Annotated in this window: 112 protein-coding genes, 3 tRNA genes, 2 rRNA genes and 2 pseudogenes (2 of these 119 running past the window's edge); 64 read left to right on the top strand and 55 right to left on the bottom strand. The window is 71.7% G+C overall.

The genetic code is table 11. The features are described 5' to 3' along the window. The 6 genes from OG946_RS20215 to OG946_RS20190 all read left to right on the top strand — a co-directional run. Positions 1 to 132, top strand: the 3' end of a protein-coding gene (locus OG946_RS20215) for a zinc finger domain-containing protein (RefSeq protein ID WP_326797460.1). Its footprint begins 1,500 nt before the window's first position; the window shows 132 of its 1,632 coding nt (coding positions 1,501–1,632); the start codon falls outside the window, past its left edge; its stop codon occupies positions 130 to 132. 63 nt (positions 133 to 195) lie between these two features. After that, complete coding sequence (locus OG946_RS20210; RefSeq protein ID WP_326797459.1) at positions 196 to 630, top strand: hypothetical protein; 435 nt, start codon at positions 196 to 198, stop codon at positions 628 to 630. A gap of 82 nt (positions 631 to 712) precedes the next feature. After that, the gene (locus OG946_RS20205; RefSeq protein WP_326797458.1) at positions 713 to 1,054 is read left to right on the top strand and encodes a hypothetical protein; all 342 of its coding nucleotides are present in this window, start codon (positions 713 to 715) and stop codon (positions 1,052 to 1,054) included. Between the two features lie 319 nt (positions 1,055 to 1,373). Then, positions 1,374 to 1,892, top strand: a complete 519-nt coding sequence (locus tag OG946_RS20200) for a helix-turn-helix domain-containing protein (RefSeq protein WP_326797457.1) — start codon at positions 1,374 to 1,376, stop codon at positions 1,890 to 1,892. A gap of 3 nt (positions 1,893 to 1,895) precedes the next feature. Further along, a complete protein-coding gene (locus OG946_RS20195; RefSeq protein WP_326797456.1) occupies positions 1,896 to 3,170 on the top strand; it encodes a PBSX family phage terminase large subunit in 1,275 nt (424 codons plus the stop codon). Between the two features lie 651 nt (positions 3,171 to 3,821). Continuing rightward, the gene (locus OG946_RS20190) at positions 3,822 to 5,234 is read left to right on the top strand and encodes a phage portal protein (RefSeq protein WP_326797455.1); all 1,413 of its coding nucleotides are present in this window, start codon (positions 3,822 to 3,824) and stop codon (positions 5,232 to 5,234) included. Between the two features lie 5 nt (positions 5,235 to 5,239). Here the strand turns inward: OG946_RS20190 and OG946_RS20185 are convergent, their stop codons facing one another. Then, positions 5,240 to 5,368 carry a hypothetical protein gene (locus OG946_RS20185; protein WP_326797454.1) on the bottom strand — a complete coding sequence of 43 codons (129 nt, stop codon included), beginning with the start codon at positions 5,366 to 5,368 and terminating at the stop codon, positions 5,240 to 5,242. 198 nt (positions 5,369 to 5,566) lie between these two features. On the opposite strand from OG946_RS20185, the gene OG946_RS20180 reads away from it, so the two are divergent. The 17 genes from OG946_RS20180 (at position 5,567) to OG946_RS20100 (ending at position 20,320) form a co-directional block, all read left to right on the top strand. Further along, positions 5,567 to 7,768 carry a phage minor capsid protein gene (locus OG946_RS20180; RefSeq protein WP_326797453.1) on the top strand — a complete coding sequence of 734 codons (2,202 nt, stop codon included), beginning with the start codon at positions 5,567 to 5,569 and terminating at the stop codon, positions 7,766 to 7,768. Positions 7,769 to 7,777: 9 nt separating this feature from the next. Next, the gene (locus OG946_RS20175) at positions 7,778 to 7,951 is read left to right on the top strand and encodes an Rmf/CrpP fold protein (RefSeq protein ID WP_326797452.1); all 174 of its coding nucleotides are present in this window, start codon (positions 7,778 to 7,780) and stop codon (positions 7,949 to 7,951) included. Between the two features lie 117 nt (positions 7,952 to 8,068). Then, entirely contained in the window at positions 8,069 to 8,806 is a 738-nt protein-coding gene (locus tag OG946_RS20170) for a hypothetical protein (protein ID WP_326797451.1), read from the top strand. A 68-nt stretch (positions 8,807 to 8,874) separates the two neighbouring features. After that, positions 8,875 to 9,732: a phage major capsid protein gene (locus OG946_RS20165; protein WP_326797450.1), complete on the top strand. Its 858-nt coding sequence runs from the start codon at positions 8,875 to 8,877 to the stop codon at positions 9,730 to 9,732. A gap of 19 nt (positions 9,733 to 9,751) precedes the next feature. Then, on the top strand, positions 9,752 to 9,919 hold the full coding sequence (locus OG946_RS20160; protein WP_326797449.1) for a hypothetical protein: 168 nt from the start codon (positions 9,752 to 9,754) through the stop codon (positions 9,917 to 9,919). 3 nt (positions 9,920 to 9,922) lie between these two features. Continuing rightward, on the top strand, positions 9,923 to 10,306 hold the full coding sequence (locus OG946_RS20155) for a hypothetical protein (RefSeq protein ID WP_326797448.1): 384 nt from the start codon (positions 9,923 to 9,925) through the stop codon (positions 10,304 to 10,306). After that, complete coding sequence (locus OG946_RS20150; RefSeq protein ID WP_326797447.1) at positions 10,303 to 10,617, top strand: hypothetical protein; 315 nt, start codon at positions 10,303 to 10,305, stop codon at positions 10,615 to 10,617. The genes OG946_RS20155 and OG946_RS20150 overlap by 4 nt, the downstream gene beginning before the upstream one ends. Next, positions 10,614 to 10,964 carry a hypothetical protein gene (locus tag OG946_RS20145; protein ID WP_326797446.1) on the top strand — a complete coding sequence of 117 codons (351 nt, stop codon included), beginning with the start codon at positions 10,614 to 10,616 and terminating at the stop codon, positions 10,962 to 10,964. Before OG946_RS20150 ends, OG946_RS20145 begins: the two co-directional genes overlap by 4 nt. Then, the gene (locus tag OG946_RS20140) at positions 10,961 to 11,398 is read left to right on the top strand and encodes a minor capsid protein (protein ID WP_326797445.1); all 438 of its coding nucleotides are present in this window, start codon (positions 10,961 to 10,963) and stop codon (positions 11,396 to 11,398) included. Before OG946_RS20145 ends, OG946_RS20140 begins: the two co-directional genes overlap by 4 nt. 11 nt (positions 11,399 to 11,409) lie before the next feature. Next, on the top strand, positions 11,410 to 11,904 hold the full coding sequence (locus tag OG946_RS20135) for a phage tail tube protein (protein ID WP_326797444.1): 495 nt from the start codon (positions 11,410 to 11,412) through the stop codon (positions 11,902 to 11,904). Next, on the top strand, positions 11,904 to 12,404 hold the full coding sequence (locus OG946_RS20130) for a DUF7426 family protein (protein WP_326797443.1): 501 nt from the start codon (positions 11,904 to 11,906) through the stop codon (positions 12,402 to 12,404). Before OG946_RS20135 ends, OG946_RS20130 begins: the two co-directional genes overlap by 1 nt. Before the next feature lie 654 nt (positions 12,405 to 13,058). After that, positions 13,059 to 15,419 carry a phage tail protein gene (locus tag OG946_RS20125; RefSeq protein WP_326797442.1) on the top strand — a complete coding sequence of 787 codons (2,361 nt, stop codon included), beginning with the start codon at positions 13,059 to 13,061 and terminating at the stop codon, positions 15,417 to 15,419. A 15-nt stretch (positions 15,420 to 15,434) separates the two neighbouring features. Then, positions 15,435 to 18,170, top strand: coding sequence for a hypothetical protein (locus tag OG946_RS20120; RefSeq protein WP_326797441.1), 2,736 nt, complete (start codon positions 15,435 to 15,437; stop codon positions 18,168 to 18,170). A gap of 19 nt (positions 18,171 to 18,189) precedes the next feature. Further along, entirely contained in the window at positions 18,190 to 18,786 is a 597-nt protein-coding gene (locus tag OG946_RS20115; protein ID WP_326797440.1) for a hypothetical protein, read from the top strand. A gap of 67 nt (positions 18,787 to 18,853) precedes the next feature. Continuing rightward, complete coding sequence (locus OG946_RS20110) at positions 18,854 to 19,654, top strand: N-acetylmuramoyl-L-alanine amidase (protein WP_326797439.1); 801 nt, start codon at positions 18,854 to 18,856, stop codon at positions 19,652 to 19,654. A gap of 70 nt (positions 19,655 to 19,724) precedes the next feature. Further along, on the top strand, positions 19,725 to 19,982 hold the full coding sequence (locus OG946_RS20105; protein WP_326797438.1) for a hypothetical protein: 258 nt from the start codon (positions 19,725 to 19,727) through the stop codon (positions 19,980 to 19,982). Then, positions 19,979 to 20,320 (top strand): hypothetical protein, encoded by a 342-nt coding sequence (locus tag OG946_RS20100; protein WP_326797437.1) that lies wholly within the window; start codon positions 19,979 to 19,981, stop codon positions 20,318 to 20,320. The genes OG946_RS20105 and OG946_RS20100 overlap by 4 nt, the downstream gene beginning before the upstream one ends. 70 nt (positions 20,321 to 20,390) lie before the next feature. Here OG946_RS20100 and OG946_RS20095 read toward each other — a convergent pair whose 3' ends face one another. After that, the gene (locus tag OG946_RS20095; RefSeq protein ID WP_326797436.1) at positions 20,391 to 21,635 is read right to left on the bottom strand and encodes a helix-turn-helix domain-containing protein; all 1,245 of its coding nucleotides are present in this window, start codon (positions 21,633 to 21,635) and stop codon (positions 20,391 to 20,393) included. 149 nt (positions 21,636 to 21,784) lie between these two features. Here OG946_RS20095 and OG946_RS20090 point away from each other — a divergent pair, with 149 nt between their 5' ends. From OG946_RS20090 to OG946_RS20075, 4 genes are all read left to right on the top strand, one after another. Further along, positions 21,785 to 21,976, top strand: coding sequence for a hypothetical protein (locus OG946_RS20090; RefSeq protein WP_326797435.1), 192 nt, complete (start codon positions 21,785 to 21,787; stop codon positions 21,974 to 21,976). Further along, a complete protein-coding gene (locus tag OG946_RS20085) occupies positions 21,973 to 22,257 on the top strand; it encodes a hypothetical protein (RefSeq protein WP_326797434.1) in 285 nt (94 codons plus the stop codon). Before OG946_RS20090 ends, OG946_RS20085 begins: the two co-directional genes overlap by 4 nt. Positions 22,258 to 22,763: 506 nt before the next feature. Further along, entirely contained in the window at positions 22,764 to 23,882 is a 1,119-nt protein-coding gene (locus tag OG946_RS20080) for a hypothetical protein (protein ID WP_326797433.1), read from the top strand. After that, positions 23,879 to 24,235 carry an ASCH domain-containing protein gene (locus OG946_RS20075; RefSeq protein WP_326797432.1) on the top strand — a complete coding sequence of 119 codons (357 nt, stop codon included), beginning with the start codon at positions 23,879 to 23,881 and terminating at the stop codon, positions 24,233 to 24,235. Before OG946_RS20080 ends, OG946_RS20075 begins: the two co-directional genes overlap by 4 nt. A 357-nt stretch (positions 24,236 to 24,592) precedes the next feature. On the opposite strand, the gene OG946_RS20070 is transcribed toward OG946_RS20075, so the two are convergent. Next, entirely contained in the window at positions 24,593 to 25,309 is a 717-nt protein-coding gene (locus OG946_RS20070) for a tetratricopeptide repeat protein (protein ID WP_326797431.1), read from the bottom strand. Positions 25,310 to 25,363: 54 nt separating this feature from the next. Here OG946_RS20070 and OG946_RS20065 point away from each other — a divergent pair, with 54 nt between their 5' ends. Further along, positions 25,364 to 25,588, top strand: coding sequence for a hypothetical protein (locus tag OG946_RS20065; protein WP_326797430.1), 225 nt, complete (start codon positions 25,364 to 25,366; stop codon positions 25,586 to 25,588). Between the two features lie 542 nt (positions 25,589 to 26,130). Here the strand turns inward: OG946_RS20065 and OG946_RS36150 are convergent. From OG946_RS36150 to OG946_RS20045, 3 genes and pseudogenes are all read right to left on the bottom strand, one after another. Then, positions 26,131 to 27,510, bottom strand: a pseudogene (locus tag OG946_RS36150) (BTAD domain-containing putative transcriptional regulator); the annotation flags it as partial. 143 nt (positions 27,511 to 27,653) lie between these two features. Then, positions 27,654 to 28,835: a hypothetical protein gene (locus OG946_RS20050; protein ID WP_326797427.1), complete on the bottom strand. Its 1,182-nt coding sequence runs from the start codon at positions 28,833 to 28,835 to the stop codon at positions 27,654 to 27,656. A gap of 35 nt (positions 28,836 to 28,870) precedes the next feature. Next, positions 28,871 to 29,230, bottom strand: a complete 360-nt coding sequence (locus OG946_RS20045; RefSeq protein ID WP_326797426.1) for a MerR family transcriptional regulator — start codon at positions 29,228 to 29,230, stop codon at positions 28,871 to 28,873. 111 nt (positions 29,231 to 29,341) lie between these two features. Between OG946_RS20045 and OG946_RS20040 the strand changes: the two genes are divergently transcribed. Beyond that, entirely contained in the window at positions 29,342 to 29,662 is a 321-nt protein-coding gene (locus tag OG946_RS20040) for a DMT family transporter (RefSeq protein ID WP_101422900.1), read from the top strand. Beyond that, complete coding sequence (locus tag OG946_RS20035) at positions 29,659 to 30,102, top strand: DMT family transporter (RefSeq protein ID WP_326797425.1); 444 nt, start codon at positions 29,659 to 29,661, stop codon at positions 30,100 to 30,102. Before OG946_RS20040 ends, OG946_RS20035 begins: the two co-directional genes overlap by 4 nt. A 27-nt stretch (positions 30,103 to 30,129) precedes the next feature. Here the strand turns inward: OG946_RS20035 and OG946_RS20030 are convergent, their stop codons facing one another. Together OG946_RS20030 and OG946_RS20025 are read right to left on the bottom strand one after the other, a co-directional pair. After that, on the bottom strand, positions 30,130 to 30,681 hold the full coding sequence (locus tag OG946_RS20030; RefSeq protein WP_326797424.1) for a YciI family protein: 552 nt from the start codon (positions 30,679 to 30,681) through the stop codon (positions 30,130 to 30,132). A gap of 81 nt (positions 30,682 to 30,762) precedes the next feature. Further along, positions 30,763 to 31,602: a sterol carrier family protein gene (locus tag OG946_RS20025; RefSeq protein WP_326797423.1), complete on the bottom strand. Its 840-nt coding sequence runs from the start codon at positions 31,600 to 31,602 to the stop codon at positions 30,763 to 30,765. A gap of 54 nt (positions 31,603 to 31,656) precedes the next feature. Between OG946_RS20025 and OG946_RS20020 the strand changes: the two genes are divergently transcribed. After that, positions 31,657 to 32,169 (top strand): PH domain-containing protein, encoded by a 513-nt coding sequence (locus OG946_RS20020; protein ID WP_326797422.1) that lies wholly within the window; start codon positions 31,657 to 31,659, stop codon positions 32,167 to 32,169. Between the two features lie 29 nt (positions 32,170 to 32,198). Here the strand turns inward: OG946_RS20020 and purL are convergent, their stop codons facing one another. From purL to purS, 3 genes are all read right to left on the bottom strand, one after another. Beyond that, positions 32,199 to 34,448, bottom strand: coding sequence for a phosphoribosylformylglycinamidine synthase subunit PurL (gene purL, locus OG946_RS20015; protein ID WP_326797421.1), 2,250 nt, complete (start codon positions 34,446 to 34,448; stop codon positions 32,199 to 32,201). 94 nt (positions 34,449 to 34,542) lie between these two features. Further along, positions 34,543 to 35,223 carry a phosphoribosylformylglycinamidine synthase subunit PurQ gene (gene purQ, locus OG946_RS20010; RefSeq protein ID WP_326797420.1) on the bottom strand — a complete coding sequence of 227 codons (681 nt, stop codon included), beginning with the start codon at positions 35,221 to 35,223 and terminating at the stop codon, positions 34,543 to 34,545. Next, entirely contained in the window at positions 35,220 to 35,489 is a 270-nt protein-coding gene (gene purS, locus OG946_RS20005; RefSeq protein WP_047017143.1) for a phosphoribosylformylglycinamidine synthase subunit PurS, read from the bottom strand. Before purS ends, purQ begins: the two co-directional genes overlap by 4 nt. A 321-nt stretch (positions 35,490 to 35,810) precedes the next feature. Here purS and OG946_RS20000 point away from each other — a divergent pair, with 321 nt between their 5' ends. The 9 genes from OG946_RS20000 to OG946_RS19960 all read left to right on the top strand — a co-directional run bounded on the left by OG946_RS20000 (position 35,811) and on the right by OG946_RS19960 (position 41,742). After that, the gene (locus tag OG946_RS20000) at positions 35,811 to 36,128 is read left to right on the top strand and encodes a histone-like nucleoid-structuring protein Lsr2 (protein ID WP_027745315.1); all 318 of its coding nucleotides are present in this window, start codon (positions 35,811 to 35,813) and stop codon (positions 36,126 to 36,128) included. 209 nt (positions 36,129 to 36,337) lie between these two features. Then, positions 36,338 to 36,409: transfer RNA gene (locus OG946_RS19995), tRNA-Gly, on the top strand. Between the two features lie 74 nt (positions 36,410 to 36,483). Beyond that, positions 36,484 to 36,556: transfer RNA gene (locus tag OG946_RS19990), tRNA-Gly, on the top strand. 141 nt (positions 36,557 to 36,697) lie between these two features. Then, on the top strand, positions 36,698 to 37,702 hold the full coding sequence (locus OG946_RS19985; RefSeq protein ID WP_326797419.1) for an ABC transporter ATP-binding protein: 1,005 nt from the start codon (positions 36,698 to 36,700) through the stop codon (positions 37,700 to 37,702). Beyond that, entirely contained in the window at positions 37,699 to 38,520 is an 822-nt protein-coding gene (locus OG946_RS19980) for an ABC transporter permease (protein ID WP_326797418.1), read from the top strand. The genes OG946_RS19985 and OG946_RS19980 overlap by 4 nt, the downstream gene beginning before the upstream one ends. A gap of 115 nt (positions 38,521 to 38,635) precedes the next feature. Beyond that, entirely contained in the window at positions 38,636 to 39,940 is a 1,305-nt protein-coding gene (locus tag OG946_RS19975; RefSeq protein WP_326797417.1) for a sensor histidine kinase, read from the top strand. Beyond that, on the top strand, positions 39,937 to 40,542 hold the full coding sequence (locus tag OG946_RS19970) for a response regulator transcription factor (protein WP_326797416.1): 606 nt from the start codon (positions 39,937 to 39,939) through the stop codon (positions 40,540 to 40,542). The genes OG946_RS19975 and OG946_RS19970 overlap by 4 nt, the downstream gene beginning before the upstream one ends. Before the next feature lie 75 nt (positions 40,543 to 40,617). Continuing rightward, positions 40,618 to 40,693, top strand: a tRNA-Gly gene (locus OG946_RS19965). Between the two features lie 104 nt (positions 40,694 to 40,797). After that, complete coding sequence (locus OG946_RS19960; protein ID WP_326797415.1) at positions 40,798 to 41,742, top strand: A/G-specific adenine glycosylase; 945 nt, start codon at positions 40,798 to 40,800, stop codon at positions 41,740 to 41,742. 210 nt (positions 41,743 to 41,952) lie between these two features. Here the strand turns inward: OG946_RS19960 and OG946_RS19955 are convergent, their stop codons facing one another. The 3 genes from OG946_RS19955 to OG946_RS19945 all read right to left on the bottom strand — a co-directional run bounded on the left by OG946_RS19955 (position 41,953) and on the right by OG946_RS19945 (position 44,621). Next, the gene (locus tag OG946_RS19955; protein ID WP_326797414.1) at positions 41,953 to 42,393 is read right to left on the bottom strand and encodes a VOC family protein; all 441 of its coding nucleotides are present in this window, start codon (positions 42,391 to 42,393) and stop codon (positions 41,953 to 41,955) included. Positions 42,394 to 42,452: 59 nt separating this feature from the next. Beyond that, entirely contained in the window at positions 42,453 to 42,884 is a 432-nt protein-coding gene (locus OG946_RS19950; RefSeq protein ID WP_324841951.1) for a helix-turn-helix transcriptional regulator, read from the bottom strand. Positions 42,885 to 43,028: 144 nt separating this feature from the next. Then, positions 43,029 to 44,621: an MDR family MFS transporter gene (locus OG946_RS19945; RefSeq protein WP_326797413.1), complete on the bottom strand. Its 1,593-nt coding sequence runs from the start codon at positions 44,619 to 44,621 to the stop codon at positions 43,029 to 43,031. Positions 44,622 to 44,723: 102 nt separating this feature from the next. Here OG946_RS19945 and OG946_RS19940 point away from each other — a divergent pair, with 102 nt between their 5' ends. Next, on the top strand, positions 44,724 to 45,284 hold the full coding sequence (locus OG946_RS19940; protein WP_326797412.1) for a TetR/AcrR family transcriptional regulator: 561 nt from the start codon (positions 44,724 to 44,726) through the stop codon (positions 45,282 to 45,284). A gap of 189 nt (positions 45,285 to 45,473) precedes the next feature. On the opposite strand, the gene OG946_RS19935 is transcribed toward OG946_RS19940, so the two are convergent. Continuing rightward, positions 45,474 to 48,002 (bottom strand): ATP-dependent Clp protease ATP-binding subunit, encoded by a 2,529-nt coding sequence (locus OG946_RS19935; RefSeq protein ID WP_047017130.1) that lies wholly within the window; start codon positions 48,000 to 48,002, stop codon positions 45,474 to 45,476. Positions 48,003 to 48,297: 295 nt separating this feature from the next. On the opposite strand from OG946_RS19935, the gene OG946_RS36145 reads away from it, so the two are divergent. After that, the gene (locus OG946_RS36145) at positions 48,298 to 49,191 is read left to right on the top strand and encodes a hypothetical protein (RefSeq protein WP_442814424.1); all 894 of its coding nucleotides are present in this window, start codon (positions 48,298 to 48,300) and stop codon (positions 49,189 to 49,191) included. On the opposite strand, the gene OG946_RS19925 is transcribed toward OG946_RS36145, so the two are convergent. From OG946_RS19925 to OG946_RS19880, 10 genes are all read right to left on the bottom strand, one after another. Further along, positions 49,130 to 49,456, bottom strand: a complete 327-nt coding sequence (locus OG946_RS19925; protein WP_018839280.1) for a histone-like nucleoid-structuring protein Lsr2 — start codon at positions 49,454 to 49,456, stop codon at positions 49,130 to 49,132. The genes OG946_RS36145 and OG946_RS19925 overlap by 62 nt on opposite strands. Before the next feature lie 120 nt (positions 49,457 to 49,576). After that, on the bottom strand, positions 49,577 to 50,095 hold the full coding sequence (locus tag OG946_RS19920; protein ID WP_326797411.1) for an amino-acid N-acetyltransferase: 519 nt from the start codon (positions 50,093 to 50,095) through the stop codon (positions 49,577 to 49,579). Positions 50,096 to 50,110: 15 nt separating this feature from the next. Beyond that, entirely contained in the window at positions 50,111 to 50,515 is a 405-nt protein-coding gene (locus tag OG946_RS19915) for a BlaI/MecI/CopY family transcriptional regulator (protein ID WP_326797410.1), read from the bottom strand. A gap of 121 nt (positions 50,516 to 50,636) precedes the next feature. Continuing rightward, positions 50,637 to 50,807 (bottom strand): hypothetical protein, encoded by a 171-nt coding sequence (locus tag OG946_RS19910; RefSeq protein ID WP_164716039.1) that lies wholly within the window; start codon positions 50,805 to 50,807, stop codon positions 50,637 to 50,639. A gap of 175 nt (positions 50,808 to 50,982) precedes the next feature. Next, a complete protein-coding gene (locus OG946_RS19905; protein WP_326797409.1) occupies positions 50,983 to 51,819 on the bottom strand; it encodes a hypothetical protein in 837 nt (278 codons plus the stop codon). An 89-nt stretch (positions 51,820 to 51,908) separates the two neighbouring features. After that, positions 51,909 to 52,706 (bottom strand): type III pantothenate kinase, encoded by a 798-nt coding sequence (locus tag OG946_RS19900; RefSeq protein WP_101422945.1) that lies wholly within the window; start codon positions 52,704 to 52,706, stop codon positions 51,909 to 51,911. Next, positions 52,707 to 53,729, bottom strand: a complete 1,023-nt coding sequence (nadC, locus tag OG946_RS19895; RefSeq protein WP_326800318.1) for a carboxylating nicotinate-nucleotide diphosphorylase — start codon at positions 53,727 to 53,729, stop codon at positions 52,707 to 52,709. Positions 53,730 to 53,761: 32 nt separating this feature from the next. Continuing rightward, positions 53,762 to 55,528, bottom strand: a complete 1,767-nt coding sequence (locus tag OG946_RS19890; RefSeq protein WP_326797408.1) for an L-aspartate oxidase — start codon at positions 55,526 to 55,528, stop codon at positions 53,762 to 53,764. Then, positions 55,525 to 56,505, bottom strand: coding sequence for a pantoate--beta-alanine ligase (gene panC, locus OG946_RS19885; protein ID WP_326797407.1), 981 nt, complete (start codon positions 56,503 to 56,505; stop codon positions 55,525 to 55,527). The genes OG946_RS19890 and panC overlap by 4 nt, the downstream gene beginning before the upstream one ends. 12 nt (positions 56,506 to 56,517) lie before the next feature. Next, entirely contained in the window at positions 56,518 to 57,426 is a 909-nt protein-coding gene (locus OG946_RS19880) for a Rossmann-like and DUF2520 domain-containing protein (RefSeq protein ID WP_326797406.1), read from the bottom strand. A 181-nt stretch (positions 57,427 to 57,607) separates the two neighbouring features. Between OG946_RS19880 and OG946_RS19875 the strand changes: the two genes are divergently transcribed. Together OG946_RS19875 and OG946_RS19870 are read left to right on the top strand one after the other, a co-directional pair. Beyond that, positions 57,608 to 58,858 carry a threonine aldolase family protein gene (locus OG946_RS19875; RefSeq protein WP_326797405.1) on the top strand — a complete coding sequence of 417 codons (1,251 nt, stop codon included), beginning with the start codon at positions 57,608 to 57,610 and terminating at the stop codon, positions 58,856 to 58,858. 107 nt (positions 58,859 to 58,965) lie between these two features. Beyond that, positions 58,966 to 60,054 (top strand): DUF5937 family protein, encoded by a 1,089-nt coding sequence (locus OG946_RS19870; protein ID WP_326797404.1) that lies wholly within the window; start codon positions 58,966 to 58,968, stop codon positions 60,052 to 60,054. Positions 60,055 to 60,095: 41 nt separating this feature from the next. On the opposite strand, the gene OG946_RS19865 is transcribed toward OG946_RS19870, so the two are convergent. Both OG946_RS19865 and OG946_RS19860 read right to left on the bottom strand, forming a co-directional pair. Beyond that, a complete protein-coding gene (locus OG946_RS19865; RefSeq protein ID WP_326797403.1) occupies positions 60,096 to 60,770 on the bottom strand; it encodes a response regulator transcription factor in 675 nt (224 codons plus the stop codon). Between the two features lie 105 nt (positions 60,771 to 60,875). Then, on the bottom strand, positions 60,876 to 62,105 hold the full coding sequence (locus OG946_RS19860) for a sensor histidine kinase (RefSeq protein ID WP_326797402.1): 1,230 nt from the start codon (positions 62,103 to 62,105) through the stop codon (positions 60,876 to 60,878). Between the two features lie 79 nt (positions 62,106 to 62,184). On the opposite strand from OG946_RS19860, the gene OG946_RS19855 reads away from it, so the two are divergent. Next, positions 62,185 to 63,498, top strand: a complete 1,314-nt coding sequence (locus OG946_RS19855) for an SAM-dependent methyltransferase (RefSeq protein ID WP_442814423.1) — start codon at positions 62,185 to 62,187, stop codon at positions 63,496 to 63,498. Positions 63,499 to 63,626: 128 nt separating this feature from the next. Here OG946_RS19855 and OG946_RS19850 read toward each other — a convergent pair whose 3' ends face one another. Then, positions 63,627 to 64,790, bottom strand: coding sequence for an ABC transporter ATP-binding protein (locus tag OG946_RS19850; protein WP_326797401.1), 1,164 nt, complete (start codon positions 64,788 to 64,790; stop codon positions 63,627 to 63,629). 84 nt (positions 64,791 to 64,874) lie between these two features. Between OG946_RS19850 and OG946_RS19845 the strand changes: the two genes are divergently transcribed. The 4 genes from OG946_RS19845 (at position 64,875) to OG946_RS19830 (ending at position 68,905) form a co-directional block, all read left to right on the top strand. Continuing rightward, positions 64,875 to 65,606 (top strand): ABC transporter permease, encoded by a 732-nt coding sequence (locus OG946_RS19845; protein ID WP_326797400.1) that lies wholly within the window; start codon positions 64,875 to 64,877, stop codon positions 65,604 to 65,606. After that, positions 65,606 to 66,385 (top strand): ABC transporter permease, encoded by a 780-nt coding sequence (locus OG946_RS19840; RefSeq protein ID WP_326797399.1) that lies wholly within the window; start codon positions 65,606 to 65,608, stop codon positions 66,383 to 66,385. Before OG946_RS19845 ends, OG946_RS19840 begins: the two co-directional genes overlap by 1 nt. Before the next feature lie 205 nt (positions 66,386 to 66,590). Beyond that, a complete protein-coding gene (locus tag OG946_RS19835; RefSeq protein ID WP_326800316.1) occupies positions 66,591 to 67,529 on the top strand; it encodes an ABC transporter substrate-binding protein in 939 nt (312 codons plus the stop codon). A gap of 164 nt (positions 67,530 to 67,693) precedes the next feature. Continuing rightward, positions 67,694 to 68,905, top strand: coding sequence for a right-handed parallel beta-helix repeat-containing protein (locus OG946_RS19830; RefSeq protein WP_326797398.1), 1,212 nt, complete (start codon positions 67,694 to 67,696; stop codon positions 68,903 to 68,905). Positions 68,906 to 68,914: 9 nt separating this feature from the next. Here OG946_RS19830 and OG946_RS19825 read toward each other — a convergent pair whose 3' ends face one another. From OG946_RS19825 to OG946_RS19800, 6 genes are all read right to left on the bottom strand, one after another. Further along, entirely contained in the window at positions 68,915 to 69,544 is a 630-nt protein-coding gene (locus OG946_RS19825; RefSeq protein ID WP_326797397.1) for a hypothetical protein, read from the bottom strand. An 11-nt stretch (positions 69,545 to 69,555) separates the two neighbouring features. After that, positions 69,556 to 70,479: a hypothetical protein gene (locus tag OG946_RS19820; protein ID WP_326797396.1), complete on the bottom strand. Its 924-nt coding sequence runs from the start codon at positions 70,477 to 70,479 to the stop codon at positions 69,556 to 69,558. Positions 70,480 to 70,493: 14 nt separating this feature from the next. Continuing rightward, positions 70,494 to 71,831 (bottom strand): putative T7SS-secreted protein, encoded by a 1,338-nt coding sequence (locus OG946_RS19815; RefSeq protein WP_326797395.1) that lies wholly within the window; start codon positions 71,829 to 71,831, stop codon positions 70,494 to 70,496. Between the two features lies 1 nt (position 71,832). Next, on the bottom strand, positions 71,833 to 72,066 hold the full coding sequence (locus tag OG946_RS19810) for a hypothetical protein (RefSeq protein ID WP_326797394.1): 234 nt from the start codon (positions 72,064 to 72,066) through the stop codon (positions 71,833 to 71,835). Positions 72,067 to 72,212: 146 nt separating this feature from the next. Next, on the bottom strand, positions 72,213 to 73,139 hold the full coding sequence (locus OG946_RS19805) for a hypothetical protein (RefSeq protein WP_326797393.1): 927 nt from the start codon (positions 73,137 to 73,139) through the stop codon (positions 72,213 to 72,215). 113 nt (positions 73,140 to 73,252) lie between these two features. After that, entirely contained in the window at positions 73,253 to 74,032 is a 780-nt protein-coding gene (locus tag OG946_RS19800; protein WP_326797392.1) for a hypothetical protein, read from the bottom strand. A gap of 445 nt (positions 74,033 to 74,477) precedes the next feature. Here OG946_RS19800 and OG946_RS19795 point away from each other — a divergent pair, with 445 nt between their 5' ends. Continuing rightward, complete coding sequence (locus OG946_RS19795) at positions 74,478 to 75,341, top strand: hypothetical protein (RefSeq protein WP_326797391.1); 864 nt, start codon at positions 74,478 to 74,480, stop codon at positions 75,339 to 75,341. 24 nt (positions 75,342 to 75,365) lie between these two features. Here the strand turns inward: OG946_RS19795 and OG946_RS19790 are convergent, their stop codons facing one another. The 11 genes and pseudogenes from OG946_RS19790 to OG946_RS19740 form a co-directional block, all read right to left on the bottom strand. Further along, a complete protein-coding gene (locus OG946_RS19790) occupies positions 75,366 to 76,550 on the bottom strand; it encodes an NADH-quinone oxidoreductase subunit D (protein WP_326797390.1) in 1,185 nt (394 codons plus the stop codon). Positions 76,551 to 76,627: 77 nt separating this feature from the next. After that, positions 76,628 to 77,116 (bottom strand): DUF3180 domain-containing protein, encoded by a 489-nt coding sequence (locus OG946_RS19785; protein ID WP_326797389.1) that lies wholly within the window; start codon positions 77,114 to 77,116, stop codon positions 76,628 to 76,630. Between the two features lie 60 nt (positions 77,117 to 77,176). After that, the gene (gene folK / locus OG946_RS19780; protein ID WP_326797388.1) at positions 77,177 to 77,770 is read right to left on the bottom strand and encodes a 2-amino-4-hydroxy-6-hydroxymethyldihydropteridine diphosphokinase; all 594 of its coding nucleotides are present in this window, start codon (positions 77,768 to 77,770) and stop codon (positions 77,177 to 77,179) included. A 3-nt stretch (positions 77,771 to 77,773) separates the two neighbouring features. After that, the gene (gene folB / locus OG946_RS19775; RefSeq protein ID WP_326797387.1) at positions 77,774 to 78,142 is read right to left on the bottom strand and encodes a dihydroneopterin aldolase; all 369 of its coding nucleotides are present in this window, start codon (positions 78,140 to 78,142) and stop codon (positions 77,774 to 77,776) included. Positions 78,143 to 78,767: 625 nt separating this feature from the next. Next, a complete protein-coding gene (folP, locus tag OG946_RS19770) occupies positions 78,768 to 79,625 on the bottom strand; it encodes a dihydropteroate synthase (protein WP_326797386.1) in 858 nt (285 codons plus the stop codon). 269 nt (positions 79,626 to 79,894) lie between these two features. Next, on the bottom strand, positions 79,895 to 80,890 hold the full coding sequence (locus tag OG946_RS19765) for a formylglycine-generating enzyme family protein (protein ID WP_326797385.1): 996 nt from the start codon (positions 80,888 to 80,890) through the stop codon (positions 79,895 to 79,897). Beyond that, entirely contained in the window at positions 80,890 to 81,513 is a 624-nt protein-coding gene (gene folE, locus OG946_RS19760) for a GTP cyclohydrolase I FolE (protein WP_326797384.1), read from the bottom strand. The genes OG946_RS19765 and folE overlap by 1 nt, the downstream gene beginning before the upstream one ends. An 84-nt stretch (positions 81,514 to 81,597) precedes the next feature. After that, the gene (gene ftsH / locus OG946_RS19755) at positions 81,598 to 83,664 is read right to left on the bottom strand and encodes an ATP-dependent zinc metalloprotease FtsH (protein WP_326800315.1); all 2,067 of its coding nucleotides are present in this window, start codon (positions 83,662 to 83,664) and stop codon (positions 81,598 to 81,600) included. Positions 83,665 to 83,966: 302 nt separating this feature from the next. Continuing rightward, the gene (gene hpt / locus OG946_RS19750; protein WP_326797383.1) at positions 83,967 to 84,506 is read right to left on the bottom strand and encodes a hypoxanthine phosphoribosyltransferase; all 540 of its coding nucleotides are present in this window, start codon (positions 84,504 to 84,506) and stop codon (positions 83,967 to 83,969) included. A gap of 190 nt (positions 84,507 to 84,696) precedes the next feature. Continuing rightward, positions 84,697 to 85,635: pseudogene (tilS, locus tag OG946_RS19745) on the bottom strand (tRNA lysidine(34) synthetase TilS); the annotation flags it as partial. Positions 85,636 to 86,054: 419 nt separating this feature from the next. After that, entirely contained in the window at positions 86,055 to 87,209 is a 1,155-nt protein-coding gene (locus OG946_RS19740) for a zinc-dependent metalloprotease (RefSeq protein ID WP_047017098.1), read from the bottom strand. A 304-nt stretch (positions 87,210 to 87,513) separates the two neighbouring features. On the opposite strand from OG946_RS19740, the gene pstS reads away from it, so the two are divergent. From pstS to pstB, 4 genes are all read left to right on the top strand, one after another. Beyond that, positions 87,514 to 88,647 (top strand): phosphate ABC transporter substrate-binding protein PstS, encoded by a 1,134-nt coding sequence (pstS, locus tag OG946_RS19735; protein WP_326797381.1) that lies wholly within the window; start codon positions 87,514 to 87,516, stop codon positions 88,645 to 88,647. Positions 88,648 to 88,787: 140 nt separating this feature from the next. Beyond that, positions 88,788 to 89,795 carry a phosphate ABC transporter permease subunit PstC gene (gene pstC / locus OG946_RS19730; RefSeq protein WP_442814421.1) on the top strand — a complete coding sequence of 336 codons (1,008 nt, stop codon included), beginning with the start codon at positions 88,788 to 88,790 and terminating at the stop codon, positions 89,793 to 89,795. After that, the gene (gene pstA, locus OG946_RS19725; protein ID WP_326797380.1) at positions 89,792 to 90,856 is read left to right on the top strand and encodes a phosphate ABC transporter permease PstA; all 1,065 of its coding nucleotides are present in this window, start codon (positions 89,792 to 89,794) and stop codon (positions 90,854 to 90,856) included. Before pstC ends, pstA begins: the two co-directional genes overlap by 4 nt. Before the next feature lie 29 nt (positions 90,857 to 90,885). Then, entirely contained in the window at positions 90,886 to 91,662 is a 777-nt protein-coding gene (gene pstB / locus OG946_RS19720) for a phosphate ABC transporter ATP-binding protein PstB (protein ID WP_326797379.1), read from the top strand. 45 nt (positions 91,663 to 91,707) lie between these two features. Here pstB and OG946_RS19715 read toward each other — a convergent pair whose 3' ends face one another. Next, complete coding sequence (locus tag OG946_RS19715) at positions 91,708 to 92,706, bottom strand: inorganic phosphate transporter (protein ID WP_326797378.1); 999 nt, start codon at positions 92,704 to 92,706, stop codon at positions 91,708 to 91,710. Between the two features lie 5 nt (positions 92,707 to 92,711). Continuing rightward, complete coding sequence (locus OG946_RS19710; protein ID WP_026276740.1) at positions 92,712 to 93,332, bottom strand: DUF47 domain-containing protein; 621 nt, start codon at positions 93,330 to 93,332, stop codon at positions 92,712 to 92,714. A 227-nt stretch (positions 93,333 to 93,559) separates the two neighbouring features. Here OG946_RS19710 and OG946_RS19705 point away from each other — a divergent pair, with 227 nt between their 5' ends. Beyond that, complete coding sequence (locus OG946_RS19705; protein ID WP_326797377.1) at positions 93,560 to 93,895, top strand: metal-sensitive transcriptional regulator; 336 nt, start codon at positions 93,560 to 93,562, stop codon at positions 93,893 to 93,895. A 174-nt stretch (positions 93,896 to 94,069) separates the two neighbouring features. Here the strand turns inward: OG946_RS19705 and OG946_RS19700 are convergent, their stop codons facing one another. Both OG946_RS19700 and OG946_RS19695 read right to left on the bottom strand, forming a co-directional pair. Then, entirely contained in the window at positions 94,070 to 94,273 is a 204-nt protein-coding gene (locus OG946_RS19700; protein WP_442814419.1) for a hypothetical protein, read from the bottom strand. Positions 94,274 to 94,432: 159 nt separating this feature from the next. After that, the gene (locus OG946_RS19695; RefSeq protein WP_326797375.1) at positions 94,433 to 95,344 is read right to left on the bottom strand and encodes a hypothetical protein; all 912 of its coding nucleotides are present in this window, start codon (positions 95,342 to 95,344) and stop codon (positions 94,433 to 94,435) included. A 93-nt stretch (positions 95,345 to 95,437) separates the two neighbouring features. Between OG946_RS19695 and OG946_RS19690 the strand changes: the two genes are divergently transcribed. Together OG946_RS19690 and OG946_RS19685 are read left to right on the top strand one after the other, a co-directional pair. Then, a complete protein-coding gene (locus tag OG946_RS19690; protein ID WP_326797374.1) occupies positions 95,438 to 95,653 on the top strand; it encodes a hypothetical protein in 216 nt (71 codons plus the stop codon). Between the two features lie 69 nt (positions 95,654 to 95,722). After that, positions 95,723 to 97,291, top strand: coding sequence for an FAD-binding oxidoreductase (locus tag OG946_RS19685; protein ID WP_326797373.1), 1,569 nt, complete (start codon positions 95,723 to 95,725; stop codon positions 97,289 to 97,291). A 162-nt stretch (positions 97,292 to 97,453) separates the two neighbouring features. Here OG946_RS19685 and OG946_RS19680 read toward each other — a convergent pair whose 3' ends face one another. From OG946_RS19680 to OG946_RS19670, 3 genes are all read right to left on the bottom strand, one after another. After that, positions 97,454 to 98,197 carry a phosphatase PAP2 family protein gene (locus OG946_RS19680; protein WP_326797372.1) on the bottom strand — a complete coding sequence of 248 codons (744 nt, stop codon included), beginning with the start codon at positions 98,195 to 98,197 and terminating at the stop codon, positions 97,454 to 97,456. Positions 98,198 to 98,391: 194 nt separating this feature from the next. After that, positions 98,392 to 99,378 (bottom strand): C40 family peptidase, encoded by a 987-nt coding sequence (locus OG946_RS19675; protein WP_326797371.1) that lies wholly within the window; start codon positions 99,376 to 99,378, stop codon positions 98,392 to 98,394. A 47-nt stretch (positions 99,379 to 99,425) separates the two neighbouring features. After that, positions 99,426 to 100,586 (bottom strand): serine hydrolase domain-containing protein, encoded by a 1,161-nt coding sequence (locus tag OG946_RS19670; protein ID WP_326797370.1) that lies wholly within the window; start codon positions 100,584 to 100,586, stop codon positions 99,426 to 99,428. A gap of 221 nt (positions 100,587 to 100,807) precedes the next feature. Here OG946_RS19670 and OG946_RS19665 point away from each other — a divergent pair, with 221 nt between their 5' ends. Further along, a complete protein-coding gene (locus tag OG946_RS19665; protein WP_326797369.1) occupies positions 100,808 to 101,515 on the top strand; it encodes an SDR family oxidoreductase in 708 nt (235 codons plus the stop codon). Positions 101,516 to 101,600: 85 nt separating this feature from the next. On the opposite strand, the gene OG946_RS19660 is transcribed toward OG946_RS19665, so the two are convergent. Beyond that, the gene (locus OG946_RS19660; RefSeq protein WP_326797368.1) at positions 101,601 to 101,780 is read right to left on the bottom strand and encodes a hypothetical protein; all 180 of its coding nucleotides are present in this window, start codon (positions 101,778 to 101,780) and stop codon (positions 101,601 to 101,603) included. 344 nt (positions 101,781 to 102,124) lie between these two features. Between OG946_RS19660 and OG946_RS19655 the strand changes: the two genes are divergently transcribed. The 6 genes from OG946_RS19655 to OG946_RS19630 all read left to right on the top strand — a co-directional run bounded on the left by OG946_RS19655 (position 102,125) and on the right by OG946_RS19630 (position 109,419). Beyond that, on the top strand, positions 102,125 to 102,433 hold the full coding sequence (locus OG946_RS19655) for a hypothetical protein (protein ID WP_018840935.1): 309 nt from the start codon (positions 102,125 to 102,127) through the stop codon (positions 102,431 to 102,433). Positions 102,434 to 102,644: 211 nt separating this feature from the next. Then, positions 102,645 to 103,475, top strand: coding sequence for a hypothetical protein (locus tag OG946_RS19650; protein ID WP_326797367.1), 831 nt, complete (start codon positions 102,645 to 102,647; stop codon positions 103,473 to 103,475). Beyond that, positions 103,465 to 104,796 (top strand): hypothetical protein, encoded by a 1,332-nt coding sequence (locus tag OG946_RS19645; RefSeq protein ID WP_326797366.1) that lies wholly within the window; start codon positions 103,465 to 103,467, stop codon positions 104,794 to 104,796. Before OG946_RS19650 ends, OG946_RS19645 begins: the two co-directional genes overlap by 11 nt. A gap of 6 nt (positions 104,797 to 104,802) precedes the next feature. Continuing rightward, positions 104,803 to 106,338 carry an SCO6880 family protein gene (locus OG946_RS19640; protein WP_326797365.1) on the top strand — a complete coding sequence of 512 codons (1,536 nt, stop codon included), beginning with the start codon at positions 104,803 to 104,805 and terminating at the stop codon, positions 106,336 to 106,338. A 170-nt stretch (positions 106,339 to 106,508) separates the two neighbouring features. Then, entirely contained in the window at positions 106,509 to 107,882 is a 1,374-nt protein-coding gene (locus OG946_RS19635) for an ATP-binding protein (protein ID WP_326797364.1), read from the top strand. 1 nt (position 107,883) lies between these two features. Further along, complete coding sequence (locus tag OG946_RS19630) at positions 107,884 to 109,419, top strand: type VI secretion protein (RefSeq protein ID WP_326797363.1); 1,536 nt, start codon at positions 107,884 to 107,886, stop codon at positions 109,417 to 109,419. Positions 109,420 to 109,476: 57 nt separating this feature from the next. On the opposite strand, the gene rrf is transcribed toward OG946_RS19630, so the two are convergent. Next, a 5S ribosomal RNA gene (gene rrf / locus OG946_RS19625) occupies positions 109,477 to 109,593 on the bottom strand. Between the two features lie 105 nt (positions 109,594 to 109,698). After that, positions 109,699 to 112,617: ribosomal RNA gene (locus OG946_RS19620) — 23S ribosomal RNA — on the bottom strand (it continues 210 nt past the right edge of the window).

Genomic DNA, 112,617 nt, shown 5'->3' with positions numbered 1-112,617 from the left:
GCCTGCCGGCCCCGGCCGCGCCTGACCCCGCTTGAGCACCGGCGCCTCGCCGAGGAGCGCGACGCCGGATGGGCCCGCGCAATCGAGGCATCCGCCCGCGTCACGGAGCAGGGCGGCGAGCCCCCGTTCTGACCCGAACGGCCCGCCCCCACCCCCGGGGGCGGGCCCCCCACCCACACCGAGGAGCATCACCGCATGAACACCAGCGACCAGCCGACCCCCGCAGCCCGCGACCTCGCCGAACAGCTCATCGCCGAAGTGGCCCGGCACGAGCGCGACCAGGCCGCCCGCCGCGCCGCCGCAGGCGACCCGAACCCGTACGACCTCGCCCCGTACGCCGACGTGCACGACCTCGCCCGCGCCTACGAAGACACCCGCGACGACCCAGCGGCCCGCGAACAGTTCCTCGACAACCTCGCCGACGACCTCGACCTCGCCGACATCCGCGCACTGCGTACCGCCGGCGACGCAGCCGTAGCCGCGACACCGCGCGTCATCCTCGCCGCCGCCGCCCGCGGCAAGAAGCCGCCGCGCATCGCCGACGAGATCGGCCTCACGCCCGCCCGCGTGTACGGGATCATCCGCGACGCCAAGCAGCAGGCGACCACCGACGACCCCGCCGCCGAGTAGCCCCCGACAGCAGCGCGGGCCCGCACGCGGCGACTCCACCGCCGGACGGGCCCGACTCACCACGAGACGGAGACACCCGCCCATGGCTGACACCAACCCTACCCAGCGGCCCGCGCCCGCCCCGCCGGCCGTCGGACGCTCCCTGTCCGTGCGCGTCAACACCGAGGACATGCGCGACGATCTCGCCGTCGTCATGCGCGCGCACGGCGACGCCGCCGAACCCACCCGCCTCGCACTGCGCCTGCTCGCCGACGCCTACCGCCGCGCATGGACGTACGACGACGTGCCCGACGGCACCGCGCCCCACATCATCGCCATGCGCTACGCCCTGCCCGACGGCACACCCGAGACGATGCCCGACCCGCGTCATACGCGATACCCGCACGTCAGGGACACGCCGGCCCCGTACGACGCGCCCGCGTAGGACGCGCGCACGACGGGAGTACGACGCCCGACGCCCCTGTGTACGACGCGCACAACGGGTGCCGGGCGTCCGGTCGTACGCCGCACTGCGCGCATGACGTCGGACGCGTACGACGCCCGTACGACGCACACGCCCGTACGACGCGCGCCCGGCCGCGGGAGGCAGCACGCGCGGACCGAGCTTGCACAGACCGTCGCACGTGTGTTCCAATATCGCCGTCTCCGGCGTGCCCGAAAACGGGCCGCCCCCTACGCCCCGTCGCCCCCGCGGCGGGGCGTTTCGCATGCCCGCCGGCCCTGACGCGAGGGGGTGACCGCCCATGGCTCGACCAATCGACGACACCGACCGCGAGCAGGTGCGCACCCTCCACGCGCAGGGCAAGGCCCGCAACGAAATCGCCCGCGCTCTCAAGCGCAGCCCCTCGACCGTGTCGAAGCTCGCCCGCGAGCTGAACCTCACGTTCGACCGCGCCGGCGAGGTCGCCGTCGCCACCGCCGTACGCCGCGAAGACCTCGCCGCCCGCCGCGCCGCGTTCGCGCTCCAGCTCCAGGGCTCCGCCGAGGAGTTGCACGCGCAGTTGTTCGCCCCGTGCACGGTCGGCGAGTTCGCCGGCAAGGAAGGCGACTGGCACACAGCCGACCTCAAGAAGCCGCGGTTCGGCGATCAGCGGCAGATCATCGCATCCGTACAGACGGCCGTGAACACGTCCCTACGCATCGCCCCCGCCGAGGGAGGCGAGGGCGCCGAGCAGGTGCGTTCGATGCTCGGCGCACTCGGCGAGGCACTGACCGCCGCGGCCGGCGACGCCGACGACGACGGAGGCGCCGACGGGGGGTGAGCAATGCTCGACCTCGACCGCCTGCCCCTGTCCCGCAAGCAGTTGCTTTCCATCGGCCGCGCGACCGCCCGTATAAACCTGTGGCACGGGTCCGTACGGTCCGGCAAGACCATCGCGAGCCTGCTCGCGTTCGTCATCGCCGTGGCCACCGCGGGCCCGTCCGGACTCATCATCGTCTGCGGCCGGTCGCTCCAGACGATCGAGCGGAACGTGTTCGAACCCCTCGCCGATCCGGCCCTGTTCGGTCCTCTTGCCCGGCACGTGCACCACACCCGCGGCTCGACGACGGCCGTCATCCTCGGCCGCACCGTCCACCTGATCGGCGCCGCGGACACCCGCGCCGAGGGCCGACTACGGGGCCTGACGGCTCAGCTCGCGTACGTCGACGAGGCGACCCTCTTGCCCGAGGGATTTTGGACGCAGCTACTCGCCCGCCTCAGCGTGCCGGGCGCGCGCCTGTTCGCCACCACGAACCCGGACTCGCCGCGGCATTGGCTCAAGTCGGGCTATCTCGACCGCGCCGGCGAGCTGAATCTCAGGGCGTGGCACTTCCGCCTCGCCGACAACCCGTCGCTCTCGCCCGAGTACGTCGCCGACCTCACCGCCGAGTACGTCGGACTGTGGCGCCGCCGCATGATCGACGGCGCATGGGTGGTCGCCGAAGGCGCGATCTACGACATGTGGGACGAGGGCCGGCACGTCGTCGACGAGCTGCCGGAGATGCGCCGCTACTGGGCCGGTATCGACTACGGCACCACGAACGCTTTCGCCGCGCTCCTGCTCGGCGAGGGCATCGACGGCCGGCTGTACGTCGCGAGCGAGTGGCGGCACGACTCCCGCCGCGCGCACCGGCAGATGACCGACGCGCAGTACAGCCAGGCCGTACGGGCGTGGCTCGACGGGCTCGACGTAGTGCCCGAGTGGACGTTCATCGACCCGTCGGCCGCCAGCTTCAGTACGCAGATGTGGGCCGACGGCTACGCCCACCCCGCGCGCGCCTCGAACGAGGTAGCCGACGGCATCCGATCCGTGGCCGCGCTGCTCGCCGCCGGCCGCCTGCTCGTACACCGCTCCTGCGAGGGGCTGCTCGGCGAGCTGCCAGGCTACTCCTGGGACCCCAAGGCGACGGAGGCCGGCGAGGACAAGCCGCTCAAGATTCACGATCATTCGTGCGACGCGCTGCGGTACGTTGTTCACTCAACCGCCCATGAATGGCGGCGCCTTCTTCAACATTCGGCAATTGGTGCCCCTCAACAACGTGCGCAGCTCGCGCCGTGAATCCCCCAAACTTGGTCACGAAAATACGACGTTGCTCGGCCTCCTCTGCCTCCCAACGCGCCGATTCATGCACACCACTCAGTATTTCAGTCAGCCCCTGCGACATCACTCGGACTCGCTGGTTCAACGCCTGCGTCGCGCCAGTTGTGCAGTCGACCAACTGTTGAGGTCCCACGACGTAGATCCGGGCCATGCATTCGTAAGCGGCGGACACCCTATCCTTGGCTTCCTGGAGTCTCGACACCAAGTCTTGTGCAGCAGTTGCATTGGCCGGAGTCTCGGGGTCGGGAGAGTATTTGCGAAGTTTCGCAGATATTTCTAGCAGCACATTGTGTGCACCCTGAACTGCCTCAATAAACGCGGAATAGGCTGCAATTCGCTCATTCCATAACGCCTTCTGATGTTCAATCTGTCCGGTCGCGCGAGCCTGATAGCGAACCCCAAAGAAGGCCAAGGCGGCTGTTCCGAGAGCTCCAACGACACCAACCGTCGCACCCAGCAAGGCCGCAATCCCCTGATCCATGAATCATCCTCCAGCGACCGCTGTAGAGCATCGGTGACGTAATCATGATGACAGGAAGGTAGCCCGTGTCACTGCCCGAATCCGGTGCTGCGTGGCCGCCGCCGCAGTGGGCCCCGTACTACGCCGAGATGCGCGTCGACGACGCTTGGTACTCCGGCGACCGGTGCCGCCTCGCCCGCGTCTACGGCAACCACGAGCGCCCCACGGAGCGCCGCAAGGTGTGGGGCCGTCGCCGCGACGCCGAGCGCCAGCCCGGCCGCCGTGACGGGCGGCTGCATGTCCCCCTCGCCGGCGACATCGCCCGCACGTCCGCCGACATGTTGTTCGCGGACATGCCGGCAATCCGTGTCGAGGACAAGACCACACAGGAACGCCTCGACCTCCTTCTCGACGAGGGCCGCGTGCAGCAGACGCTCTTGAGTGGCGCCGAGCAGGCCGCCGCGCTCAGCGGGGTGTTCCTCCGTGTCACGTGGGACAAGACGTTGGCCGACCGGCCGCTGTTGACCGTCTGCCAGCCGGACAACGCCGTGCCCGAGTTCCGGTTCGGCATGCTGCGCGCCGTGTCGTTCTGGCGCGAGCTGGACGGCTCGACCGCGGCAACCGTGTGGCGGCACGTCGAGCGGCACGAACCCGGCCGCATCGTGCATGCGCTGTACGAGGGCACCCGCGACAACATCGGGCGTCGCACGCCGTTGACCGAGCATCCCGACACGGCCGACTTGGTCGACAGCCTCGACACCGACGGCGACAGCATCGCCACTGGCATTGACCAGCTCACGGCCGCGTACGTTCCGAATATGCTGCCCAACCGGCTGCACCGCGGCAGCCCGATCGGGCGCAGCGACTACGCCGGGGTACACGACCAGTTCGACGCCCTCGACGAGACGTGGTCATCGTGGATGCGCGACATCCGACTCGCCCGCGCCCGCCTGATCGTGCCGGACGGCTACCTACGCGACCACGGCCCAGGCGCCGGCGCGTCGTTCGACGATGACCGTGAGGTCTGGCACTCCCTGAAGATGCCGCCGAACGAGGGCGCCGGCATCACCCTGGCGCAGTTCGCCATCCGGGTAGCGGAGCACCAGACCACGGCCGAGGCCATCACCCGACAGGCGATCCAGACCGCCGGCTACGATGCGGCGGCGTTCGGCCTCGACGGCGACGGCCAGCCCGTCACCGCAACCGAAGTCGATGCCCGCACCGCGCGCGGCATGGTCACCCGGAAGAAGAAGGCCGGCTACTGGCGACACCCGTTGGCCGACATGCTGCACGTGATGCTGCTGCTCGACGCGAAGCAGTTCGGGCGGCGCATCACCCCGGAGCGCCCGCGTGTGGAGTTCGGCGACGGAGTCGCGGAGTCCGAGCAGCAGACGGCGACGACGCTCGACCTGCTCGCCCGCGCCGGCGCCGTGTCGACCTCGACGAAGGTCAAGATCCTTCATCCGGAGTGGGACGACACCGCCGTCAAGGCCGAGGTCGACGCGATCCTCGCCGAGACCGGCGCCGCCGCGCCGGACCCGGTCGGGACATTCCCCATGTAAGGGCGTCACTCCGTCCGGAAGATGATCCGGAGCAGCCGCTCAGCGGTGGCGCGCAGTTGCGCGTCAGGATGGGCGAGAGCGACGAGGATGAGAGCCGTCAGAACTGCGCTGAGTGCGCCGAGCGATTCAGTCATGCCCCGGACGTTATTTGGTACCAGACGCGGAGTGAAAAGCCGCAAAACAATCTCGGCCCTCAGAGGATCGCGAGCCGTCACTTTATGTGATCGCTGCTGGTTAACCCACCACCGAAAACGCTATGCCGCAAATGCCCTATTGAGAATCTGGCTCAATTTCATACCTGCCGGGGGTGTCGCGTGCCGATTCATCCGGGCATGGTCGAACCGCTCGCGGAGCGGACGCGGGACCTGTACGCCGCAGCTGAGGAGCGGCTACTCGGGATCATCGCGCGGCAGCTCGCCGACGGCCTCGAAGCACCCGGTTGGGCCGAGCGGAAGCTCGCCGCCGTCCAGGCGCTCAGGCGCAGCGCGCAGTCCGTCGTCGACGAGTTGGGCCGCGCCGTCGAGCTTGAGGTGTTCAACGCGGTCGCCGAGGCGTACAACGTCGGGCACCGCGCCGCGGTCGCCGAGCTGGGCGCCCTGCCCGACGACGCCCGCCGCCTGGTCGACGAGATCACACCGCAGGCGCAGGCGGCCGACCGCCTCACCGTCGAGGCTGTCGACCGCGTCACCTCGACGCACCGCTCGATTCTGCGGGCCGTCGTCGACGGCTTCCGCGCCGTCGTCGCCGCGGTCACCGCAACGCCTCTGCTCGGACTCGGCACCCGCCGGCAGGCCACACAGGACGCCATGCGCGCGTTCGCGGACCGCGGCATCCGGGCGTTCGTCGACGGCGGCGGCCGCCGCTGGCAGCTCACCAGCTACGCAGAGATGGCCGTACGTACGGCCGTCGGGCGGGCCGCCGTTGAGGCGCACATGCGCACGCTCGGCGAGGCCGGCGTCAAGCTGGTCGTCGTCAGCGACGCGCCGCGCGAGTGCCCGCTCTGCCGCCCGTGGGAAGGCCGCGTTCTGACCCTCACGGGCCCGCCCGGACCGCACACGGTCGAGGTCGAGCACGCCGTCGACGACGGCCGCATGATCCCCGTCCGCGTGGCCGGGTCGCTCGGCGAGGCGCGCCTCGCCGGGCTCCAGCACCCCAACTGCCGGCACTCCGTATCGGCCTACACGCCCGGCATCACGCGCGTTGAGCAGGCCACCAGCGACCCGGAGGGGTACGAGGCCGGGCAGCGTCAGCGCGCCATCGAGCGGCATATCCGCCGGTACAAGCGTCTCGCCGCCGGCGCCGTCACCCCGGAGGCGAAGCGCGCCGCCAACGCCAAGGTGCGGCAGTGGCAGACCGCGATGCGCGACCACCTCGCCGCGCACCCGGACTTGCGGCGGCTGCGCCACCGCGAGCAGCTCGGGGCCGGCAACCTGCCCGAGCCGCGCCGCACCGCGCCGGCCGAGCAGGTCGAGGCCGCCCGCGTACGGTCCGGCGACGCCCTGACCCCGTCGGAGATGAGCGACGACCAGCTCGCCGCCGCCGTGCGCGCCGGCACGCTCGACGAGCGCGCCCTCGCCCGCGCCGCCGCGGAGCTGGACCGCCGCGACCGCGAGCAGCTACTCGCCGCCGTCCGCGACGGCATCACAGCGGGTGACTTGACCGCGTTCGGCGACGACCAGCTCGCCCGCGCCGTGCCCCTGCTCGACACCGAGAGTGACCTCCTGGCCGTCATGGTCGAGATGGACCGGCGCGACCTCGCCGCCCGCCTGCCCGGCGTGCTGCCCGAGCTGGCCCGGCTGTCCGACGACGACCTCGCCGCCCGCGCCCGCGACGCCGACCCCGGCACCCTGGCCATGCTCGCCGCCGAGGCGCACCGCCGCGACCTGCTGCGGGCGCTGTTCCCCGGCGGGCGCCTGCTCGACGACCTGTCGGCGGTGGCCGACGATCACCTCGCGTGGGCGATGCAGTACGCCAACGCGGGCGAACTCGACCGCATCGCCGCCGAGATGGACCGCCGCGACGCCGTCGACCTCCCGCAGCCGGCCGACAGCGGCGACGCGGTGCTCGACCTGCTCGCCGACCGCCAGGCCCTCGCCGACGCCATGGCGCCGGCGCCCGACCCCGTGGGGTGGGGCGCGTACGCCGACGATGACGTGTGGGCCGCCGCCGTCGGCGACGACCAGGCCGCGACCGCGCCGCCGGCCGAGGACGAGCAGGAGGAGCGGCGGATCACCCGCCGCGAGGCCCGCGCGCTGTACGACGAGTACGTCTACACGCAGTACCTACGGGCCGAAGAGGACTGCCGCGGCGAGCTGTTGAACCGCCGCGCGGCGGGCGAGGGCATCAACCCCCTTACGCTGTTCTCCGGGCCCGCGCGCGTCGCGCACGCGCGCGCGTCCGACGAGCTGCGCGAGTGGTGGGCCGAGCACGGCCGCATGACACAGGCCGAGTTCATCGAGAAGGCCACCGGTCAGCCGCAGCGATGGGCCGCCGGCGCCCGCAAGAACGAGTCCGACCAGCAGAACCGACGGTAAGGGGACGCGATGGGCACGCGCGAGGACATCACCCGCGCCATCACCGCCGGCCGCGAAGCCGGCGCGCGCGGCGACGACGTGCGCACGTGCCCGTACCCGCGCACGTCGACGCTGCGTACCGCGTGGATTCGCGGCTACGCCGAGCGGCGCCCGCTGGCCTCCCAGGAGGAGACCACCGGCTAACCGCACCCCCAGCACCACCACCCCGACGGGGCCCGCCAGGCGCGGGCCCCGTTTTGCATGCCCCCGCGCAGGGCGCCAGGCGCGCCCCTGCTCCGACTACGGCTCCAGGAGGGCCCCATGTCCACCCCGACCCCCGCAGCCCCGGCAGCGACCGCCCCGACGACTCCCGCGCCGCCCGCGGCCCCGACCGCGCCCGGCACCCCGACGGCGCCGGCACCGACGGCCGCCCCCGCGGCCCCCGCCGCCCCCGCGCCGGTCCCGGCGGCGCCGCCGGCCGCACCGCCCGCCGTCCCGCAGGCGCAGGACGTGGCGAGCCTGCCCGAGTGGGCGCAGACGCTCATCCGCGACACCCGTGCGGAGGCCGCCGGTTACCGCACCCGCGCCGCCGCCGCCGAGCAGGCGCAGCAGCCCCCGGCCCCCGCGCCGGCCGCACCCGCGGCGCCGACGGAGGCCCCCGAGGGCGACGTGTCGCGGCTGCCCCGATGGGCACAGGCGCAGGTGGCCGCCGGGCAGTCCGCCGCCCAGCAACTCGCCATGCAGAGCGCCGTCATCCAGGCCGCGGCCACGGCCGGCGCCGACCTGCCCGCCCTGCTCGACTCCCAGTCGGCCATGGCCGCCCTCGCGACGGTCAACCCCGCCGACGGCGCAGCCGTGCAGGCAGCCATCACCGCGGCCATGCAGGCGAACCCGCGGCTGTCCGCGCAGCCGTCCGGGCCTGCCCGGGGCGGCGTCGACTTCGGCGGCGCCGGCGGAGGCGAGGTCACCCCCGCGCAGTTCGCCGGCATGGACTACGCGGCGCGGGCCGCGCTGTACCAGTCCGACCCCGACACCTACCGGCGCCTCGCCGGTTCCTGACCGCGCCCGGCACCCGCGCCGGGCACCCCAACGCCCGGCCACCGCGCCGGAGAAAGTGAGCAGCCGCCATGGCTCAGACCACCGCAGCCCTGATGATCGTCCCCGAGGTGTGGGGCGACATGGCACAGGCCGAATTCACCGGCCGCGTGCGCGTCGCCGGATCGTCCGCCGTCATCGAGGACAGCACCCTTGAGGGTGCTCCGGGCGACACGATCCACTTTCCCAAGTGGGGCGCGCTCGGCGAGCTGGACGACCTGACCGAGACGACGGCGATGGTGCCGACGGCCATGTCGACCGACGACGCGACGGCGACCATCAAGGAGGTCGGTAAGGCCGTCGAGATCACCGACAAGGCGAGGCTGACCTCCCTGGGCGACCCGGAGGCCGAGGCGCGCCGGCAGTTCGGCGTACTCGCCGCCCGCAAGGTCGACGCCGCCCTGATCGCCCAGGCACAGGCCAACGAGACCGGGCAGGGTGGCGGCACGCCCCTGGCGTTCACCACCGCGACCGGACAGACCAAGTTCACGTGGGCGGGCGCGATGGTCCCGGCCATCGGCCAGTTCGGCGACGAGTGGGAGCCGAACGACTTCGCCGGCCTGTACATCAACTCCGCGCAGCTCGGGGAGGCCATGCTCGACCCGCAGTTCGTCGACGCCGCCAAGCTTGGCACCGGCGAGTCGGCCGCCGCCTCCGGCAGCATCGGCCGCATCGGCGGAGTGTCCGTGTTCGTCACCAACCGCATCGCCGCGGGCAAGTTCCTGCTGATGAAGACCGGCGTTCTGGGCCTGCTCTACAAGCGCCGGCCGCTGGTCGAGGACGGCCGCGACATCCTCGCCCGCTCCACCGTCGTGACCACGACCATGCACTACGCGGTCAAGCGCCTCGACGACCGCGGCGTGTGCGTCGGCACCCTCGCCACCACCTGACCAGGAAGGAGGGCGCCGCGTGCTGCTGCGCCGATACCACCAGAGCGCCGCGACCGACGAGGAGTCGGACACCGCGCCGGACGGCCCGCCCGAGGACGTCGGCACCGAGCCGGCCGCCGTCGAGGACGCCCCGCAGCCCAAGGCCGCGGGGCGTTCGCGTTCCCGCAAGACCAACAAGGAGGGGTGAACGGTGGCCCGGATCTACGCCACGCCTGAGGAGCTGTCGGCGTGGACCGGGCAGCCGGCCCCGCCGGACGCCGAGCGGCTGCTCGCCCGCGCGTCCGAGGACGTCGACGACGCCCTGATGTCCGCCGTGTACGCCACCGACGCCGCGGGCATGCCGACCGATCCGGCCGACCGCCAGGCCCTCGCCGACGCGACGTGCGCTCAGGTCGAGTACCAGCTCGCCGCCGACGACGACGGCACCGGCGCCACCGGCCGCTACGACACCGTACGGATCGGTTCCGTGGAGCTATCCGGCCGGCTCGACATCGCGCCGGCCGCCGGCACCCTCGGCCCCCGCGCGTACCGCGCACTGCGGCGCGCGGGGCTCCTGCCCGGGGTGATCTGGTGAACCTGCCCCGATGGCTCATGCCGCACCGCGTCACGGTGGAGGCGTACGAGGGCACCGGCGCGTACGGGCCCGTCTACTCCGCCCCCGTCACCGTGCGGTGCCTGCTCGACGAGCAGACCCGCATGGTCCGCTCGGCCGCGGGCGACGAGGTGACCTCGACCTCGACGGCATACGCCCCGCTGACCACCACCGCGCCGCCGAAGTCCCGCATCACGCTGCCGGACGGCCGGCGCACCACCGTGATTGCCGCGCTACGCCGCGATGCCGGCGCGCTGCCGGTTCCTGAGCATCTGGAGGTGCAGCTCACGTGACCCGTGCCCGTCTGCGGTTCACCGGCCGCGCCCAGTGGGACGGCGAGGGCCGCCGCGCCGCGGCCCGCGGCGTGCGCCTGGCGACCGAGTACGTGCTCGCCGAGTCCCGCGCTGAGGTCCCCATTGAGGAGGCCACGCTCGAACGCTCCGGTACCGCGAGCGTCGACGAGACGACCCTCACGGCCGCCGTGTCCTACGACACCCCGTACGCCGTCCGGCAGCACGAAGAGATGGACTACCGGCACGACCCGGGACGCAAGGCGAAGTACCTGGAGGACCCGCTCAACGCCTCCCGCGATGTGGTCGCGCGGATCCTCGCGGCCGAGCTGCGCAGGTGGGCCCAGTGAGCTTCACCCGCGACGTGGTCGGCGGACTCGCCGAACTCCTCGCCGCCGCCGGCGTCGGCATCTACCGGCCGACCGGCGTCTACGGCCCGGATGAGACCGGCATCACCGCCGGCGTCATGCCCGAGGCCCCCGACCGCATCGTGTGCCTGACCCCGTATCCGGTCGACGAGGGCGACCTCACGTTCGACGTGATCACCGGCATGCAGGTGCGCATCCGTGGCTCCGGCCCGGATCCCCGACCGGTCGAGGACGTCGCCGACGCCGTGCGCGACCTGCTGCACGGCCGCGAGGGCTACCAGCTCGGCAGCGTGCACGTCGCCCTGTCGTGGCGCCGGTCGCAGGCCCCGCTTGGCCAAGACGCCCAGGGCCGCGCCGAGATCGCCGCGAACTACTACCTCCGGGCCGTCCGGCCCGGCCCGAACCTGTACGAATAGGAGGCCGCGTCATGTCGACGCCCACGCCCACCCCTACGCCCGTGACCGCGCTCGCGCGACGCTGGCGCCTTGAGATCAACATGGGCACCGCCGAGACGCCCGACTGGCAGCTCTGCCCTGGCATCACCGAATTCCAGTGGACGGCCCCGCCGAACCACGAGGACTCCACCAGCTACGACACCGACGGGTGGACGGAGAACACCAAGACCTCGCAGTCCTGGGAAGTGGTCTCCACCTTCAACCGGAAGACCACGAAGGACGCGACCGCGTACTCGGCGGTGCACGAGAAGATCAGGCTTGCCGCGTTCGCCTACGACGACGCGCACGAGGTGCACCTCCGGTTCATGGACCGCAACGGCCTGCCCGAGGCGTACGAGGGCCGCGGCCTGCCCGCCTGGGAGCCGCAGGGCGGCGAGGCCACCGCGCTCGACCAGGTACAGACCACGTTCACCGGCTCCGGGCCTCTGACCCCGATCACCAACCCCCTGACCGGTGGCGGTGCCTGATGGCCACCGCCTTCGAGGCACTGGACAGCCTCCTTGACGATGCGCTGGAGCTGCCCATCAAGGGCAAGCTCTACCGCATCCCAAGCCCGTCCGGCGAGGACGGGCTCAAGGTCCAGCGCATCACGAACCTGGCCGTGCAGATGCTCGCCGGCGGCGAGAGCGTCGACACCGAAATCCTCGACGACGACCTGGAGCACGACCTGTTCCGGCTCTGTCTCGGCCCGGTCTATGACGAGCTGCTGGCCGACGGCGTCGACTGGTCGTGGATTCGCCACGCCGGGAAGACGGCGATGATGTGGATCGTCTCGGGCGTCGAGGACGCCCGCGAGTTCTGGGCGCGGGCCGGCGCCCCTTCTCAGCCGGCCCCGAACCGGGCAGCTCGCCGCGCAGCGAAGCGGACTGGATCGGCCGCGGCGAGCAAGACCCCGCGACGGGGCTCTACGAGTGGTACGAGCGGCCGGAAGGCTACCGCGAGCGCCCCCAAGGCCGCGACGACCTGACGTGGTCCGCGCTGCTGGAGGAATGGCCGCTGATCGAGGCTGACCTGCATCAGGTCTACGGCGTCGACGTCGGTACCGGCATCCTCCGCGAACGGTCGTGGCGGTGGCTGCGGCTGCGCATCCTCGGCCTGCTGTCGGCTGACTCCCGCACCGGCCGCCGCTTCGCTCCACCCCCCGCCCCCGGCACGCCGCAGCACTGACCCTGCCGCGCGCCCCGACCACCGGAACAGGGGGTGCGGCGTGGCTCTCACCGTTGGCGAGCTGGTCGGCTACATCGAGGCCGACGACTCCGGCATGCGCCGCGGCATCGCCCGCACAGAGCGGGGGATGCGCGATCTACAGCGCGACACTGACGGACGGCTGCGCGACATGCGCACGGGGTTCGTCACCGAGGGCGCGGTCATGGGCACGGCGCTGGGCGACGGCGTCACCGCCGGCGGCGAGCGGGCTACCGCGGCGCTGGTCCAAGCGGCCGGCGCCGCCCGGGAACTGGGCGACGTCGACGAACCCCTACGGCGCAGCCTCACCCGCGCCTCCGCCGACGTGGCGCGGTTCGAGCGCGACGCCGGCGGCCGGCTGCGGGATTCCCGCGGCCGATTCGTCGCCGAGGGCTCCGCCTCCGGGCGGGGGTGGAGTAGTCGGCTCATGCGGGGGATGGGCTCCGGGCTGGCATCCGCCGGTGAATCGCTCATGTCCGTTGCGTCCGGCCCGTTGTTCAAGGGCGCGGGTGCCGCCGCGGCGTCGGCGTTCATCGGCGCGTTTGCTGCCATCGGCACGGGGCTGGCCGGCGGGCTCGGCGTGATCGGCCTGTCGTATGCGCTGGTCAAGGACGAACCGAAGGTCAAGAAGGCCGCCGGGCGCTTGGCCGACACCGCGAAGGAGACGTTCAAGTCCGCGGCTAAGCCCATGGTCGAGCCGATCGCCGACGCGGTCGGCGACGTCGAGCAGACCGTCAAGGATCTCGCCCCGGAGATCCGCCGTTCTTTCAAGATCGTTGCCGACAGCGGCATCACCGAGAATCTGACGTCCGGCGTCGACCGCATGGCCAAGAACATGCTTCCGGGCTTCAACTCGATGTTGGAGGACGTCCAACCGGTCTTCGAGGGGTTCGAGGAACTGCTCGCCGACGTCGGCACCGGCATGGGTTCGTTCTTCGAGTCCATGGGCGGCGCCGCCCCGCAGACCAAGCAAGTCCTCATGGACATCGGAACCCTGCTGAAAGGCATTCTGACCTGGGCGGGAATCTATTTCGGCGCCATGTCGCGGCTGTACGGCGTGATCCGCGGCTTCGTCGTCGGCGTGATCAACGTCTTCAAGTGGCTGTACGGCGTCGTCGCCGGGGGGTCCATCCCGGACCTGGTCAACACGGTGGTGCGGTGGCTGGTGTCGCTGCCGGGTCGTGTCCTGGGCGCGCTCTCCGGATTCGCCGGCGCGGTCGCCGGACGCTTCACCGCCATGGGCGGTCGCGTCGTCTCCACCACCCGCGGCGCGGTCTCCGACGTCGTCGGGTTCTTCCGCGGCCTGCCAGGGCGCGCGGCCTCGGCCGCCGGGTCGTTGGCCGGCCGAATCGGGAAGGTCGCGACGTCGGCCGGCGTCCGCTTCGTCGGCACGATCCGCCGTCACGGCAACAACGCCATCGGCTTCGTGCGCGGCCTGCCGGGGCGCGCCAGCTCGGCGGCAAGTGCCCTGCCCGGAGTCCTCGGCACGCTCGCCGGCCGCGCCGGCGGCCGGCTGGTCTCGGGGCTGCGGGACAAGTTCGCCGACGCGGTCGACGTCGCGGAACGGCTCCCGGGCCGCGTCCGCGACGGTGTCGGCGCGGTCGGCTCCCTGCTCTACGAAAAGGGCAAGGACATCGCCCGCGGCCTGTGGAACGGCATCGAATCCATGGGCGGCTGGCTGGCCGACAAGCTCGGCGGGTGGGCGTCCAGCGTCGTGCCGGGCCCCATCGCTGACGCGCTGGGCATCGCCTCGCCGTCCAAGGTGACCGCGGCGCAAGGCCGTTGGATCGCCCGCGGCCTGGTCGTGGGTCTGACCGGTAGCCGTAAGCAGGTCGCCGGTGCCGCGCGCCGGCTGGCTGACATCGTCCGTGACACCCTCGCTCCGGGCCGGCGCCGCTCCGGCGCGCTGGACCGCATCCGGCGCGATACGAGGGACTTGACGCGGCTGGCCGCCCGGCAAGCGGCGGTCGCCGACAGGCTCGCACGGTCCGAGAAGCGCCTGTCTGACCTGCGCCGGTCCCGCGCGCAGCTCTCCTCCACGGTGCGCGGCGCGGTGATGTCGGGCGGGGAGATCACCGGCGACAGTGACGCCGGCCCGGTCACCGCGTCCGCCATCCTGTCGCAGCTCCGCGGAGACGCGGGCGCCGCGGAGAAGTTCCGCCGGGATCTCGTGCGGCTCCGCGCGGCGGGCGTCCGCGGGGATCTGGTCTCCCAGCTCGCACAGGCGGGTGTCGACGGCGGCGGCGCCCAGGCCGCCGCGCTGGCACGGGCCACCCCGGCGCAGATTCGGCAGATCAACCAGCAGCAGAAGCTGCTCAAGTCGGCCGCTGACCGTACCGGGTTGGTGGCCGGACGGGCGATGTACGGCTCCGGTATCGAGGCCGCCCGCGGCCTGGTCCGCGGGCTGCGCTCGCAGGATCGGGCCATTGAGCGGCAAATGCTGTCCATCGCCCGCGCGATGCGCCGATCGATCCGCCGGGCACTGGGCATCCACTCGCCGTCACGGGTCATGGCGCGCGACGTCGGCCGGCACATCCCCGCCGGTCTCGTGCGCGGCATCGACAGCGGCCGGTCGGCGGTCGAGGGCGCCATGTCCTCGCTCGCCACCGTGCCCACCCCCACCACCGCAGGCACCGGCAGCACGCGCAGTGCGGCCGGCGCTTCACCGTCGGCCGGCGGCCTGGTGCGCGTCGTCATCGACGTGACCGGCTCTGACCGGGACCTGGTCCAGATGATCAAACGCCGGGTGCGGGTCGACGGCGGCGGCGTCGTGCAGGTGGCCCTTGGAACGCGATAGAGAGGAGCGGTCGTCATGCCGCGTACGCGACTTGAGATGCGCGTAGGTACGGAATGGGTACCGATCACAGAGGACGCCTACACCCGCGACCCCATCACGATCACCCGCGGCTCACAGTCCGAAGGACAGCCCGGCCCGTCCGAGTGCCGCCTCACCCTCAACAACAAGGACGGCAGGTTCTCACCGCGGAACCCCCGCTCGCCCTACTTCGGACTCATCGGCCGCAACACCCCCGTGCGGCTGTGGGTGCAGGGGCCGGGCCCGTACCTGTGGGTGGGGGGCGCGGGGGATCGGGCGCACGTGGCGGCCGGCCCGGAGCTGGCCGTCGCCGGGGACCTCGATCTGAGGGTCGAGGTCGCGCTCGACCGGCTGCCCAACCGATCCGGCGTGAACGCGCCGCAGGTGACAGAGCTGATGAGCCGCTGGGACGCGAACGGGCGTATGTGGGCCCTTCAGTTGGACAACTACGGCCGCCCGGGGCTGGCGTGGTCGCAGACCGGGTCAGACGTCGGCGAGGGCATCGCCACGGCCCCGCTGCCGTACGCCGCGGGGACGCGGTTCGCGCTGCGGGCCGTGCTCGACGTCGACAACGGCGCCGGCGGGCACGCGGTGACCTTCTACACCGCCCCCAGCCTGGCCGGACCGTGGCAGCAGCTCGGCGAGGTCCGCACGGGCGCCGGCACCACCGGTATCAACACCACCGGCGCGGTTCTGCTGGAGCTGGGGGATTCCAGCGCTCTGGGCGTCGCGCCGGGCGCCGGCCGCTGGTACCGGGCCCAGGTCCTCAACGGCATTGACGGCCCGGCCGTCGCTGCCGCGGACTTCACGACTCTGCCGCCCGGCACGCGCAGCTTCACCGACGCCGCGGGCCGCGACTGGCAGCTCGACGGCGCGGCCGAGGTGACCGACTTCTACCGGCGCTACGTCGGCGAGGCCGCGTCGTGGCCGTCGCGCTGGGCCACGTCCGGCACGGACGTATGGGTGCCGCTGGAAGTCGCCGGCGTGCTGCGCCGACTCGGCCAGGGCAACAAGCCGGTGCAGAGCACGTTGCGCCGGTTCATCCCCTCCCATGACGGACTGCTGGCGTACTGGCCCATGGAGGACGGGCCGACCGCCACGCGCGCAGCCTCCGCGATGGACGGCGGCACCCCGCTGACCGCGTCCGGCATCACCTTCGCCGCGGCCGAGGATCTGCCGTCGTCTGCGGCGCTGCCCACCCTCGGCGACGCCGCGCGGATACGGGCCCCGCTGCCCCGGCTGCCCGCCGACGCGACCGGATGGCGGGTCGAGTGCGTCTACCGCCTCGACGCCATCCCCACCGGCACACAGAAGCCCATGCTTGCCGTCACCACCACCGGCGGGGGCATCTCCCGTGTCATCGGCTCGTACTCGGCCGCAGGGCTCCAGATCGAGGTGTACGACGACGACGGCGCCCTCGCCGGCGGCTTCAACTCGACGGATCCGGCGATCCTGGCCGCCGGCGCACAGGGCTGGTCCCGCCTGATCATGCGCGCCAGGCCCGGCGGACTCGGCACCGAATACTGGATCATCGTCTCCCCCATCGGGCAGAACTCGCAGCTAGGTGTGTTCCACAGCCGGCCCACCCTCACCCGCCCCACGCGCATCGATACCGCGTGGGGGTCGGCTCTGGCCGGGATGCCGCTGGGCCACATCACCTACACCGCCGCGCCGGACAGCAGCGTCCTGGGCGGCGGCGAGGGCGCAGCGGACGCGGCGTACCACGGCGAGACGACCACGGCCCGTATCCGACGCTTCGCCCGCGAGGAAAACCTCCCGATCAGCCCCACCGGCGGGCCGGCGGACGGCACCCCCATGGGCCCCCAGCGCATCGCCGCCGCAATGGAGGTGATCCAGGACGCGGCCGACGTCGACGGCGGCACGCTGGCCGAACTGCGCGACGTCCTCGGCTTGCAGTACCGCACCCGCCGCACCCTCTACAACCAGCCCGCGGCCCTGGTCCTCGACTACCGCGCCGGCGACATCGCCCCGCCGCTCGAACCGGTTGACGACGATCAGCACGTGCGCAACGACCGCACCGTCACGCGCACGGACGGCGGTTCCGGCCGCGCGGTGCTGGAGTCTGGCCCGCTGTCGACCGCGCCGCCGCCGGCAGGCGTGGGCGTCTACGACGACAGCGTCACTCTCAATCTGGCCACCGACGATCAGACCGACGAACACGCCTGGTGGCGGCTGCACCTGGGCACGTGGGATGAGGCCCGATACTCCACGGTGACGCTCCGGCTGCACACCGCTCCGCGCCTCATTCCAGGCGTGCTGTCGCTGGACGTCGGCGATGTCGTCGAGATCAGGAATCTCCCCGAGTGGATGCCGCCCGGCCCGGTCCGGCTGATCGTGGAGGGCTACTCCGAGACCGTGCTCCCGCACACGTGGGAGATCGCCCTCACCTGTACGCCGGCGGGCCCGTGGACCGTCGCCACCCTCGACCCGGCCGCGCTCGGCCACATCGACGGCGACACCAGCACCCTCGCCGGCGCGGTCGCCGAGGACGCCACCGCCGTGCCGATCGCCACCAGCGCCGGCCCGCTGTGGTCCGTCGTCGACGGTCCGTTCGACGTGACCGCCGGCGGCGAGGTCATGACCGTGACCGCACTGGCCGGCAGCAGCTCGCCGCAGACAGCCACCGTCGTACGGGCCGTCAACGGCATCCGCAAACCTCATCCTCCGGGCACCGCCGTGCGCCTGGCACAGCCGGCCGTCGTCGCCCTCTGACCCTCTGGAGACACACCCCGTGGTCAACATCGTGCAACCCGGCCAACAGCTCACCGCCGCCCGCCTGAACGCGGGCTTCATCGTCGGCATGCTCCTGTTCCGTGCCACCCGGGACACCGCGCAGAACATCACCAGCGGGAACAACCCGCTCGGCGCAAACGCCCTCGCCTGGGAAACCATCGAGGTCGACGACCTCGGCGGGTGGGCATCCGCAGCCCCCACCCGTTACACCGCCCGCCTCGCCGGCTGGTACGAGCTGTCCGGCGATGTGGGGTTCGAGAGCAGCACCGCCGGCAGCGTCCGCGGAGTCGCCTGGTACCTCAACGGCTCCTTGATGCAGGCCGGGCACGGGTCCCGTGTCACCGCGACGCCTACGGCCCTTGCCGCGGTTGTCGCTGCCCGCACAGTCAATCTCCCCCTGAACCCGGGTGATTACGTCGAGCTGGTCCCCGTCCAGAACGCGGGCGCCGCTCTCGCCACCACCACCGGCGGCGGGCGCCCCTCCATGAACGTCACTTACAAGCGGCCCTTGACCGGGCCCGGCGGCGCCGTCCTCGCCGCCCCGGCCGCCGCCGGCCGGCCGCTGACGGCCGACACGCAAAAGCAACTCGGCTGACGCCGCCCCTGCCCCTTCCTCGCCCCCGGCACCGCGCCGCGGGGCGTTTCTCATGTCTGGAGACCCCGTGTCCGTCGAGATCATCAGCCGCGCCAAGTGGGGCGCCCGCCCCTGGCAGGGCACCCCATACTCCGTCGCCCTCTCCGAGCGAAGGTCGTTCTTCGTCCACTACCACGGGGACCCGCCGGCGCACGCGACCGGCAAGGCAGTGCCGAAGGACGTCGAGCGCATCCACCTCGGCAACGGCTGGTCCGGCGTCGGCTACAACTTCATGGTCGACCAGAACGGCGCCATCTACGAGGGCCGCGGCTGGGGCCTGGTCGGCGCACACTGCCCCGGCCACAACCGCACCGGCATCGGCGTCTACGTCGCGATCGGCGGCTCCCAGAAGCCGAGCGACGCGGCGCTGCGGTCCGTGCGGGACCTGTACGACGAGGCGTGCCGGCGGACCGACCGCACCCTCGCCAAGCGCGGGCACAAGGACGGATATCCGACGGCGTGCCCCGGCGGCTCCCTGTACGCATGGGTGAAGGCGGGCATGCCCGCCAAGGGCACCCCGCCGGGCAAGGGCAAGCCGGAGGCGAAGGTGGTCGACCTGTCGCGCCTGATCTCCGCGGCCCGCCAGGACCCGCCGAAGGCCGGTACCCCGGTCTCGTACGCCGGCGCCCGCATCGTGGAGAAGGCACTCGCCGCCGAGGGCCTGCTCGCCGCGCGGTACGTCGACGGTCACTTCGGCTCGCAGACCGTCACCGCGTACCGCCGGTGGCAGCAGCGGTGCGGCTACTCCGGCGCCGCCGCCGACGGCATCCCCGGCATCGCCTCTCTGCGCTCCCTCGGCCGCGCGCACGGGTTCACCGTCACCCCCTGACACCCCCTCGCGCCCGCCCGCCGGCCACCGCGCCGCCGGGCGGGCACGCACACGAACAGGAGCACCACCCATGAGCCCGAAGAACCGCCGCGCCGTCCGTACCGCGCTCCAGACGTTCGCCGCGGTCGTCGCGATCGTGCCCGCGCTCGCCGCGGTCGTGGCCGACTCCGACGCCCTCGCCGCCGCTGCGCCGTGGGCCATCACCGCCGCCGCGACGGCCGCGGGCGTCGCCGGCGTCGTCGCCCGCTTCATGTCCGCGCCCGCGTTCGAGTCTCTGCTCGACCGGTTCGGCCTCGGCCTGGTCGACGAGGAGAAGCCCAGCCCGTGACGACCCATCCCTCGCCCTCCGACCCGGCCGCCGTCGCGCTGGAGCTGGAGCGGCTACGCCGGTCCGTCGAGGTGGGGTTCGCCCGCGCCGACGGATCGCTCGCCCTGCTCGTACAGCGCAGCGACGCCACCGAACGGCAGCTCGCCGAGCTGGCCGGCCGCCTCGACACCGTCGACAGCCGCCTCGACACCGTCGAGCGCGGCGAGACCGAACGCCAGAAGCGCGACACGGCCCGCCTCGACGCCGTCGAACGCCGCATGTGGCCGCTTCCGTCCGTGGCCGCCCTGGTCGCCGCGTGCGGCCTCGCCCTCACCCTGTGGCAGCTCGCCACCAGGTAGCAGCAACGCCCCCTGTCCTGGCCACACGGCCGGGGCAGGGGGCGTTTCGTCATGCCCGCCCGCGCACGCGCTACGTGCTCAGTAGATAGCCGAAGTCGTCCAGGACTTCCCGGACTTCCGGCACGTCCTGGTGCCCTTCGAGGCGCCGCAGGACGGCACGGGAGCGGTCAGCCGCCCGTTCGCTGGCGATGTCGGCAGACAGAGCGAGAACCTGCCGGGCCTCGACGGCGGCCTGCTCAGGCTCGTTTGCGTCGACCAGCGCGACCGCGAGCCACGATCGGTACAGGGCGAGTTCGCGGGTGTGGGTGGCGTGGTAGCGGGTGAGTACGTCGGTGAGCAGCGGCACGGCCCGAAGTGGCCGGCGCAGCTCGGTGAACACGCGCGCGTCCATGACCTCCAGCTCTTCCCGGCTCACCCAGTAGGCCCACGACGGAGCGCCGTCGTCCTCGGCGGCCGAAAGCGCGTCGTGCGCGTCGCCGAGCGCCCGCAGGGCCGGCTGTGCCTCCCCTGCCCGGGTGTGGGCCCACGCGATGCGGTCGTAGAACAGCGCGCGCGTCTTGGCGGGTGCGCCGGGCCCGGCCTCCTCAAGGGCGGCCTGCGCCAGGGCGACGCCGTCGTGCTCCCGACCGGTGTTCGCGTGCTGGTACGCCAGGCTGCCGGCGAGGTTGCCGAGTAGGGGGCCGTCCCCGGCCTGGCGGGCGGCAGAGATGCCCAAGGCGTATGTGCGCGCGGCCTCGTCGTACCGGCCGGCGTCGCTGGCGATCCATCCAGTGATCTGGGCAAGCTCGCCGATCTGGACCAGCAACTCGCGGCGGACGTCTTCGCTGTAGGTGCTCTCGCGGTACAACTGCACCGCGGCGCGCAGTTCGCGGAAGGCGGGGGCGAGTAAGTCCCCCCCGGCGAGCACGTCGTCGGCGAGCCTGAGTCCGTGCACGCGGCCAGCGAGACCGGCGACGTCAGCTCGGCCGAGGTGCCGTCCGCAGCGGGCCACAAGCGGCGTCAGGGCGTCGTCTGGGGGCAGCAACTCAGCGAGGACGACGGCGGGCCCCGGAGGCGGGGTGTCGGTCTCGCCGCGGGCATACGCCGCGCCGCGCTCCATCTCGCCCCGCGGCACGCCGAGGGTCTGCGCCAGCGGCGCCAGCCACGCATCCGGTACGCGCCCGCCGCGCTCCCAGCGTGAGACCTCGTTCCGGGTCACGGAGGAGACCCCCGCGGCGAGGCAGAGCTGCGCGGCGACCTGACGCTGACTCAGGCGGGCAGCATGGCGCAGCCGCGCCATGTAGGCGCCGAACTGCTGCCGCCGCTCTCTGCTCACGCTGGCCCCTCCTTCCTTCAGTCTGGCCCCTCCCTGGCCCCCCGTGTGGCTCCTCCCCACGAACGGAGCCACCGATTCGATGAACAGCAGACCCCCGCGACCGCGCGAACGGCCCGGGGGCGTGGCCAACGCTACGAAGGAGCGTCGACATGCGCGAGCCTAGTCCGCCCGTGGTCGAGAAGGAGCCCGCCCGCCCGCTACTGACGCTGCGCGTATCCCGCGACAGTGGCAGGACGTGGGGGGCGGAGAAGCGCTTCTACGACCGGGACTGCACCCCCCCTCTGCTCAACGGCGTCTACCCGCCCTGCCGGTGCCCCCGCTGCCGCGGAGGGAAGTCGTGACCGCCGCCGAGCCGTTCAACTCGCGGCCGGCCACCGCGAGCCTCGGGGAGGCGCCGGACTGGCGCGGCTACCCCGCGACCGCCCCGAAGGGCGCCCCGGTGCGCTACTGCACCCACTGCGGTGAACTCGGCACCGACGAGCGCCCCGTCGAGTCCGTCGGCGAGGCGGGCGAATCCGGCGGAGGGTCCATGGTCTTCGCGCACCCGGGCTGCGGGCCGAAGCCCCGCCCCGCGTCCCCGTCGAGGAGGGAAGCGCACATGACGGACGAGCCAACCCCATGACGCCCGTGCCCGGGGGCGGGAGGTCGCTCTGGAGCCCCCGGGCGCGGGTCGCCCGCCCGGACCCCGCGGGCGCGCGCCAGACGTCCGCCGCCGGCACGGCGGGCGGTCCCCATCGGCCCCGGCCGTGTCTCCCCCGGCACGGCCGGGGCACCCAAGCAGCCCCGACGACGAGCTGCTTGCCGACGTCGCCCGCAGCCCCCAACCACTGGAGAACAAATGTCCTGTTGTGGCCAGCCGATGGTGAAATCGCAGAACGGCCAGACGTACACGTGCCTGTATTGCTGGAACGAGGTACCCGCCCCCGGATAGGCCGAGCCGCACCCGGCGGACTCCCCGGCCCCGGTCGCGGTGCCACCTCCATGACTCCGCTCCGGCCGCCTAACCGCCGCCCTCGCCGCCGGAAACGTCGGCGCGGAGCGGAGGGCGGCCCGGAGCGGGCCACCCGCCGCCCACCCGCCGCCCGGCAAGGCGCGGCATCGTCCTGTCCACCCAACCGAGGGGGAAGTGTGACCACCTACCCGGTATCGCCGAACACCGTCCTTGCCAACGCGCTTTCACACGCTCAGGACGTGCTGACACCTCACGTCCTCGGCTGCACCCCCGAGCGGATCGTGTTCGGTGTCGGGACGCAGATCAACGGGGCGCCGCACATCGGGACGTCGCTCGTCCAGTCCCTCACCTTCGCCACGGCAGCACGGGTCCGCGGCAAGTTCGGCGTGCCGGTCGAGGTGCGGTTCGCCGCGCTGGACAACGCCCCGCACACCATCGTCACGGACCCCTCGACCGGTCACCGGTACATGCGCACCTACGCGCACGCGCTCGGCGAACAGGCCATCGCCGAGCAGATCGACACCCTGTACCGGCCCTTATTCGCCGCGCTCTCTGAGCGCCTGGCCGTGCCGTACGCCGTCGAGACATACAGCGAGCAGCAGGCCACCGAGCACTACCGGCGCACGTGGCTGCGCGTCCTGCCCCGCATGGACGCGGCCCGCTGGTGGCTCGCCCCCTCGGCCGGCGTCGCTCACCTCCGCGTGCCGTGCCCCGCATCGGGGTGCGGCTGGTCCGAGAAGTACGCCCAGCGCACCCACGTACGCGACAGCAGCCGCGACCGCGCCACCGTCACGGCCGAGTGCCTGCATCACGGCGAGTACGAGGTCACCATCGCTCCGGACACCGGCGACGGATACCTCGACCTCGCCACCCTCTACCGGAACCTCGTGAAAGAGCTGTCCCTCGGCGACAAGTACAGCGGCACGCTGTACGTGATGGTCAAGGGCGGCGACTGGGTGTTCGGCTCGCAGCTCGTCGACGGCGCCCTACAGGCCGTCGGCCTCGCCCCGCAGCAGCTCCCCGCCCGCCTGTTCTGCCCCCAAGTCGTCACAGACACCGGCGCGAAGCTGTCCAAGTCCCTCATTCGGGAAGGGCGTGCGCCCTTGCCGGACGGGGCCGCTCCCTGGATGCTCGACACCCGAGAGTGGCCCGGCACGGTAGACGACTACGTCGAGCGCCTGCTCGGCATGACCGAGATCGTGCTCTCAGACCCAAGGCACTTCTTCCGTTCGTACTCGGCCGGCGAAGTCGGCCGGATGATGACCGCACCAACAAGGAGCGTTCCCGCACCATGACCGGAACCACAGCTCGCGTTCACGAGCTGAACCTCTACCGTCGGTATTTCGATCTCGTCGCCGCAGGCAAGAAGTCGACCGAGGTACGGGTCAAGTACCCGCGTCTCGCCGACCTCGCCGCGGGCGACGTGATCCGGTTCCGGATCAAGGGCACCGAGGAAACCGTCGACGTCCGTGTACTCCGCGTCAACGAGTACCCGACCTTCGAGGCCCTGCTCGACGGCGAGGGCCCGGAGAACGTCAACCCGACTGCCTCACGTGAGCAGCAGCTCGCGAACATCCGGAGTATCTACGGCCCCGAGAAGGAAGCACTCGGCGCCCTCGCCATCGGCATCGAACTCATCCCTACCTGAGCACCGCGGGCCCCGCACGACGGGCAGGACCCGGAGCAGCACGGCGACGGCCCCGGCGTCCCTCACGGGATGCCGGGGCCGTTGCTGTCCTTTGTGCGCGGTGTCGTCCGTCACCACGTGGCACGTATTCGAGTCTAAGGCAGGTTGCCCCGACACCCGCACGGCCGGAGCGTGGCCCGGATCACGTCCCGGCCTCCGGCCGGGGCGGCGGGGGCGCGGCGCCGGTGACGTTCGGTTCCGGCGCCCGCACCAGGGGCGTACGGGAACGAAAGGCCCGCCTGCCGGTCGTGCCACCGATGTGGCACGGGAGTGCAACCGGGGCTTCGTAACGTCGTTCGTGAAGCCGCGGCGGGACCCTCACGGCCCCTCACCAGGCGAACGCACACGAGAAACCCCGGGGGAGGCGGCATGCGGATCAGGCGACTCGCGCGTCCCCTCCTGTCCGGGGCCCCGGAGGCGTACCAGCTCGGCGCGCACCTCTTCGCCGCGGCGGTGGCCCATCGCGGTGAAGAGGCCGAGGGCCCGCTCCAGGTAGGGCACCCCTTCGGCCGGGCCGGAGAGGTGGACCAGGGCGAGGCCGATGCCGTCCAGGCACTCCGCCTGCATGTAGGAGGCGCCGGTGCGCTCGCTGACGGCGAGCCCCTCCCGGTAGCTGGCCAGCGAGTCGGCGTACCGGCCGCCGCGCCGCTGGGCCCGGCCGAGGATGCCGAGGGCGGAGGCCCGCGGTACGCCCTCGGGGAGCGTCCGGTGGATCCGCAGCGCCTCCGCGGCATGCCCGATCGCCTCGTCGTGACGGCCGAGGTCGGAGAGGGAGAACGCGATGTTGGCGAGCCCCATGGCCTCCATCTCGTGGATGCCGTGGGTACGGGCCAGCTCGACGGCCTGGGAGAGGTACTCGATCTCCCGGTCCCGTTCGCCCATCTGGGAGTGGAGGACGCCGAGGTTGTTGAGCACCTGGGTCTCGGTGCGCGGGTCGCCGGCGGCGCGGGCGAGGGCCAGCGCCTCGTCGTTGTACGCGGCGGCCTCCGCGAACCGCCGCGTCTCGGCGCAGGCGGCGGCCAGCCGGCGCAGCATGCGCTGGGTGGCGACGCCGTCGTCGAGCGCGCGGGCGGCGGCGAGGCCGAGGCGGTGGAGTTCGAGCCAGTCCTCGTACTGCCGGCGGCGCTGCTGGAGGAACCACAGGGCGTCCGCGAGCTGCCAGGTGCGCTCGTGGTCGCCGAGGCGGGCGGCCAGGGAGGCGGCGTCGCGGAGGGCGGGGTACTCGGCCGCGAGCCAGGCCAGGCCCTCGGCGTCGGTGGCGAACGGGAGCGGGTCGGCCGGGGGTGCTCGATCCGGCGCTCGGGCGGGGGGTAGTGCGCCTGGTGGGGGCGGCCGGCGGCGTCGGCGGCGGCGAGGTAGAAGTCCAGCAGCCGGGCGGTGGCGGCGGCGCGTTCCGCGTCGGGCTCGTCGGCGTGGGCGCGCTGCCGGGCGTAGAGGTGCACCAGGTCGTGCAGGGTGTAGCGGACGGCCAGGACGGCGGTGGGTTCGGGGGACTCCCGGGCTTCCTGGGACACGGGGGTGTCCAGGAGCACGGGGGTCTCCTGGAGGAGGTGGGCGGCGAGCAGCGAGTCCAGCGCCGGCTGCACGGCGGCCACCGTACCCCCCGCCAGGGCGGCCACCGCCGCGGCGGTCGGCTGGGGGCCCGGGTGCAGTCCGAGCAGCCGGAAGACCCGGGCGGCGGCCGGGTCGAGTGCGTCGTACGCGGAGCTGAACGCGGCCGGGACGGCGGCGGCTTCGTCGTCGGCGAGGGACAGGCTGGCCAGCCGCCGCTGCTCGCCGGACAGCTCCGCGACCAGCCAGTCGACGGGGCGCCTGAGATGGGCGAGGAGCCGCGCGGCGGCGATCCGCAGCGCGAGGGGCAGCCGGTCGCAGAGCCGGGCCAGGACGCGGACGGCCTCGTCCTGGCCGCGGGCGCGGTCGGCGCCGACGGTACGGCGCAGCAGGTCCGCGGCGTCGTCCTCGCTGAGCACGTCGAGCGAGAGCTGCCGGGCGTGGTCGATGGCGGCGAGCCCGTCCAGCCGGCGGCGGCTGGTGACCAGGGCTAGCGACCCGGCGGAGCCGGGCAGCAGCGGGCGGACCTGGTGGGCGGAGGCGGCGTTGTCCAGGACGAGCAGCATGCGGCGGTCGGCGAGGAGTGAACGGTAGCGGGCGGCACGCTCGTCCGGGTCGGCCGGCAGGCTCTCGTCGGCCTCGCCGAGGGCCCGCAGGAAGCGGCGCAGCGCCTCGCCCGGGGGTACGGGCTGCGCCTCGTGGCCGCGGAGGTCGATGAAGAGCTGGCCGTCCGGATAGGCGTGGCGCGACCGGTGGGCGGCGTGCACGGCCAGCGCCGTCTTGCCGACTCCCGCGGATCCCGCGAGCACGACCGTACGCGCCTCGGTCTGCGCGGCGCGCAGCCAGTCGAGTTCGGTGCGGCGGCCGGTGAACGCGGGGGCGTCGGCGGGCAGTTCCGCGGGGACCGGGGCGGGTGCCTGCGTGAGGGCGGTGGCCCGTACGGGGGTGGGGAGTTCGTCGCGGAGGACCGCCAGGTGGGTCTGCTCCAGCTCGGGGCCCGGGCCGACGCCGAGTTCCTCGTCGAGCAGCGCGCGGGCGCGGTGGTACCGCTCCAGCGCCTCGGCCTGCCGGCCCGCGCCGTGCAGGGCCCGCATGAGCTGGGCGGTGAACCGCTCGCGCATCGGGTGCCGCGGGACGTGGACGGCCAGTTCGCCGATGGCGTCCTGGTACCGCCCCAGCGCGAGCTGGGCCTCGGCCCACTCCTCGACGGCGACCAGCCGCTCCTCCACGAGCGCGGGCACGACGTCGCGTTGCAGCACCTCGGACCGGATGTCGGCGAGCGGCGCCCCGCGCCACAGCGCGAGCGCCTGGCCCAGCAGCTCCGCGCGCGGGGCCGGCTCGTCGGCGGGCACGCGGCGGGCCCGTTCGGCGAGGGCGCGAAAGCGCAGCAGATCCACGTCGTCCGCCGCGGCGGCCAGCAGATAACCGGGCGGCCGGTGCCGAATGAGCCCCTCGTCCCCCAGGGACCGGCGCAGCCGCCTTACGTACGACCGGACCGTGACGGCCGATCCCGCGCCTTCGCCCCACAGATACCGCCCCAGGGTGTCGACGGACACCGCGCGCCCGGCGTCCAGGAGCAGCCCCGTCAGCAGCACGCGCTGCTGCCCCGCGGGCACCCGTACCTCCCCGGAGCCGTCCGCCCACACCTCGACCGGCCCGAGCACCCGAAACTCCACGGCCGCCATCCCCCGGCCCTCCTGATCACGTCCCGTACGCACCGCGACCGAGCCTAACGCCGTAACAGCGGGCCCCCACGGGGTTCGCCTGCCGTGACGGAGGTCAACGAGGGCGCGGCCGGAGGGTGCTGCGCGAGCCGGGAGGCACGCCGTCAGGCCAGGTCGGACGGCAGGACCGGCTCGCGGAGGAGCTGCCGTACGCGGAGTCGCCGGTCGGGGTGGTCGAGCCACGATTGCAGCAGCCGCCAGCCGTGGAAGTAGCCGAGCACGTACGTGCCCATGGCGGGTGCGCGCAGCGAGCCGAGCGCCCAGGCGGTCTCGGCTTCGGTGAGCAGGGCCCAGCGGGTCAGGTAGGCCGCCAGCTCGGCGTCGGGCCGTCCGCGGGCGGCGAGGTGGGCGGCGTTGCCCCAGGCTCCCCACAGGACGTTGCGGGCGTCGTGGATCGCGGCGAAGTCGCTGCCGTCCGACGGGATCCCCAGCGGGGCGAACACCTGGTCCGTCAGCCATCGCTGTGCTTCGTCGCCGGGGAAGGCGAGCTGCTGGGCATGGAGCCCGAGGCCCTCGCTGACCACGAACGGCGGCGAGATCATGAAGCGGATCGCGTGCTCCGGCCGGTCGGCGAGGTGGGTGGCTTTCAGCAGCGATTCGGCGATGTGCCCGGGGAACCCCTCGTGTGCCACGACGTAGAGCAGGTCGGCTCCGTTGAAGGGCAGGCTGTCGTTGACGTATATCGTGCCGCGGTTGCCGCCCGCGTAGTGCCCTCGGTGCGGGCCGGGGTCCAGCCGGACGTCGACGTCGATCCCGTCGGGCAGGTCCACGAGCGTGCGGGTACGGGCCACGGTCTCGGCGATCGCGCACCGGGCCAGCTCCGGGAGCCGGTCCGCGGGGACGGTGTGGGCCCGCTGCCAGGCGTACAGCCGCTCGGCCAGGGGCCCAGGCCCCGCGGGCAGCGCCGCGGCGAGCCGTGCGTGGGCGGCCTCGAACCGGTCCTCGGGCTGCCAGTCGACCGCCACCCCCAGACACTCGCGTGCGTGCTCGGGAAAGGGGACCTCGGCGCCGTCGAGCTGCCGGGCCGTCGCGCGCATGGCGGTGAGCTGCGCGGCCAGGCAGGCGGCTCGGTGGCCGTCGACCGGGATGTCGCGCAGGAGGATGTCGCACTCCTCGGCCAGCCGGGCCGGCGGAACGGGCTCTTCTGCCGCCACCGCGGCCTGCCAGGCGTCCGGACCGCCGTAGATGAGGGCGCTGCCCCCGCCCGACGCGGCCAACTGCCGGTCGATGCGCAGGGCGAGTTCGGCGTAGGAGCGCAGCCAGTCATCCCCGACTTGAGTCGTCACGACTCAACTATGGCACCCGCCGCGGAAGGCGTGGGTCAGGGGGCTTCGCCGACCAGGGCCGTCTCGGCGCGGAGCGCCCGCAGGGTGTCGAGTTCGCGGTCGATGTCCCGTCGCTTGGCCTCAAGACGCTCGACTTCCTGGGCGAGCAACTGCTCCATCACGCCCGTACGCTCCTCGGGCGGGGCCTCCAGGCACGGCAGCACTTCGTGGATCGTGGCGCTGGACAGGCCGGCGGCGAACAGGTGCTGGATCATGACCACCCGCTCGACCATGGAGCCGTCGAAGTCCCGCCACCCGCCGGGGGTACGCCGGGAACGGATGAGGCCCTGCTCCTCGTAATACCGCAGGGAACGGGTGCTGACGCCGCTCGCGGCGCCCAGCTCGCCGATGCGCATGAGTCCTCCCGTGGCCGTCCGCCGGGGCTCCATTCTTGCACTTGACACCGGTGTGAAGTCCGACGATCGGATGCCGGACTCGGTCACTCATCGCCACGAAGGACAACCGCCATGCACTGGCTCCATCTCGGCCTCGCCGTCGTCTTCGAAATCGCCGTCGCCCTGTCCGCGGGCAAGGCGCAGGGCTTCACCCGGCCCGCCTGGACCGCCGCCACGCTGATCAGCGGCGGCGTCGCCACCTACCTCCTCAGCCGGGCGCTGCTGACCTTCGACGTCGGCGCCGGCTACGCGATCTGGACCTCCGTCGCCGGCGTCGGGATCGTCGTCCTCGGCGTCCTCCTCTTCGGCCAGCGCCTCGGCTGGCGCAAGCTCCTCGGCATCGCCGCCGTCATCGCCGGGGTCGTCGGCCTCCAGCTCAGCGGTGCGGCATGAGCGCCCGCGCGCGGGCGTGGCTCGTACTCCTGCTCGCCGGCGTCTTCGAGGTCGGCTACGCCCTGTCCGTGGGCGGCAGCGAAGGCTTCACGGTGCTCTCGTGGTCGCTCGTCGCCGTCGTCTTCTTCCTGCTGACGCTCTACGCCCTGAGCGTCGCCCTGCGCACCGTCGACGTCGGCATCGGCTACGCGGTGTGGGCGGGGATCGGCGCCGTCGGGGCCGCCCTGCTCAGCCCGGTCTTCTTCGACGAGCCCCTCACCCCCGCCAAGGCCCTCTGGCTCACGGTGATCATCGCGGGGGTCGTCTGGCTCAAGCTCGCCGACGGCCCGGGGAAGACCGAGCGATCCGAGGGGGCCCGGCAACCCGCGACGACTCAGCGAACCGAGCAGACCGAGCAGCCGGGGAAGACCGGGCCGCCCGAGCGGCCCGCCGCCGTGTGACGGCCGCGGTGCGGCCGGCGGCCGGCCTCACTCCGGCCGGCCGCCGAAGTGCCAGTCGTGCACCTCGACCGCGGCGTACGCGTCCGCCGTGAGGACCGCCCGCGCCGCGCCCGCGTCCGGGGCCCGCAGCAGCGCGGCGGTGCCCAGCCACCCGTCCCCGTCGTCCGACAGCAGCGGCCCGTACGCGATCAACTCGTCCCGCTCCCGCGGCAGAGCCAGGTCGGCCGCCTCACCGGCGCCGAGGCCCAGGACGAGGTAGCGGTTGCCGCCCGTGCGCCCGCCGGGGAAGTCCCACATCGTGCGGCCCAGGGCGTTGCGCCAGCGGCGCAGCATCACGTCGCGGTACGCGCCCGCCTGCCAGCCGGGCTCGCCGAAGGCGAACGCGCGGGCGGCGGGCGCGTCCGGCAGGTCCAGGATGTGCACGCTGCCGGTCGGCACCTCGCCGTCGTCGGCCATGGTCGGACCGCGCGCGATCATCTCCGCCGCGTACCCGTCCATGTAGGACCAGTGCTCTTCGAGCAGTTCATAACGCAGCTCCAGCGAGCCGGGCCGGTCCCGGTGGTAGCAGAAGAACTCCATCCCCCCAGTCTGACCACCGGCGACGGCCGTCAGGGCGGCGGGCCCGTGGTCCCGACCGGGCCGGGGCCCCAGGCCGGAGGCTCAGGCGAGGACCGGGAGCACCTCCGTGAGGTCCGCCCGCTCGCCGCTCGCCGCGACCGTCCCCTCCACCAGCGCCGTCCCCCACTCCGTGCGCCCCGTCGCCAGCCGGATCCACGTCAGCGGGTCCGTTTCCACCACGTTCGGCGGCGTGCCCCGGGTGTGGCGGGGGCCCTCGATGCACTGGATCGCCGCGTACGGCGGGATGCGCACCTCCACCGCCGCGCCCGGGGACTTCGCCGCCAGGGCGTCCGCCAGGACGCGGACCGCGGCGGCGACCGCGCCCCGGTCCAGCGGGACGTCGGCGCCGGTGGCGCGGGACAGGTCGTCGCTGTGCACGACGAGTTCGACGAGGCGGGTCACGGTCACGTCGAGCGCGGTCATCGGGCCGAAGCGGTGCGGCAGCAGCCTGTCGGTCCGTACGGCCTCCGGCGCGGCCGCCGCCAGCATCTCCGCCGCCGCGTCCAGCGCGGAGGCGAGCGCCGCCGGCCCCTCCCCGTACGTGGCCGAGACGCGCTCCGCGTCCCGTACGACGCCCGCCGCCAGGTCGTCCGCGGCGCCCGCCGTCGACACCGCCCACCGCGGCAGGTCGACCGCCGCCCGCACCGCCGCCGGCGGCGGCTCGGCGAGCAGCCGCGGCACCGTCTCGATCTCGCCGACGAGATGCGCCAGCAGCAGCCGTACGTCCCAGCCAGGCAGGCCCGACGGCAGCGCGAGCCGGCGCTCGTCCAGCGCGTGCGCCGCGGCGCTCAGCGCGCGCACCTGCGCCGTGAGCGCCGCCCACGTCTTGTCCGGGTCGTACGTACGCGCCCTGCGGGCGCCGCTGCGCTTGGCGGTCGGCATGACAGGAGCGTACGACCGATGTCTGACAACCCGGTCGTGTGCCACCATGCGCGCATGCCTATCGCCGACCGCTACCTCGCAGAAGACGAGTCGCTGGTGTACGTGACCCGCCAGCACTGGACCACGCTGGTCAACGAGTTCCTCGCGCTCTGCGTCATCGCGGTGGCCGCCGGGGCGCTCGTCTGGTGGCTGCCGACGGACGAGGACTGGGGGAAGTACACGAGCTTCGGGGTGCTGGCGGTGGCGGCGATCTTCGCCTGCTACTTCTGGCTCGTCCCGCTGCTGCAGTGGCGCAGCACGATGTACATCCTCACCACCAAGCGCCTGCACAAGCGCAGCGGCTTCCTGTCCAAGTCCGGCCGCAGCATCCCCCTGTCGCGCGTGAACGACGTGTCGTTCCGGGCCAACCTGTGGGAGCGGATCATGCGCTACGGGACCCTCAACGTGCAGTCCGCGTCCGAGCAGGGCGTGATGACGCTCCGGCACGTACCGGACCCGGAGGGGCTGAAGGCCGAGATCTACCGCGCCGTGGACGCCCTCGGGGGCGGGTCGGAGCCTGCGCGCTGACCCCGCCCCCGTAGCGGACGGCCCCTGACTCAGGCGAACAGCTCCGGGATCGTCCGCTCGTACGTCTCCCGCAGCTCCGCCAGCGGCAGCGTGAACTGCCCCTGCAGCTCCACCGCGTCCCCGTCGACCACGCCGATCCGGGTCGCCGGCAGCCCGCGCGCGCCGCACATGTCCGTGAACCGCATCTCCTCGCTCCGCGGCACCGCCACCACCGCGCGGCCCTGCGACTCCGAGAACAGGAAGACCGCGGGATCCGTCCCCTCCGGCACCACCAGGCGCGCGCCGTGGCCGCCCTTCAGGCAGGACTCGGCCACCGCCTGCACCAGCCCGCCGTCCGACAGGTCGTGCGCCGCGTCGATCATGCCGTCGCGCGACGCGGAGATCAGGATCTCGGCGAGCAGCCGCTCCCGCTCCAGGTCGACCGCCGGCGGCAGCCCGCCGAGGTGGTCGTGGACCACCTGCGACCAGGCCGAGCCGCCCAGCTCCTCCTTCGTCTCGCCGAGGAGGTACAGCAGTTGGCCCTCCTGGGCGAACGCCATCGGGGTGCGCCGCGCCACGTCGTCGATCACGCCGAGCACACCGACGACCGGCGTCGGGTGGATCGGCTGGTCGCCGGTCTGGTTGTAGAGGGAGACGTTGCCGCCGGTGACCGGGGTGCCCAGGGTGCGGCAGGCGTCGGCCAGGCCGCGGCACGCCTCGGCGAACTGCCACATGCCCGCCGGGTCCTCGGGCGAGGGGAAGTTGAGGCAGTCGGTGACGGCGAGCGGGCGGGCACCGGTGGCGGCGACGTTGCGGTACGACTCCGCCAGCGCCAGTTGCGCGCCCGCGTACGGGTCGAGCTTGGCGTACCGGCCGTTGCCGTCGGTGGCCAGCGCGACGCCGAGGCCGGTCTCCTCGTCGATCCGGATCATGCCGGAGTCCTCGGGCTGCGCCAGGACGGTGTTGCCGAGGACGAAGCGGTCGTACTGCGAGGTGATCCACGACTTGTCCGCCTGGTTCGGCGAGCCGACGAGCCGCAGCACCTGCGCGCGCAGCTCCGCCCCGTCCGCCGGGCGCGGCAGCTTCGCCGCGTCATCGGCCTGGAGGGCGTCGAGCCAGCCGGGGCGGGCCATCGGCCGCTCGTAGACCGGGCCGTCGTGGGCGACGGTGCGCGGGGGTACGTCGACGATCTGCTCGCCGTGCCAGTAGATCTCCAGCCGGTCGCCGTCGGTGACCTCGCCGATGACGGTGGCGGTGACGTCCCACTTCTCGCAGATGGCGAGGAAGCGGTCGACCTTCGCGGGCTCGACCACCGCGCACATCCGCTCCTGCGACTCGCTCATGAGGATCTCCTCGGGCGAGAGCGTCGCGTCGCGCAGCGGTACGACGTCGAGTTCGACGCGCATGCCGCCGGTGCCGTTGGAGGCCAGCTCGGACGTGGCGCAGGAGAGCCCGGCCGCGCCGAGGTCCTGGATGCCGACGACGAGGTCCTCGTGGAACGCCTCCAGGGTGCACTCGATGAGCAGCTTCTCCTGGAACGGGTCGCCGACCTGCACGCTGGGGCGCTTGCTGGGCTTGGCGTCGTCGAAGGTCTCGGAGGCCAGGATGGAGGCGCCGCCGATGCCGTCGCCGCCGGTGCGGGCGCCGTAGAGGATCACCTTGTTGCCGACGCCCGCGGCCTTGGCGAGGTGGATGTCCTCGTGCCGCATGACGCCGACGCAGAGGGCGTTGACCAGCGGGTTGCCCTGGTAGCAGGGGTCGAAGACGACCTCGCCGCCGATGTTGGGCAGGCCGAGGCAGTTGCCGTAGCCGCCGATGCCGGCGACGACGCCGGGCAGCACGCGCTTGGTGTCGGGGTGGTCGGCGGCGCCGAAGCGCAGCGGGTCCATCACGGCGACGGGGCGGGCGCCCATGGCGATGATGTCGCGGACGATGCCGCCGATGCCGGTGGCGGCGCCCTGGTAAGGCTCCACGTACGAGGGGTGGTTGTGCGACTCGACCTTGAACGTGACGGCGTAGCCCTGGCCGACGTCGACGACGCCGGCCTGCTCGCCGATGCCGACGAGAAGGGCGTCGGAGGGCGGGGCCTTGTCGCCGAACTGCTTGAGGTGCACCTTGCTCGATTTGTACGAGCAGTGTTCCGACCACATGACGGAGTACATGGCCAGCTCCGCACCGGTCGGGCGGCGGCCGAGGATCTCGCGGATCTGCTCGTACTCGTTCCGCTTCAGGCCGAGTTCGGCCCAGGGCTGCTCGGTGCGGGGGCTGCCGGAGGCGTGCTTGACGGTATCGAGGGTCACGCTCGCTCGCTCCTTCGCGCGCGGGGGTCCAGTCGGTCGTGGCTCCGGGCGCGAACTCGCTTTCTCGCCGTTCCGGTGTCGAGCGGGGTGCGCGTCATGCGTGGACCAGCCTCTTGAGGATCGAGGTGAAGAAGCCGAGGCCGTCGGTGCGGCCGGTGCCGACGAGGGGTTCGACGGCGTGCTCGGGGTGGGGCATGAGGCCGACGACGTTGCCCGCCTCGTTGGCGATGCCGGCGATGTCGCGCAGCGAGCCGTTGGGGTTGCCGTCGAGGTAGCGGAAGACGACGCGGCCGGTGGCCTCCAGCTCGTCGAGCGTACGGTCGTCCGCGGTGTAACGGCCGTCGATGTTCTTCAACGGAATGTGGATGTCCTGGCCCGCGGCGTACTCGGCGGTCCAGGCGGTGCCGGCGTTCTCCACCCGCAGCTTCTGGTCCCTGCAGATGAAGTGCAGGTGGTTGTTGCGCAACATCGCCCCGGGCAGAAGATGAGTTTCCGTCAGCACCTGGAAGCCGTTGCAGATGCCGAGGACCGGCATACCGGACCTGGCCTGCTCGACCACCGTATCCATCACAGGCGCAAAGCGCGAAATGGCCCCCGCCCGCAGATAGTCGCCGTAACTGAAACCGCCGGGGAGCACGACCGCGTCGACCTGCCGCAGATCCTTGTCCCGGTGCCAGAGCGAGACCGGCTCGGCGCCCGCCAGCCGAACCGCCCGCAGCGCGTCGCGGTCGTCGAGAGATCCCGGAAAGGTGACGACGCCGATACGAGCGGTCACTTCGCCTCTCCCCCGTGCGCGACTTCCTCGACACGTACGGTGAAGTCCTCGATCACGGTGTTCGCAAGGAACGTCTCGGCCATCGTGTTGATCTGCGCGAGGGCGGCGTCGTCGACCGGTCCCTCCACTTCGAGCTCGAAGCGCTTGCCCTGACGGACATCGGCGATCCCGGCGAAGCCGAGGCGCGGCAGCGCGCGCTGCACCGCCTGCCCCTGCGGGTCGAGGATCTCCGGCTTGAGCATGACGTCGACTACGACGCGGGCCACTGGCTACTCCCGGTAAGGGTTGTGAAGAAGCGGTGACGACAGCGTACCTTGCGGACAAATCTACCCGGGTAGATATGGGTCGGGCCGGTTACGGTTCCGCATCGCCCGTGATATCCACTTGGGTAAAGGGCCCAATAAAAGTAGGGTCCGCATTGCGACGTGACACGCGGACCCAATTGCTCGACTTCCGCAACAGAATCCGTCGCGATACAAAGGGAAAGCACTGATCAAATGAGCCGGCGCTCCCGCAGCCCCGGTCTTCCGCGCAGGTCGCGGCGGGCGAGGAAAGCGGCAGGCGCGACCGACGGAAGGACCGGTTTCGTGGCGCAGCGCGTAGTGGTCAGCCTCTTCGACGACATCGACGGCGGAGAAGCGACCGAGACGGTCAACTTCGGACTCGACGGGAAGTCGTACGAGATCGATCTCAATGCCTCGAACGCCAAGAAACTGCGCAGCACGCTGGCGCCCTTCCTGCGGGCCGGGCGGAAGCAGGCCGCGTCAGGGCGGGCGTTCACCCGCACCGACATCGCGCCCAACCCCGCCACCGTGCGCGCCTGGGCCGGGTCGCAGGGCATGGAGGTGCCGGCCAGAGGCCGTATCCCGAAGAAGGTCTACGAGGCGTTCGAAGCCGCCCACTGACGGCGTCCACCGACACCGCGGCCCTCTTCCGGCACTCCCTTCCGGCTCTTCCGACCGGCCTGGCGGCCCCCGCCTCCGCCGTCCGGCGGATCCTCATCCGGCCGTCCGCCGGGCGGTCTTGGCGCCCGTTCACCGGCCCGGCTTGCCATCTGCCCCCCGGGATCGGATAGAGTCTGGACACGCGCTGAGGGGAGACCCCCCGAGGCCACGCGGGTGTAGCTCAGTAGTAGAGCGCCCTCTTTCCAAGAGGGAGGCGCAGTGTGCGATTCCTGTCACCCGCTCCGCCACAGAAGCCCTGTGAGTTCGTGGGGTAGAGTGGAGCACGCGCCGGACGGTGAGAGCTGTTCGGATGCACGCGGACGTGGCTCAGTTGGTAGAGCATCACCTTGCCAAGGTGAGGGTCGCGAGTTCGAATCTCGTCGTCCGCTCAGTTGAGGGCCCCGGCTTCGGCCGGGGCTCTTTTCGTGTTCCCGGAAGTCCTCCGGGAAGCCGGCCGCCATGACATCTGTCATCGCGTCCGATGACAGCGTGCACTGCACCGGCGCCCGCGGCGGCGGAAGTCTGAAGGCATGGTCAGTGCAGAGGAAAACGTGATCAGCGCCACGGGGCTGCGGCGCACGTACGGAGACTTCGAGGCGGTGCGCGGCGTCGACTTCGCCGTCCGCCGGGGCGAGTTGTTCGCCCTGCTGGGTACCAACGGTGCCGGCAAGACCTCCACCGTGGAGTTGCTGGAGGGGCTGGCGGAGCCCAGCGGGGGCAAGGTGCGGGTGCTGGGGCGTGACCCGTACCGCGAGCGCGGGCGGGTGCGCCCGTACACCGGCGTGATGCTCCAGGAGGGTGGGATGCCCTCGCAGCTTACGGTCGCCGAGACGGTACGGATGTGGGCCGGCTGCACGGCGCGGCCGCGGCCCACCGCGGAGGCGCTGGAGCTGGTCGGGCTCGCCGGCCGCCGGGACGTCCGGGTGGCGCACCTCTCCGGCGGCGAGAAGCGCCGGCTCGACCTGGCGCTCGCGCTCCTCGGCCGGCCCGAGGTGCTGTTCCTCGACGAACCGACCACCGGGCTCGACGCCGAGGGGCGGCACGCGACGTGGGACCTGGTGCGCGAACTGCGCGCCGACGGGACGACGGTGCTGCTCACCACGCACTACCTGGAGGAGGCCGAGGAGCTGGCGGACCGGCTGGCGATCATGGCGGGCGGGCAGATCGCCGCGGCCGGCACCGTCGAGGAGATCGTCGGCGCGCACCCGGCGACCGTCTCGTTCCGGCTGCCCACCGGATGGCTGCCGGGCGACCTGCCGCCGCTGCCGCCGCTGGGCGTGACGGGGCACGAGCTGGCGGGGACGAGCGTACGGCTGCGTACGGGCGCGCTGCAGCGGACGCTGACAGGGCTGCTGCTGTGGGCCCAGGACAACGGCGTGGAGCTGGCCGGTCTTGACGCCAGGTCGGCGTCGCTGGAGGAGGCGTTCCTGAAGATCGCGGGCGCCGCGGTGGACGACCGGCGGCGCGGCAAGAGCGCCCCGTCCGCGAAGCGCACCGCCGACGTGGTCCGTGCCGACGAGAGGAACGCCCGATGACCGCCACCACCGCCGCCACCCCGGCGGCGCACCTCGACGACCGTGCCGCCGACGTCCCAGGACCGCTCGCCCGGCTGGCCTCGATCGGCCGCGCCGAGCTGACCCTGATGTGGCGCAGCAAGCTCGTCCTCTTCGGCGCCCTGGTCACCCCGGCGGGCTTCGCGTTCGCCACCCGGTCCGCCGTCGAGGAGATGGACCTGTCCGACACCGGCCTCACCGCGGCCACCGTCGTGCTGCCGAGCGCCGTCGTCTTCGCGCTGATCTTCGTCGTGTACGCGAACCTCGTCATCGTCTACGTCGCCCGCCGCGAGGAACTGGTGCTCAAGCGGCTGCGCACCGGCCTGCTCACCGACCGCGAGCTGCTCGCCGGCGCCGCGCTGCCCGCCCTGTGCGTCGCGCTGGCGCAGTGCCTGGTGCTGGCCGTCGCCGTGAGCCTGGCGATGGACTCGCCGGCGCCCGAGGCGCCGCATCTGGCGGCGCTGGGGGTGCTCCTGGGGATGGCGATGCTGACGGTGCTGGCCGCGGCGACCGCGGCGGTGACGAAGTCGGCGGAGAGCGCGCAGTTGACGAGCATGCCGCTGCTGCTGGTGTCGATGTTCGGGTCGGGGCTGTTCGTGCCGTTCGAGGTGCTGCCGGACTCGGTCGCGGAGGTGGCACAGCGGCTGCCGCTGTCGCCGGTGGTGGAGCTGGTGCGCGGCGGCTGGACCGGGGAGCTGGGCGGCGGCGCGGTCGTCGAGGCGCTCGTGGTGGCGGCGGCGTGGATCGCGGCGGGAGCGTGGGCGGTGCGGCGGTGGTTCCGGTGGGAGCCGCGCGGGTGAGGGGGGTGCGGGCGGCCGTGCGGCCGCCGGGGGCGGTGGGCGTACGGTACGGCCGTACGCGGCGATCACACCGAGCGGGGCAGCCGGAGCATGCGGAGCGGAGGGGGCGTACGAGATGACCGAGCCGGACGCGGGCACGGGTCCCGGCACGTATCCGGTCCCGGGCGCGGCCCCGCGACCGGGAGCGGGAGGCGGCGTGCTCCGCTGGCTGCACCGCGCCCGGCGCATGAGCGGGCGCGAGCGCTGGCGCCGCTACACCGTCTCCACCATGTACTTCCTCGCGCTCTTCGAGGCCGTGCTGATCGGTGTCTGGCTCGACAACACCCGCGACGACATGGGCCCGGCGCCGTTCGCCATCGTTTTCGTGCTGCTCCTCGGGCACCTCACGATGCAGATCAAGCTCTCCCTGTCCGCCCCGTTCCTCGGCGCCGCGGGACCCACCGGGCGGCTGCTCGCCCTGCACCTCGCCGTCGTCTCGGCGCTGCTGGCCGCCGCCCTCGCGCTGCGCGCGGCGGACCGGCTGGACCCGACGGAGCTGGGGCCGTTCCTCGTATGGGTGCTGATGTTCGCCGCCGGGCCCCTGGTGCTGGCGCTGCCGCTGCGCCGCGGCGGGGTGGTCGTCGCGGGGCTGTGCGCCGCGACGCTGCTGGCCGCGCTGGTGATCGGGCCGCGCGAGAACTGGCTGCTGACCACCGCGATCACCACGGCGCTCGGCGCGCCGTTCATAGGGATCACGTACCGCGCCTCGGCGTGGGGCGTGAAGCTCGTCGACGAACTCGACGACGCCCGCGCCGTGCAGGCCCGGCTGGCCGTCGCCGAGGAGCGGCTGCGCTTCGGCCGCGACCTGCACGACGTCCTGGGGCGCAACCTCGCCGTCATGGCGCTCAAGAGCGAGCTGGCCGTCCAACTGGCGCAGCGCGGCAGGCCCGAGGCCGCGGACCAGATGGCGGAGGTGCAGCGCGTCGCGCAGGAGTCGCAGCGCGAGATCCGCGCGGTCGTACGGGGCTACCGCGCCGCCGACCTGCACGCCGAGCTGGCCGGCGCCCGCGCGGTGCTGCGCGCGGCCGGGGTCGACTGCGAGGTGGACGACACGGACCTGACGGCTCCGGGCCGCCGCGGAGAGGTGCCGGAGCGGGTGCAGTCGGCGCTGGCGTGGGTGGTCCGCGAGGGGACGACGAACGTGCTGCGGCACGCGGACGCCCGCATGTGCACGGTGTCGCTGCGGGTCGCGGACGGCGGCGCGCAACTCGTCATGGACAACGACGGCGCCCCCGACGCCGAACCCGGCACCCCCGCCGACGGCGCCGGGCTCACCGGGCTGCGCGAGCGGCTGGCGGCCGTCGGCGGCACGCTGAGCGCACAGCGCAGGACCGGCGGGCGGTTCCGGCTGGCCGCGCGTATCGACCTGGAGGCGTCGTGATCCGAGTCCTGCTCGCCGACGACGAGCACCTGATCCGCGGCGCGCTGGCCGCGCTGCTGGCGCTGGAGGACGACCTGACCGTCGTCGCCGAGGCGGCGGGCGGCGACGAAGCGCTGGCCATGGCCCGCGCCCACCAGCCGGACGTCGCCGTACTCGACCTGCAGATGCCGGGGCTCGACGGCGTCGCCGTGGCGGCCTCGCTGCGTACGGCTGCACCCGGCTGCGCGGCGATGATCGTCACCAGCCACGGCCGCCCGGGCGCGCTGAAGCAGGCGCTGTCCGCGGGGGTGCGGGGCTTCGTACCCAAGACGGTCTCGGCGCAGCGGCTGGCGGAGGTGATCCGCACGGTGCACGCGGGCGGCCGGTACGTCGACCCGGAGCTGGCGGCGGACGCCATCGCGGCGGGCGACTCCCCGCTGACGCCGCGGGAGGCGGAGGTCCTGGAGCTGGCGGCGGACGGCGCCCCGGTCTCGGACATCGCCCGCCGCGCGTCGCTGACACCGGGGACGGTACGGAACTACCTGTCGTCGGCGATGACGAAGCTCAACGCGGAGAACCGCCACGCGGCGGCGCGTATGGCGAGGGAGCGCGGCTGGCTGTGAGGGGGCGGACCGGCCGGATCAGGCCGGTCCGCGGCACGCGTGCGCGGGTATAGTGGGCTGCCGGCCCATGGGCGCGCGGACGTAGCTCAGTTGGTAGAGCACCACCTTGCCAAGGTGGGGGTCGCGAGTTCGAGTCTCGTCGTCCGCTCCACGCACCGCCGCACCGGCCGCTCCGCGCCTTCCGGCGGCACAACACGCAAGACCCCCGGCGCTGCCCGGGGCCCCGCCCCTTTCTGTGCCAGGATCAGGGGTGCCATGACTGCGACCACAGCAAGTACCGCATCCGCGCCCGCCTCGGCCGGCGCCGCACCCGCGTCTGCGCCCGAGCCCGCGGCGCTGCACGGGCCAGTCCTCCAGTGGTTCCACGAGCACGCCCGCGACCTGCCGTGGCGCCGGCCGGAAGCCGGCCCCTGGGGCGTCATGGTCAGCGAGTTCATGCTGCAGCAGACGCCGGTGAGCCGCGTGCTCCCCGTCTACACGCAGTGGCTGAAGCGCTGGCCCCGCCCCGCCGACCTGGCCGCCGAGGCGCCCGGTGAGGCCGTCCGCGCCTGGGGCCGGCTCGGCTACCCGCGCCGTGCGCTGCGGCTGCACGCCGCCGCCACCGCGATAAAGGAGCGGCACAACGGCGACGTGCCCAAGCGGCACGCGCAGCTCCTCGCGCTGCCCGGCATCGGCGAGTACACGGCCGCCGCCGTGGCCTCCTTCGCGTACGGGCAGCGGCACGCCGTGCTCGACACCAACGTCCGCCGGGTCTACGCCCGGCTGGTCGGCGGCACCGAGTTCCCGCCCGGCGCGACGACCGCCGTGGAGCGCCGCGTCGCGCGCGAGCTGCTGCCGGAGGAGGACGCCGAGGCGGCCCGCTGGGGCGCCGCGACGATGGAGCTGGGCGCGCTCGTCTGTACGGCCCGCAAGCCCGAGTGCGGCAACTGCCCGGTGGCGACGCTCTGCGCCTGGCGGCTCGCGGGTCACCCGGCGCACGCGGGCCCGCCGCGCCGTACGCAGACGTACGCCGGCACGGACCGGCAGGTGCGCGGCCGGCTGCTGGCCGTGCTGCGGGACGCGGACGGGCCGGTGCCGCAGCAGCGGCTGGACGCCGTGTGGCACGAGCCGGTGCAGCGGGCGCGGGCGCTGGACAGTCTGGTGTCGGACGGGCTGGTGGAGCCGCTGGCGGACGGGCTGTACCGGCTGCCGCAGGGCTGACGTCCGGGGTGCCAGGCGCCCGCCGCCCACTAGGGCAGCGGCCCGCCGCCCGGCCGCCCGGCACCCGCCCGGCCGGGTATGCCCCGACCGGTCCCGCCGCGGCAGCACCACACGCGTCCGGGCCGCCGCCCGTCCCGTGGTGAGCCGACCCGTCCCGCCGGCGCGTGCAACCCGCCGCCGCATGCCCGCGCCGGAGGCGGCCCCGCGGGGTCAGGCCCAGGGCTTGCTGTGGTCGAGCCCGCCTTCCTGACGCTGCGTCAGCGAGTACCAGTTACCGCTGTCGTCACGGAAGATCGCCTCGATCCCGTACGGCCGCTCCTGCGGCTCCTGGACGAAGTCCACGCCCCGGGCGCGCAGCTTCTCGTACGTCGCCCGGCAGTCGTCCGTGTGGAACGCGCCCGCGCCCAGCACGCCCTTGCTGACGAGGGTGGTCAGCGCCTCCGCCGACTCCGGGTCGAGGCCGGGTCCCGTGGTCCGCATGAGGGCCAGCATGACGTCCGGCTGGCCGGGGACCCCGACCGTGATCCAGCGCATGCCCTCGCCCATCTCGATGTCGTCGCGGATCTCGAAGCCGAGCTTGTCGGCGAAGAAGTCGCGGCTGCGCTCCTGGTCGGTGGTCCAGACGGTGGTGATGGCCAGGTTCGTGATCATGGCGTTCTCCCTGGTGGGGTGGTGCTTCCGTACTGCGGCCACCGTAGGCAGGGGCGGCCTCAGCCCGCTTCCTCAGAGTTGCGCTCCCTGATCCGCGGGTCGAACCCGCCGGCCCAGAGCAGCGCGAAGCAGCCGGGTATGAGCGCGGTCCCGCGGCCCACGTGGGCGTCGCGGTACGCGGTCGGGGAGAGCCCCGTACGCCGCTTGAAGCTGGCGGAGAACGTGCCGAGGGCGGAGAAGCCGACCAGGTGGCAGACCTCGGTGACGGAGAGGTTGCACGTACGCAGCAGGTGCTCGGCGCGCTCCAGCCGGCGGCGCGTCAGATACTGCCCGGGAGTCTCTCCGTAGGCGGCCTTGAAGGCGCGGATGAAGTGGAACCGGGAGTAACCGGCGTGCCTCGCCACCGCGTCCAGGTCGAGGGCCGGGTCGGCCCAGTCGCGGTCCATGGCGTCCTTGGCGCTGCGAAGAGCGCGCAGATCGGGGCGAAGCACTCTTCGAGCATGGCACGCCCCACCGACAACCGCCCCGTCCCCGTACGGCGCCGGCCTTCGGGCCCGTACGCACACAGAAGGGCCGCGCGCCCCCGGCCCGCTACTGCGGGAGGCGCGCGGCCCGTCGTCGGGGCCCCGGTCCGCTCAGACCTTCGCCGGGGCCTCCGCCTCCGCTTGCGCGGAGTCCGGACCGGCGTCCCCGGCCGATCCGGAGTCATCCTTCGCCGGGCCCGCCCCGCGCAGCGGGACCTCCTTGACGAACCACGAGGCGAGGAACGCGAGTGCCGCGATCGCCGCGCCCCAGAGGAAGACCTGGTGGGTGCCGTGGGAGACGGCGTTCAGATACGCCTCCTTGATCTGCGCCGGCAGTTGCTCGATCCGCTCCGGGGTCAACTGCCCGCCGCTGCCCGCCGCCTTCTCGCCCGCGGGACCTGCCTCCTCGGCCATCGTGTCGGCGACCCGGCTGCTGAAGATGGCGCCCATCAGCGCGACGCCGAAGGAGCCGCCGATGGTGCGGGTCAGGGTGATGGTGGAGCTGCCCGCGCCCATGTCCCGCATCTCCAGGCTGTTCTGCCCGACGAGCATCGACATCTGGATCATGAAGCCCAGGCCGGCACCCATCACGGCCATGTAGAGCCCGGAGGTCAGCCGGGAGGTGCCGGTGTCCATCGTGGAGAGCAGGTACATCCCGGCGATCAGGGCGGCGCCGCCGATGATCGGGTAGATCTTGTAGCGCCCCGTCTTGGTCGTGGCCCGGCCGACGAAGAGCGAGACGACCATGACGGGCAGCATCATCGGCAGCAGCAGCAGTCCGGAGTTGGTGGCCGAGGCCCCCTGGACGCTCTGCTGGAACAGCGGCAGGAAGGTCACGCCGCCGAACATCACGAAGCCGACGATGAAGCCGATCACGTTCATCAGCGTGAAGTTGGCGTTGCGGAAGATGCGCAGCGGGATGATCGGCTCGGCCGCACGGGTCTCGGCCCAGCCGAAGGCGGCGAGCGCGGCGGCGCCGAGCACGGCCAGGCCGATGATCTGCGCCGACCCCCAGTCGTACTCTGTACCGCCCCAGGAGGTCACCAGCACCAGTGCCGTCAGCCCGACCGAGAGCAGGGCGGCGCCCGTGTAGTCCACGCGCGCCTTGATGCGCTTCTTCGGCAGGTGCAGCACGGCGGAGATGACGAAGAGGGAGACGGCGCCGAGCGGCAGGTTGATGTAGAAGGCCCAGCGCCAGCCGAGGTGATCGGTGATGGTCCCGCCGACCAGCGGGCCGCCGATGGTGGCGATGCCCATGACGGCGGCCATCATGCCCTGGTAACGGCCGCGTTCGCGGGGCGGTACGAGGTCGCCGATGATCGCCATCACGCCGACGATGAGACCGCCGCCGCCCAGGCCCTGGACCGCGCGGAAGGCGATGAGCTGCCCCATGTCCTGGGCCATGCCGGAGAGGGCGGAGCCGATCAGGAAGAGGACTATCGAGGACATGAAGATGCCCTTGCGGCCGTAGAGGTCGCCGAACTTGCCCCACAGGGGTGTGGAGACGGCGATGGCCAGGGTGTACGCGGTGACCACCCAGGCGAGGTGGTTCAGGCCGCCGAGTTCGCCGACGATCGTGGGCATCGCGGTGCCGACGATCAGGTTGTCGAGCATCGCGAGCATCATGGTGATCATCAGGCCGAGCATGATCACCCTGACGTTCCGCGGCGGTGCTGGGACCGCCTCCTGATCCTTCTCCGCCATGGCCCCTCTCCCTACTTACTTGCCGCCCGGCTAGTGGGTACCATGTGAACGTACGCCGCTACTTGCCGGGCGTCAAGTAAGCATCTGACGGAAGCAGGGATCATGGGCACGACCAGGAGCGACACCCACCAGCGCATTCAGGACGTGGCGCTGGAGCTCTTCGCCGACAAGGGCTACGACAAGACTTCCCTGCGCGAGATCGCCGAACGGCTCGACGTCACCAAGGCCGCGCTGTACTACCACTTCAAGACCAAGGAAGACATCCTCGTCAGCCTGGTCGAGGACCACTTCGGGCGGGTCGACGAGCTGATCGCCTGGGGGCAGTCCCAGCCGGCCACGCTGGAGACCCGGCTGGAGCTGCTGGCGCGCTACAGCGCACTGCTCGCCGGCGGCGACACGCTCTTCCGGTTCATGCAGGAGAACCAGGCGAGCATCCGCGAGCTGAGCCTCGGCGAGACCTTCAAGGCGCGCATGGCCGACATCATCGGGATGCTGCGTGACAAGGACGCCGACCTGCGGGACCAGGCCCGCAGCATCGCCGCGATCTTCACGATGCACGCCGGGATGTTCGCCCTGGACGACGCCAAGGGCGACCCGGAGGAGAAGCGGCTCGCCTGCCTGGAGGTCGCGCAGGAGCTGGTGACGTCCGCGTACAAGGGCTGACCCGCCGGCACCCCGCAGGACCCCCGCGCCGTGCGCCGCAGGGACGTCTCGTACGCGCCTGTATGCGCCGTCCTCCACGCCCTGCCCGTACGCGCCCGGGTGTACCCCGCACGTACACGCAGAGCCGCCCCGGACCGTGTGGTCCGGGGCGGCTCTGTGTCGTGCGCCGGAAGCCGAGCCGCTACGGGCTCACGCCTCCTTGCTCAGGTTCGGGCCCGCGCCGCCGGCGGCGGCGTCGACCGGCGGGGCGTCGGGCAGCGCCGACTTCTCCTCGCCGCGGAAGGTGAACGTCGCGTCGTCACCCTCGCCCTCGGTGTCGACCACCACGATGTGGCCCGGGCGCAGCTCGCCGAAGAGGATCTTCTCCGAGAGCACGTCCTCGATCTCCCGCTGGATCGCGCGGCGCAGCGGCCGGGCGCCCAGCACCGGGTCGAAGCCCCGCTTGGACAGCAGGTCCTTGGCCTCGGTGGAGAGCTCGATGGCCATGTCGCGGTCCTTGAGCCGGTTGTCCAGCTCGGCCAGCCGCAGGTCGACGATCTCGATGATGTCGTCCCTGGTGAGCTGGTGGAAGACCACGATGTCATCCACACGGTTGAGGAACTCGGGACGGAAGTGCTGCTTGAGCTCCTCGCTGACCTTGGACTTCATCCGCTCGTAGCCGGACTTGACGTCGCCCCCGGCGGCGAACCCCAGGCCGAAGCCCTTGGAGATGTCCTTGGTGCCGAGGTTGGTCGTCATGATGATGATCGTGTTCTTGAAGTCCACGACCCGGCCCTGGGAGTCGGTCAGGCGACCGTCCTCCAGGATCTGCAGCAGCGAGTTGAAGATGTCCGGGTGGGCCTTCTCGACCTCGTCGAAGAGGACGACGGAGAACGGCTTCCGGCGCACCTTCTCGGTGAGCTGACCGCCCTCCTCGTACCCGACGTAGCCGGGCGGGGAGCCGAACAGCCGCGAGACGGTGTGCTTCTCGCTGAACTCCGACATGTCGAGCTGGATGAGCGCGTCCTCGTCACCGAAGAGGAACTCCGCCAGCGTCTTCGACAGCTCCGTCTTACCGACGCCGGACGGGCCGGCGAAGATGAACGAACCGCCGGGGCGCTTCGGGTCCTTCAGGCCCGCCCGCGTACGCCGGATGGCCTGGGAGAGCGCCTTGATGGCGTCCTCCTGCCCGATGACGCGCTTGTGCAGCTCGTCCTCCATGCGCAGCAGCCGCGAGGACTCCTCCTCGGTCAGCTTGAAGACCGGGATGCCGGTGGCGGTGGCCAGGACCTCGGCGATGAGCTCCTCGTCCACCTCGGCGACGACGTCCATGTCGCCGGCCTTCCACTCCTTCTCCCGCTGCGCCTTCTGCGCCAGGAGCTGCTTCTCCTTGTCGCGCAGCCCTGCGGCCAGCTCGAAGTCCTGCGAGTCGATCGCGGACTCCTTCTCGCGCCGCACGTCGGCGATCTTCTCGTCGAACTCCCGCAGGTCCGGCGGCGCGGTCATCCGGCGGATGCGCATCCGCGAGCCCGCCTCGTCGATCAGGTCGATCGCCTTGTCCGGCAGGAAGCGGTCGGAGATGTACCGGTCGGCGAGCTGGGCCGCGGCGACCAGCGCGGCGTCCGTGATGGACACCCGGTGGTGCGCCTCGTACCGGTCGCGCAGACCCTTGAGGATCTCGATGGTGTGCTGCAGCGACGGCTCCGCGACCTGGATCGGCTGGAAGCGGCGCTCCAGGGCCGCGTCCTTCTCCAGGTGCTTGCGGTACTCGTCGAGCGTGGTGGCGCCGATGGTCTGCAGCTCGCCGCGGGCCAGCATCGGCTTGAGGATGCTTGCCGCGTCGATCGCGCCCTCGGCGGCCCCCGCGCCCACCAGGGTGTGCAGCTCGTCGATGAACAGGATGATGTCGCCGCGGGTGCGGATCTCCTTGAGCACCTTCTTCAGGCGCTCCTCGAAGTCACCGCGGTAGCGGGAGCCCGCGACCAGGGCGCCGAGGTCCAGGGTGTAGAGGTGCTTGTCCTTCAGCGTCTCGGGCACCTCGCCCTTGACGATGGCCTGCGCCAGGCCCTCGACGACGGCGGTCTTGCCGACGCCGGGCTCGCCGATGAGGACGGGGTTGTTCTTCGTCCGGCGGGACAGCACCTGCATGACCCGCTCGATCTCCTTCTCGCGCCCGATGACCGGGTCGAGCTTGGACTCGCGGGCGGCCTGCGTGAGGTTCCGGCCGAACTGGTCGAGCACCAGGGACGTCGACGGCGTGCCCTCCGCGGGGCCGCCGGCCGTGGCGGTCTCCTTGCCGCCCTGGTAGCCGGAGAGCAGCTGGATGACCTGCTGCCGCACCCGGTTCAGGTCGGCGCCCAGCTTCACGAGGACCTGGGCGGCGACGCCCTCGCCCTCGCGGATCAGGCCGAGCAGGATGTGCTCTGTACCGATGTAGTTGTGACCGAGCTGAAGGGCCTCGCGGAGCGACAGCTCCAGGACCTTCTTCGCCCGGGGCGTGAAGGGGATGTGGCCGGACGGGGCCTGCTGGCCCTGGCCGATGATCTCCTCCACCTGCTGGCGGACCGCCTCGAGCGAGATCCCGAGGCTCTCCAGTGCCTTTGCGGCGACACCCTCACCCTCGTGGATCAGGCCCAGGAGGATGTGCTCGGTGCCGATGTAGTTGTGGTTGAGCATCCGGGCTTCTTCCTGAGCCAGGACGACAACCCGCCGCGCGCGGTCGGTGAACCTCTCGAACATCGTTAATCGCTCCTCAGAGCGGTCAGGCAGATCGGGGACGTTCCCCTCCCTGTCCTTCCGCAGCTTAGTCCCGCAAGCGGGGACCGCTCATTCCAACTGCCGACACCCGGACGCTGACTCCGTCAGTCTCCTGCACCGGGCATCCGACTACTGCTCCAACCCGATGGTGCGAGACGATGTTCCCGCAGGCCAGGCGAATACTCTCAATGCCGCTACGCCCATGGCGAACGCCGCCGCCGGACCCTGCCGAAGCCACCGCTCTCACCAGCACCACTAGCCAAGTCTTACCCGCGCCATGGGCCGTGCGATCAGATTTTCCGGCCTCTTCACTGCGCTGACGGCGAACACGGTGGAACGTCTGCGGACGCTGGTGCGGGGAAGAAGAAGCGCGCTATGCGACCGGGATGACACATGTCGTAACCAACGCGGGTGCGACCCCGTTGCTCACGGTGTGACCGGCCCCGTGATCCCGCGCCAGACCGGCCCGCAGGGCAGGCCCGCCCCGGCGGGCGGAAGCGGCGCGCGCGGCCGGAAAGGAGCGCGTGCGGACGCGGCCGGAGAGACGGCCGGAGAGGTGGCCGCGCGGGGTCCTTCAGCCGGTGTGCTGCCGGCGGGGGCGCTGCGCTGCGACGTACTGGAGATGCCCTCGGAGGCCGGCTGGGCCGTGCTGCGCCGGCGGCCGGCCACGGGGCCGGTGGGGCTGGCCGGCGGCCGGATGCGCTTCCTGATCGCCGAGGGCGGCGCGGCGGAGCTGCCGGGCCTGCTGGACTGGCTGGAGTGGGGCGGTATCCCGCTGGATCTGAGCGCCGCGCCGGCGGCGGTAAGGAGCTGGCCGCCGACGCTGTGGCTGCGCCCGCCCGGCCGGGCGGCGCTGGCGCGGCTCCCCGCGGTGCGGCTGCCCGTGGGCACGGAGGCCGGCCGCGGGGGCGGAGTCGTGGATGGGGAGGGCGTAGGAGATGACGCCGATGGCGTCGAAGACGCCGGCCGCGATGCTGTCGAAATGGATGGGGACAGCGGTTACGCGGACGGCGATGCCGTGCCGGCACGGAACCGGGTTGCGGACCGGCCGGATCTGGTACGGCTGGTGAGCGCGGCGGCGACGGCCTGCCACCGCCTCGCCCTGAACGTCAGCCGTTCGCCTTTTCGTATGCCTCGCGGATGTTCGCCGGAACACGGCCACGCTCGCTGACCTCGTAACCCTGCTCCTTCGCCCACGCGCGGATCTTCGCCGTGTCCTGGCTGCCGGACGCCCCGCCGCGAGAACGCTTCGTGGCGCGGCCACCGGTCCTGCGGCCGCTCTTCACGTACTGCTCCAGAGCGGTGCGCAGCTTTTCCGCGTTGGCAGTCGTGAGGTCGATCTCGTAGGACTTGCCGTCAAGAGCGAACGTCACGGTCTCGTCAGCCTCACCGCCATCGAGATCATCGACGAGAAGGACCTGTACCTTCTGAGCCACCGGGCTTCCCTTTCATCGGAACAATGTGTGCTGGCGAAAGCAAACCGCTTTTCAGCGAAAAACTCAAACCCTGCCGGAGAACTCGCTCAACAATATCTGCGCGATTCGGACATAGCGCCGTCACAGATGCAGCAGCATCCTGCTGTTGCCGAGGGTGTTGGGCTTCACCCGCTCCAGGTCCAGGAACTCGGCAACGCCCTCGTCATACGAGCGCAGTAGCTCACTGTAGACGTCCTGGTCCACCGGAGTCTCGCCGATCTCGACGAAGCCGTGCTTGGCGAAGAAGTCGACTTCGAACGTGAGGCAGAAAATGCGGCTGACACCGAGCCAGCGGGCGGTGTGCAGCAACTTGTCGAGGAGTTGGTGGCCGATGCCGGTGCCCTTGCGGGCCGGATCCACGGCCAGCGTCCGCACCTCGGCGAGGTCCTCCCACATCACGTGCAGCGCCCCGCAGCCGACCACGGCGGCGTCCGTGTCCCGCTCGGCGACCCAGAACTCCTGGATGTCCTCGTAAAGCGTCACGGTGGCTTTGCCGAGAAGGATGTCGCGGTGCACGTAGGGGTCGAGCAGCCGCCGGATGGCCCGCACATCCGAGGTGCGGGCACGCCGGATCGTGACCCCGTAAGAATCGCTGGGCATGGCATGACGCTATCGTCACGCGCTTGCTTCGCCGTCACCGGCTTCGGTGTCACCGGGTGAGTCCAGCGACACGACGCGTAGCGCATCGCGCAGGGCCTCGACCTGGCCCGGCGACATCATGCCGAAGAACGCGACAAGGGCGGCCGCCGGATTGTCGCTGGCGGCCCACGCCTCGTTCATGAGTGCGGCGGAGTAGGCGGCCCGGGTGGAGACCGCTTCATATCGATAGGCGCGGCCTTCGGGGGCGCGCCGCAGCCAGCCCTTCTGGTGGAGGTTGTCCATTACGGTCATGACGGTGGTGTACGCGAGAGAGCGTTCCTGCTGGAGGTCTTCCAGCACTTCCCTGACCGTGACCGGGCGGTTCCACTCCCACACCCGGGTCATGACCGCGTCTTCGAGCTCTCCCAATGGCCGGACCACGCCAGCACAATACCCGTAGGAGCGTGAACAATGGGGCGATTGGGACGGGGAAGGGAGCGGCGGGCGTGGCGATTCGGGCGGCGGAGGCGCGCCCGCCGCCGACGTTAGGGGCCGCTCCGCGTTACTCGGCCGACTTCTGCTTCGCCGCTTCTGCCTGCGCGAATGCGGCGTCGACGGCGGCGTCTTCCTTGGCCTTGTTGGGGCCGCCCTGGTTCTTGACGATCGTCACGATCATCACGGTGAAGGCGATGGCCATGACGGTCGACGGAAGCAGCGCGGAGAGGTAATCCATGAGAGCCATCCATCGTTGCGGGCTACTGGGCGCGGGCGCCGCGGAGGTGCCGCGGCCTCCAGCGTAGCCCGGCGGGGTCGGCGGGTTCTCGGGAGGGGTGGAGGTGCGCCGGGGGCCGGGGCGTACGGGGGCGGAGGTCAGGCCGTACCCGGAGGGCGGGCCGTACGGGCGGAGGTCAGGCCGTACGGGCCGCGTGGGGGCGTAGCAGGTGCTCCGGGGGCCGCGCCGGGCGGCGGCGGGGCGGGAAGACCTCGGCGGGGGTGGGCACCGGCCGGTCCGGGGACGCGGGCTGCCGGTCCGGGGGGTTCTCGCGCGGCGGGCGCTGCGGCTGCTCGCCGGGCTTGCGCGGCTGCCGGTCAGGAGCGGGCTCGGACTCCTCGGAGCCCTGCGCCGCCCGGCGGGCCCTGCCGCCGGGCAGGGCGCGCAGCGCGGGGCGCGGGAAGAGCGGGGACGGCGCGGTGGGCGGTTGCGGCCCCGAGGAGCCTGCCGGGGCCGTCGTGGCCGCAGCCGTCGGCACCTGAGGAGCCGGCGCCTCCGGGCGGCGGCGTGGCGGCACCTGGGCGGCCGTCAGCGCCTCGCAGCGGCGCAGCAGCCGCCGCCGGCGCTCCGCCACCCCCGAGTCCGCCGGCTCGTCGCACAGGGCGCGGAGCGCGGCGATGTCGGCCTGCCGGGGTGCGTAGCCGGTGGCCAGCGCGTCGTGCAGCAGCTCCGCGTAGCCGGAGGCGCTGCCGGGGAGCGCGGCGCGGTAGCGGGCGAGGTCGGCGTTACGGAACAGGCGCATCCGGTCCGTCTCGGCCGCCGCCTCGTCCAACGCCGCGGCCAGCTCCGTGCAGTCCCGTACGACGGCACCGCGCGGGACCGCAGGTGCGGCGGCAGGCTCCGTTCCGTCACCCCTGGCGGGCCTGGGCAGGCCCCAACTCGACTCGATGGCGATGGCCAGCGCGTCACGCACGACGCGGAGCTCGTCGGCGCTGAGCGCCACACCGCCTCGGGAACCGTATGGCGTAGGCATAATCCGACTTTAGGCCCTGAATAGGGCTCATGCCGCGAAGGCGCGCGGAACGGGCTATCGCCGCGGGGCCGGCCGCTGCCGCGTACCCGTCAGGTGGTCGAGACGTTCCGCTCGTAGACCAGGCGGAGGCCGATCAGCGTCAGCCACGGCTCGTGCTCGTCGATCACCGAGGAGTCGGCGAGCATCATCGGCGCCAGCCCGCCGGTCGCGATGACGGTGACCTCGTCCGGGTCGTCGGCCAGCTCCGCCGCCATGCGGTTGACCACGCCGTCGACCTGTCCCGCGAACCCGTAGAGGATGCCGGACTGCATCGCCTCGACCGTGTTCTTGCCGATCACCGAACGCGGCCGGGCCAGTTCGATCTTGCGCAACTGCGCGCCGCGTACGCCCAGCGCCTCCGTCGAGATCTCGATGCCCGGCGCGATGACACCGCCGACGTACTCGCCGCGCTCGCTGACCGCGTCGAACGTCGTCGCCGTGCCGAAGTCGACGACGATGGCCGGGCCGCCGTACAGCTCGGCCGCCGCCAGGGCGTTGATGATGCGGTCGGCGCCGACTTCCTTGGGGTTGTCCATCAGGACGGGTACGCCGGTCTTCACGCCCGGCTCGACGAGCACGGAGGGGACGTCGCCGTAGTAGCGGCGGGTGACCTCGCGCAGTTCGTGCAGCACCGAGGGGACGGTCGAGCAGATGGCGATGCCGTGGATGCCGTCGCCCAGCTCCTCGCCGAGCAGCGGGTGCATCCCCATCAGGCCCTGGAGCAGCACCGCGAGTTCGTCGGCGGTGCGGCGCGCGTCGGTGGAGATGCGCCAGTGCTCGACGATCTCCTCGCCGTCGAAGAGGCCGAGGACGGTGTGGGTGTTCCCGACGTCGATGGTGAGGAGCATCTAGCCGTCGCCCTCCTCGCGCAGGTCGAGGCCGATGTCGAGGATGGGGGTGGAGTGGGTGAGCGCCCCTACGGCCAGGTAGTCGACGCCCGTCTCCGCGTACGCGCGCGCGTTGTCGAGGGTCAGCCGCCCGGAGGACTCCAGCCGGGCACGGCCGGCGACCAGCGCGACGGCCTCCTCGGTCTCCACGGGCGTGAAGTTGTCCAGCAGGATGAGGTCGGCGCCCGCGTCGACGGCCTCGCGCACCTGGTGCAGGGTGTCCGCCTCCACCTCCACGTCCAGGTCCGGGAACTCGGCCCGTACGAGCCGGAACGCCTCGGCCAGGCCGCCCGCCGCGACCACGTGGTTGTCCTTGACCAGCGCCGCGTCCGAGAGCGACATGCGGTGGTTGACGCCGCCGCCGCAGCGCACCGCGTACTTCTCCAGCGCGCGCAGTCCCGGCGTCGTCTTGCGGGTGTCGCGGACCTTCGCCGCGGTGCCCTCCAGGATGTCGGCCCAGGCGCGGGTGGAGGTGGCGATTCCGGACATGCGGCAAAGGAGGTTGAGCGCGCTGCGTTCGGCGGTAAGGAGGTCGCGGGTGCGGGTACGGACCGTCAGCAGCCGCTGTCCGGCCGCGACCAGGTCGCCGTCCTCCGCGTGCCGCTCGACTTCCATGTCGTCGGTGCAGACGACGGACAGCACCGCCTCGGTGACGCGCAGGCCGGCGACCACGCCGGCCTCGCGGGCGGTGAAGTCGCCGGTGGCCACGGCGTCTTCGGGGACGGTGGCGACGGTCGTCACGTCCACGCCGTGGTCGAGGTCCTCCTCGACGGCGAGGTGGGCGACGTCCTCGACGTAGACGGGGTCGAGGCCCGCGTCGACGAGGAGCTGGGCGAGACCGGGGTCCAGGCCGCACTCCAGGGGGTCGTGCCCGTACGCCGCTTCGGCAGCACCGTCGCCTGCCCCGCAGCCGCAGGCGTCGCCGCAGCCCCCCGCGCCGGCGCCGGCGTCCGGGCCGCCGAGGGGCAGGAGCGTCAGCTCCACGGGCTGGGGTCGGTGGGGCTCTGGGGTGCTGCTCACGGGGTCTCCCGGTGGAAGGCGGTGCCGGCCGTGGTCCGGACGGCGAGTGCGGGGTGTGCGGGGGCTTCGGGGCGTACGGGGTCCGCGGGGTCCGCGCGGGCTGCGGGTTCGCGGGGGTGCGCTGGGGTTTCGGGGCTTTCGGGGCGTACGGGATCGGACGTGAGGGTGACGAGGAAGTGGCGGGCCCAGCGGGCGTCGTCGCGGTCGGCGTGGTCCTCGCGCCAGTGCGAGCCGCGGGTCTCGACGCGGCGCCTGGCGCACTCGACGAGGACCTGCGCGACAAGCAGCAGGTTGGTCGCCTCCCAGGTCTCCACGCACGGCGCCGCGGGCGCGGGCCGCGCGGTGTCGCGTATCGCGCGCAGGGCGGATGCGGCCTCGTCCAGGCTGGCGGCGGAGCGCAGGACTCCGGCGCCCGCGGTCATGACGCGCTGGATGTCCGCGCGCGCGTCCTGCGGCAGGAGGGGCATCTCCCGGGGCGGAGTCTTCTCCTCCGGCGCGGCCGGCCGCGCCCGTACGGGCGCGGCCGCGACGTCCGCCGCGATGCGCTCGGCGAAGACCAGGCCCTCCAGGAGGGAGTTGGACGCCAGCCGGTTCGCGCCGTGCACGCCCGTACAGGCCACCTCACCGCACGCGTACAGGCCCGGGACGCTCGTGCGGCCGCGCAGGTCCGTGACGACGCCGCCGGAGGCGTAGTGGGCCGCGGGGGCGACGGGGACGAGGTCGTGGACCGGGTCGAAGCCGTGGGCGCGGCAGGCCGCGAAGATCGTCGGGAAGCGCTGCTTCCACATCTCCGCGCCGAAGTGCCGCCCGTCGAGGTACATGTGGTCGGCGCCCTGTTCGCGCATGCGCCGCGTGATGCCCTTGGCCACGATGTCGCGCGGCGCCAGCTCCGCCAGCTCGTGCTGCCCCACCATGAACCGCACGCCGTCGGCGTCGACGAGGTGGGCGCCCTCGCCCCGTACCGCCTCGGAGACCAGCGGCTGCTGGCCCTCGGCGTCCGGGCCCAGGAACATCACCGTCGGGTGGAACTGCACGAACTCCAGGTCCGACACCTCCGCGCCGGCGCGGAGCGCGAGGGCGACGCCGTCGCCGGTGGAGACCGCCGGGTTGGTGGTCGCGGAGAAGACCTGTCCCATGCCGCCGGTGGCGAGCACCACGGCGGGGGCGTGCACGGCGCCCACGCCGTCGCGCGCGCCCTCGCCCATGACGTGCAACGTGACGCCGGCGGCGCGCCCTTCCGCGTCCTTGATCAGATCGAGTACGAGCGCGTGCTCGACGGTCTCGATGCCCGCCTCGCGCACCGCCTCCACCAGCGCGCGGGAGACCTCCGCGCCGGTCGCGTCGCCGCCCGCGTGGGCGATGCGGCGGCGGTGGTGGCCGCCCTCGCGGGTCAGCTCGATGGCGCCGGTGGCGGGGTCGGTGTCGAAGGCGGCGCCGGTGGCGATGAGGCGGCGTACGGCGGCGGGGCCCTCGGTGACGAGGGTGCGTACGGCGTCCTCGTCGCACAGCCCGGCGCCGGCGACGAGGGTGTCGGCGAGGTGCTGCTCGGGGCTGTCGCCGTCGCCGAGGGCGGCGGCGATGCCGCCCTGGGCCCAGCGGGTGGAGCCGTCGTCGAGAGTGGCCTTGGTGACGACGGTGACCCGCAGGCCCGCCTCGGCGCAGCGCAGCGCGGCGGTGAGGCCGGCGACGCCGGAGCCGACCACGACGACGTCGGTGTCCAGCACCCAGCCGGGGGCGGGGGCGCCGAGCCTTATCGCGGTCATCTGGCACCTCCGAAGGTGAGGCGGACGTTGTCGATGAGGCGGGTGGCGCCGACCCTGGCGGCGACGGCGAGGACGGTCTCGTGGGCGGTGCCGTCCTTCAGTGGCGTGCCGTCCGGTTTCTGTGGCGTGCCGTCCGGGTCCTGCGGCGTACGTGCCATGGCGTCCGTGACCGGGGTGAAGTCCGCGGGGTCCACCAGCGCGGCGTAGTCCAGCTCCAGCGGGGGCGTCAGCGCACCCGCGTCGTGCAGTACGGACTGTGCCGCGGTCAGCGCTTCCGACGGGGTGCCCGCCGCGCCCGCTGCGGCGCGCGCCGCGAACAGCGCGCGGGACAGCGCGAGCGCGGTGCGGCGCTCCGGCGCGGAGAGGTACACGTTGCGGCTGGACAGGGCGAGCCCGTCGGGCTCGCGTACGGTCGGCACGCCGAGGATCCGTACCGGGAAGTTCAGGTCGCGCACCATCCGCGTGATCAGGGCGAGCTGCTGGGCGTCCTTCTGCCCGTACAGCGCCATGTCCGGCCGCGTGAGATGCAGCAGCTTGGCGACGACGGTCAGCACGCCGTCGAAGTGCCCCGGGCGGAACGCGCCCTCCAGCCGCTCCCCCATCGGCCCGGCGCTGACGCGCACTTGCGGCTCGCCGCCCGGATAGACCTCGTCGGCGGACGGCGCGTAGACGACGTCCGCGCCCTCCTTGCCCGCGAGCAGGACGTCGGCGTCGAGGGTGCGGGGGTAGCGGTCCAGGTCCTCGCCGGGGCCGAACTGCAGCGGGTTGACGAAGACGGTCACCACGACCTGCCCGTGCGGGCCGACTTCGGCGCGGGCGGCGCGGACGAGGGCGGCGTGGCCCTCATGCAGCGCGCCCATGGTCATCACCACGGCGCGCGCCGGGCGTTCGGGCGCGGCGCCGGGCGCTTCCGGCGGCTCATGCGCCCCCGGCGGCTCCGGCAGCTCCGCGGCCTGGTGTACGAGTAGAGCGGTCATCGTCGCCGTCCCTCAGCGTCCTCCGTCGGCGAGGACCCCGAGCAGGTCCTCGGCCAGCTCCGGCTTGAGCAGCCCGCCCGCCAGCGCGCGGTCCGCCGTCGCCCGTGCCATCGCGACGTACGCCGGCACGGCCTGGGGGGCGTGCACGCGCAGCTCCGCGATGTGCGCCGCCACGGTGCCCGCGTCGCCGCGCGCGACCGGTCCGGTGAGCGCGGCGTCGCCGCTGCGCAGCGCGTTGTCGAGGGCGGCGCCGAGCAGCGGGCCCAGCATCCGGTCGGGGGCGCCGACGCCGGCCTTGGTCAGCAGCTCCATCGACTGCGCGACCAGCGTGACGAGGTGGTTGGCGCCGATGGCGAGCGCCGCGTGGTACAGCGGCCTGGCCGCCTCCTCCACCCACTCCGGCTCCCCGCCCATCTCCACGACCAGGGCCTCCGCCGCCATACGCAGCTCGCCCGGCGCGGTGACGCCGAAGGAGCAGCCGGCGAGGCGCTGGACGTCGACGGCGGTGCCGGTGAACGTCATCGCGGGGTGCAGCGCGAGCGGCAGCCCGCCCGCGCGGGTGGCGGGCTCCAGCACCGCGGCCCCGTACCGTCCCGAGGTGTGCACGAGCAGTTGCCCGGGGCGTACCGCGCCGGTGCTCGCGAGGCCCTCGACGAGGCCGGGCAGCACGTCGTCGGGCACGGTGAGCAGCACGAGGTCGGCGCGGGCCAGCACCTCGGCGGGCTCGGTGACGGGCACGTCGGGCAGCAGCTCGCCGGCTCGCCTGCGGGCGCCGTCGGAGACGGCGTGCACGGCGACGGGGCGGTGGCCCGCGAGCGCGAGCGCGGCGGCGAGCGGCGGGCCGACCCGGCCGGCGCCGACCACGCCGACGGCGAGCCGGGCGGGCTTCTCCTGCGGCTCGGGGGTGGGGCTGGGGTTCACGTCGCCTTCCGTTCCAGTCCGCTTCGGGTACCGGACGTACGGGTTCATGGTACTGGCGGCCGGGGCGGCTGCCGGTGTGTGTCTGAGCACGGTGTACGGGCACGAGTGCGCCACGCGAGTGGGGCGGCCGGTGCGTAAACCCGGTGTGGCGGGGGCGCGGGGGCGGGCATGATCTGGGCCCATGACGGACGCGGACGACCTCATGACCCGTAGGCGCGCGACGTGGGCGGCGGCCGAGCACACCCTCTCGGCCTCCCTCCCCACCATCTCCGCACGCCTGGCCCGCCTCGCCACCGCCAGGCCCGGCGGCGTCGACCTCGGCCAGCAGGTCGACGTCTACGCCGGCGGGATCGTCGGCGAGCTGGAGGAGCGCACGGCGGAGCTGCTCGGCTGCGAGGACGCGGCGTTCTTCCCCACCGGCACCATGGCGCAACAGGTCGCGCTGCGCTGCTGGGCGGAGCGCACCGGCAGCCGCGTCGTCGCCTCGCACCCGATGGCCCACCTGGAGGTGCACGAGCGGGCGGCGTACGCGGTGGTCACCGGGCTGCGCACGGTGCACCCCACGCGCGCGCCGCGGGTCGCGACCGCGGCGGAGGTACGGGCGCTGGGCGAGCCCTTCGGCACGCTGATGCTGGAGCTGCCGATGCGCGAGCCGGGGTTCGTGCTGCCGGAGTGGGAGGAGCTGGAGGAGGTCGTCGCGGCGGCGCGGGAGCGGGAGGCGGTCGTCCACTTCGACGGCGCCCGGCTGTGGGAGTGCACGATGCACTTCGGGCGCGGGCTGGCGGAGATCGCGGGGCTCGCGGACAGCGTGTACGTCTCGTTCTACAAGTCGCTGGGCGGGCTGTCCGGCGCGGCGCTGGCGGGTCCCGCGGGGTTCGTGGAGGAGGCGCGGGCGTGGCGGCACCGGTACGGCGGCCAGGTGTTCCAGCAGTGGCCGGCGGCGCTGACCGCGCTGGAGGGGTTGCAGCGGGAGCTGCCGCGGCTGCCGTCGTACGTGGCGCACGCGCGGGTCGTCGCCGGGGCGCTGCGGGAGGGGTTCGCAGGGGCAGGGGTGCCGTTCTTCCGCGTGCATCCCGGGGTGCCGCACACGCACCAGTTCCAGGTCTGGCTGCCGTACGGGGCGGAGGCGCTGATGGACGCGGGGACGGCGCTGGCGGAGGAGACGGGGACGTGCCTGTTCCGGATGTGGACGGAGCCGGGGGACCCGCCGGGGCTGTCGGTGACGGAGGTCACGGTGACGGAGCCGGGGCTGGCGTGGTCGGCGGAGGACGTGGCGCGGGAGGCGGCGGCGCTGGTGGAGCGGGTGCGGCGGGTGGAGGCTGCGGGGACCGCGGAGGTTCCAGAGACTGAGGGGGCTGCGGAGACGGAACGTGCCGGCGCGGAGGCCGCGGCCCCCGGCCCGGAGCCCGCCGACCCCGCCGTGTCCAACTGATCGCGGGTGGATGTGGGCCAGGCGGCTCGGGCTCCGTCCAACTGCGCGGCCGTGGGTGAGGGCCCGCGGACCCCGGCGCTGTCAGTCCCGTGCCCGACCATGGATTCATGAGCGTCACCCTCGACATCACCGGCCTGGCCGTCGAGCGCATCGGCTTCACGCCCTCCCCGCTCGCCGAGCTGGGCGCCGCGCTGCACGCGCTCGCCGCGCCCGGGCACCACCCCGGGGCGGCCGAGTGGACGACCGCGACCGCCGCGGCGCTCGACCCCGGGCTCGCGGACCGGCTGAGCGAGGGGGAGTTCCTGTGGAGCGCCGGGCGGGCCGACATCCTGCTGCCCGCCGTGCCGGGAGCGACCCTCGCCGAGGAGTTGGACGCGCTCGATCGGATACCGGACGACAGGTTCGTCACCGCCGCGTTCGAGATCGTCTGCAACCCGGCCTACCAGTACGGTAGCCCGTCGCCGCTCACCGACCCGGTCACCCGCCGGATCGCCGTCGAGCGCGCGGCCGCCCGCGGGCCGCGGCAGGCGGCGTTCGTGGAGCGGATGCTCGCCGACCCCGACGGGTTGCGGGTGTGGCTGCGGCGGCTGTTCGAGGACTGCGCGGAGGCGTTCTTCGACGAGACGTGGGAGCAGGTGCGCCACTCGCTGGCCGCGGACGCCCGGCACAAGACGGACCTGCTGCGGCGCAAGGGCCTGGCCGTGACGCTGGCGGACGTGTCGAACGCCCTGCGGCTCGACGAGGGCGAGGACGGCTCGGTCCGGATCGTCGCGGACAAGCTGACCAACGGCGGTGCGGTCGCGAGCGAGAGCGTGACGTTCCTGCCGACGGCGTTCGGCTGGCCGCACGTGCTGGTGGTGTACGCGCCGGGCTGGCAGCCGGTGATCCAGTACCCCATACCGTCGCCGGACCTGCCCCGGGCGCCGACGCTGGAGACGCTGCAACTGCGGCTCGAAGCGCTCGCGCACCCGGTGCGGCTCCGGTTGTGCCGCACGATCTCGCGGACGCCGACGACGACGGGCGAGCTGGCGGCCGTGCATCAGTTGACGGCGCCGGAGGTCTCCCGGCACCTGGCGGTGCTGAAGAAGGCCGGGCTGGTCGTCACGCGGCGCCGCGGGCGGTACGTGCAGTACGAGCTGTCGCTGCCGGCGGTCGCCCGCCTGGGCGGGTCGCTGCTGGAGGGCCTGCTGCGCTGAGGCGGGTCGCCACCGCGCCGCGGGCGGTCTTCCGTACGCCGTCAGCCTCCGGCCCGTACCAGACCCGTCTCGTAGGCCAGGACCACCGCCTGCACCCTGTCCCGCAGCTCCAACTTCGTGAGGATCCGCCCCACATGTGTCTTCACCGTCGCCTCCGACAGCACCAGTTGCGCCGCGATCTCCCCGTTCGACAGCCCCTGCGCGATCAGCAGCAGCACCTCGCGCTCCCGGTCCGTCAGCCGCTTCAGCTCCGGGTGCGCCCGCTCCCCCGCCGGGGCGGGCATCACGGCCGTGAACCGGTCGATGAGCCGCCGCGTCGTGCTCGGCGCGACGACCGCGTCGCCGCTGTGCACGGCCCGGATCGCGCTCAGCAGGTCGCCGGGCGGCACGTCCTTGAGCATGAAGCCCGACGCTCCGGCCTGCAGCGCGGAGAAGGCGTACTCGTCCAGGTCGAAGGTGGTCAGGATCAGCACCTTCGGCGGCGCCTCCGCCGACTTGTCCGCGCAGATGCGCCGCGTCGCCTCGACGCCGTCGAGGCGCGGCATGCGTACGTCCATGAGCACGACGTCCACCTTCGTGACGGCCAGGAGCTGCACCGCCTCGTCGCCGTCTCCTGCCTCCGCGACGACGTCCATGTCGGGCTGGGCCGCCAGCACCATCCGGAAGCCGGTGCGCAGCAGCGCCTGGTCGTCCACGAGCATGACCCGGATCGTCACGTGAGTCCCTTCTCTCTCATCGGGGCGGCGTGGGCCGCCCCGGGTTCCCGCCTCTGTCCCCGTCCGACGGTAAGCCGCCCGCCGGGCCGTCCGTCGTGCGGCCGGTCAGGCGGCCGTCTTCAGCGGCAGCACCGCGCGTACCCGGAAGCCGCCGCCGGGCCGCGGCCCCGCGTCCAGCTCGCCGCCGGTCATCCCCACGCGCTCGCGCATGCCGATGAGCCCGTGGCCCTGGCCGTCGGCGCCGCCCTCCTCGTACAGCTCGGGCAGCGAGCCGCGGCCGTCGTCCTCGATCAGCACCTGCAGTTCGCCGTCCGCGTACGTCAGCCGCACCGCGGCGCCCGCCTCGGGGCCGCCGTGCTTGCGGGTGTTGGTCAGCGCCTCCTGCACGATGCGGTACGCCGCGAGCTCGATGCTGCTCGGCAGCTCCCGCGGCGAGCCCGCCACCTCGAACGAGACCGTGAGCCCCGCGCCGCGTACCTGCTCGACCAGCTCCGCCAGTTGCTCCACGCCGGGCTGCGGCACGTACTCGCCGCCCGCGCCCGGGTCGCCGGTGCGCAGCACGCCGAGCAGCCGGCGCATCTCCGCCAGCGCCTGCCGGCCGGTGCCGGAGATGGTCGTGAGCGCCTCCTTGGCCTGCTGCGGCGCGGTGTCCAGCACGTACGCGGCGCCGTCGGCCTGCACGACCATGACGGAGACGTTGTGCGCCACCACGTCGTGCAGCTCCCGGGCTATCCGCGCGCGCTCGGCCGCGACGGCGATCCGCGACTGCGTCTCCCGCTCCCGCTCCAGGCGGGCGGCCCGTTCCTCAAGCTGCGCGTAGTAGGCGCGGCGGGTGCGCAGCGAGTCGCCGAGCACCCAGGCGAGCAGGAAGGGAACGGTCAGAAAGGCGAGGCCGACGGCCTGCTGGATGACGTTCTCACTGTCGGCCCGCCACCGCAGTTGGTTGACCACGGGCGCGACGGCGGCGCCGATGAGCGCCAGCCGCGACGCCCAGGGCACGTCGCCTGCGGCGACGGTGAAGATGACGACGAGCATGGCGAAGTTCGCCGGGCCGGGACTCGAATCCACCACGACCTGCACGACGCCGAGCGCGCCGGCGACGAGCAGCATGCGCTCGGGATAGCGGCGGCGCAGGGCGACGACGACGGCGTAGCCGATGCCGATGACCAGCGCGATCGTCCTCGCGATGCCGCTGTGGGGGGCGTGCGGGTTGTCGTCGGGATTGGTCGTGTCCACGGCGATCAGCCAGGCACCGGTCATCAGGACGAGGCAGACAGCCCAGAAGCTGTCGACCAGCGTCGGATGACGGCGGAGGAAATCGTAGACACGTTGCACGTCACCCAGCGTAGGCACGTGCGCGTAAGCGGGAGTCAGTCCGCGGGGCGATCCCTGGCTCATGCATCTACTCCGCAGGGTGGAGGATGCGCTTGTGGAGAACGGTGGGACGGGCGGGCAGGACGCGGGCGCGGAGCCGGGCGCTCGGTCTGCGGCGGGCTCAGCGGCGGCCTCGGGCGGGGGCTCGGCGGCGGGCTCCGGCGCGGGCTCGGGCAGGGGCTCGGCGGCGGGCTCGGGCGCGGGCTCGGGCAGGGGCTCGGGCGCGGGTGGCAGGCTGCGCTGGCGGGAGGCCATGCGGCGGGCGCTGTACGGGCCGGAGGGCTTCTACCGCCGGGGCGGGCCCGGCACCGGGGCGGCGGCGCACTTCCGTACCTCGGTGCACGCGTCGCCGCTGTTCGCGGCGGCGGTGGCGGAGCTGGTGCGGCGGGTGGCGGTCGCGCTGGGGCGGCCGGCGGAGCTGGACGTGGTGGACGTCGGAGCGGGGCGGGGGGAGCTGCTGACGGGGGTGCTGGCGGCGTACGAGGGACCGGGGCGGCTGCGGGCGTACGCGGTGGAGGTCGGCCCGCGGCCGGAGGGGCTGGACGCGCGGATCACGTGGCTGGCGCGGCCGCCGGAGGGTGTGCGGGGGCTGCTCTTCGCCAACGAGTGGCTGGACAACGTGCCGGTGGAGGTCGCGGAGACGGACGAGAGGGGTGTGCCGCGGTACGTGGAGGTCGCGGCGGACGGCACGGAGCGGCTGGGCGCGGAGGTCGGCGGCGCGGACGCGGAGTGGCTGCGCCGCTGGTGGCCGCTGGCGGGTGCGCCACCGGGCAGCCGCGCGGAGATCGGCGCCCCGCGCGACGCGGCGTGGTCGGCGGCGGTCACGACGCTGACCGCCGGCCTGGCGCTGACCGCGGACTACGCCCACACCCGGGCCACCCGCCCCCCGTACGGCACGCTGACGGCGTTCCGCGACGGCCACGAGGTGAGGCCGGTCCCGGACGGAAGCTGCGACGTGACGGCGCACGTGGCGCTGGACGCGGTGGCCGCCGCCCTGTCCGGGGAGGGCGGCTCGGGGCGGGCGGAGGACGGGGTCAGGCCCGGCGAGGGCGATGCCCGGCGACCGGGAGGGACGGGCGGCGGCTCACCCCACGACCCGCCGTCCCACGACCCGCCGTCCGCCGCAGCGCCGGAGCGGGGCAGACCGACGTTGCTGATGTCACAGCGGGAGGCGTTGCGGGGGCTCGGGCTCGACGGGAGCCGGCCGCCCCTGGCGCTGGCGTCGACCGACCCGGCCGGCTACCTGCGGCGGCTCGCCACCGCGGGACAGGCGGCCGAACTCCTCGACCCCGCAGGGCTCGGGGGCTTCTCCTGGCTGGCCCACCACGTGGGCATCGCCCCGGTCCTCCCCTGAGACCGCGGGTCCTGTACGGGCCTCCCGACGCCGCTCCGCGGCCCCACGCCCGTACCGTACGGACCGCCGCCGCGGGCCGCCCGTACCCGTACCGTCGCTATCGCTCCCCTCACCCCTGCCGTCGCGCCTCAGAGCTGCGGCAGCGAGTCCAGCTCCACCTCCGCCCGCGCGACCGCGCGCGCGTCCGCGTCGATCGACCGCCGCAGCGCCTCGTGCAGGCTCGCGGGCGTCAGGACGCCCGCGAAGCGGCCCGTCTCCTCGTCGTCCACCACCGCGATCCACCCGGCGTCGTACTGCAGCATCGTCGCGAACGCCTTCTTCAGGCTCGCCCCCAGCGGCAGCCAGGCGTCCATCCGCCGCGCGTAGTCGGACACCGCGCCGCCCTTGGCGATCTCGTCGGCCGCGACCCACCCGTGCAGCTCGCCGTCGCCGTCCAGCACGACCGCCCAGCGCCCGCCCCCGTCCCGTAGCGCCGCCGCGGCACTGCGCGCGTCGTCGTCGAGCCGGACCACCGGCGGCTGCTCCAGGTCGCCGAGCTCTATCTCGGTCACCGACAGCCGCTTCAGGCCCCGGTCGGCGCCGACGAAGTCGGCCACGTACGGGGTCGCGGGCGCGCCCAGGACGGCCGCCGGCGAGTCGAGCTGCTCGATCTTCCCCTCCCCGAAGACCGCGATGCGGTCGCCGAGCCGTACCGCCTCCTCGATGTCGTGTGTGACGAAAAGCACGGTCTTCCGCATCCGCGCCTGCAGCTTGAGGAACTCGTTCTGCAGGTGCTCGCGCACCACCGGGTCCACCGCCCCGAACGGCTCGTCCATCAGCAGCACCGGCGGGTCCGCCGCCAGCGCCCGCGCCACGCCGACGCGCTGGCGCTGGCCGCCGGAGAGCTGGTCGGGATAGCGGCGGCCGTGCTCGTGCGGGTCGAGGCCGACCAGTTCCAGCAGCTCGGCCGCCCGCTTCAGCCGCTTGTCGCGCGGCGTGCCCAGCAAATGGGGCACGGTGGCCGTGTTGTCGAGGACGTTCTTGTGCGGAAAAAGGCCGACGTTCTGGATGCAGTAGCCGATGTGGCGGCGCAGCTCGACCGGGTCGGTGGCCGTGACGTCCTGCCCGTCGACCTCGATACGGCCGCTGGTCGGCTCGATGAGCCGGTTGACCATCTTCAGGGTGGTGGTTTTACCGCAGCCCGACGGGCCGACAAGCGTCACCAGCTCGCCCTCGGCGACGTCGAACGACAAGTCGTCCACCGCGGTAATCCCATCGGGGTACCGCTTGGTCACGTGCTCGAATCGGATCATGTTTCCTCATTCTGCCCCGCCCTCCCTCTTCCGGTGTCAGTGGCGGGGGGTCTAATAGAGCTGCCTACGGGAAGGAGCGGTGGCGTGAAAGCCTCAGGCTGCCTGGCAGCGAACGAGTGGATCTGCGGTGAATACGTCCGCAGCCGCAGCGACGAGCTCGTCGACGCCACGGTCCAGCACGTCTGGATCACGCTGGCGTCGGTCGGCATCGGCCTGCTGGTTTCCTTCCCGCTGGCCCTGATCGCCCGCCGCTGGCGGGTGCTCACGGGCCCCGTGCTCGGCCTGACGACGGTGCTGTACACGATTCCGTCGCTCGCGATGTTCTCCCTGCTGGTCCCGATCATGGGCATCTCGGCGTCCGTGGTCGTCACCGGCCTCGTCCTCTATTCGCTGACGATCCTCATCCGCAATCTCCTGGCCGGCCTCGATTCCGTACCGGCGGAGACGCGGGAGGCGGCCCGCGGGATGGGGTACGGGCAGACGCGCCTGCTGTTCGCCGTCGAGCTGCCGCTCGCGCTGCCCGCCGTGATGGCCGGGCTGCGGATGGCGACGGTGTCGACGATCGCGATGACGACGGTCGGCGGCATCATCGGCTACGGCGGCCTGGGCAACCTGATCGTCGACGGCATGCGCACCCTGTTCAAGGCGCAGGTGCTGACGGCGTCGGTGCTGTGCGTGCTGCTCGCCGTGCTGGCGGACCTGCTGATCCTGGGCCTGCAGCGGGTGGTGACGCCGTGGACGCGGGCGCAGCGGCGAAGCAGTGGCGGCGGCAGGTTCCGCGCGAGGACCGCCGGGCGGCAGAAGGAGACGGCCTGATGGGCACCATCGCGGACGCGTGGACGTGGCTGACCACGGGGTCGAACTGGTCGGGTCCGACCGGCATCGGCGTGCGCCTGGGCGAGCATCTGTACCTGACGGGCATGTCGCTGGCCATCGCCTGCGCCATCGCGCTGCCGATCGCGTTCTGGCTGGGCCACATCGGCAAGGGCGGCACCCTCGCGATCAACATCTCGAACGTCGGCCGTGCCGTGCCCACGCTCGCGGTGCTCGGCCTGCTCATGCTCACGCCGCTGCGGATGCACGGCGACTGGCCGACGGTCATCGCCCTGGTGCTCTTCGCGGTGCCGCCGCTGCTGACGAACGCGTACGTGGGCATCCGCGAGGCCGACCGGGACGTGGTCGAGGCGGCGCGGGGCATGGGCATGTCCGGGCCGCAGCTGCTGGGCCGGGTGGAGCTGCCGCTGGGCTATCCGCTGGTGATGACCGGCCTCCGGTCGGCGACGGTGCAGGTCGTCGCGACCGCCACGCTGGCGGCCATCGCGGGCGGCGGCGGCCTCGGCCGGATCATCACCGCGGGCTTCCGGACGTACAACACCCCGATGGTGGTCGCCGGCGCCTTCCTGGTGGCCGTGCTGGCCCTGGTGCTGGAGGTCGTGCTCGCCGTCGCCGGGCGGCTGCTCGACCCGATGCGCGGCCGCCACGACGGCCGCCGCGGGCGCGGGCGGCGGACGCCGGGGGACGACCTGGCAGCGCCGGGAACGGAAGGGGCGGACGTAGCTCCGGGGGAACAGAAGCCCGCGCCGGCGTCGCTGTAAGGTTCGGCGTCAGGTCATGCGCAGCGCAGCGCCGTGTCACGTGACGTCGGCGTGCGGATAACGCCGGCATTCTCCTCCGGAAAGAATCAACCGAATCACACGTAATCCAACACCCCTCTCGCAGAGCGATGCCACGAATATCGACTCCCAACGGATGGAGAATCCCTTGATCACCAACCGCGTTCGCGCCCGCGCCGCCGCCTCGGTGCTGGCCGCCGCCGCCCTCACCGCGGGGCTCGCGGCCTGCGGCGGCGACAGCCTGGAGGAAAAGGGCGGCACGGACTCCCCGGACGACGACAAGTCATCCCTGGTGGTGGGCCAGGCCGGGTTCACGGTCTCGACGGTGACCGCCGAGCTGTACTCGGCGATGCTGAAGGACGCCGGCTACGACGTCACGATAAAGAAGCTGGAGAACCGCGAGCTCTACGAGCCGGAGCTGGAGAAGGGCAGCATCGACGTCTTCCCGGAGTACGCCGCGACCCTCGCCGAGTTCCTGAACGCGAAGGAGAACGGCGTAGAGGCTCCCGAGAAGAACCCCGTCGCGTCGAACGACGCCGGTGAAACGGTGACCGCCCTGCGCGAGCTCGCCGAGCCCCGCGGCCTCAAGGTGCTCGACGCGGGCGACGCCCTCGACCAGAACGCCTTCGCCGTCTCCAAGGACTTCGCCGCGGAGAACGACCTCAAGACCCTCAGCGACCTCGGCAAGACCGGCGACGACATCCGCCTCGCGGCGGGCGACGAGTGCCCGGAGCGCCCGTTCTGCGAGCCGGGCCTGGAGAGCACGTACGACATCGACATCACCAAGATCGACCCCCTGGGCGTCGGCACCCCGGCGGCCAAGCAGTCGGTCCAGGACGGCACCAACGAGCTCGTCCTGACGACCACCACGGACGCCACCCTGGACGACTTCGACCTGGTGCTCCTGGAGGACGACAAGGGCCTGCAGAACGCGGACAACATCCTCCCGGTCGTCAACGCCAAGGAGGCGGGCACGAAGGAGATCGCCGCCACGCTGGACAAGCTCACGAAGGTACTCACGACGGAGGACCTGATCGAGCTGAACCGCAAGGTGGACGCGGAGCGGATGAAGCCGGCCGACGCGGCACAGGAGTACCTGGAAGCCAAGAACCTCCTCGGCTCGTAAGGCAACGCATAGACGACTCGTCAGGCGAGCGCTCCCGCCGGGCCGGGGCAGACCGGCCCGGCGGGACCCATAGATGTGTCTGCGGAACGGGCAACCGATCCGGCTCGGGCGGCAACCAACTCACGCGCGCAGCGCACCACCCACCACCCGGGAGTTGGTCGACCATGGCGCCAGGCAAGCCCCGCAGCACCCGCAGTCCCTCGCACGCCCGCGGCAGGCGCACGGCCGCGCTCACCGCCGCATGCCTGACGGCACTCGGCGCCGTGGCCGCCACGCTGACGGTCCAGAGCAGCGCTCATGGCGAGGAGCCCGCGCCCGCGCCGCTGGCGTGCGGAGACGGTTCGTACCACGCGGAGGCGGTGAAGAGCGGCAGCACGTGGACCGCCCGCCGCGGCAGTTCCGTCGTCTACACCGGCGACGACATGCCGTCGGCCATGAGCGCCGCCGTCGGCAGCCTCACCCCGGGTCGTACATCCAAGGAGCGGGTCGTCGTCCACGGCTCCGGCACGATGAGCGCCAACGCCCGCCTCTCCCTCCCCAGCCACACTGCCCTCGACGTCTGCGGCACCATCGACGTCACGGGCTCCGGCTCCGGCGACCGCGCGCCCGTTTACGCCCGCGGCGTCACGGACGTCGAGGTCCAGCACCTCAACGTCACGGGCAACCCGCTCTACGGCATCTTCATGCGCAACGTCACGGACGTCACCCTCGGCCAGATCGACATGCGCCTGTCCGCGGGCCTCGGTATCCGCATCGACAACCACGGCGACACCAGCGTCCCCACCCGCAACGTCGACATCGGCAACGTTTACGTCTCCGGCACGAGCACCCACGCCGTCGAGACATACGGCGTCGACGACCTCACCGTCGGCACGGTCACCGCCCGCGACGTCGGCGGGTCCGGCCTGTTGCTCAACGACACCACCAACGCAACCATCGGCACCGTCGACGCCGTCGGCGCGGGCACGGGCACCGGTTACGCCGCCTTCCGCATGGCCAACCGCAACGGCCGCATCGGCGACAGCTACGGCACCAACATCCGCGTCGGTCGGGTCATCGCCCGCGGCGGGGGCCGCGGCGTCTTCTGCGTCTCCGAGAGCGGCGGCGCGGTCATCGACCGCGTCGACATAGCCGACACCGGCAACAACGCGATCCTGCTGGAGAATTGCTACAACGTCACCATCGCCGGCCAGAGCGGTTCCGTAGCCGGCCCCGGGGACATCCGTATCGCGGCCCGCTCGGAGTTCGCGAACTCCCGGGACATCACGCTGCAGAACCTGACGGTGACGAACTCCGCCATCATCGAGAGCCCGTGCGCCGACAACCTGACCGTGCGCAACGTCCAGTTGGTCAACTCCCGCCAGAACACCTGCTGACGCCGACGCCTACTCCTGGGGCGGGTCGAAACTGACGGTCTGCATGACGATGGCGGTCATCTCGCAGAACTCGCCCCAATAGTCCATGGACGCGGTGTCGAGGGTGAACACGCCGATGTACGGACCGGTGGGAAACGGAACGTGGACCTGGATCTGCCCAGCGCGCAGCTTGGTCTCCTGCCCGTCGGCCGCAAGCTCCGCGGGCACGGTGAACTCCCGTAACGTCACGCAGGAGACGGCGGGCCCGCAGGGCAGGTCGAGCCACCGTACGTCGTTCATCGAATCCCGTACGAGCACTTCCCGCACCCCGGTGGCGGCGGCCTCGGCGGAGGGGTGCCGGCTCTCCACCGCACCCACGTTGAACGCACAATGCGCGACTCCGCCCTCGTCCCGGGCGAAAAGCCCCAACGCCGAGTACTCGTGACCGCAACTCCCCATCAGCTCCCCCATCCCGGCGTAATAGGGCGCGGTGGAGGCCCATAGGGCGTCGTCACCGTTGGGGAAGAGCTCCCGCACGAACCCTTCGGCCAGGGTGGCGCGTTCCTCCGGGGTGGCGGCGATGGGCAGTGGGTGGAAGCCGTGGGGAACGGTGAACCAAATAGGGGGTATCGCGTCGGAGTCGGGCTGAGTCGTAGGCATATGTCACCGATTCAGTCGAGGTCACCGGGCTGCAATGTGGGATGTCCGCCTTCCGGGCTCATCAAGTGGATGCCGTATCCCGCAATACCGTTGACTGGTTCTGCGGGTTCGGACCAGGTCTCGAACAGAAGGTTGCCGCTCGGCCGTCGGGTGACAATGCCGTAGGGGTTCAGGCGGCCTGATCCACCGGATTTACGGTCGGACTCAGCACGACCCGCCAGGTAGGCGTCGATGGCGTTCCGCTGAGGTGAAGTGAGCTGATCGAGCGGAACGAGGGTGGAGGAGAGGTGCCGAAGGATGCGGCCCAAGGCGTTCTCGCTGTACGAGTAGAGGCGGCACCAAGAGTTGTCCGTGAACGTGATCGTAAAGTTCTGATGGCCCTGACTGAACTTCTTGCGCTCCACCCGGGCGATGAACGACCGGTCCACCTCACAAAGAGATGTGTCGCGGGAGGGGTCGTTGTCGGGAAAGCCCACCACTACGAGGCGCACATCGGTGATGATCAAGTGGGTCCGGTAGTTCGCCGGGCGGCGCGCGGGGTCGAGTTGCCAGGGAAGGGTCCTGGCGACCCCACCCTCTTGCGCCCACATGACGGGGAAGTCGTCGACCTCGTTCTCCGGGTCCTCGCTCTTGCCGCGAATCCTGGGTTCACCGAACGGGGACCCCAGAGCCCCCAGGGCGCTGGCGGCCAGGACTACCAGCGTGTGGCCGACGAGGCCCACCTTCCTGGCCGTACTCCGGACGTTCCGGTCCGCCCGGCTGCGGACGGTGTACGTCGGTCCCTCAAGCCAACCGGGCAACTCATGCTGAATGTCGCGGCGCTCGGTGTCGCGGAACCACCGCATACCGGAGACCGGCGCCGCCATACCCGTAGCGAACTCCACCGGCCCGCGGCTGAGTAAGGTCTCACCCCGCCGGGGCTCCCACACTGCCATGATTCACCCTCTCCTCAACCGCCGAAAGCAGCCTCAAAGCGATCACCGATATTCACGTCAATGCCAAGGTGTTGCGGAATAGTCACCAACTTCGGCGACATCTTCAGCCCAGAGTCGAGCATCCGGCCGCCCACGGAGAGCGGATCGATGGCCAGCCCATCGGGTCCGTAACTGAGGGTTCTGGTGCCCAACCACTGACCTTTCCAGGTCGCCGCCTCTGCAATGCCGAGCATGCGGTTCTGCAGGCCACCTGCCCTGGACGTCACGATCCCCACTTCCTTACGCCCCCATAGCGCCACGTTCTTGCCGAACGGACTTCTCTGCACACCACCTATGACTTTGCCAGCCTTATCACCGAAGGAGACGTAGTTGCGCGCTTGTACCACGTCCCCGACGTAGTTCGCCCCGAGTTGCGCGGCGCGTGTTTGCGCCGTCGCGGCGTCAGCCACCTTCGCGCCCTTCGAGAACGCCCCGATACCGGGTAGCACACCCAAGACGTCCAGGCCGATGGTCGCCCAGCTCACGTCCGCACCTGCCGCCTTGGCGATCCCGTGCGTGGCCAGCGTCAGCCCTCCCGTGATCAGTGCGGCCGTCGCGAAGGCCGCCCCGATTCCGAAGGGGGCGGTGACGATGGCGAGCACCGCGAGGGCGGCGGTGACGTAGCTGAGGACGTCGCCGATCGCCTTGATGAGGTCCGCGTGGTCCTGGACCCAGTCGAGGGCGTCGCCCAGGACGTCCGACACGCCGCTGGCTATCCGGTCGAACAGCCCCGGCTCGTCCGGGGCTATGTCTCCGGCGCTGTCCAGCTCCCGGGAGATCGACCACGCCTCGGTGAAGTAGCGGTCCTTCAGCTCCTCGGCCCGGCGCCGCACCTCGTCCAGCGCGTCACCGGCCTCCTCCGCGGCCTTCTCGCGCTTGTCCTGCTGTTTCTTCTGCGCGTCCGACGCCTTCTCGTCATCCGACGCACCGGGGAACGGCGCCGCCTTCCCGGCGTCCAGGAGCCGCTGCGCGTCGCCGAGGGCCTCCTGCTTCCGCCGCGCTTCGCGCTCCAGCGCGCGTGCCTCGTCCTGGAACCGGTCCATCTTCTCGGACCAGCGTCGCAGCGCCGTCGCCGCCTTCTCGAAGGAGGTGTGCGCCCGCTTGATGTCGGGGGTGACCTTGTCGGCTACGTGGTCGGAGAAGGCGTTCGCGGCCTTGCCCTTCCACACTCCTTGGTCGAGGCGTTCCAGCTCCTTGGCGGTGGTGCCCAGCTCACCGGCGAGCCGGCCGATGGCGCGGGCCAGGTACTTGGTGCTGTGCGCGTCACCGGGCGCCGGGTCGAATCCGAGGGTGGGGTAGTCCTTGTCGGCCACGTCAGCGCCCCTTGGGCTGGAGAGCCGCTTCCAGTTCCTTTTCCAGCCCGTCGAAGTCTCTGGCGATCTTCGTCAGCATCTTGGCGGCCCCCTCGGCGTGCTCCCCGAGCTGCCCGATCCCGTACTCCCACGACTCGGCGAAGTCCTGCAACTCACGCATGAGCATCCAGGCGCCGACGACGTCGGTGTCGGTGCCCTTCATCGAGCGGGCGGCGTAGTCCAGACGTTTGGCCATGGTCGTGAACGTGTGAAAAAGCTCGTCAAGAACGTCACCCTTGATCTTTAAGTCTGCCATCTCGTTCCTTTCCGCCGGAATCGATGCAGCCGGCTACGAGAAGCCCTTCGGTCCCTCTTTGGTCCGCGGGTCGGGCACGCGAACAATCAGCGGACGACGGACTGGATTTCCTTCACGGTCACGTCCTGCGCGGTGCCGAACGTCCCGGAGGGCAGTTCGGTGGGGTCAGGGTTGTTGGTCCCGGTCCAGCTCACGTCCCACGTGACGGTGCCTTCAAAGGCGTACGGCCCCGTTGCCTCGGTGGACCGGAGATACTGCACACCACACGGCGGCGAACCCTCGGCTTCGGCCGGCCGCTTCTGGCCGACGCTGCCGTCGTCGTTAAGGGGGCATTCACCGGACTCGGGGTACGTGAGGGCGTCGTCGGTGCCGGGGTCGATGTGCAGACTGCCGGGTGTGGCGGTGGTGGTGGCCTCGATACCGAGCACGTCGACTGAGGCGGTGACAGACACCGGCCGGAAGGAGGCGTCATCCAAGGACACCCAGGTGGGGAGGTTCACCACCTGCCTGGACCCGTCGGGCTGCAGCGTCGGCGTGGCCTCCGGGATGCGGATCTGCTTGTAGGCAAGTTGAGCGAGAATCTCGGGGTTGATGGTGTTCTCGATGTCAGCAGGCGGGTCATCCCCGGTGTCCACCCAGAAGGGTGTCCCGACACACTCGGAAGCTGCGGGAGTGTTGGCCTGATCCGGGTCCGTGTAGACACCCCACCAGAAACCCTCACCATTCTTCTCTACATTGAACGGCCCGTGTTCTCCGTTCACGTACTTGTCCCTCATCGCCTCCGCGTTACCCGCATCATGCTGCGGGCTCATGTCGATTCCTCCGTCGAACCTCGTTTGCGCCGCCTCCTCAGCCGTCCACTTGGGCGCGTACCAGCACGCAGGAGGTGTCCAGTCTCCGAGGGGGCTGAGAGAGCCGGATTCCCCTTCTCCGCTGCTCTGACTGTGCTTAATCTCGATCTCGGCTCCGGCGGTTGCGGAAACAGCTCCGTCCCCGGTGCCACCCTTCGCCACCGTGTTTCCTCCACGGCTGCCACCAGCCGCTCGCCCATCCCTCTGTGCATGACTTTCAGTAACAGTCAATGCGCAAGCGAATACCGCTAACACTACAGCCGGCAGGGCAAATTTCACTCCTCGCACTGCTTCGCCCCCCGCGTCGAGACCACATTCACCGTCCGCCAAATGTTCTCGGCATCCTTCTCCAGGCGTGTGTTGTACAGGACATACGCACTGGCACCCCCTGAGGAATCCTCGATCGGTTTGCCGGTGTCTGCGTTCGTAATATATGAATCACTCTCGTCGGAGCAATAGATGACGACCGCAGCCCCGTCATCCCGGAAACTCACGTTCTGATCAAAGTAACGTGTGGTGCCCGCCCACGCATGCCCCTTGTCCAGGTAGCCCTTGATGTACTCCATAGAAGACATGAGGGCGTTCCCGGAGTTGTAGAAATCCAACGCCTCGGTATCCGTCGATCCGCGCAGGATCGCTTCATCTACGGAGTCGACAGAAGCCGCACTGTCCGCCAGAACCGCATCCTTCTTCGGGTCGCCGGTCTCCCAGCCCTCGAAGACGTTCTTCGCGCCGTCCGGCAGCTTGATCTCCGGTCTCGCCGCTGCCGTTTCGCTCGGCGACGGGGACGGCTTGGGCGAGTTGGCGCCGGTGATCTTGTCGTCCTCGTTCGAATCGTCGTCGCTGCCGCCGCAGGCGGTGAGGAGCAGGCTCAGGGCAGCAACGGCCGCTGCGGCGGTGGGGAGAGTGCGGCGTTTCATGTCGGCTCCGGCGGGATCGGGGGTCTCCGTGTGGGGTGACGCTACCGAAGGTTGATCCAGTTGCACCACCGTCGACTTTTCGTCATACATTGCCTCTTCCGGCAACGATGGAATTCCATTGGTCGCCGGCTTCACAGCAGTCCACGCGCCGTCCCACGCCGAGCACGCAATCGATCAACGGACGAGTGACTGGATCTCCTACCCGTTGCGTCCCCATGCGCTGCCCCACGTGCCGCCGGACAGTTGCGCCTGAGCCGCACACGAACGCTGACGACGAGGCCAAGGGGCTGTGGCTCCACCGACGCAGTCCCGGTTATGACGCCGGCTACCTTTCGTTCCCGAGGGCCTATTCGGGTTTGGTGGAATTCCATCGGCGGCTCTCGCGGGCGGGGCGTGTTGATCGCCGGGGGCGTGGTCCCGCCTGGTGCGGGCGGGCGGGGGCGTCGGTGGCTGGGGACGTAACCGGCGGGAAACGATTGGTTGGGCGCTGCTCCATTTGGGACATCTCCACGGTAAGTTGCGGACTATGCCTCGTGGACGCCACCGCTTCTCCTCGCCGATGCGCGGGCTACTACCGCCCGTGTCGTTCGCCGCGGTCGCGCTGGGTTGCGCGGCCGGGGCCTGGTTGGTTTCCGGGGACGGGTCCGCCGTGCGGTGGCTGGCCGTGGGGGCGGCCGGGGCCGCGGTGGGGGCCTCGGCGCTCATGCGGTTGCGGGACCGGATGGCCGCCCTCCAGGTCACCGAGGCGACCGGGGCGCAGGCGCGGGCCGAGCGGCAGCATGAGGAGAAGATCGCCGAGTTGAAGGGCGACCTCGAGGAGGCGCGGCGCGTACGCGGTGAGTTGGAGAAGCGGCTCGGATCGCGGCACGGCGACCTCGCCCGGTTGCGTACGGACCACGCCGCGCTGCTCGCGCGGTACGCCAACGCCGAGTCCGAGCGCGCCGCCGCGCTCGAAGGGCGGCGGCAGTTGGCCATCGAGGCGGCGACGCCCGTCAAGCAGTTGCCGCCCGCCGGTACGCAGTCGCAGATAGGGCCGCCCTCCCTCAGTTCGTACCTGCGCGCCTCCCACGCCCTCGACAACCTCGCCGGCAACGCCGCCCGGCAGGGCCACGGGCAGACCCACGAGCAGGCGCCCGCCGGCGACGCCGCGGGCTTCAGCTACTTCTCCCGGCCGCAGCGGGCGCCGTCCCGGGAGATCCCTCCCCCGGCGTCCGGCCGCCGGGCCGGCGGCGGCCACCGCTCCGGGCCCGACGAGCCCGTTGACGCGGGCACGGACCTCGCCGACGTCGTCGGGCCGGAGGTCCTTGCCGAAGCCGAGGCGGAGGCTGACGCCGAGGCCGGTTCCAGGTCCGACGCCGTTCCGTCCGCCGGCGACGCCGACGACCCCGACGACGACCCCCACGGGCCCGTCGGGCGCGTCATCAACCTGGAGCAGGCGAGCTGAACGGGGATTCGCCCCCGTTCCTCCTTACTTGTCGATGTCCCCGACCACGAAGAACATCGACCCCAGAATCGCCACCATGTCCGCCACCAGCGTCCCCGGCAGCAGCTCGGTCAGCACCTGGATGTTGTTGTACGACGCGGAGCGCAGCTTCAGCCGGTACGGCGTCTTCTCGCCCTTCGACACCAGGTAGTAGCCGTTGAGCCCCAGCGGGTTCTCCGTCCAGGCGTACGTCTCCCCCTCCGGCGCCTTCAGCACCTTCGGCAGCCGCTGGTTCACCGGCCCGGGCGGCAGCTCCGCCAGCCGGTCCAGGCAGGCGTCGGCCAGGTCGAGGGAGTTGTGCGTCTGCGCCAGCAGCACCTCGAAGCGGGCCAGGCAGTCGCCCTCCTCGCGGGTCACGACGCGCAGCGTGCCGCCCAGCTCCCCGTACGCCAGATACGGCTCGTCGCGCCGCAGGTCGAAGTCCACCCCCGAGCCGCGCCCGATGGGCCCGCTCACGCCGTAGGCGTGCACGATCTGCGGCGGCAGTACGCCCACGCCGCGCGTGCGGCCGCGGAAGATCTCGTTGCCCAGGACGAGGCGGTCGAAGACGTCCATCCGCGCGCGCGTCGCGCGCAGGGCCGCGCGTGCCCGGTCCGTCCAGCCGGCGGGCAGTTCCTCCTTGAGGCCGCCGACGCGGTTGAACATGTAGTGCATCCGCCCGCCGGAGACCTCCTCCATGACGGCCTGCAGATCCTCACGTTCGCGGAACGCGTAGAAGATCGGGGTGATGCCGCCGAGTTCGAGGGGGTACGAGCCGAGGAACATCAGATGGTTGAGCACCCGGTTCAGCTCGGCGAGGAGCGTACGCAGCCACACCGCCCGCTCCGGCACCTCCATGCCGAGCATGCGCTCGACGGCGAGGACCACGCCCAGTTCGTTGGAGAAGGCCGACAGCCAGTCGTGGCGGTTGGCGAGCACGATGATCTGGCGGTAGTCGCGGGCTTCGAAGAGCTTCTCCGCACCGCGGTGCATGTAGCCGATGACCGGCTCCGCGGAGACGATGCGCTCGCCGTCCAGGACCATGCGCAGCCGCAGCACGCCGTGGGTCGAGGGGTGCTGCGGGCCGATGTTGAGCACCATGTCGGTCTGCTCGGCCGCGCCGCCGATGCCGACCGTCAGCGGGGCGGTGCGTGCGGCGGGCGCGGCGTCTCCGGTGGGCGCGGCAGTCATGCAGCCGAGCCTAGCGGCCGTACGGAACGGGCCCTAGGCCCGCGGCAGGGTGCGGTCGTGGTCGTACGGAACGAGGCCTAGCGGCGCGGTGGGGTGCGGTCGTCCTCGTCCTCGTCGTCCGGCAGCTTCAGGACCCGCTCCAGGAAGAACGCCGCCCCGACCACGAGCGCCGCCGTGACCACCGACAGCGCCGCGTACACCACCTGGGAGCCGCGCGTACCGTAGTCCAGCCCGTCCTGGATCAGGAACAGCCCCAGCCCTCCGTACCCCCCCGCCACCAGCGCCGAGACCAGCGCGCTCGCCTGGCCCAGCACCACCGCGCGCGCGGCCATCAGCGGGTCGACGCCCTTGGCGTGCGGTACGCGCTCGCGCTGGGCGGCGAGGCGGGAGCGGATGGACAGCGCGGTCGCCGTCAGGATGGTGGCGATCAGGGCGAGCACCACCGGGGCGGCGACGGGGACGCTGGGCAGCGTCCCCACCGAGTTCCACAGCCGGGATCCCGCCCAGGACAGCACCCCCGCCACCACGAAGATGCCGGCCAACATCCCGACGTGCAGTTGCCTCACCGAACGCGCTCCTCCCAGAACCCCCGGAAATCGTAGCCCCGTAGGGCCGGCACGATGCGCTCAGTCCGGGAGCCGCAGTTCGAGGTCCGTACGCGGGCGCACGCCCTGCCGGCCGACGTGCGCCAGCAATTCGGCCACCGGCCCGCGCCCCGGCAGCTCGGCCGCGGGGTCCACGTCGTGCCACGGGACGAGGACGAAGGCGCGCTCGTGCGCGCGGGGGTGCGGGAGGGTGAGGGCGGGGTCGTCGGAGACGACGCCCTGGTACGCCACGATGTCGACGTCCAGCGTGCGCGGACCCCACTGCTCGTCCCGTACGCGCGCGAACGCCTCCTCTACGGCGTGCGCCCGCTCCATCAGCGACGCGGGCGGGAGGGTGGTCCGTACGATCAGGACGGCGTTGAAGAACGTCGGCTGACTGCCCGGCTCGACGCCCCAGGCGTCGGTCTCATAGACCGGCGAGACGGCTTTGACGCGGAGGCCGGGGGTGTCCTCCAGGGCGTCGACGGAGCCCTGGAGGGTCTCCAGGCGATTGCCGAGGTTGCTGCCGATGGAGAGCACGGCGAGCTTGGGGTTCTGCAGGGTCGAGTCGGCCGCGTCGACCTGCTCGACCACGGAATGCGGCACTGGCTGCACGGTCGGGTCGCTGCGATTCAATGGTCAACCTCTGCTTCGGGTGATGGTGATGGTCACGTCGTCGAACGGAACGGTGATCGGCGCGTCCGGCTTGTGCACCGTCACCTCCACCTGCTGCACGGGCGCGTGGGTCAGGCACTGCGCGGCGATCCGCTCGGCGAGCGTCTCGATCAGGTCCACCGGCTCGCCCCCGACGATGGCGACGGTCTCCTCCGCCACGACGCCGTAGTGCACGGTCCGCGCCAGGTCGTCGGTGGCGGCGGCGGGGCGGGTGTCGAGGTGGAGGACGAGGTCGACGACGAACGGCTGGCCTTCGGCGCGCTCGTGCGCGAAGACGCCGTGGTGGCCGCGGGCCCTGAGGCCGCGCAGCGCGACTCGGTCGGCTTGGGTCATGGCTCGCTCACCTCACCTTCTGCGTCTGGGGGCCGTTGTGTGCTGGTGCCTTTGAACGTTGTTCCCTGCGCCTTGCGTCGGTTGCTTGTGCGCTTGTGTCTTCGGCTGCTCGTTTCGGTCGATGTGCGGTGCCAGTGGGCTCGCTGCGGTCGAAGCGGTGGTGGTCTGATGCTCGGCCCTGCCCCTGGACCCTCGATCGAATGTACCTGCGCCTGCTGACACGCCGAACGACCGGGGCTGCTCGCGGCTGTGCCGCGGGGTGTGGCCGCGTCTACGGGGGAGGGTCGACGGGACAGCGGTATGGGGGGTGACGGCGACTCGAACGGGCTATGAACGCGACCCAGGTCTTGTGAGACGGGTGGGTGGGTCGTAGGTGCCGCGCGGCGGTGGGTTGTCCCGCGGGGTCGTGGGTTGTCTTGCGCGTGGTGGGTTGTCTTGCGCGTGGTGGGTTGTCTTGCGCGTGGTGGGTTGTCCCGCGGTGCGCTGTGTCGTCCGCCGTCGCCGGGCGCCCGTCACCCTTCTCCCGCACTCCCGCCCCAGGGTAGGCCGCTGCTCTGACAAAGATCTCCGGCCGCACGGCCGGGCTCTCACGATACGGATTCGGGTACGCGGCCCGTACGCCCCTCTACGCCCCGTCCAGCGCCGACGCGACCCGTACCGCGTCCGCCGTCGGCCGGACCTCGTGGACCCGTACCGCCCACGCGCCCTCGCGCGCCACTATCGCCGACACCGCCGCCGTGGCGGCATCCCGCTCGCGGGCCGGCGGTGGTGAACCGTCGGGGCCGGCCAGGACGCGCCCGAGGAACCGCTTGCGCGACGCCGCGACCAGCAGCGGACGGCCCAGTTCCGCGCGGAGCCGGGCGAGGCTGTTCAGCAGCACCAGGTCGTGCGGCGCCGCCTTCGCGAAGCCGAGGCCCGGGTCGGCGATGATCCGCTCGAAATCGATACCGCCCGCCACGGCCCGGTCCAGGCTGCGGCGGAGTTCGTCGACGACCTCGGTCACGGTGTCCTCGTAGACCGCGCGGTTGTTCATGTCGATGGACTGCCCGCGCCAGTGCATGACGACGAACGGCACCCCGGTCGCGGCGACCGCCGGGACCATCGCGGGGTCTGCCTGGCCGCCGCTGACGTCGTTGACGAGGCGGGCGCCGGCGGCGACCGCCCGTTCCGCGACGGTGGCGCGCATGGTGTCGACGGAGACGAGTACGCCTTCTGCCGCGAGGCCCCGTACGACGGGGAGGACGCGGCGCAGCTCCTCGTCCTCGTCCACGCGGGGTGCGCCGGGGCGGGTGGACTCGCCGCCGACATCGACGATGTCGGCGCCGGTGGCGACGAGGTCGATGCCGTGCTTGATCGCGGCCGCGGAGTCGAACCAGAGGCCGCCGTCGGAGAAGGAGTCGGGGGTGACGTTGACGACGCCCATGACGGCGCAGCGGCCGAAGTCCCGCAGCCCCGCCACCTGCCCCCTGCGCACATCCGTCATACCTCCAGCGTATGCGCCATCGGCACACCCGGTCCCGGCAGGGCGCCGGGGGCTTTCCCGAGGAGGGGTGGGGTGCGGTCGGGCGGCGGGGGTGCGTAGAGCGGACCGCCCCGGCGCGAGCGCGCCGGGGCGATGTCAGAGGGCGCGCCTACCCTTGGGCGGGCGTGCGGGGTACGTGGGGGTTCCGTGGGTCCCGGGGTACGTGGGTCCGAGGGCCCGGGTACGCGGGCGGGCCGCCTTCGGCGGCCAGGCCCGCCAGGGGACAGGGTTCACAGACTCCGGATCGCCCTGAAGCCCGTGTTGCCGCTGGAGCTGTCCGGTGTGTTCCCCATCCTCGCCGACGTCCGGTACCGCAAGCAGTACGACTCATGGCACATATGCGACCCCCCCTTCAGCACCCGCGACTGCCCCAGCCGCGGTCCCCGCGGGTTGTCGCGCGGGGCATTCCGGTGGTGCCGTGCGTGGAACCAGTCCGCGCACCACTCCCACACGTTCCCCGTCGCGTTGTACAGCCCATAGTCATTCGGCTCGAAGGCGTCCACCGGGCACGTCCCCCGGTAGCCGTCCGCCGCCGTGTTACGGTCGGGGAAGCTGCCGCGCCAGATGTTCATCCGGTACGCGCCCTCCGGCTCCCGCTCCGCCCCCCACGGGTACGGCTCCCCCTCCAGCCCGCCACGCGCCGCGTACTCCCACTCCGCCTCCGTCGGCAGCCGTCCGCCCGCCCAGTCGCAGAAGGCCAGGGCGTCCGTGTGCGAGACGTGCACCACCGGGTGGTCCCACCGGCCGCGCAGGCCCGAGCCGGGGCCCTCAGGGTGCCGCCAGTCCGCCTGGTGGACCTGCCGCCACCACGGCGTCTGCGGCGGTGACGCGGTGGGCGGGAAGTTCTTGGGCAGGAAGCCCGCGAAGACGAAGGACCAGCCGAAGCGCTCGGCGTCCGTGACGTATGAGGTCGCGTCGGTGAAGACCGCGAACTCCTCGTTCGTCACCGCCGTCGCCGCGACCGCGAAGCCGTCGACCGTCACCTCGCGCGCCGGGCCCTCCCCGTCCGCCGGGTACGGGCCGGCGTCGTAGCCCATCAGGAACGCCCCGCCGGGCAGCTTCCGCCACCCTCCGCGCGGTTCGTACGCGGCCGGTCCCGACGCGGGTGCGGCCTCTCCAGACTCCAGGACGACCGGGGCGACCCCGCCGCCCTCCGGTACCGCCGCGCCTTCCGCCCCACGCCCCGGCGCGCAGCACGCTCCCGGCTCCGTACCCCCGCCCCCCATCAGCGCGACCTGATCAAGCTCATCGCCTCGGCCCGCGTCGCCGGGTGCCGGAGCTGTCCGCGCACCGCCGACGTCAGCGTCTTCGCCCCCGGCTTCCGCACACCCCGCATCGTCATGCACAAGTGCTCGCATTCGACGACCACGATCACGCCCCGCGGCTCGAGTATCTCCATCAGCGAGTCCGCGATCTGCGTGGTCAACCGTTCCTGCACCTGCGGTCTGCGCGCATACACGTCCACCAGCCGCGCCAGCTTCGACAGCCCCGTGATCTTCCCGTCGCGCGACGGGATGTACCCCACGTGCGCGGAGCCCACGAACGGCACCAGGTGGTGCTCGCACGTGCTCAGCACCTCGATGTCCTTGACCAGCACCATCTCGTCGTGGCCCAGGTCGAACGTCGTCGTCAGCACGTCCTCCGGGCGCTGCCGCAGGCCCGCGAAGATCTCCTTGTACGCGCGCGCCACCCGCGCCGGCGTCTCCAGCAGACCTTCCCGGTCCGGGTCCTCGCCGACGGCGATGAGCAGTTCACGCACGGCGTCCGCGGCGCGCTTCTCGTCGAAGTCGCCGTACGCCCCGTCGCCGTGCTCCGGGCCGTGTCCCGTCCTGACAGCCGCATCCGTCATCGTGGTGCCTCTCGTACCTGCGCCAATGGCCGCGCCCCCAAGGCTAGAACCTCGGGGGCGCTGCACACATTCCAGCGGTATCCGCTACGGCTGACCGCCCTCGCTCGGCGACGGCTGGTGCTGCGGGCCCTCGCCCGGCAGCGTGCCGCCCTGGAGGCCGCCCGGCAGGCCGCTGCCGGCGGGCGGCGTCTCGGCCTTGTCCAGCATCCGCGGGCCCGAGCCGTTCGTCTCCCGCGGGGAGGTGACCGGCGGCCGGGTGGAGGGCGTACGCCGCGAGGAGCCGGTCCACGCCGGCCGCAGCGGGCGCTTGACCAGGGGCCGGAAGATCTCGGCGATCTCCTCCTTGCCCAGGGTCTCCTTCTCCAGCAGCTCCAGCACCAGGTTGTCGAGCACGTCGCGGTTCTCGACGAGCATCTCCCACGCCTCGTTGTGCGCGGTCTCGATCAGCTTCTTGACCTCCTCGTCGACCAGCGCGGCGACCTCCTCGGAGTAGTCGCGCTGGTGCGAGAGCTCCCGGCCCAGGAAGGGCTCGGACTGGTCGGAGCCGAACTTGATCGCGCCCAGCCGCTCGGTCATGCCGTACTGCGTGACCATCTTGCGGGCGAGCCCGGTCGCCTTCTCGATGTCGTTGGCGGCGCCGGTCGTCGGGTCGTGGAAGACCAGCTCCTCGGCCGCGCGCCCGCCCATCATGTACGCGAGCTGGTCCAGCATCTCGTTGCGCGTGGTGGAGTACTTGTCCTCGTCGGGCAGCACCATCGTGTAGCCGAGGGCGCGGCCGCGGGAGAGGATCGTCACCTTGTGCACCGGGTCGCCGCTGGGAGAGGCCGCCGCGACCAGGGCATGCCCGCCCTCGTGGTACGCGGTGATCTTCTTCTCCTTCTCCGACATGATGCGGGAGCGCTTCTGCGGGCCGGCGACCACGCGGTCGATGGCCTCGTCCAGCATCTCGTTGTCGATCAGCTTCCGGTTGCTGCGCGCGGTGAGCAGCGCGGCCTCGTTCAGCACGTTGCTGAGGTCGGCGCCGGTGAAGCCGGGGGTGCGCCGGGCGACGGCGGACAGGTCCACGTCCGGGGCGACGGGCTTGCCCTTCTGGTGGACCCTGAGGATCTCCAGCCGGCCCTGCATGTCGGGGCTCTCCACGCCGATCTGCCGGTCGAACCGGCCGGGGCGCAGCAGGGCGGGGTCGAGGATGTCGGGCCGGTTGGTGGCCGCGATGAGGATGACGCCGCCCTTGACGTCGAAGCCGTCCATCTCGACCAGGAGCTGGTTCAGCGTCTGCTCGCGCTCGTCGTGGCCGCCGCCCATGCCGGCGCCACGGTGCCGGCCGACCGCGTCGATCTCGTCGACGAAGACGATCGCCGGTGCGTTCGCCTTGGCCTGCTCGAACAGGTCGCGGACGCGGGAGGCGCCGACACCGACGAACATCTCGACGAAGTCGGAGCCGGAGATGGAGTAGAACGGCACGCCTGCCTCGCCGGCGACGGCGCGGGCCAGCAGCGTCTTGCCGGTGCCGGGCGGGCCGTAGAGCAGCACGCCCTTGGGGATCTTGGCGCCGACGGCCTGGAACTTCGCGGGCTCCTGCAGGAACTCCTTGATCTCGTGGAGCTCCTCCACGGCCTCGTCGGCCCCGGCCACGTCGGAGAAGGTCGTCTTCGGGGTGTCCTTCGTGATGAGCTTGGCCTTGGACTTCCCGAAGTTCATGACCCGGGAGCCGCCGCCCTGCATCTGGTTCATCAGGAAGAGGAAGACGAGCACGATCAGGACGAACGGCAGCAGCGAGAGCAGGATGCTGACGAACGGGTTGTCCTTCGTCGGCTTGACCGAGTAGCCGTCGGGGATGTGCCCGCCGTCGAACTTCTTCTGCAGCTTGTCGGCCAGATCGACACCCTGGTTGTCGATGTAGTTGGCCTGGACCTTGTCGCTGCCGTCGATCTTCTTGCCGTCTTTGAGCTGGACCTTGATGGTCTCGCTGTTGCCGGTGGTCAGCTCCGCGGAGCTGACGTCGTCCTTCTGGATCGCGGCGACGACCTTGGCGGTGTCAACGGACTTGTAGCCCTCGGAGGAGCCGACCAGTTGCATCAACAGGACCACGGCGAGGACGGCCAGCACGATCCACATGACCGGCCCACGGAAGTAGCGCTTCACGTCCATCCACACGGGGCGGCGTACGCCCCGTCCCTCCTGCCCAGTGAGGCACGGCTGGCTCCTGACCGAGCCCGTGGCCGTGCGTATGCCTGTTATGGGTCCAAACTGAAACGACTGTCGTTCGGACGGTACCCCAGAATTGTCACCCGTCCCCGCCGGGGACGGCTAACAAACCGGCTTTCCCATGCTCCAACGGCGGGAAACCCCCCGGTGTTCCCCGGGCAGGGACCCGCCGGCCAGCGTCCGGCCACCCGGGGGGCGGCGGCGGGATGTCCCCTCAGTCCGCACACGCCGAGCCGCGGACTGCGTCAGCCACCGTACACGTGCGGTGCGAGGGTGCCGACGAAGGGCAGGTTCCGGTACTTCTCCGCGTAGTCGAGGCCGTAGCCGACGACGAACTCGTTGGGAATGTCGAAGCCGACCCAGTCCACGTCGATGGGCACTTTCGCCGCCTCCGGCTTGCGCAGCAGGGTGAAGACCCGCAGCGAGGCCGGCTGCCGGGAGCCGAGGTTGGAGAGCAGCCAGGAGAGCGTGAGGCCGGAGTCGATGATGTCCTCGACGATCATCACGTGCCGGTCCTGGATATCGGTGTCCAGATCCTTCAGGATCCGCACGACACCGGAGGACTGGGTGCCCGCGCCGTACGAGGACACGGCCATCCAGTCCATCGTGACCGGCGTGGAGAGCGTGCGGGCGAGGTCCGCCATGACCATCACGGCGCCCTTGAGCACCCCGACGATCAGAAGGTCCTTGCCGACGTACTCCGCGTCGATCTTCGCGGCCATCTCGGCGAGCTTGGCGTCGATCTCTTCCTTGGTGATGAGCACTTTCTCAAGGTCCGCGCCCATGTCCTTCACATCCACCCGGGGTCACTCTCGTTCGGTCGACGACCACTGCCGAACGAACAGTCTGCCATCCGTTCTCCGGGCGGTCAGGAGCGCGTAGGACACGTTTTCCGCACCTCCCGACCGCTAGCCAGGGCCTGTACGGTCCCGCCGGCCGGCCTGCGCACCGGCGGGATCCGCGGCGTACGGGCCGTCAGTCCTCGCGGAGGTCCTCCCGGAGGTCCTCCCGCCGGACGACCAGCCGGCCCTGTTCGCGGCGGGCGGACACCCGCCCGGGGAGGTTCAGGGCGCTCTGCCCCCGCCAGCCGGTGATGAGCTTGTCCATCTCCTCGATGTGCCGGCTGAAGAGGGACCCGGCCGGGGAGCCGGCTGCCAGGGCGGCGCGGCGCAGGACGCGGCGCCGCACGGCGGGCGGCAGCGCGTACAGCCCGGGGACGTCGAGGCCGCCGTCCGCGTCCCGTACGGCGCGCTCGGCGTCGGCGGCCCAGGCGTCGAGGGCGTCGGCGTCGTCCCTGGAGAGCCGGGCGGTACGGGCCAGGGAGGCGACGACGCCGCGGCCCAGCGCCTTCTCCAGCACGGGCAGCGCCTCGTGGCGGACGCGGGAGCGGGTGTAGGCGGGATCGACGTTGTGCGGGTCGTCCCAGACGGGCAGCGACTGGACCATGCACGCCTTGCGGGCGACCTGGCGGTCGATCTGCAGGAACGGGCGGCGGTAGCGGCCGCCGGGCCCGGAGGTCGCGGCCATGCCGGACAGGGAGCGCACGCCGGAGCCGCGGGCGAGCGCCAGCAGCACCGTTTCGGCTTGGTCGTCGCGGGTGTGGCCGAGGAGTACGGCGGCGGCGCCGAGGCGCTGCGCGGCCTCGTCCAGCGCCGCGTAGCGGGCGTCGCGGGCGGCGGCCTCGGGGCCGCCGCCGCGGCCGACGTCGACGCGCACGGACTCGACGGGGTCAAGGCCGAGGGCGCGCAGCCGGCCGACGACTTCCTGCGCGCGCAGGTCGGAGCCGTCCTGGAGGCCGTGGTCGATGGTGATGCCGCCGGCGCGGGCGCCCTGGCGGGAGGCTTCGAAGGCGAGGGCGGAGGCCAGCGCCATGGAGTCGGCGCCGCCCGAGCAGGCGACGAGGATCAGCGGGGCGGCTGTGGGGGCGGCCGGGCGGGGGGTGCCCGCGAAGCGGGCGCGCGAGGCCGGTGCGGGGGCCGCGGCCGTGGAGACCGTGGGGGCGGCGGGGGACGCCTGGGGGGCGGCCGGGGAGGCCGCGGGGGTGGGGGGTACGTGGGCCGTGGCGTACTCGGTGAGCACGTCGTGCAGAACGTGGCGTACGGCCAGACGTATCGCGGCGACCGCTGGATGGGGACCCATGGCTTTCACTTCACTTTCGCTGGCGGCGGAAGAGCTCGCTCGGGCTCACCTCCGCGACCGTCACTGTAAGTATGTCGATGGTGACAGAGGAGAGCGACCAACCGAGCATTGCACGCGGGCAACGCCGGGTTCGCTCCCTCGGACGGGTGAAAGTCGCGCGAATATCGCCGCCATGGGAACCGCCGGGAGGGTCGTCAGCTCTCCGCGCGGCTGTGCACCCGCGCGATCCAGTCCGCCGGTTTGGCGATCTCCGCCTTGGTGGGCAGCGTGTTCGGCGAGGTCCACACCCGGTTGAAGCCGTCCATGCCGACCTGGTCGACGACGTGCCGCACGAAGCGCTCGCCGTCGCGGTACTGGCGGAGCTTGGCGTCCAGGCCCAGCAGCTTGCGCAGCGCCTGGTCCAGCCGGCCCGCGCCGGCCTGGCGGCGCTTGGTGAACTTCTCCCGGATCTCCGAGACCGACGGCACGACCTGCGGTCCCACGCCGTCCATCACGTAGTCGGCGTGCCCCTCCAGCAGGGACATCACCGCGGTCAGCCGGCCCAGGATCTCCCGCTGCGCCGGGGTCTGGACGACCTCGACGATACTGCGCTCCTCGCCGCCCTCCTCCCGGCTGCCGCTGAGGCTCTGCAGCGCCTCCCGTACGCGGTCCAAGAGGGTGGCCGGGTCGATCTCGGTCTCGCCGAGGAAGGACTGGATCTCGCCCTGGAGGTGGTCGCGCAGCCACGGCACGGCGGTGAACTGCGTGCGGTGCGTCTCCTCGTGGATGCAGACCCACAGCCGGAAGTCGTGCGGGGCGACCTCCAGCTCGCGCTCGACGTGGACGATGTTCGGCGCGATGAGCAGCAGCCGGCCCTGGCCGGCGCCGCCGCTGCCGGAGCCGGCGTGGGCGGCGGGGCCGCCGGGCAGGTCGCGGGTGGCGGGGGCGAAGGTCTCGTACTGGCCGAGGACGCGGGAGGACAGGAACGACAGCAGCATCCCCAGCTCGACGCCGGTGATCTTGCCGCCCACGGCGCCCAGGACGGCCCCGCCGGGGAGGCCGGAGCGGCGCTTGTCCATCTTCTCCAGCAGCGGCGCGAGGACGGCGCGGAAGCCCGCGACGTTCGCCTTGATCCAGCCGGGGCGGTCGACCACGAGGATCGGGGTGTCGTGCCGCGGGTCGGCGCCCTCGGGATACATCCGGGAGAACTCGCGTACGTGCTCCTCGGCCGACCGGGCGTGCGCCCGCAGCTCGCCGACGATGGCGCGCGCCTCGTCCCGGCTCACCTCGGGGCCCGGCCGCACGAGCCGGGTCGCGGTCGCAACCGCGAGATTCCAGTCGACCATCTCCGCACCACCGATGCTCGTCATCTCTTCACCGTACGTGCCCACGCGGCCGAGCGGGAGCGCGCAGCCCCCGGAACCGGCTGCGGGAGGGCCCGTAGGGGACGTGCCGGGCCGGGCGGGGAGCGGGGCACGGGCGGGGGCGGTGGGGTGGTCGCCCGAACGAGGGAGGAGGTTCACTTCTCGTTCACTTCGGACAGGAGATCGATTCACCTGTTTTGCCTAAATTCGGCAACGAAAGGTGAACCAGCGCAGGCGAGACGGACGGGAACGCGCATACCTGAGGGAGAGGTCTGTCTCCAGTCCGCATGAACCGCAAAGGACCCCCACCGTGAAGCTTCCCCGCACCACCCGGCTGCGCGCCGCGGCCGCCGGCTCCCTCGCCCTCGCCGGCGCCCTCGTCCTCGGCGCCTGCGGGTCGGACGACAACACCGGCGGCTCCGGCTCGACCGGTGGCGGCGCCCAGGCCGCGACCGACGACGTGAAGTGCGCCGGCTCCGGCGAGCTGCTGGCGTCGGGCTCCTCGGCGCAGAAGAACGCCATGGACCAGTGGGTCAGCGACTTCCAGGGCGTCTGCCCGGACATCACCGTCAACTACAAGGCCACCGGCTCGGGCGCCGGCATCCAGGAGTTCCTCCAGGGCAAGACCGGCTTCGCCGGTTCCGACTCGGTGCTGAAGCCCGAGGAGGTGCAGGCGTCGAAGAAGGTCTGCAAGAACGGCGAGGCCGTCAACATCCCGATGCTGGGCGGCCCCATCGCCATCGGGTACAACGTCAAGGACGTGGACGACCTCGTCCTGAACGCGGACGTCCTCGCCCGGATCTTCTCCGGCGCGATCACCAGCTGGAACGACCCGGCCATCGCCGACCTCAACCCCGACGCGGACCTGCCGGACACCAAGATCCAGCCGGTGCACCGCTCGGACGAGTCCGGCACCACCGACAACTTCACCCAGTACCTCGCCGCCGCCGCCCAGAACACCTGGCCGCACCAGCCCGGCAAGAAGTGGCCCGTCCAGGGCGGCCAGGCCGCGGACGGCTCCTCCGGGGTCTCCTCGCAGGTGAAGCAGACCGACGGCGCCGTCTCGTACTTCGAGCTGTCCTTCGCCACCGCGAGCGACATCAACACCGTCAAGCTCGACACCGGCGCCAAGGAGCCCGTCGGGGCCACCAGCCAGAACGCCTCCAAGGCCATCGCCGCCGCGAAGATCACCGGTTCCGGCAAGGACCTGGCGATGCAGCTCGACTTCACCACCGACACCGAGGGCGCCTACCCCCTGACCCTCCTCACCTACGAGATCGCCTGCGACAAGGGCAACCACAAGGACAACCTCGACAAGGTCAAGTCCTTCCTCGGCTACACCGCGAGCGAGGCCGGCCAGTCGAAGCTGAGCCAGCTCGGCTACGCCCCGCTGCCCGCGGAGGTCGCCGGGAAGGTCCGTACGACAGTGGAGTCACTCTCCTGACCGCCGGCCCCGACCCCCGCAGCCCCCGCGCCGACCTGAGCGGGGGCCCGAAGGGCGCGGGTCCCGTATCCGGTGCACCGCCGCCGGGACGAACGGCGCCCACCCCCGCGCCGCCGCCCCACCCCGACGGGAGGCCGCCCGTGAGTACCGACACCGACACCGACATACACACCTCCGCCCCGCCGCCGCCGAAGGCGCCGCCGGAGAAGGGCCGCCGCAAGAGCGCGACCCGCCTCGGCGACCGCGTCTTCGCCGGGCTGTCGAAGGGCTCCGGGATCACCCTGCTGGTGATCATGGGCGCGATCGCGGCCTTCCTCGGGTACCGCGCCTCGCTCGCCCTCGCCAAGAACGAGGGCAACTTCCTCACCACCTTCCAGTGGGACGCCAACGCCGACCCGCCGGTGTTCGGCATCGCGGTGCTGGCCTTCGGCACGATCGTCTCGTCGGTCATCGCCATGGTCATCGCGGTGCCGATCGCGGTGGGCATCGCGCTGTTCATCACCTACTACGCACCGCGCAGGGTGGCGGCGCCCCTCGCGTACGTCATCGACCTGCTGGCCGCCGTCCCCTCGATCGTCTACGGCCTGTGGGGCGCCCTGTTCCTGGTGCCGCACCTCGTCGGCCCGTACGAGTGGCTGGACGACCTCCTGGGCTGGACCGTCGTGTTCTCGTTCGACGGCAGCGCCCCGCGCTCCCTGATGACCGCCGGCATCCTGCTGGCGATCATGATCCTGCCGATCATCACGAACGTCAGCCGCGAGGTCTTCCGGCAGTCGCCGCAGACGCACCAGGAGGCGGCACTGGCGCTGGGCGCCACGCGCTGGGAGCTCATCCGGATGTCGGTGCTCCCCTTCGGGCGCTCCGGCGTCATCTCGGCCTCGATGCTGGGCCTGGGGCGGGCGCTGGGCGAGACGATGGCGGTGGCCACGGTGCTGTCCCCGTCGGCGATCCTGTCGGCGAAGATCCTGCAGCCCGGGGGCGGGACGTTCGCGCAGAACATCGCCTCGGCGTTCAAGGAGGCCGGGGAGTTCGGGCGGGACGCGCTGATCGCCTCCGGCCTGGTGCTGTTCGTCATCACGCTGCTGGTCAACGGCGCCGCCCGGCTGATCATCGCGCGCCGCAAGGAGTACTCGGGAGCGAACGCATGAGCGCGCCCGGGAGCGTCGTGGACCGGGCCGACGCCTTCGCCATCCACCAGCCGCGCCTGCCCCGCTGGGCGCCGGTGGCCGTCGCGGTCGCCGCGGCGGCGGCGGGGGTGGCGGTCGGGCTGGGCGCGGGGCTGGAGAGCCGGGTGCAGTGGGGGCTGATCGCCGCGCTGCTCTTCGTGGCCGGGCTGTACGCCATATCGGCGCGTACGGAGGGCGTCCGCAAGGCGAAGGACCGGCTGGCGACGTCGCTCGTGTGGGGCGCCTTCCTGCTGGCCGTCATCCCGCTGGCGTCGCTGGTCTGGGAGACCGTACGACAGGGCGTCAGGGTCCTCGACGGCTACTTCCTGACGCACTCCATGAACGGCGTCGTCGCCATCGCGCCCGGCGGGGGCATCTACCACGCCCTCCTCGGCACCATTCAGCAGGTCGCGCTGGCCACCGTGATCGCCACCCCGATCGGGCTGCTGACGGCCGTGTATCTCGTCGAGTACGGGGGCGGGCGGCTCGCGAAGGCGGTCACCTTCTTCGTCGACGTCATGACCGGCATCCCGTCGATCGTCGCCGGCCTGTTCATCCTCAGCGTCTGGATCATGGGGCTGGGCTTCGGCTACTCCGGCCTCGCCGGCTCCTTCGCGCTCGCCATCCTGATGATGCCGATCGTCGTGCGCTCCACCGAGGAGATGCTGAAGCTCGTCCCGAACGAGCTGCGCGAGGCGTCGTACGCCCTGGGCGTACCGAAGTGGAAGACCATCCTCAAGGTCGTCCTGCCCACCTCCCTCGGCGGCATCACGACCGGCGTGATGCTCGCCGTGGCCCGTATCACCGGCGAGACGGCTCCTCTGTTGCTGCTCGTCTTCGGCAACCCCGCCATCAACTCCGACCCCTTCGAGGGCGCCCAGGCGTCGCTGCCGCTCTACATCTACGAGCAGTGGGCCAACGGCAACAGCGCCTCCTTCGACCGCGCCTGGGCCGCCGCCCTGGTGCTCATCATCTTCGTCATGCTCCTCAACCTGTTCGCCCGCCTCATCACCCGTTTCAAGGCTCCGAAGACCGGCCGCTGACCGCCACGTGAGAAAGAGATTCCAGTCCCATGGCCAAACGCATCGACATCGGTGACCTGACCGCCTACTACGGCGACTTCAAGGCGATCGACGGCATCTCGATGTCCGTCGAGCCCAAGTCCGTGACCGCCTTCATCGGGCCGTCCGGCTGCGGCAAGTCCACCTTCCTGCGCACCATCAACCGCATGCACGAGGTCACCCCCGGCGCGCGCGTCGAGGGCGAGGTGCGCCTCGACGGCGACGACCTGTACGGACCGGGCGTCGACCCGGTCGGGGTGCGCCGGGTGGTCGGCATGGTCTTCCAGCGGCCCAACCCCTTCCCGACGATGAGCGTGTACGAGAACGTGGCCGCCGGGCTCCGGCTCAACGGCTCGTACAAGAAGCACGAACTCGACGACGTGGTGGAGAAGTCGCTGCGCGGCGCGAACCTGTGGAACGAGGTCAAGGACCGCCTCAACCGCCCGGGTTCCGGGCTGTCCGGCGGCCAGCAGCAGCGCCTGTGCATCGCCCGCGCCATCGCCGTCGAACCGCAGGTGCTCCTCATGGACGAACCCTGCTCGGCCCTCGACCCGATCTCCACCCTCGCCATCGAGGACCTGATGGCCGACCTGAAGGAGCGGTTCACGATCGTGATCGTCACGCACAACATGCAGCAGGCGGCGCGGGTGTCGGACCGTACGGCGTTCTTCAACCTGTCGGCGGTCGGGGAGCCGGGCCGGCTCATCGAGGTCGGCGACACCGACAAGATCTTCTCCAACCCCGAGGAGAAGGCGACGGAGGACTACATCTCGGGCCGCTTCGGCTGAGACTCGGCCCGCGGGGCGCGTAGGCCGTGCAGAAACGCTTCAGCGCTACTCGAAGGCCAGGTGCACCAGCCAGTACACCGCCGCCGCCACCCCCGCCGCGGCCGGCATCGTGACGAACCACCCCATCACGATGTTCTTCGCCACCCCCCACCGGACGGCCTTCACCCGCTTCGTCGCACCGACGCCCATGATCGCCGAAGTGATCACGTGCGTCGTCGAGATCGGCGCGTGGAACATGAACGACGCCGAGTACATGATCCCCGCCGCCGTCGTCTCGGCGGCGAACCCCTGCGGCGGCTGGAGGTCGATGATCCGCCGCCCCAGCGTCCGCATGATGCGCCAGCCGCCCGCGTACGTACCGAGCGAGAGCATCAGCGCGCACATCACCTTCACCCACCACGGGATGGCGTCGCCCTCGTCCTCGACGTCCGCGATGACCAGCGCCAGCACCACGATGCCCATCGTCTTCTGCGCGTCCTGCAGCCCGTGCCCCAGCGCCATCGCCGCCGCCGAGACCGTCTGCGCCACCCGGAAGCCGCGCTGCGCGCGGCGCGGGGTGGAGCGGCGGAACATCCACATGATCGCGCACATCACCAGATAGCCGACGCACAGGCCGACGATCGGCGAGACGAACATCGGGATGATGATCTTCTCCAGCACCCCGGACCAGAACACCTTCGACGACGCCGCCAGCGCCGCACCGACCATGCCGCCGAAGAGCGCGTGCGAGGACGACGACGGCAGCCCGAGGTACCACGTGATCATGTTCCACGTGATCGCCCCGACCAGGGCGGCGAACAGGATCCACATCCCGTGCGACCCGTGCGGGGTCTCGATCAGCCCTTCGCTCACCGTCTTGGCGACGCCGCTGCCGAGGAAGGCCCCGGCGAAGTTCATCACCGCGGCCATCAGCAGCGCGGCGCGCGGCGTCAGGGCGCGGGTGGAGACGGAGGTCGCGATCGCGTTGGCGGAGTCGTGGAAGCCGTTGGTGTACGTGAAGAAGAGCGCAACCCCGATCGTGACGACAAGCGCGAAGGTGTCCACCGGGCTCAGGACTCCTTGACCGCGATCGTTTCCACGGTGTTCGCGACCTTCTCGAAGGCGTCGGCGGCCTCTTCCAGGACATCGACGATCTGCTTGAGCTTGAGCACCTCGATGGCGTCGTACTTGCCGTTGAAGAGGTGCGCGAGAAGCTTGCGGTGGATCTGGTCGGCCTGGTTCTCCAGCCGGTTGACCTCGATCCAGAACTCCGGCAGGTGGTTGAGCGTACGGAGGTTGGGCATCGCCTCCGCGGTCAGCTCCGCGGCCCGCGCGAGCACCTCGATCTGCTGCTCCACGCCCCGCGGCAGCTCCTCGATCTGGTAGAGGACGACGAGGTCGACGGCCTCCTCCATGAAGTCCATGACGTCGTCGAGGGAGCTGGCGAGACGGTAGATGTCCTCGCGGTCGAAGGGCGTGATGAACGAGGCGTTGAGCTGGTGCAGGATGGCGTGGGTGGCGTCGTCGCCGGCGTGCTCCGCAGCGCGCATCCGCTCGGCGATCTCGGCCCGGGCGGAGGAATCCGCCCCGAGCAGTTCCATCAGGAGCTTCGAGCCCGTCACGATGTTGTCGGCCGAGGCGGCGAACATATCGTAGAAGCTCGTCTCCCTGGGGGTCAGACGAAATCGCACGTGATGATCCTCAGTGCTGCGAATATCGGCGAATAGGTCCTGATGATGCTAGGCGAGCCGCACCTGCGGAGCGAACCGGCTCTGCGGAACAGCCGCAGGACAGAATGCCATGAAGGCGGTATCATATACCCCCTGAGGGTATATCGTGCACGGTTCGCATACGGTGGTAGGCACACAGCGATACGCGCCGGGGCGGATCGAGGGATGGGAAACGGAAGGACGGGCACGTGACCGACACCACGGCAACGACGACCCCCGCCGGGACGGCGCCGGGCTCCGGCCCACACGGGTACAGCAAGGACAAAGAGGCCCACCTCAAGAGACTCCGCCGGATCGAGGGCCAGGTCCGCGGTCTGCAGCGGATGGTCGAGGAAGACGTCTACTGCATCGACATACTCACGCAGGTCTCCGCGAGCACCAAGGCGCTGCAGTCCTTCGCGCTCCAGCTTCTGGAGGAGCACCTGCGGCACTGCGTCGCCGACGCCGCCGCCCGGGGCGGCGACGAGATCGACGCGAAGGTCGAGGAGGCCACCGCCGCGATCGCCCGGATGCTGCGGGCGTAGCGCCGGGCGGGCAGCCGGCCGCTGCTGCTGCGCGCGTACGGGCCGCGCGCAGCGCCCGCGGCCCGCTCCGCCGCACACGGCTGCGATCCGTGCCCTTCGCTACATGTCCCGAGCGCCGTCCCGCCGCGCCGTGTACCCCTGCGCCATGTACCCCGTGCGCCACGTGCCCCGTCGCTACGGCGTGATCTCCTGCCGGCCGCGCCTGCGGTCCAACTCGGAGCCGCGCCGCTCGGCTTCCACCCTCAGCACCTCGTCGATGCGGTCGTCGCTCAGCCGCTCTTCCGGTGCACTCGTCGCCGCGATGATCAATTCACCGCACAACTCGATTTCGGCGAGAGCCACATGGTCCTGGACAGCCGACCCCCGACCCACGTGCAATCACCCCACTTCCCCATGCACACCCGCCGGCAGCCGGGCTCACCGCTCAGAGTAGGTAGGGCGGCACAGTCCGCGCATGACACGTCTGGACCATTTACGGCCCCGGCTTTCCCGGGCGAATCCCGACGCCCCCGCGCAAACGACCGGAATCAACTCCCGCTAGGACGCGGGCTGTTGGCCGCCCTGGCGAACCGTTCCGGCATAGATGTCGCGATCCGCGGGCAACGCCACCTCGGCCGGCGCCCCGAAGTCGTAGGTTTCGACGGTCGACGCCACCCGCACCGGTGAGTCGCCGGACAGCGCGAACTCGTGCCGCACCCGGCGCGGCCGGCCGTCCTCGTCCAGATACGCGTCGAAGGCCACCGCGTCCTGGACGAACCCCTCGGCCGCGGCCGCCAGCGCCCCGCGCGCGTACGGGGACGCCGCGCGGGCGGCGCGGCCGAGGTCGGCCGTGCCCTCGTAGTGCCGTACGACGCTGTCGCCGACGCGCTCCTCGCCCACGTACCGCACCTCGCTGGCGCCGCGCAGCAGTTCCGCGGCGGTCAGCGGGTCGGTGGCGCCGTTGGTGACGAGGTTGCCGTCGGAGAGCCGGGTCGTGTCGAGCCGGAGCCACTTGTCGGCGGGGACGCCGGCGCCGCGGTTCTTCATGTACAGCTCGCCGACCGCGTACAGCTCCGTGATCGGCTCCTCCTCCGTCTGCGGCATCACCACGCGCAGCAGGCCGCGCCGGCCCGCGTAGTCGAAGGCGCCGTCGCCGCTGACGGTGACGCGGGTGCCGCCGCTGATCATCTCCATCGCCGTACGCGCGCGGGAACTGCCCGCGCCGGCCAGCGCGTCGGCGGCGCGCTGCACGGCGGTCAGCGGGTCGCCGCCCGGGTGTTCGTCGGCCGCGGCGCCGCGCTCGGAGCAGCCGGCGGTGGCGGACAGGGCCGCGGCGGCGAGGGCGCCGAGGAGCGCGAGCGCGACCGCGGGCCGCGCCGCGGGGGCGGCGCCGGGGCGGGCCTTGGGGGCGGTGCCGGGGCGTGCGGGCGTGGTGCCGGTACCTACGGTCCGCCGCTGCTCCGCCGCCATCTCTCGCTACCCCCGGCCGGTGTTTCCTCCGGTTCGCTTAACGATGTGGAGGGGGCACCGTCACGGTCTTTCCCACCGCGGTACCGTGACCGCGTGCTCAGCGACGGACCCGGCGGCGGGCCGGGTGACCCCCAGGGCGGCGCGGGTTCCGACGGCCCGTACCGCGGCGGCACGCACCGCACGTCGACCGCCGAGCAGGGCGCGTTCGCCTTCGCCCGCTGCACCTGCGGCTGGACGGGGCCTGCCCGCCGCGCCCGCTCCCGGGCCCGTACGGACGCCGCGGACCACCTCCCGGACGGCATCGGCTGACTGACCCCGGCGCCAGGCTTTGCTACTTGGGGGTAGCGAAGGGTGGACACGATGCGCTGTGCTGTCCCGATGGACAGGCGCACAGTGCTCCGTACCGCCCTCGCCACCGCCGCAGGCGTGGGTGCCGCCGGCGTCGCCGGCTGCTCGGGCGACGACGACGGCGGAAAGCCCGACCCCAAGCCCGGCGGCTCCCACTCCGGTTCCGGCAGCGGCCCGGCCACAGGACCGCCGGACTGGCCCGCGCTCGGGCAGTCCCTCGCCGGCCGCCTCGTCCTCCCCGGGCACGACGACTACCGCGTCGCCGCCCAGCAGTACAACACCCGCTTCGACGACCTGCGCCCCGCCGCCGTCGCGTACGTCGACCACGCCGACGACGCCGCCGAGTGCCTGCGCTTCGCCCGCGCCGCCGGCGTCCCCGTCGCCGTACGCAGCGGCGGCCACTCCTACGCCGGCTTCTCCAGCGGCAACGGCCGCCTCGTCGTCGACGTCTCCGCCCTCTCCGGCATCGACGCCGACTCCGACACCGCCACCGTCGGCGCCGGGGCGCGCACCATCGACGTCTACGAGGTCCTCGCCGTCCGCGGCCGGACCATACCCGCCGGCTCCTGCGCGACGGTCGGCATGGCCGGCCTCACCCTCGGCGGCGGCCACGGGGTCGTCTCGCGCGCGTACGGACTCACCTGCGACCACCTCCGCGGCGCCACCGTCGTCACCGCCGACGGCAAGACCGTCGAGTGCTCGGCGGACGAGAACGAGGACCTGTTCTGGGCGCTGCGCGGCGCCGGCGGCGGCAACTTCGGGGTCGTCACCGAACTGCGCTACGACACCCGCGAGGCCTCGGACGTCGTCGCCGCGAACATGGTGTGGCCCTGGTCGAAGGCCGAGGCGCTGCTCACGACCTGGCAGCAGTGGGGCCCGGACCAGCCCGACGAGCTGTGGTCCGCCGTCCACTTCGGCAACACCCGCGGCGGCGAGCCGACGATCTCCGTGGCCGCGATGTCGCTGGGCACCGAGGACGACATGCACGCCGCCGTCGACTTCCTCGCCGACCAGGCCGGCGGCCCCGGGCCCGCCGAGGACGTCTCCATCGGCCCGCAGTCGTACATCCACGCCATGCGCTCGTACGCGGGCTGCGCCCAGGCCGACCGCGAGCAGTGCCGGCTCCAGGGCAGCGTCCCGGGCCGCAACGCGCGCGGCATCCTGCAGCGCGACACGTTCGCGGCGCGCTCCGACTTCTACGACGAGCCGCTGGGCGCCGGCGGCATCGGCACGCTGCTGGACCGGGCGGAGAAGGCGTCGCGGTCGGCGGACGCGCTGTTCATCCTCACCGCGCTGGGCGGGGCGGTGAACCGGGTGCCGGTGGCGGACACGGCGTTCGTGCACCGCGGGTCGCGGGTGCTGGCGCAGTACATCTCGTCGTGGGACGAGGGCGAGGACGGCGGTCCCGGCGAGCGGTGGCTGGCGGACACGCACGCGGCGATGCGGGAGCACGCCTCGGGGGCGGCATACCAGAACTACACGGATCCGGAGCTGCGGAAGTGGCGCGGCGCGTACTACGGTCCCGCGGCGGAGCGGCTGGCGAAGGTGAAGAAGCGGTACGACCCGGAGCGGCTGTTCGACTTCGACCAGGCGGTGTAGGCGCCGGGGGGCGTGGGCGCCGGGGTGTGGGCGTCACGCGGTGTAGCGGCCGGGCGCGGAGAACTTCGGGGGGCGCATGGGCGCACGCGCCCGGCGTGGACTGCTTCCGTACGCGCCGGGCCCCGGCCTCCGTAGCCGCCCGGGAGCCCGCACCCGTACCCGCTACGCCGCCAACTCGTCGCCGTCCCGGCCGCCTCCGCCCCGCTCCAGCGGCTCCGTCCGCGGCGCGGGGACCGCGCCGGGACCCGTCGCCGGCTCCCGGTCCCGGTCGGCGTACGCCGCCTCCGGGTCGCCGACGAGCCACTCGGGCGCCCGTCTCACCAGCGGCATCAACCCGGCCGTCGCCGCCGGTGCGAGCAGCAGCGCCACCGACGTGCCGAGCGCGATGCCGCCGACGACGTCCGAGGGGTAGTGCACGCCCAGGTAGACGCGGCTCAGCGCCTCCAGCAGCGCGAGCGCCAGCGCGGCGAGCCCGTATCGCTTGCTCGCCATGAAGATGCCGACCGCCAGCGCCATGGCGACCGACGTGTGGTCGCTGACGAACGAATACCCGGTGGTGCCGGGCAGCAGGACCTCCAGGCCCTCGTGCTCCCGGAACGGCCGCGGGCGCTCAACGATCTCGCGGATCGGGATGTTCGCGAGCAGCGCGAGCGCCGCCGCGAGCGGGCCCCACAGCAGCGCGGTCACGGCCGGCACCGCGCCCGTACGCCGGCGCGCGCGCCACCAGCACACGACCAGCAGCACGCCGAGCAACCCGATCAGTCCGTACTCGCCGAGGAACGCCGCCCCGCGGTCGAACCAGGGCGGCGTGGAGTCCGCAACGCCGTTGATGTCGAACAGCACGGAAACGTCGGCGTTCGACCCGCTCGGGGGTGCCCCCGCCAGGTGCAGCGAACGCATGTCCACTCGGCTCCTCTCCCCACCCGTTTCCCGCTGATCGGCGACTGCCGTCTTCCCTATTGCAACGGTGCCGCTCGCCCTTTGCAACGGCGCCGCGACGGTCGGCGTTCCGCTTGCGACCGAAAGATCACCGGGAGGTTATCGAAGAGTGACCGTCCGTGCGGCCCTTACGGCGACCGCGCGCGGCGGCGCGTCGCACGTCAGCGCTTCGGCAGCGCCTCCGCGCCCGCCTCCGTGACCCGGGTCGCGCCGAAGTAGTCCGGCGAGTCGATCGGATCGAAGCGGATCACGGCGCCGGTGTAAGGGGCGTCGATCATGTAGCCGCCCCCTACATACAGGCCGACGTGGTGGATGGAGCGCGAGTCGTTCATGTCGTACGCGAAGAACACCAGGTCGCCGGGCAGCAGTTCGTCCCTGCTCGGGTGCGGCCCGGCGTTCCACTGGTCGTTCGCCACCCGCGGCAGCTCGATGTCCACGGAGGCGTACGCCGCCTTCGTCAGCCCCGAGCAGTCGAACCGGCCGCCCTCCTCCGGCGTGCCGTCACCGCCCCACAGATAGGGCGTGCCGAGCTTCTCCTGCGCGTAGTGGATGGCGCCCGCGGCCTGCTTCGACGGCGACAGGCGGGAGGTGGGGGCGGCGAAGCTCTCCTCCAGCGCACGGATGATCTGCACGTAGTTCTGCGTCTCGCGGTACGGGGGCACGCCGTTGTACTTGATGACGGCGTACGGTCCCGCGTTGTACGCGGCGAGCATGTTCTCGGTCGGGTCGCCGGGCACGTCCTCGACGTAGCCGGCGAGCTTGCAGTCGTACGTCGCCGCCGACGGGATGGCGTCCTCGGGGTCGTTGATGTTGCGCTCGCCGTCGCCGTTGGCGTCGATACCGTGGGTGGCCCAGGTGCCGGGCATGAACTGCGCGATGCCCCGCGCGTCCGCGGGGCTGACGGCGTTGGGGTCCCAGCCGCTCTCCTGGTACAACTGCGCCGCGAGCAGGGCGGGGTTGAGGGACGGGCAGAGGTTGCCCCACTCCTGCACCAGCGACTGGTACGTGGCGGGCACAGCACCCTTCGCCAGGCCGACGCCGCGGCCGGCGAGACCGGACGCGGCGGTGTACGTGCCGACGACGAGCAGGGCCAGGAACGACAGGACCATCCCCGACCCCAGCGCCACGAACAGCCAGAGCTTGCGCACCCCTCAACCATCCCTCATCGGGCCCCGGCTGTCTGCCCGTTCCCTGCTCAACGTCCCTTGCCCGTACGGCCCTTCGCGCACAGCGCCGCGTCGGCCGCCCCCTGGAGGTCCGCCAGCCGGTCGCCCTCGGCGGCCCACGTGGTGGTGTAGACGGTGACCGTCCCGCGCCCCCGGTCGGCCCGCCCGCCGGCGACGGAGTCGCCGGGCAGGTCGCCGCCGTGGCCCCAGTACACGCCGCCGCAGCTCAGCGGGAAGGACGCCACGCCGTAGCCGTACCGGCTGCCCTCGGGGTAGGTGTCCTGGCCGCCGACGTCGGTGGTGTCGTGGGTCATCGCCCGCAGCGCCCAGCCGGGCAGGAGTCTGCCGCCGAAGAGGGCGTCCCAGAAGGCGTTCTGGTCCTTCGGCGTGGTCACGAGGCCGCCGGAGGCGCCGAACTCGTAGCCGGGCAGCTCGGTCACATCGGTGACGCCGGCCCCGGGATCGGTCGGGTCGACGCCGTAGTTGCGGGCGTGCGGGCCGCGCAGCGTCAGCTCGCCCTTCGCGGGCCAGTACGTGTCCTTCAGGTGCAGCGGCTCGATGAGGGTGCGTTCGATGTACGTGCGGTAATCCTCGCCGGTGACCTGATTGATCAGCAGGCCGAGCGCGAGGTAGTTGGTGTTGGAGTAGCCCCAGCGGGCGCCGGGTGCGAAGTCGGCGGGGTGGTCGAGGGCGAGCGCGAGGTACTCCTCCTCGGTGCCGGCACGGCTCCAGTCGACGAACTGCAGGTACTCCGGCAGCCCGCTGGTCTGCTTGAGCAGGTGCCGCACGGTGACGCCGGTGCCGGCGAGCTGCGGCACGTACCGCGCGGCGGGCGCGTCCAGCCGCACCTCGCCCGCGGCGACGAGCCGCATGACGGCGGTGGCGGTGAACGCCTTGGTGTTGCTGGCCATCCGGTAGCGGCCCTCGGCGCCGACCATGGGCCGCCCGGTGGCGGTGTCGGCGACGCCCGCGGTACGGGTCGTGCGGCCGTCGTACGCGAGGGCGCCGGGGACGCCGTCGCGCTCGACGAGGGCGTCGAGGCGGCGCTGTACGGGGTCGGGGGCGCCCCCGGCGCCGTGGGCGGCGGCGACGGGCGCGGCGGCGCCGGCGACGACGGCGGCGAGGAGGGCGGCGGCCCCGGCGCGGCGGGCGGCGGTGCGGGTACGGGTGCGGGTGCGGGTGCGGTTCACGGCTGTCTCCCTGGGTCGTGGTGTGGCGGGCTCCACCCTCGTCCCCGTACGCCCTGTGATCACTGGTGCCGACCGCCGGACCCGTGGTGGCGCCAGCACCACCCCCGCCCGTGCCGTACGGCCACCTTCGCCCGCCCTCACCAGGGGTGTTGACATAGAGAACACTCCAAGTGGTGCACTCGCCGCGTCCGACCAGACCGGCACCCGGAGGCCCGTTCCCCATGACCCACGACTCGCCCGTCACCCTTGTCACCGGCGGTGGCAGCGGCATCGGCGCCGCCGCCGCCCGCCAACTCCTCGCCCGCGGCGGCCGCGTCGCCGTCACCGGCCGCGGCGCCGAGCGGCTGCGCCGGTTCGCCAAGGACGCCGGCGACCCGCCGGAGCTGCTGACCCTGCCGGGCGACGCCTCCGACCACGAGGCGGTGGCCGAGGCGGTGCAGGCGACGCTCACGGCGTTCGGCCGGCTCGACGCGGTCGTCGCCAACGCCGGCTTCGCCAGCCACGACGACCTCGGCACCGGCGACCCGGCCGGCTGGCGCGACATGGTGCTCACCAACGTCCTGGGCCCCGCGCTGCTCATCCGCAGCTCGCTGGAGGCGCTGCGCGAGACCCGCGGGCGGATCGTCATCGTCGGCAGCGTCGCGGGCTTCGTCCACACCCCGGGCAACATCTACGGCATCACCAAGTGGGCGATGACGGGGCTGGCGGAGAACACCCGCCGCATGGTGACCGGCGACGGCATCGGCGTCACGCTCGTCGCCCCCGGCCGCACCGACACGCTCTTCTGGGACGGCATGGGCGGGGCGCCGGAGGGCATGGAGATGATGACGTCCGACCAGGTCGCCGAGTCGATCGTCTGGGCGCTGAACCAGCCGGAGGGCGTCGACGTCAACACGGTCGTCATGCGCCCCATCGGCCAGCCCGTGTAAGGCACTCGGACGCGCTACCGGCGCGCCCCCGCGTACGCCCTCGCCCGCCCGCCGCCGCACCCCGGCGCCCGGCGGGCGCGCCGCGTCAGGCCGCGGCCGACAGCGGCGCGCCGTCCTCCGCGCCCACCGCATCCTCCACCGCCGACGACGCGGCCGACGACGCGGCCGACGACGACAACGCCCCCGGCCCGGCGGCCTCGTGCAGGGACGCCCCGACGCCGCTGACCGCGCCGACGAGCACCACGACCCCCGAGACGACCGTCATCCCTTCGAACACATCCGCCGCCTTCCCTAGGGCCTGTTTGAGTCAAATCCCCCAACGAGGCCCGCCCGGCGCCCGTCACCGCGGCACCCACTCTTCACATATTCCGATTCGGCGCAGGTCGGACAAGCCGACCGCCTCCCCGACCCCGCAAGCACGCAGCGTTGCCAATAGTCACCTAACGTGATACACACAGGAAAGTCGGCGGAGAGCGCCGAACACCCTTGTGAAATCCCCGCGGTTGACGCCAAATCGACTCTCACGAGGGCATCATCAGGGAGGATGGACAATGACTCCTGCCGTCCACCCCGGACGGCAACACAGCGCATGGGGCGGTGAGTTACGACATGTTCCTGGCAGCCGACAAGGGCGACATCAACACCATCATCGGCGGTATCGCCCCTGACTGGGGCCCCTTCGGAAGCCTGGGCCAAGAAGCGCGCGTGATGATCGAAGTGGTCATGGCGGTCGCGATCCTGCTGTGCCTGGGCATCGCGATCTGGGGCGCGGCCAAGCAGCGCATCGGCGCGACCGCGCTGCGCGACACGTTCAGCGCGGAGCAGGGCAAGGGGCTGATCGTGGCGGGTCTGACGGGAGTGTTCATCATCGGCTCCCTCGGCACCGTGTTCACGATCGTGTACGGAATGGCGGTGTAGGCCGGGCCGTGACTTCAGGGCCAGGCGTACGGCGAACGGCGGTGCGGCACACGGCGACGGGACGTCGCCCGAGCCCGCGACCCGGGAGGCAACCACCCCCCGGCCGCGGCCCGGGGACCCCCGTAGGACGTCAGACGGCGCACCGCTACCTTTTTGTGCCTACGGCACGCCGGTGCAACGGGGCACCGGCGCACGGAAGGGGGGACCCGGCATGAGCCACGACGACGACTACGTCGACTACGCCACCCCCGAACCCGGCACCCGCACCCGCTTCGCCGAAGGCGACAACGACGCCCGCTACGACACCCGCCGCGGCGGCCGCGTCTCGCCGTCCCGCGCGATGGTCACGGTCGTGGGCGTCGTGGTCCTCCTCATCGCGGCGATCGCTTTCGCGAACCGCGGCGGCAACACGGAAGACAACCCCGAATCCGCCGCCAACCCCGACACCAGAGCCGAACCCACCTCCCCCACAGGCGACACCCCGGTCAAATCCCCCACCAACGGCATCCCCACAGGCTTCCCCCAATCCGCAGAGGGCGCCCAGTCGGCGGCGGCGAACTTCGCCGTCGCGCTCGGCGGCGACCAGATGTTCACGCCCGAAGGGCGACACGAGCTCGTCGATGCCCTCTACACACCGGAACTGGCGGAGAAGACCAAGACCGGCATGGACGCCGCGTACAACGAAGACTTCCTCGCCAACCTCGGCCTCGACGCCGAGGGCGAGCCCCCCTCCGGGATGACCTTCATCTCCCGGACGGTCCCGATCGGCACGACCGTCAAGGAGTACGAGGACGGCAGGGCCACCGTCGCCGTCTGGTACACGGGCCTGATCGGCCTGGCGGGCCCCGACTCGGACGTGCCCGTACGCACCACCTGGCACACCTGGACCTTCGAACTCCAGTGGTCGGACGGCGACTGGAAGATCGCCGCCGACTCCCAGAAGCGGGGCCCCGCCCCCGTCCCCGGTGACGTACCGGCGGCGACCGACGAGCAGATCGAGGACGCCGTCGAGCAGTTCGGAGGCTTCACCTATGCCCGGTAGCCCGCGGCGCCGCGTCGCCTCAGCCCTGGCCCTGCTCGCCGGCGCGCAGGCGACCCTCCTGCTCGCCGCCCCCCGCGCCCTCGGCGCCGTACCCGCGCAGGACGACGGCGGCGCCTGCGACAGCCTCATCGGGCCCGCCCGGGACTACTGCGAAAAGGAAGACGACGGGGGCCGCTCCGCGCCCAACTCCCCCGGTGACGTCACCGAATCCGTCGATCCGCTGTCCTCGTTGGCGAAGGGGTGTGCCGAAGCCGCCGCCTGGACCATCGACAAGCTCTCCGACGCCGTCAACTCCACCACCACCGTCGACTTCACCAACGCCACCTTCCTGCGCCAGTACGCCGTCGTCTTCGCCGCCTCCACCATCCTCACCCTCACCCTCTGGCTCCTCGCCGTCGCCAAGCGCGCCATCCGCGGCGTCCCCCTCGGCGAAGCCCTCGGCGAGGCCATCGGCTTCCTCTGGCTGACCGTCCTCGCCTCCGCCTTCACCCCCCTCGTCCTCTACACCCTCGTCACCGCCACCGACTCCGTCACGGAAGCCATCGCATCCGGTACGTCGTCCAACACCGACACCTTCTTCGGCGGCTTCTCGGAAGCGCTCAAGAAGGGCGAGGACATCGGCGGCGGCCCGATCATGCTCATCGTCGTCTCCCTCGTGTCCGTGCTCGCCGCAGGCGTGCTCTGGCTGGAGCTCGTCATCCGCGCCGCCCTCCTCTACGTCGGCGCCCTCCTCGGCACCGCCGTCTACGCCGGGCTCGTCGACAAGAACATGTGGCACCACGTCCGCCGCTGGGCCGGGATCATGATCGCCGTGATCCTCGTCAAGCCGGTCATCGTCATCGTCCTGGGCCTCGCCGGCGCCCTCTCCGCCGAGGAAGGACCCGACGCCTTCTCCGCCGTCGTCTCCGGCCTCGCGATCATCCTGCTCGCCATCTTCGCCAGCGCGATGATCTACCGCTTCGTGCCCGGCTTCGGTGACGAGATCATGACCGCCAAGCAGGGCCGCCGCGCCACCTCCGCCAACCCGGCCTCCGCCGTCATGGCCACCCCCGCCGCCCTCGTCACCGCCGGCATGAAGACCCACGGCTCCCGCACCTCGTCGTCGGGACCCGCCGGCGGCGCCACCGGCGAGTCCCGCTCCGCGGCCAAGCCCGCCAACCCCGTCGCCGGCGGCGTCTCCGCCCACAGCACCCGCCCACAGCAGTCCGCCCCGCCCAAGCCGAGCACCGCCAACCACAGCACCGGCGGCTCCGGTTCCGGCTCGCAGGGCGGCCGCAGCGTGCCCCCGCAGTCCGCCCAACAGCCCGGAAACAGGAGGTGACCTGCGGTGACCACGCACGACACACCACCGATCACCCCCCGTCGCACGTACCTCATCGGCAAGGCCCGCCCCAACGCCATCGTCGGCCGCAACCGCGAGACCGGCGAGATCGGCATGATCATCGGCGGCGCCTTCCTCGGCATGATGTGCGGCCTCCTCGTCCCCGTGCTGACGCTGCGCATCGTGCTGCTGATGGGCTTCCCGCTGCTCGCCCTCGCCGCCGTCTACGTCCCGTACCGGGGCCGCACCTTCTACCGCTGGTTCGAGATCAGCCGCAGCCACCGCCGCCTCCTGCGCAGCGGCGCCGCCGTCTACCGCTCCGGCGCCCAGGAAGCCGGCACCCGCCTCAACGGCGAGGAGGTCGCCGTCGGCACCCCGCCCGGCATCGGCCGCATCAGCTGGATGGTCGCCCCCTTCGGCCCCGACGAGATCGCCGTCCTGCTGCACGCGGACCGCCGCACCGTCACCGCCGTGATTGAGATCGAAGGCCCCGGCGTCGGCCTGCGCGACAGCGAGGACCAGGAAGCCCTCGTCGACCGCTTCGGGACGCTGCTCAAGCACGCCGCCAACGGCGACGGCTTCGTACGCCGCCTGCAGATGCTCGCCCGTACGCTGCCCGCCGACCCCGACGCACACGCCAAGGACGTCTCGCAGCGCGGCGACCCGCGCGCGCCGCAGTGGATAAAGGGCTCGTACGACCAGCTCCAGTCGATGGTCTCCACCTCCTCCGAGCAGCACCGCGCGTACCTCGTCGCCTGCATGCCGTACACCCGCGACCTCGGCCAGGAGGCCACGGTCATGGGCCGCGCGACCAAGCAGAGCCGCGACGAGTGCATCGCCGTCATCATGGCCCGCGAGCTGGGCGACATCTGCGCCCGTCTCACCGAGGCCGACATCCGGGTACGGCAGCCGCTGGGCATCGCGCGGCTCTCGGCCCTCGTGCACTCCATGTACGACCCGGACCACCCCATCGACCACATCCAGGCCATGACCCAGCGCAACGCCTGGCCGGCAGAACTGGACGCCGTAGACCCGCAGTACCTGCGCGCCAAGACCCGCGAGTCGGCGACCCGCGACCCCTGGTGCCACTCCACGGCGTGGGTGAAGGAATGGCCGATGACCCCGGTCGGCGTCAACTTCCTCGCCCCGCTCCTCGTCCACACCCCGGACGTCATCCGCACGGTCGCCGTATGCATGGACCTGGAGCCCACAGAAGTGGCCATCGAGCGGATGCTGACGGAGAAGACGAACGACGACGCGGAGGCGTCCCGGCAGGCGAAGATGAACCGCGTCGTCGACCCCCGGGACATCGCCCACCACGAGCGCATCGACCAGCGCGGCGAGGACCTCGCCTCCGGCGCCGCCGGCGTCAACATCGTCGGCTACCTCACGGTCTCCGCCCGCTCCCCCGAGGCTCTCGCCCGCGACAAGCGCACGATCCGCGCCTCGGCGGGGAAGTCATACCTGAAACTGGAATGGTGCGACAGAGAGCACCACCGCGCCTTCGTGAACACCCTGCCTTTCGCGACCGGGATCAGGTGACCCCCATGGCCCAGCGGTTGATGCTCCCCCACGACAGGGAACGCGCGGCGCACCGCGCCCCCTCGCCCCCTGCCCCGGTCCCCGCCCGGAAGGGCACCCCGTGCGAGCGCGGGCACCGCCGCGCGTTCGTCGACACCCCGCCCTCCGCGACCGGGATCAGGTGACCCCCCATGGCCGACCTCCTCGATCTGGCGACGCGCGCCTTCGCGGGCTTCGTCTTCGGCAAGACGGAGACCCAGCGGCTGCCCGTGCGCACCTCCTCCGCGCAGGCGCAGGCCGTCTATCTCCCCACCGCCGCGCCCGGCCTGGGCGACTCCGGCGTGATCATCGGCCGCGAGGTCTACAGCGGCAAGGGCTACATCTACGACCCCTTCCAGCTCTACGGCCAGCAGCTCCCCGCGCCGCACTGGCTGGTGCTCGGCGAGTCGGGTAACGGCAAGTCCGCGCTGGAGAAGACCTACGTCCTGCGCCAACTGCGCTTCCGCGACCGCCAGGTCGTCGTGCTCGACGCCCAGGGCGAGGACGGCGTCGGCGAATGGGCGCTCATCGCGCAGGAGCTCGGCATCACCCCGATCCGCCTCGACCCCCTCGCGGCCCTCGACAGCGGCATCCGCCTCAACCCGCTCGACCCGGCGATCACCACCACCGGCCAGCTCGCCCTGCTCCGTACGATCATCGAAGTCGCCACCGGCAGCGGCCTGGACGAGCGCTCCGGCTTCGCCCTCAAGGTCGCCCACGGTCACGTCACCGCGACCGTCACCGACCGCCAGCCGGTGCTCACCGACATCGTCGAGCAGCTCCGCCATCCGGCGCCGACCGCCGCCGAGGCCATGAACGTCGACGTCGAGGACGTCCGCAACTGGGGCCTGGACGTCGCCCTCGTCCTCGACCGCCTGGTCGACGGCGACCTGCGCGGCATGTTCGACGGCCCGACGACCGTCGGCATCGACCTCGACTCGCCGCTCATCATCTTCGACCTCTCCCACATCGACCGGAACTCGATCGCCATGCCGATCCTCATGGCGATCGTCGGCGTGTGGCTGGAGCACACCTGGATCCGCCCCGACCGCAAGAAGCGCATCTTCCTGGTCGAAGAGGCGTGGCACATCATCAACTCCCCTTTCGTCGCCCAGCTCTTCCAGCGGCTGCTGAAGTTCGGCCGCCGGCTCGGCCTCTCCTTCGTCGCCGTCGTGCACCACTTGTCGGACGTCGTGGACGGAGCCGCGGCGCGGGAGGCGGCGGCGATCCTGAAGATGGCGTCGACACGTACGATCTACGCCCAGAAAGCCGACGAGGCCCGCGCGACGGGGAAGGTCCTCGGACTGCCGCGCTGGGCCGTCGAGATCATCCCGAGCCTGACGCCCGGCATCGCCGTCTGGGACGTCAACGGCAACGTGCAGGTCGTCAAGCACCTGGTGACCGAGGCCGAACGGCCGCTGGTCTTCACCGACCGGGCGATGACGGAGTCCGCTCCGGTACCGGCCCTGGAGGCGGCGGACGACACCGGCCCGGTGGTGATGGCGAAGGAATCGACGGTGGCCTGAGATGGCGCAGGGTCGCGGTGGACGAAACCGGGGCGGCGGGCAGCATGGCAGCCCGGAGCGGGGCATCCCCGACGCCCTGCTCCTCGGCGTTCTGGCGTTCCTGCTCGGCCTGACGATCCTGGCGTGGACGGCGACGGGTCTGTCCGGGCTGCTGGCGCACGGCGCGTGGCCGGACGGCGTCACGTTCACACGGACGCCGCTGGCGATGCGCGAGTTGGTCTCCGAGCCGCACGACCTCCCGGCCGCCTGGCCGGACACGCCGCGCGCGTCCCTGTCTGGGTGGGGGCTGTTCTGGGGCGTGTTCATCAGCCAGTTGATGGTGCTCGGCACGTTCACGCTCGTGGGGATGACGACGATGGCGAGCTGGCGGGCGCGCCGGGCGGCGGCACGAAAGGCGGCCGCGGGAGACGAGGCGCTGGCAGGCGGCCTGGAGAACCGGTACGCGGACCAGGACCGGTACGAGGACACGGAGTCCGCGCCACAGCCCTCGCCCCAGCGCAGACCGCCCGTACGACCCACGCAGGAGCCACGCCCGCAGCCCACGCGGCCCCTCCCCACCGTTCCGCGGCAGGGCCGAAGCCAGCCCTCGACCGGACTGCCGCCGGCACACGCGGGCCCGCTGGTGTTCCGCAAGGGCAGCCCGACGGCGATGGCGGTCACCCGGGAGACGCTGCTGGGAGCAGAGGGTCCCGCGCTCGTCATCACCTCGGACGCCACCCTGTGGGCGGACACCAAGGACGCCCGCGGCAAGCTCGGCCCCGTCCTCGTCTACGACCCGGGCCAGCTCTGCGACACCCCGGACCGGCTCCGCTGGTCCCCGGCCGCCGGCTGCGCAGACCGCGGTACGGCTTCCGAGCGAGCGGCAGCCCTCCTCCGCCCGGTACGCCCCCAGCACCGCACGGACACCACGGTGGCGGACACCGCGGAGACGATGCTGGCGTGCTGGCTCCACGCCGCCGCCGTAGGGGACCGCCCCTTCGCCCAGGTCCACCGCTGGGCCCAGGGCACAGGCGCCCACGAGCCGGTGGGCATCCTGCGCTCGGTGCCCGAGGCGGCGTCGGGGGCGGCCGGCGAGCTGGAGTCGGCGCTGACCGGGCATCCGGAGCGGCGGGACGCGGCGGCGGAGCTGGTGGCGACTGCGTTGGAGGGCATGTCGTCGATCCACATGCGCAACGCTTCCAAACCGACCCGAGCAGATTCGCTCGTATTGGAGTCATTCATCGACGAAGGGGGAACGCTCTATCTGGTGGGTGAAGCCATCGAGGGCCCCCGGTCCCGCCCGGGTGCGATGCCACTACTCACCGCCCTCGCCACAGACGTGGTCGAGCACGGCCGCCGCATGGCCGCAGGGTCATCCACCGGCCGGCTCGACCCACCACTCACCCTCGTCCTCGACGACGTAGCCGCAGTCGCCCCCCTCGCCCACCTCCCCGCCCTCCTCACCGAAGGCGACCGCGAGGGACTGCCCACGCTGGCCACGATGCGCTCGCCGGAGCAGGCGCGCAGCCGCTGGCCGGGGCTGTCGCTGGGGGTGTGAGGGGTGCAGAAATGACTCAACCCCCGGACGGTGTCCGGGGGTTGAGTACTAAAGATTGTTCGGCGGTGACCTACTCTCCCACACGGTCCCCCATGCAGTACCATCGGCGCGGTCGGGCTTAGCTTCCGGGTTCGGAATGAGACCGGGCGTTTCCCCAACGCTATGACCACCGAAACACTATGAAACTATCCCCCACACCCCTCATACCGGCAGAACACCGGTACAGGTTTGTGTGGGTGGGTTGTTGTTTCAGAACCCGCACAGTGGACGCAAGCAGCTATGGACAAGCCCTCGGCCTATTAGTACCGGTCACCTCCACCCCTCACAGGGCTTCCAGATCCGGCCTATCAACCCCGTCGTCTACAGGGGGCCTTAACCCCTCATGGGGGTGGGAGTCCTCATCTCGAAGCAGGCTTCCCGCTTAGATGCTTTCAGCGGTTATCCCTCCCGAACGTAGCCAACCAGCCATGCCCTTGGCAGAACAACTGGCACACCAGAGGTCCGTCCGTCCCGGTCCTCTCGTACTAGGGACAGCCCTTCTCAAGACTCCTACGCGCGCAGCGGATAGGGACCGAACTGTCTCACGACGTTCTAAACCCAGCTCGCGTGCCGCTTTAATGGGCGAACAGCCCAACCCTTGGGACCGACTCCAGCCCCAGGATGCGACGAGCCGACATCGAGGTGCCAAACCATCCCGTCGATATGGACTCTTGGGGAAGATCAGCCTGTTATCCCCGGGGTACCTTTTATCCGTTGAGCGACGGCGCTCCCACAAGCCACCGCCGGATCACTAGTCCCTGCTTTCGCACCTGCTCGACCCGTCAGTCTCGCAGTCAAGCTCCCTTGTGCACTTACACTCACCACCTGATGACCAACCAGGCTGAGGGAACCTTTGGGCGCCTCCGTTACTCTTTAGGAGGCAACCGCCCCAGTTAAACTACCCACCAGACACTGTCCCCGATCCGGATCACGGACCCAGGTTAGACATCCAACACGACCAGAGTGGTATTTCAACGACGACTCCACAACCACTGGCGTGGCCGCTTCACAGTCTCCCACCTATCCTACACAAGCCGAACCGAACACCAATATCAAGCTATAGTAAAGGTCCCGGGGTCTTTCCGTCCTGCTGCGCGAAACGAGCATCTTTACTCGTAATGCAATTTCACCGGGCCTATGGTTGAGACAGTCGAGAAGTCGTTACGCCATTCGTGCAGGTCGGAACTTACCCGACAAGGAATTTCGCTACCTTAGGATGGTTATAGTTACCACCGCCGTTTACTGGCGCTTAAGTTCTCAGCTTCGCCGGATCGAAACCCGACTAACCGGTCCCCTTAACGTTCCAGCACCGGGCAGGCGTCAGTCCGTATACATCGCCTTACAGCTTCGCACGGACCTGTGTTTTTAGTAAACAGTCGCTTCTCGCTGGTCTCTGCGGCCACCCCCAGCTCCCCGCGTAAAACGGATCACCAGAAGCGGCCCCCTTCTCCCGAAGTTACGGGGGCATTTTGCCGAGTTCCTTAACCATAGTTCACCCGAACGCCTCGGTATACTCTACCTGACCACCTGAGTCGGTTTAGGGTACGGGCCGCCATGAAACATCGCTAGAGGCTTTTCTCGACAGCATAGGATCATCCACTTCACCACAATCGGCTCGGCATCAGGTCTCACCCTCATGTTGCACGGATTTACCTGCACAACGGGCCACACCCTTACCCCGGGACAACCACCGCCCGGGCTGGACTACCTTCCTGCGTCACCCCATCACTCACCTACTACAAGCTCGGATCACCGGCTCCACCACACCCACCCTCACCCGAAGGATCAGACAGGGGGCTTCACGGGCTTAGCATCACCTGATTCGATGTTTGGCGCTTCACAGCGGGTACCGGAATATCAACCGGTTATCCATCGACTACGCCTGTCGGCCTCGCCTTAGGCCCCGACTTACCCTGGGCAGATCAACTTGACCCAGGAACCCTTAGTCAATCGGCGCACACGTTTCCCACGTGTGTATCGCTACTCATGCCTGCATTCTCACTCGCGAACCGTCCACCACTACCTTCCAGTGCGGCTTCACCCGGCACACGACGCTCCCCTACCCAACAACACACCCGTTAAGGCTATCTGTGCTGCTGACACGACTTCGGCGGTACGCTTGAGCCCCGCTACATTGTCGGCGCGGAATCACTTGACCAGTGAGCTATTACGCACTCTTTCAAGGATGGCTGCTTCTAAGCCAACCTCCTGGTTGTCTCTGCGACTCCACATCCTTTCCCACTTAGCATACGCTTAGGGGCCTTAGTCGATGCTCTGGGCTGTTTCCCTCTCGACCACGGAGCTTATCCCCCGCAGTCTCACTGCCGCGCTCAACTTACCGGCATTCGGAGTTTGGCTAAGGTCAGTAACCCGGTAAGGCCCATCGCCTATCCAGTAGCTCTACCTCCGGCAAGCAACACACGACGCTGCACCTAAATGCATTTCGGGGAGAACCAGCTATCACGGAGTTTGATTGGCCTTTCACCCCTAACCACAGGTCATCCCCCAGGTTTTCAACCCTGGTGGGTTCGGGCCTCCACGACCTCTTACAGCCGCTTCACCCTGCCCATGGCTAGATCACCCCGCTTCGGGTCTAGAGCGTGCAACTCACATCGCCCAGCTAGGACTCGCTTTCGCTACGGCTACCCCACACGGGTTAACCTCGCTACACACCGCTAACTCGCAGGCTCATTCTTCAAAAGGCACGCAGTCACGACCGAAGTCCCCGAAAGAACAACGGCGACGCTCCCACGGCTTGTAGGCACACGGTTTCAGGTACTCTTTCACTCCGCTCCCGCGGTACTTTTCACCATTCCCTCACGGTACTATCCGCTATCGGTCACCAGGGAATATTTAGGCTTAGCGGGTGGTCCCGCCAGATTCACACGGGATTTCTCGGGCCCCGTGCTACTTGGGTGGTTCACAACGAGCCGCACACATTTCAACTACGGGGGTCTTACCCTCTACGCCGGGCCTTTCGCATGCCCTTCGTCTACATATGCGGTTTCTCACTCGCCGACCAGCCGGCAGACCAGTCACGTAAACTCCCACAACCCCGCCCGCGCAACCCCTGCCGGGTATCACACACAAACGGTTTAGCCTCATCCGGTTTCGCTCGCCACTACTCCCGGAATCACTATTGTTTTCTCTTCCTGCGGG

Source organism: Streptomyces sp. NBC_01808 (assembly GCF_035917395.1).
Classification (GTDB): domain Bacteria; phylum Actinomycetota; class Actinomycetes; order Streptomycetales; family Streptomycetaceae; genus Streptomyces.
This window is presented reverse-complemented; position numbering and strand designations above follow the sequence as displayed.

Coding starts and splice junctions, on each gene's coding strand:
- OG946_RS20210 (WP_326797459.1), top strand. CDS start 196: ATGAACACCAGCGACCAGCCGACCCCCGCAGCCCGCGACCTCGCCGAA.
- OG946_RS20205 (WP_326797458.1), top strand. CDS start 713: ATGGCTGACACCAACCCTACCCAGCGGCCCGCGCCCGCCCCGCCGGCC.
- OG946_RS20200 (WP_326797457.1), top strand. CDS start 1,374: ATGGCTCGACCAATCGACGACACCGACCGCGAGCAGGTGCGCACCCTC.
- OG946_RS20195 (WP_326797456.1), top strand. CDS start 1,896: ATGCTCGACCTCGACCGCCTGCCCCTGTCCCGCAAGCAGTTGCTTTCC.
- OG946_RS20190 (WP_326797455.1), top strand. CDS start 3,822: ATGCGCGTCGACGACGCTTGGTACTCCGGCGACCGGTGCCGCCTCGCC.
- OG946_RS20185 (WP_326797454.1), bottom strand. CDS start 5,368: ATGACTGAATCGCTCGGCGCACTCAGCGCAGTTCTGACGGCTCTCATC.
- OG946_RS20180 (WP_326797453.1), top strand. CDS start 5,567: ATGGTCGAACCGCTCGCGGAGCGGACGCGGGACCTGTACGCCGCAGCT.
- OG946_RS20175 (WP_326797452.1), top strand. CDS start 7,778: ATGGGCACGCGCGAGGACATCACCCGCGCCATCACCGCCGGCCGCGAA.
- OG946_RS20170 (WP_326797451.1), top strand. CDS start 8,069: ATGTCCACCCCGACCCCCGCAGCCCCGGCAGCGACCGCCCCGACGACT.
- OG946_RS20165 (WP_326797450.1), top strand. CDS start 8,875: ATGGCTCAGACCACCGCAGCCCTGATGATCGTCCCCGAGGTGTGGGGC.
- OG946_RS20135 (WP_326797444.1), top strand. CDS start 11,410: ATGTCGACGCCCACGCCCACCCCTACGCCCGTGACCGCGCTCGCGCGA.
- OG946_RS20130 (WP_326797443.1), top strand. CDS start 11,904: ATGGCCACCGCCTTCGAGGCACTGGACAGCCTCCTTGACGATGCGCTG.
- OG946_RS20125 (WP_326797442.1), top strand. CDS start 13,059: ATGGGCTCCGGGCTGGCATCCGCCGGTGAATCGCTCATGTCCGTTGCG.
- OG946_RS20120 (WP_326797441.1), top strand. CDS start 15,435: ATGCCGCGTACGCGACTTGAGATGCGCGTAGGTACGGAATGGGTACCG.
- OG946_RS20105 (WP_326797438.1), top strand. CDS start 19,725: ATGAGCCCGAAGAACCGCCGCGCCGTCCGTACCGCGCTCCAGACGTTC.
- OG946_RS20090 (WP_326797435.1), top strand. CDS start 21,785: ATGCGCGAGCCTAGTCCGCCCGTGGTCGAGAAGGAGCCCGCCCGCCCG.
- OG946_RS20075 (WP_326797432.1), top strand. CDS start 23,879: ATGACCGGAACCACAGCTCGCGTTCACGAGCTGAACCTCTACCGTCGG.
- OG946_RS20070 (WP_326797431.1), bottom strand. CDS start 25,309: ATGCTGCGCCGGCTGGCCGCCGCCTGCGCCGAGACGCGGCGGTTCGCG.
- OG946_RS20045 (WP_326797426.1), bottom strand. CDS start 29,230: ATGCGCATCGGCGAGCTGGGCGCCGCGAGCGGCGTCAGCACCCGTTCC.
- OG946_RS20040 (WP_101422900.1), top strand. CDS start 29,342: ATGCACTGGCTCCATCTCGGCCTCGCCGTCGTCTTCGAAATCGCCGTC.
- OG946_RS20035 (WP_326797425.1), top strand. CDS start 29,659: ATGAGCGCCCGCGCGCGGGCGTGGCTCGTACTCCTGCTCGCCGGCGTC.
- OG946_RS20030 (WP_326797424.1), bottom strand. CDS start 30,681: ATGGAGTTCTTCTGCTACCACCGGGACCGGCCCGGCTCGCTGGAGCTG.
- OG946_RS20025 (WP_326797423.1), bottom strand. CDS start 31,602: ATGCCGACCGCCAAGCGCAGCGGCGCCCGCAGGGCGCGTACGTACGAC.
- OG946_RS20020 (WP_326797422.1), top strand. CDS start 31,657: ATGCCTATCGCCGACCGCTACCTCGCAGAAGACGAGTCGCTGGTGTAC.
- OG946_RS19985 (WP_326797419.1), top strand. CDS start 36,698: ATGGTCAGTGCAGAGGAAAACGTGATCAGCGCCACGGGGCTGCGGCGC.
- OG946_RS19980 (WP_326797418.1), top strand. CDS start 37,699: ATGACCGCCACCACCGCCGCCACCCCGGCGGCGCACCTCGACGACCGT.
- OG946_RS19975 (WP_326797417.1), top strand. CDS start 38,636: ATGACCGAGCCGGACGCGGGCACGGGTCCCGGCACGTATCCGGTCCCG.
- OG946_RS19960 (WP_326797415.1), top strand. CDS start 40,798: ATGACTGCGACCACAGCAAGTACCGCATCCGCGCCCGCCTCGGCCGGC.
- OG946_RS19955 (WP_326797414.1), bottom strand. CDS start 42,393: ATGATCACGAACCTGGCCATCACCACCGTCTGGACCACCGACCAGGAG.
- OG946_RS19945 (WP_326797413.1), bottom strand. CDS start 44,621: ATGGCGGAGAAGGATCAGGAGGCGGTCCCAGCACCGCCGCGGAACGTC.
- OG946_RS19940 (WP_326797412.1), top strand. CDS start 44,724: ATGGGCACGACCAGGAGCGACACCCACCAGCGCATTCAGGACGTGGCG.
- OG946_RS19935 (WP_047017130.1), bottom strand. CDS start 48,002: ATGTTCGAGAGGTTCACCGACCGCGCGCGGCGGGTTGTCGTCCTGGCT.
- OG946_RS36145 (WP_442814424.1), top strand. CDS start 48,298: ATGGGCCGTGCGATCAGATTTTCCGGCCTCTTCACTGCGCTGACGGCG.
- OG946_RS19920 (WP_326797411.1), bottom strand. CDS start 50,095: ATGCCCAGCGATTCTTACGGGGTCACGATCCGGCGTGCCCGCACCTCG.
- OG946_RS19910 (WP_164716039.1), bottom strand. CDS start 50,807: ATGGATTACCTCTCCGCGCTGCTTCCGTCGACCGTCATGGCCATCGCC.
- OG946_RS19905 (WP_326797409.1), bottom strand. CDS start 51,819: ATGCCTACGCCATACGGTTCCCGAGGCGGTGTGGCGCTCAGCGCCGAC.
- OG946_RS19900 (WP_101422945.1), bottom strand. CDS start 52,706: ATGCTCCTCACCATCGACGTCGGGAACACCCACACCGTCCTCGGCCTC.
- OG946_RS19890 (WP_326797408.1), bottom strand. CDS start 55,528: ATGACCGCGATAAGGCTCGGCGCCCCCGCCCCCGGCTGGGTGCTGGAC.
- panC (WP_326797407.1), bottom strand. CDS start 56,505: ATGACCGCTCTACTCGTACACCAGGCCGCGGAGCTGCCGGAGCCGCCG.
- OG946_RS19875 (WP_326797405.1), top strand. CDS start 57,608: ATGACGGACGCGGACGACCTCATGACCCGTAGGCGCGCGACGTGGGCG.
- OG946_RS19870 (WP_326797404.1), top strand. CDS start 58,966: ATGAGCGTCACCCTCGACATCACCGGCCTGGCCGTCGAGCGCATCGGC.
- OG946_RS19850 (WP_326797401.1), bottom strand. CDS start 64,790: ATGATCCGATTCGAGCACGTGACCAAGCGGTACCCCGATGGGATTACC.
- OG946_RS19840 (WP_326797399.1), top strand. CDS start 65,606: ATGGGCACCATCGCGGACGCGTGGACGTGGCTGACCACGGGGTCGAAC.
- OG946_RS19830 (WP_326797398.1), top strand. CDS start 67,694: ATGGCGCCAGGCAAGCCCCGCAGCACCCGCAGTCCCTCGCACGCCCGC.
- OG946_RS19825 (WP_326797397.1), bottom strand. CDS start 69,544: ATGCCTACGACTCAGCCCGACTCCGACGCGATACCCCCTATTTGGTTC.
- OG946_RS19820 (WP_326797396.1), bottom strand. CDS start 70,479: ATGGCAGTGTGGGAGCCCCGGCGGGGTGAGACCTTACTCAGCCGCGGG.
- OG946_RS19810 (WP_326797394.1), bottom strand. CDS start 72,066: ATGGCCAAACGTCTGGACTACGCCGCCCGCTCGATGAAGGGCACCGAC.
- OG946_RS19790 (WP_326797390.1), bottom strand. CDS start 76,550: ATGACTGCCGCGCCCACCGGAGACGCCGCGCCCGCCGCACGCACCGCC.
- folB (WP_326797387.1), bottom strand. CDS start 78,142: ATGACCCAAGCCGACCGAGTCGCGCTGCGCGGCCTCAGGGCCCGCGGC.
- folP (WP_326797386.1), bottom strand. CDS start 79,625: ATGACGGATGTGCGCAGGGGGCAGGTGGCGGGGCTGCGGGACTTCGGC.
- OG946_RS19765 (WP_326797385.1), bottom strand. CDS start 80,890: ATGGGGGGCGGGGGTACGGAGCCGGGAGCGTGCTGCGCGCCGGGGCGT.
- folE (WP_326797384.1), bottom strand. CDS start 81,513: ATGACGGATGCGGCTGTCAGGACGGGACACGGCCCGGAGCACGGCGAC.
- ftsH (WP_326800315.1), bottom strand. CDS start 83,664: ATGGACGTGAAGCGCTACTTCCGTGGGCCGGTCATGTGGATCGTGCTG.
- hpt (WP_326797383.1), bottom strand. CDS start 84,506: ATGGGCGCGGACCTTGAGAAAGTGCTCATCACCAAGGAAGAGATCGAC.
- OG946_RS19740 (WP_047017098.1), bottom strand. CDS start 87,209: ATGACGAGCATCGGTGGTGCGGAGATGGTCGACTGGAATCTCGCGGTT.
- pstA (WP_326797380.1), top strand. CDS start 89,792: ATGAGCGCGCCCGGGAGCGTCGTGGACCGGGCCGACGCCTTCGCCATC.
- pstB (WP_326797379.1), top strand. CDS start 90,886: ATGGCCAAACGCATCGACATCGGTGACCTGACCGCCTACTACGGCGAC.
- OG946_RS19695 (WP_326797375.1), bottom strand. CDS start 95,344: ATGGCGGCGGAGCAGCGGCGGACCGTAGGTACCGGCACCACGCCCGCA.
- OG946_RS19685 (WP_326797373.1), top strand. CDS start 95,723: ATGGACAGGCGCACAGTGCTCCGTACCGCCCTCGCCACCGCCGCAGGC.
- OG946_RS19665 (WP_326797369.1), top strand. CDS start 100,808: ATGACCCACGACTCGCCCGTCACCCTTGTCACCGGCGGTGGCAGCGGC.
- OG946_RS19660 (WP_326797368.1), bottom strand. CDS start 101,780: ATGACGGTCGTCTCGGGGGTCGTGGTGCTCGTCGGCGCGGTCAGCGGC.
- OG946_RS19655 (WP_018840935.1), top strand. CDS start 102,125: ATGTTCCTGGCAGCCGACAAGGGCGACATCAACACCATCATCGGCGGT.
- OG946_RS19650 (WP_326797367.1), top strand. CDS start 102,645: ATGAGCCACGACGACGACTACGTCGACTACGCCACCCCCGAACCCGGC.
- OG946_RS19645 (WP_326797366.1), top strand. CDS start 103,465: ATGCCCGGTAGCCCGCGGCGCCGCGTCGCCTCAGCCCTGGCCCTGCTC.
- OG946_RS19635 (WP_326797364.1), top strand. CDS start 106,509: ATGGCCGACCTCCTCGATCTGGCGACGCGCGCCTTCGCGGGCTTCGTC.
- OG946_RS19630 (WP_326797363.1), top strand. CDS start 107,884: ATGGCGCAGGGTCGCGGTGGACGAAACCGGGGCGGCGGGCAGCATGGC.